This window comes from Microbacterium dauci (assembly GCF_030065535.1).
Classification (GTDB): domain Bacteria; phylum Actinomycetota; class Actinomycetes; order Actinomycetales; family Microbacteriaceae; genus Microbacterium; species Microbacterium dauci.
In genome coordinates this window covers 1-115,343 of record NZ_JASJND010000001.1, presented here as the reverse complement: position 1 = coordinate 115,343, position 115,343 = coordinate 1, and the positions used below count along the sequence as shown (strand labels likewise).

Sequence of the window (115,343 nt, the reverse complement as noted above, 5' to 3'; positions counted from 1 at the left end):
TTCAGCCGACGGTTCTTGGCCTCGACCTGCTGCTCGAGGTCGGCGGCGTAGTCGGCGAGCGCGCTGGCGAGGGTAGGGTCCGTCGCGCCGAGGAGCCGGGCGGCGAGCAGGCCCGCGTTCCTCGCGCCGTTGATCGACACGGTCGCCACCGGGATGCCCGCCGGCATCTGCACGATGGACAGGAGCGAGTCCATGCCGTCGAGCGTCGCGAGCTGCACCGGCACACCGATCACGGGCAGCGTCGTCACCGACGCGAGCATCCCCGGAAGGTGGGCGGCACCACCGGCGCCGGCAATGATCGCCCGCAGCCCGCGCGCACGCGCCTCGCGTCCGTACCGCAGCAGCTTGTCGGGGGTGCGGTGCGCCGAGACGACCTCGACCTCGTGCGGGACGGCGAAGTCCGAGAGCACCTGCGAGGCGTCACTCATGACGCGCCAGTCGGAGTCGGATCCCATGACCACGCCGATGAGCGGCGTGTCGGACGAGTGCAGCGGACGGTTCACTCGACCAGGCTAGGCCGCGCAGCCTGGAAGGCAGCGGAACGGCACGGGATCAATCCGTGAAGAACGCGGCTGCAGCACGCGCTTCGTAGCAGACGGCATCCAGGTCATCGCCTGCGACGTTGACGTGACCGACCTTGCGACCAGGTCGCGGGTCCTTGCCGTACGTGTGCACCTTCGCGCCCGGATGGGCCTCCAGCGCAGCAGGCATCCGGTCCGCGAGCGAGTCCGACACCGGGCCGCCGAGGATGTTCACCATCACGGCCCACGGTGCGCGCAGCGCGGTGTCGCCGAGCGGCAGGTCGAGCACGGCACGGATGTGCTGCTCGAACTGACCGGTGACGGCGCCGTCCTGGCTCCAGTGCCCGCTGTTGTGCGGGCGCATGGCGAGCTCGTTGACGAGGAGCCGCTCGTCGGTGGTCTCGAAGAGTTCGACCGCGAGCATGCCGGTGACACCGAGCCCGACGGCGATGGCCTCCCCGATGTCGGCCGCGACGTCCGCGAGGCGACCGGCGGCATGCGGCGCAGGGGCGATCGCCTCGGCGCAGACACCACCCTTCTGCACGGTCTCGACGACCGGATACACGACGAAGTCGCCCGAGGGTCGTCGCGCGACCTGCTGCGCGAGTTCGCGGGTGAAATCGACGAGCTCCTCGACGAGCAGTTCTCCGCTCGGTTCGAGTGCGGCGAACCAGTCCGACGCCTCGGATGCCGCCGACACGACGCGCACGCCCTTGCCGTCGTAGCCGCCACGCGGTGTCTTCACGACCGCACGGCCGCCGTGGTCCGCGATGAACGCGTCGAGCGCGGTGACATCGGCGACGGCCGCCCAGTCGGGCTGCGGCATCCCGAGCTCGGCGAGCTTCGCGCGCATGCGCAGCTTGTCCTGGGCGTAGAAGAGCGCGTCGGGGCCGGGGTGGACGGCGACGCCCGCGTCGACGAGGCCGCGGAGGACGTCTTGGGGGACGTGCTCGTGGTCGAACGTGATGACGTCGACGTCTTTCGCGAAGGCGAGGACGGTGTCGAGATCGCGGTAGTCCCCGACCGCCGTCGCCGCGAGCCCGGCCGACATGCCGTCCGCTTCCGCGAGGACCCGCACGTCGACGCCGAGTTCGACCGCGGGGGCGATCATCATGCGCGCCAACTGTCCGCCGCCGACGATTCCGACCTGCAGTGCCATCTCGTTCCTTCCGTCGACTCCATCTTCGCGCACGCGACGGAGCGACGGTGCCCGGTCAGCCGCGGCCGCGTACGAGGGGGACGCCGTGCGAGTCGCGGTGCGCGAGGATCTGGCCGACCTCGATCTGGTCGGCGAGGGCCTCGTGGACGAGCCGCACCGACGCGATGTCTACGAGGCGGATCGGCGTGTCCACGCCGTTCGAGAGCGTGAGTGTGCCCGTCCCCCACAGCCGCTGCAGCGGCCCGCGGCGCTCGCCGATCGTGTAGCCGCGGGAGTGGGCGAGATCGGTGCGGTCACGGCTGAAGAGCCCCGACCGCGCGATGACGCGCTTGGTGGTGATGGTGTACGTGCGCGAAAGCCATCGCAGATAGGGCACCACCGCGAGCAGGACGACCACCACCCCGGCGGCGGACCACAGCATCCAGTCCTGGAACGGCTCGGGCAGATTCCCGGTGAAGAAGCCGACGGCACCCGCGGCAGCGATGACGACGAGCGCCGGCCAGCACATCCGTCGCGCGTGTGACCGCAGCCGGGCGATGGTCATCTCCGGCGACGCCGCCGTCCCGGGCGCGGGGGTCCGCGGTCGTCCGGAGTAGGCGGTCGGCTGGGTCACCCCTTCATCATGGCGGCACCGTGCGGCACGGGACGGTGCGGCGCGCCCGGAATCAGCGCACGTGCACGACGTCGCCCGCGGCGACCGTCTGCTCGCCGAGCAGCGTCTCGATCACGAGTCGACCGTCCTCGTCCAGCCGGGCGACGCGGCCGTCGAGGTCGGTCCCGTCGGGCAGACTCACGCGCACGTCGGCGCCCACCGTCGAGCACTCCGCCCCGATCCGCTCGCGGAGCCGATCGAAGGCGTCACCGCCGACCGCGATGTCGGCGACCGCGTCGCGGAGCCCCGTGAGGTAGTCGGCGAGCAGCCGGTCTTCGTCGGCCACGACGCCGCGGGCCGCGAACGAGGTCGCGGTCGGGACCGGCAGATCGGCTGCGGTCATCGCCGTGTTCACACCGGCGCCCACGACGACCGCCTGCGGATCGGAGGGCAGGACTTCGGCGAGGATGCCGCTGATCTTGAGGCCCGCGACGAGGATGTCGTTGGGCCACTTCAGCGTGACATCGGTGTCCGACAGTTGGGCCCGGACGGCGGCGGCCATCGCCGCACCGGCGGCGAGCGGGATCCAGCCGCGGGCCTCGATCGGGACGGCGCCGACGCGCAGAAGCACCGAAACGGCGAGTGCCGATCCGGCGGGCGCGGTCCAGGTGCGGTCGAGCCGGCCGCGCCCCGCGGTCTGGTCCCGCGTGAGGACCGTTGCGAGGTGCGGATGGCCGGCAGGATCGTCTGCGGCATCGCGCAGCAGCTTCGCGTTCGTCGAGCCGACCGACTCGATCACGTGCAGACGCGGGCTCACGACCGCGGCGAGGGGATATCCATCCGAGGGCAACGACATGCCGCCACCCTACGCGCCGCGGGGACGGACGGCTCGGCCGGGGTTCTCACCGTCTGCTGACGGATGCCACAGCGAATCACCGACTCGGTTGTCGCATGTCGCCAATGCCGGCGGCGGCCCGCTCGCTAGGGTGGAATGCGTGCCAGACCAGCCGAACTCGCAGGACCAGCCGGCTCAGCCGGACCCCTTCACCACCGCCGGCAAGATCGCCGATCTCCGTGCGCGCTATCAGGAGGCCGTCGTCTCGGCCGAGGAGACCGCGCGCGCCAAGCAGAGCGCGAAGGGCAAGCTGACCGCACGGCAGCGCATCGAGCTGCTGGTCGACCCGGGCTCGTTCGTCGAACTCGACGAATACGTGCGGCACCGCACGACAGCGTTCGGGATGGACCGCTCGCGCCCGTACGGCGACTCCGTCGTCACCGGCGTCGGCACGATCCACGGCCGCACCGTCGCCGTGTACTCGCAGGACTTCACCACCTTCGGCGGCTCGCTGGGCGAGGTCGCGGGCGAGAAGATCATCAAGGTCATGGAGCACGCCCTGCGCGGCGGCATCCCGATCATCGGCATCCTCGACTCCGGTGGCGCCCGCATCCAGGAGGGCGTCGTCGCGCTCGGCAAGTACGGTGAGATCTTCCGCCTGAACACCGCAGCCTCCGGTGTGATCCCGCAGATCTCGCTCATCATGGGGCCGGCCGCCGGTGGCGCCGTCTACTCCCCCGCCCTCACCGACTTCGTCATCATGGTCGACAAGACGAGCCAGATGTTCGTCACCGGCCCCGACGTCATCAAGACCGTCACCGGCGAAGACGTCGGCATGGAGGAGCTCGGTGGCGCCTACACGCACAACACCCGTTCGGGTGTGGCGCACTACCTGGCCGAGGACGAAGACGACGCGATCGACTACGCGCGCACCCTCATCGGGTTCCTCCCCGACAACAACATGTCGGACGCGCCCGGTTACGAGAACGTCTTCGAATTCGAGACGACCGACAGCGACCGCGCGCTCAACACGGTCATCCCCGATTCGCCGAACCAGCCCTACGACATCCACGAGGTCATCTCGCACGTCGTCGATGACGGCGAGTTCCTCGAGGTGCAGCCGCTGTTCGCGCCGAACATCGTCATCGGCTTCGGCCGCATCGAGGGCCGCACGGTCGGCATCATCGCGAACCAGCCCTCGCAGATGGCCGGCACGCTCAACATCGACGCGGGCGAGAAGGCGAGCCGCTTCGTCCGGTTCTGCGACGCGTTCTCGATCCCGATCCTGACCCTCGTCGACGTGCCCGGGTACCTTCCGGGCACCGACCAGGAGTGGACCGGTGTGATCCGCCGCGGCGCGAAGCTCCTCTACGCCTACGCCGAAGCGACCGTCCCGCTCGTCACCGTCATCCTCCGCAAGGCGTACGGCGGCGCGTACATCGTGATGGGCTCGAAGCAGCTCGGCGCCGACATCAACCTCGCCTGGCCGACCGCCGAGATCGCGGTCATGGGTGGCCAGGGCGCGGTCAACATCCTCTACCGCGGCGAGATCAAGCGGGCCGAGGAGGCCGGTGAGGATGTCGCGGCAGTCCGCACCCGCCTCGCGAACGAGTACACCTACAACGTCGCGTCACCGTTCCTCGCCGCCGAACGCGGTGAGCTCGACGGCATCATCGAGCCGGCGCAGACGCGCGTCGCGGTCGCGAAGGCACTGCGTGCGCTCCGCGGCAAGCGCGCGAGCCTGCCGGCGAAGAAGCACGGGAACATCCCGCTGTGACCGCCGAGGATGCCGCCGAGTCGACCCCGCTGCGGGTCGATGTCCGGCGTGGCCACGCGACGCCCGAGGAGCTGGCCGCGGTGATCGCGGTGGTCACGGAGTCGTACGTCCAGGAGGCGGCATCCGCGATCGCAGAGGAGCCCGCGTCCTCGGCGTGGACGGTGTCGGCGCGGGGTCTGCGCACGCCGCTGCCGCGAGACGTCCGATGGGGTCGGTACTCGGGCTGATCGAAGGCGAGGGACCCGTTGTCCCCCAAAGTACCTACAGACAGGTTCCCGCCGACGAGCGAAACTAGTTGTGCTGGAACGCTTCTGCGTTCGGTCGATCCGCATCCCTCAGAGCGTGGATCGACCTTGCGGGTCGGTTTTCGGGTAACCGCTCGCATGGCGAGGGGCGGGCGGCTTCGCCGCCCCTCGCCTCCTCCTTCTCAGGATGCGTCGTCGTCCGCGTGCGAGATCTCATGCCAGAGGTCGACGACCTCGTCGTCATCCGACTCCGATGTTGCACGCGAGCGCCCAACGACGGTCACCGCGATGCGGTCGTGCGGCGACGTGCGGATGTAGATCCGGTCCGAGTCGGCGCCTTCCAACGCTCGGGCGAGATCCTCGCGGATGCGCTCGAGCGTCGCGTCGCCGACGCCCTCGAGCCCGCCCTCGTCGAGCACGGTCACGACGCTCCCCCGTGAGCGCGCTTCGTGCAGTCGCGCCCGCACCGACTCATCGAGCAGTCGCGGGCCGCGGAGCTCGTCGCGGAGCGCGCCTTCCGCCAGACGAGCCTGCTCGCGTTCGTCGTCGCTGAGGCGTCCGCCCGTCTCGATGGTGCGGATGAGGACGGGACCTGCGACCGACAGCGCGTGCCGCACGCGCACCCTTCGCTCGCGACGACGACCACCCTGCGATGCGAGCCACTCCGACGAGCGCCGCTGGATGGCCGTCAACTCCGCGGTGTCGTTGCCCGCGCGGTCGACGAGTGCGGTCAGGAGCTGCGCCGTCACCACCCAGACGACCGAGCCGACGACGCCGAACGTGAGCGCGTCGACAACACCGATCCACGCGATGGCTGCGACCGACAGCGCTGCGACGCCGGCCCACGCGACCAGCACGCGCCGGCGGACGACGACGATCGCCATGAGTGCGCCGATGCCGCCGAGGCTCCACGTGGCGAAGGGTTCGAGGCGCGCGCCGATGTCGACGGCGTACCAGGTCGCCGACGGCACGATGACCGCGGTCGCCAGCGCGAGGATGCACAGCCAAGCCGGGAGCGCCGGGCCATGGTGCAGGACGTCGTCCGCTTCCGCGCCCCGACGGGTCGACCCCCAGAAGATGCAGAGCCACGTCGTCGCGAGGTACAGCCCGATCGCTGCGAGATGGACGACGGGCAAGGTGACCGGAGCCGTCCACACCAGTCCGCCCACGACGAGGTAGCCGGTGAACACGACCGCGACGATCGTGAGTCCCGCGTGCACGCGACCGTTCATCGGTTCCGCTCCCATCGCAGTTCGACGACGGTGCCGTCCGGCGAACTCCGCACCCGCGCGTGGCCCCCGACCGCGGCGATCCGCGCAACGATCGAGCCGCGGATCCCGAGCCGGTCCTCGCCGACCGTCGCGGCGTCGAACCCCGCGCCGTCATCGGTGATCCGGACGAGGACCCGACGCTGGTCGACGATCACCTCTGCCCGCAGGCCCGCGGCATCCGCATGTTCGATCGCGTTCACGACCGCCTGCGCACCCGCGAGGACGAGCGCCCTCGCGACGCGCCCCGGCAGCGGACCCGATCCGTCGGTGCGCGGGGAGGTGACCGGCAGGTCGACGCCGTGCTCATGTGCAGCGGCGACGAGGCCATCGACGATGAACGACGGCTCGACGGGGTCGTCGGGCCCCTCCTCCGCATCGCGGTCCGCGTTCGCGAGACGGGTGAGCGCCTCGCGTGCCATGGCCACGGCGAGATCCTCCTCGCGCGGCGACCGCGCGCGTTCTGCTGCGATGAGCGCGGCCAGCACGCTGTCGTGCATGAGCGCGGCGACCGTCACTCGCTCCTGTTCGACCGCGTCGGCGGATGCCGCGACCGCATAGGACTGCACCGCGTCGGCCCGAGCGTGGTCGAGATCGGCCGCCAGGCGTCGCAGGATGAAGCCCACGAGGTTCATGACGACGGCCAGGATGATCGCGAAGACGACCTGGCGCGCGGTCTCGACGATCACCTCCGTCCCGCCGCCGAGCTGGAGCACCCGGACGACGCCGTACAGGAGCGGCACGCCACCCGCCCAGATGTACTGCACCGTGAGCGGGAAGGCGAGCGCCGTGGCGACGGTGGCGACGTTGATGAGGTACCAGATCCACGGCTCACCGTCGGCGAACTCGCCTCGCCCGGCGGTGGCGATCGGCCACGCGACGAGCACGAGCGGGAACACGAGCGCGAACAGTCCCGAGAAGACCCGCATGAGGATGCCGGAGATCCCCGCGACCACCATGAGCGCGAGTGGCGAGAACGTCACGAGCATGAGGACGATCCGCCACAGCGGCGCCTCCTGGTGAGAGGTCAGTGCGTTGAGGAAGGCCTGCACGCCGAGGACGGCGCAGCCGATGCCGATGACGAGCCCGAGGATCCGCTCGATCCGCCCCCGGGTGAAGAACGTCGCGTCGGCGACGGCGAGCGGACCGGCCGGAAGCTCAGCGGACACTTCGTCCACCCTCGGCGACGAGGCCGTCCTCCATCGCGCGTCGCAGCAGGTCGATCTTGGTCGAGGCTGAGCGCCCCACCCCGACGTACTTGACCCGCACGCGGGTGATGTTCTCTTTGGCGGTCGAGTACGCGATGCCGAGCCGGTCGGCGACGGCCTTCAGCGGCAGCCCCGCGGCGTAGAGCCGGAGCACATCGCGCTCGCGGGCGGACAGTTGCGCGTCTGCGAAGTCGCGGTCACCGTCGATCGCCGAAGCCCACTCGACGTTGTCGAGACTGTCGCCGCGCGCGACCGTGGCGATCGCATCGACCACCTCGCCGGTGCGGGATGCCTTGCTCACGACGCCGGCGGCACCCGAGACGAGGGCCTCGCGCACCGCTCCGGGGCGGTCGGCGACGCTGTGGATGATGACGGGCGATCCGTCCGCGACGAGTCTCGTCACGTTCTCGGTCACGGTCGCGCCGTCGCCGAGTGTGAGGTCGAGGACGACGACATCTGCGGGCGCTGCGTTCGCGAACGCACGCCAATCGAGATACGCCGAGACGGTCTCGCCCGAGAACACGACCGTCATGCCGCCGCTGCGTGTGCAGGCCGCTTCGAGCCCGAGCCGGACCGACTCGTGGTCGTCGATCAGCGCCACCCGTGTCATGCCGACAGACTACTCAGCGACGTCCGTCGGCGAGAGGACCGCGATCGCCTCGACGTGGTGCGAGTGCGGGAAGAGGTCGAACGCTCGCACCGCCGGCGTCGAGTACCCCAGCTCGGCGAAGATCCCCAGGTCACGTGCGAGTGCGACCGGGTCGCAGGCGACGTAGACGATGCGTCGCGGTGCGAGTGCGGCGACGGATGCCACGACGTCACGCCCCGCCCCGGCGCGCGGCGGATCGAGCACCACGACGCCCTCGCGCAAGCGGGCGCGCTGAGCCGCGGACGCACGCTCGTCGAGGGCCCGCAGCCAGCGGTCGACACGACCGATCTCGGCGCGGGCCGCGAGCAGGTCGGCGAGGTTCTCCCCGGCGTGTTCGGTCGCGCGCGGATCGGACTCGACCGTCGTGATCCGCGTGGCGGGTCCACCAGACGCTGCGACGGCGGCGGCGAGCAGGCCGACCCCGCCGTACAGGTCGAGGTGCTCGGCATCGGGGTCGACCGCACCGGCGACGGCGGCCGCGACCTCGTCGTGGAGCGTCGCCGCGGCGAGCCGGTGCACCTGCCAGAACCCGCCCGCGTCGACCCGGAACTCCCGGCCGCCGGCGCGCTCGATGAGCACCTCGGATGCCACGGGGTCGGGCTTCGCGGCACGGTCGGGCTTCGCGGCACGGGCGGGCTTCCCGCCACGGGCGATGCGTTCGGGGCGGGCGATCACACGGACCCGGCCGTCCGCAGCCTGCGCGAAGTCGAGGCGACCGGGCGCCACGGCGCGGCTCGCCGTCGCGGCCGCCACGATCTCGGCGGTCGCGAGCGGGTGCGTGTCGACCTCGACCACGCGATGGCTGCGTGCGGCATAGGGACCGATGCGGCCGGACTCGTCAACGTGAAGGCCGAGCCGGGTGCGCCAGCCGGTCCCGTCGGCGGTCTCGTCGGCGCCGGCGTCGGAGATCGTCACCGTGGCATCCGATCCGGCGAACCGGCGCAGCGCGTCGCGGACGACGTCGGCCTTCAACTCGCGCTGGTGCTCGAGAGAGATGTGCCCGAAGTCGGCGCCGCCGGGGCGGTGCTCCGGCGCCGTCGTGACGTCGGCCGGTGCCCAGACGTGCGGGCGACGGTGCGGCGACGCGTCGAGCACCTCGAGCACCTCGCCGCGCCAGAACGACGCTTTGCGGGTGTCGGTGAGCCTCACTCGGACGCGTTCGCCGGGGATCGCGTCGGGGACGAAGACGACCCGCTGCTCGTGGCGGGCGACGAACACCCCGCCGTGTGCGACGGCGGTCACGTCGAGGTCGAGGACATCTCCCGAGTGCATCCTTCGATGCTGTCACACCGCCCGCGTACGCGCGGTATCGCATCGGCCCGCGACGGCGCAACCACCTCGGCGCATCGACCGCCCGTCGTGAGGATGGAAGCCGGTCGACAGTGATCGTCGGCCGTGATGACTGCGGGAGTGACGCGATGCGACGGGCGAGATGGCTGGCCGGGATCGGAGTCGCGGTGCTCGCCGCGACGATGGGCGGCTGCGCCGCTGACGACGGGACACCGACCCTCACCTGGTACATCAACCCCGATGCCGGTGGGCAGGAGCGCATCGCCCAGCAGTGCACCGAGGCGGCCGACGGGGCGTACCGCATCGAGACGTCGCTCCTCCCCCGCGACGCCGCGTCGCAGCGAGAGCAGCTCGCGCGACGCCTCGCCGCGAACGACCGCTCGATCGACATCATGAGCCTCGACCCGCCGTTCATCCCCGAGCTCGCCGAACCGGGCTTCCTGTCCGCCGTCCCCGACGACCTGCAGGACACCGACGGCATCGTGCAGGGCGCGATCGACTCGGCGAGCTGGAAGGACGAGCTCGTCACCGTCCCGTTCTGGGCGAACACGCAGTTGCTCTGGTACCAGGAGTCGGTCGCCGAGGAGGCCGGACTCGACATGAGCCAGCCCGTCACCTGGGACCAGCTGATGGATGCCGCGGAAGAGAACGACCTCGTCCTCGGCGTGCAGGGCACCCTGGCCGAATCGCTCACCGTGTGGATCAACGCGCTCGTGGCATCCGCCGGCGGTGAGATCCTCACCAACCCCGACGCCTCCCCCGACGAGATGGAGCTCGGCCTCGACTCCGACGCGGGTCGAGCGGCGGCCGAGATCCTGCAGCGGATCGGCTCGGACGGCCTTGGCGGCCCCGGCTTCTCGACGGCCGACGAGAACGCCGGGCTCGCGGCGTTCCAGCGCGAGGGTGGCTCGTTCATGGTCAACTGGCCGTTCGTCTGGCCCGCGCTCAAGGAAGCCGCACCGGACATCGCGGACGACCTCGGCTGGGCCGTGTACCCCCGGGTCGACGAAGGCACCGAGGCTGCACCGCCCGTCGGGGGCATCAACCTCGGCGTCGGCGCGTTCAGCGAGCACCAGGACCTCGCGTGGGACGCCGTCGCGTGCATCGTGCAGCCCGAGCACCAGGCGGAGTACTTCGTCAGCGACGGCAACCCGCCCTCGTCCACCGAGGCGTACGAGGATGCCGCCGTGCAGAAGGAGTTCCCGATGGCGGACACGATCCGCGAGTCGCTCGATCTCGGCGCACCGCGCCCGCAGACGCCGTACTACAACGAGATCTCGATCGGACTGCAGCGCACGTGGCATCCGCCCGGCTCGGTCGACCCCGAGACCACACCGAAGACATCGACGGAGTTCATCCTCGCCGTCCTGCGAGGGGAGCGGCTGCTGTGACCACGACCACCACGCCGGCGAAGAAGCCGCGGCGTTCGCAGCGGGCGCGAGCAGAAGCACGGCTCGGCTGGATGCTGGCCGGTCCCGCGTTCGGGCTCATGCTGCTCGTCACGCTGTACCCGATCGGGCAGGCACTCTACGACTCGCTGTTCAGCCTGCGCCTCACCGCGCCCGACGAGCGCGAGCTCATCTGGTTCGGGAACTACGGCGTCGTGCTCGGCGACCCCGCCTTCTGGGAGTCGATGGGTGTGACGCTGCTCATCACGGTCATCACCGTGGTGCTCGAGCTGATCCTCGGATTCGCGCTCGCCCTCGTCATGCACCGCGCGGTCAAGAAGCTCCGCGGCCTCGCACGCACGGCGATCCTCGTTCCCTACGGCATCGTGACCGTCGTCGCGGCGTTCGCCTGGTTCTACGCGTTCGACATCAACTCGGGCGGCTACGTCAACAACTGGCTGTCGTGGATCCCCGGCTTCGATCCCGACCTCAACTGGTTCGCGCATCCGGAGACCTCGCTGATCGTCATCATCCTCTCCGAGGTGTGGAAGACGACGCCGTTCATCTCGTTGCTGCTGCTGTCGGGCCTCGCGCAGGTGCCCGGCGACCTCGAGGAGGCCGCGAAGGTCGACGGCGCGACCGGCGCCGAGATCATGCGGCGCGTGATCCTGCCGAACATGAAGGCGGCGATCATGGTCGCCGTACTGTTCCGCACTCTCGAGGCGTTCCGCATCTTCGACAACATCTACATCATGACCGCCGGCGCGAACGGCACCGAAGCGCTCTCGCTGCTGGCCTACAACACGTCGATCGGACGCCTGGAGATCGGCCTCGGCTCGGCGATCTCGGTCCTGCTGTTCCTCAGCGTCCTGATCATCGCGGCGATCTTCATCAAGGGATTCAAAGTGGACCTCGCCGGAGGGAAGAACAGCTGATGCGTGCGATGACCTGGCCCCAGCGGATCGGCTGGACCGTGATCACGGTACTCGTGCTCGTGTGGTCGCTCTTCCCGGTGTTCTCGATCCTGATGACGTCCTTCAAGACGCCGTCCGGCCTCTTCTCGGGGACGCTCCTGCCCACCGAGTGGACGCTCGACAACTACGCCGAGATCCTCACGCCCGGCGGCAGCGCCCAGGAGCTGTTCCTGACGTCGCTGCGCAACTCGATCGGCATCTCGCTGATCGCGACCGCGATCGCCGTGATCCTCGCGACGCTGTGTGCCTACGCGATCGCGCGGCTCGACTTCCGTGGCAAGCGCATCATTCTGGTGACCGCCCTCGCGGTGTCGGTCTTCCCGGTCGTGTCGATCGTCACGCCGCTGTTCAACCTGTGGCGTTCGATCGGGCTCTACGACACCTGGATCGGGCTCATCATCCCGTATCTGTCGCTCACGCTCCCGATCTCGATCTGGACCCTCGCCGCGTTCTTCCGCCAGATCCCATGGGAGCTCGAGCAGGCGGCGCAGGTCGACGGTGCGACGCCGTTCGAGGCGTTCCGCAAGACCGTCGTGCCGCTGGCGGCGCCCGGCGTCTTCACGACCGCGATCATCGCGTTCTTCATCGCCTGGAACGACTTCGTCTACGGCATCTCTCTGACATCGACGGATGCCGCGCGTCCGGTGCCCGCCGCACTGTCGTTCTTCACCGGCGCCTCGCAGTTCGAGGACCCCACCGGCGCCATCTCGGCCGCCGCCATCGTCGTGACGATCCCCGTCGTGGTGGTCGTTGTCATCTTCCAGCGCCGGATCGTCTCGGGTCTCACCCAGGGCGCCGTCAAGGGCTGAACCCGCTTTCGAGAGGAACCACCATGGCATCCATCACCCTCCAGAACGTCGTCAAGACCTACGACGACGGGTTCACCGCGGTCAAGGGCGTCGACCTCGACATCGCCGACGGCGAATTCGTGATCCTCGTCGGCCCGTCCGGCTGCGGCAAGTCGACGCTCCTGCGCATGATCGTCGGCCTTGAAGACATCACGAGCGGCGAGCTCGAGATCGACGGCCGCGTCGTGAACGACATGACGCCGAAGGACCGGAACCTCGCGATGGTGTTCCAGAACTACGCGCTCTACCCGCACCTCACCGTCTACGAGAACATCGCGTTCCCGATGCGGCTGAAGTCGAGCGACGTCGACGCGAAGGAGATCGACGAGCGCGTCCGGCGCGCCTCGAAGCTCCTCGAGCTCGACGAGCACCTCGACCGCAAGCCCGCGAACCTCTCGGGTGGCCAGCGGCAACGCGTCGCGATGGGGCGCGCGATCGTCAGGCAAGCGGACGCGTTCCTGTTCGACGAGCCGTTGTCGAACCTCGACGCGAAGCTCCGCGGCCAGATGCGCACCGAGATCGCGCGCCTGCAGCGCTCGCTCGGCATCACCACCGTCTACGTCACCCACGACCAGACCGAGGCGATGACCCTCGGCGACCGGGTCGCTGTGCTCCGCCGCGGCGAACTGCAGCAGGTCGCGAGTCCGCGCGGGCTCTACGACCAGCCCGTGAACCTCTTCGTCGCGGGCTTCATCGGCTCCCCGCCGATGAACTTCCTGCACGGCACCGTCGAGGGCGATGTCCTGAAACTCCCGATGATCGACGTGCCGCTCGACGACCGACTCCGCACCGCCATCGGCGAACGGAAGCTCGTGATCGTCGGCGTGCGCCCCGACGCGTTCGCCGACGTCGAGACACTCGAGACCGAGCCCGAAGGTGGCATCCGCGTCGAGCTCGAATTCGAGATGACGGAGTGGCTCGGCGAGGTGCTCTACGCCTACGTGCCGTTCGAGGTCGAGGGGTCGGTCCGCGAGAAGCTCGCCGAACTCGACCGCGACCTCGACGGCGAGAGCATGCGCACCGAACTCGTCGTCGCGCTCGACTCGATGAGTCCGATCCGCGGCGGCGATACCGCGACCCTCTGGTTCTCGCCCGACAAGCTCCACGTCTTCGACCCCGAGACGGGCGTCAACCTGACCCGCGACGAGGCGAAGGCCGAGCAGCTCGAAGAGGATGCCCGCACCCAGCGCAAGCGCGCCCTCGAACGCGCGAAGGCGGCCGCTGCGGCCTGAGTCGGCGCGTTAGCGTGGAGGCATGCGCGTCTGCCTCGCCTCCACCTCTCCCGCCCGCCTCATGCTGCTGCGGCAGGCGGGCATCGAGCCCCTCACGCGCGCGCCGCAGGTCGACGAGGAGGCGATGATCGCCGGCGTCGAGGCGACCGAGGAACGCACGCTCCCGCCCGAGGAGCACGTCCTCCTGCTCGCCCGCGCGAAGGCCGCCGACGTCGCCGCCGCGCTCGCGGTCGAGGGCTTCGACGGCATCGTCATCGGCGGCGACTCCATGTTCGAACTCGACGGGGCGACCCTCGGCAAGCCGTACGAGCCCGACATCGCCCGCGCCCGGTGGCACGATATGCGCGGGCGCACCGGCACCCTGCACTCCGGCCACAGCGTGTTCCGGGTCGCGCCGGACGCGCCGCTGCGCGAGGCGCACGCCGTCGCCGCGGCATCCGTCTCGTTCGCAGCCGATCTGACGGATGCCGAGATCGACGCGTATGTCGCGACCGGCGAGCCGCTGCTGGTCGCCGGTGCGTTCACCGTCGACAGCCTCGGCGGGGCGTTCATCGAGCGCGTCGAGGGCGACCCGTCGACCGTCGTCGGGATGTCCCTGTCGACCGTGCGAGCACTCGTCAGACGCCTCGAGGTCGAGTGGACCGACCTCTGGGCACCACACGCTTCGTAGACTCCCCCAGCGATTCGCGCGCGATCTTGTGCGAGTGATCCAAAGTTCGGGCCCCACACCTGGGTAGGCTCGAATCCATGCCTCAGAGCGCGACGACTCGAATCTCGAAAGTGCTGATCGCGAATCGCGGCGAAATCGCCGTGCGCATCATCCGGGCGGCCCGCGACTCCGGCAAGCTGTCGGTCGCGGTCTACGCCGACCAGGATCGCGATGCGATGCACGCCCGCCTCGCCGACGAGGCGTACGCGCTCGGCGGCTCCACGAGCGCCGAAACCTACCTCGTCATCGAGAAGATCCTCTCCGTCGCCCGACGCTCGGGCGCCGACGCCGTGCACCCCGGCTACGGCTTCCTCGCCGAGAACGCCGACTTCGCCCGCGCGGTCATCGCCGCGGGCCTCATCTGGATCGGCCCCTCCCCCGAGGCGATCGAGTCGCTCGGCGACAAGGTCACCGCGCGCGCCGTCGCCGAGAAGGTCGGCGCACCGCTCGCCCCCGGAACGCCCGGCCCCGTCGCCGGCGCCGACGAAGTGCTCGCGTTCGCCGAGCAGGTCGGCCTGCCCATCGCGATCAAGGCGGCCTACGGCGGCGGCGGCCGCGGTCTGAAGGTCGCGCGCGAGTTCGACGAGGTCGCCGAGATGTTCGAGTCCGCGACCCGCGAGGCGATCGCCGCCTTCGGTCGCGGCGAGTGCTTCGTCGAGAAGTACCTCGACAAGCCCCGGCACGTCGAGACGCAGTGCCTCGCGGATGCCGCGGGCAACGTCGTCGTCGTGTCGACCCGCGACTGCTCGCTCCAGCGCCGTCACCAGAAGCTCGTCGAGGAGGCGCCCGCGCCGTTCCTCACCGACGAGCAGAACGCCACGCTCTACGCGGCATCCAAGGCCATCCTCAAGGAGGTCGGCTACGTCGGTGCCGGCACCTGCGAGTTCCTCATCGGCGCCGACGGCACGATCTCGTTCCTCGAGGTGAACACCCGCCTCCAGGTCGAGCACCCGGTCTCCGAAGAGGTCACCGGCATCGACCTCGTCCGCGAGCAGTTCCGCCTCGCCGAGGGCGGCACGCTCGACTATGACGACCCGCAGCCGGTCGGCCACTCCATCGAGTTCCGCATCAATGGAGAGGACCCGGGCCGCGGCTTCCTGCCCGCCCCCGGCAGCATCCACGTCTTCAAGACCTTCGGCGGGCCGGGCGTCCGCCTCGACTCGGGCGTCACCGCGGGCGACAGCGTCTCGGGCGCCTTCGACTCGCTGCTCGGCAAGCTCATTGTCACGGGCCGCACCCGCGAAGAGGCGCTCGAGCGCTCGCGTCGCGCCCTCGACGAGTTCGAGGTCGCCGGCATGCCGACCGTCCTCCCCTTCCACCGCAAGGTCGTCCGCGACCCCGCCTACACGGCGGAGGACGGCGTCTTCGGCGTGTTCACGCGCTGGATCGAGACCGAGTTCGACAACGACATCCCCGCATGGGACGGCGAAGCCGGCCCCGCCACCGAGCCCGAGGCTCGCCACACCGTGGTCGTCGAGGTCTCCGGCAAGCGCCTCGAGGTGAGCCTCCCCGACCGCATCGTGCAGGCACCCGGTGCGACCGGTCGCCCCGCGGCCGTGCCGCCGTCCCGCCGGTCGCACACGGGATCTGCGACGACGGGCGCGAGCGGCGACACGGTGGCATCCCCGATGCAGGCGACCGTCGTGAAGGTCGCCGTCGAAGAGGGCCAGCAGGTCGTCAAGGGCGACCTCGTCGTCGTCCTCGAGGCGATGAAGATGGAGCAGCCGATCCAGGCGCACAAGGACGGCACGGTCGGCGCGATCAACGCGACGGCCGGTGCGACCGTCTCGGCGGGTCACGCCCTGCTCACGATCTCCTGACGCCCGGAGACATCGCGCCCACGCGCACCTATCGTGTGGGCATGAGGTCGCCACGTGTTCTGGCCGCCACCACCCTGATCGCGGTGGTGGCCCTCGGCGGCTGCGCGAGCGGACCGACGGTGGACCTCGACGAGGCGAAAGCGTGGGCGGACGACATCGTCGCTGCCGAGTCGGACGGCCCGGGCGCCGCCGGCACCGGGCTGATGAGCGTGGGTCCGGGCGACGACGGAAGCATCCGGTTCGACTTCGACACTGACACCGCCCTCGTGCGCATCGACGTGCGCTGCTTCGGCGACGACGACGGTGACGTCGTGGCGACCGTCACCGCAGCCGTGACCTCGAGCGACGGAGCGACCGTCGGGACCGACGGTGAGATTCCGTGCGACCGCGAGGCGCACGAGATCACAGTGGATGGCGCGGATGCCACCGCGATCGAGATCCGGGCGACCGCGACCGCGGAGACCTACCTGCACGCGACGGTGATCCAGGAGCTGGTCATCGAGCGGGAGTGACCTCGGTCACTGCGCGATGGTGCGCTGATCGCCTTGGACCCGCCACCCTTGCTCCCAGCCGTATGCAGGGCTGGCGTGCACCGGCGCACGGAAGCGTGAGCCGGTGCTGAGTGCGACGTGCACACCGTCTCTCGCGAATCCGACGACATCGGCACGTCCGTCGTCGTTCACGTCCACCATCGCCCGCGGCATCCACGCTGTGGTCCACTCGGTCGAGGAGAAGCTCCTGGTCCAGAGGACGGGAGCAGCGAACGAGGAACCCCGGTTCACGGCGACGACGGTGCCGGATTTCCCGAAGCCGACGATGTCGAGCCTGCCGTCACCGTTCACATCGGCGAGCGCTCGCGGGTGGCGGTCGCCCCGCCATGCGTCAGGGGCGGAGCGGAAAGAGGAGGTCCACTTCGTCGCCGCAGCGAAGGACGATCCGGTGTTCCGCGCAACCCACACACCAGACGAGCCGAACCCGACGACGTCCGGAAGCCCGTCGCCCGTGACGTCGACGACGTGTCGAGGCGTGGGTTCCCGCTTCCACCCGTTGTCGAACCCGAAGCCGGTCGACCATCGCACCGGCGCGGCGAAGCCGCTCCCCGTGTTCCGGGCGACGTACACGCCCTGGTTTCGGAATCCGACGAGGTCGGCACGGCCGTCGCCATCCATGTCGATGACGTGACGCGGATGCAGGGACTCGACCCACCCGCCGGCTGCGGCCGACGATCCCATGGCCCCGCTCCACCGCTCCGGTGCGGCGAAGGAGGATCCGGTGTTGCGCGAGACGTACACCCCGCCGCTGCCGAAGCCCACGATGTCCGGGCGATCGTCACCGGTCACGTCCGCGACGATCCGTTGCTCGACGCCCACCCGCCAGGAGCTCCCGCTGCGGTAGTGGGTGGTCCACCGCCGTGCGGCCCCGTACCCCTGGCTCGATCCGATCGCGACGTGGACCCCGGCCGAGCCGAAGCCGACGATGTCCGGCCTGCCGTCGCCGTTGACGTCGATCGAATGGCGCGGCGTCGACCGCGTCCAGCTGCTTCCCCCGAAGGATCCACTCGCGAGGCGAGCCGCCGTGAAGGCGCGGCCGTTCCCCGCCGAGGTGTAGACGCCGCTGCCGCCGAAGGCGACGATGTCGGGCCTCCCGTCGCTGTTGAGGTCGGTGTCGTGCTCGGTTCCCGCCGAGTAGTCGTCGACACCGTTCCCGTCCGTGTCGAGCAGCGGCGACCACGTGGGGTCAGGTCCCACGCGAGACGACGCCCGCAGGCAGCACGTGATGCCTCGGGACGTCAACACGGTCGTTCCGGCGAGATTGCGCCACGCGCCGTCGTACGCGCCGGTCGCGTCCCTCAGCGTGTAGTTGTCGAACTGCGCGCCGCTCACCGCGACGTACTTCCGTTTGCCGCTGGGGACATCGACAGCGGAATTGAGGATCGAGAGGTGCACGTGGGGCGTCGAGCCGGGCGTGCCGCCGCATGGCAGCGTCTGCCCCGCGTTCCCGAGGTGCGTGCCCGCCTCCACCCACGTCCCCACGAGGCTCGAGCGCGCACTCGTCAGGTGGTAGTACTCCGACATCCAGCCTCCGCCGTGGTCGACGCCGAGGAACCAGCCGTCGCCGCACCTCACGCGGTAGACCATGCCCGAGGCCACCGTCAGCACCCGCCTGTCCGATGAGCTGAGCGGTGCGAAATCGACGGCGCCGCGGTGGATGCCGTCGCTATCGGCGTGCGATCCGCTCGCGCCCCATCGGAGCCCCGGAGCGAACGGGAGCCGGAACACGGGTTGCGGACCGTACGCCGCGACGTTCAGCCGCATCGTCGAGACTCCCGACGATGCGGATTGGTCCAGCACCGAGGGCGAGTTGAACGGCAATTCTCGCGTGAGCGGCTCGGTCGGGCCGTCCGTCGCATGGTCGTGCTCGTGGTCGTCTTCGAGGGATGGCTCGGCCGGCGTCGGCGCGGGCGGGGGAACGGGCTCGGACGAGGGTGTCGTGGTGGGCGTGACGATCGGCGTCGGTGTGCCCTGTTCGGGCGCGACGGGCGTCGGCGGGGACGTTGAAGACGTCGGGGCCGGCGAAGACGTCGGGGCGGGTGCCGGCGAGACAGTGGCATCCGGTGTCGGCGGGACGGCTGCGACGGCAGCCCGATCGGCGGGAACGGCGCACAACGCGGCGATCAGCACGCCGACGATGCCGGTCACGACGATCCTGCGACTCGCTCTGGGCACAGCTTCTCCGGTCCCCCCAGACCAGATCACCCTAACCCGGGGAACGCGCGAAACCGACGGGGGTTGCCCGAGTCAGGCGAAGGTGTCCTCGTCGCGCCCGACCTGGTGCATCGCGCGCGTCGCGTCGGTGATGCTGCCCGACAGCGACGGGTACACCGCGAAGACGCGGGAGAGCTGGTCGACGGTGAGGCGACGTTCGACCGCGATCGCGATCGGGTAGATCAGCTCTGACGCACGCGGCGCCACGATGACGCCGCCGATGACCGTGCCCGAGCCTTCGCGGGCGATGATCTTCACGAAGCCGTCTTTGACGCCCATCATCTTCGCGCGGGGGTTCGCCGCGAGCGGCAGCTTGTGCACGATGCCGTTGATCGCACCCGACTCGATGTCCCGCTCCTGCCGGCCGATCGTCGCGATCTCGGGCGCGGTGAAGATGTTGGCGGTCACCCGATGGCGCTCGAGCGGGATGACGGTATCGCCGAGGGCGTGGAACACCGCCATTCGTCCCTGCATGGATGCCACCGAGGCGAGCGGCAGGAACGTGGTGCAGTCCCCCGCGGCGTAGATATTGGGCACCGAGGTGCGGGCGACGCGGTTGACCTGGATGTGCCCGGAGTCGGTGAGCTGGACTCCCGCCTCCTCGAGCCCGAGGCCCGCCGTGTTCGGGATCGAGCCGACGGCCATGAGACAGTGACTGCCCTCGACGGTGCGGCCGTCCGAGAGCGTCGCGACGACGCCGTCGGCGGTGCGCTCGACCTTGTCGGCGCGCGACTTCGACAGGACCGTCATGCCGCCGCGCGTGAAGACCTTCTCGATCACGGCTGCGGCATCCGAGTCCTCACCAGGGAGGACCTGGTCGCGGCTCGAGATGAGCGTGACCTTCGCACCGAGGTTCATGTAGGCGCCGGCGAACTCGGCGCCGGTGACACCCGAGCCGACGACGATGAGGTGCTCGGGCAGCGTTTTCATGTTGTAGAGCTGCGTCCAGGTGAGGATGCGCTCTCCGTCGGGCTTCGCGCTGTCGAGTTCGCGCGGCGACGCACCGACCGAGACGACGAGCGTGTCGGCCTCGACGCGGTCGAAGTCGGTCCCACCGGCATCCGTCGAAACGACGACGGCGTGGGTGCCGTCGAGGCGTCCATGCCCGGAGATGATGCGGACACCCGCGTCGACGAGCTGCGCGCGCATGTCGTCGGACTGCTGGCGCGCGAGAGAGAGCAACCGCTTGTTGACCGCCGCGAGGTTGATCGCGATCTCGGGCTTGAGCGGCTTGTCGTGCGCGCCGCGCGCGAACAGCTGCACCCCGAGATCGGACGCACCGCGGATGTTGACGGCGGCGTCCGCCGTCGCGATGAGCGTCTTCGAGGGCACCACGTCGGTGATGACGGCCGAGCCGCCGACGCCGGCCCGCTCGACGAGGGTCACCTCGGCGCCGAGCTGCGCGGCGGCGAGCGCCGCCTCGTAGCCGCCCGGGCCACCGCCGATGATCGCGACGCTCTGCGTGGTCTCGAAGCTCACAGACATGGCATCCATTCTTCCAGCCTTCGCGCCAGGTTCGAGCCGCCTGGCCCTGACCCGTTTCCCTTCCTAGAGTGGGACCATGCGCGACGACAGCCACCCGCTCGACGACCCCTCCGCCGACCCCTTCGAGGTCGCAGCCACCGCCGCAGCGGACATCGCACGCCTCACCGGCGTCCCCCAGCACGACATCGCCCTCACGCTCGGCAGCGGGTGGAGCAAGGCCGCCGAGTTGATCGGCGAGACGACGGCGACCCTCGACGCGACCGAGGTGACCGGTTTCAGCAAGCCCGCGCTCGCCGGCCACGTCGGCTCGCTCCGCAGCATCCTCACGCCCAAGGGCAAGCGCGTGCTCGTCATCGGTGCGCGCACGCACTACTACGAGGGGCACGGCACCCGCCGTGTCGTCCACAGTGTCCGCACCGCGGCCGCGACCGGCGTGAAGACGATGGTGCTCACCAACGGCGCCGGCGGCATCAAGCCGACGTGGAAGCCCGGCCAGCCCGTGCTCATCAGCGACCACATCAACCTCACCGCCGATTCGCCGCTCGAGGGCGCCACCTTCGTCGACCTCACCGACCTGTACTCCACGCGCCTGCGCGATGTGGCCCGCAGCATTGACCCGACGCTCGACGAGGGCGTCTACTGCCAGTTCCGTGGCCCGCACTACGAGACCCCGGCGGAAGTGCAGATGGCGAAGGCGATCGGCGGCCACATCGTCGGCATGTCGACGGCGCTCGAGGCGATCGCCGCGCGCCAGGCAGGGATGGAGATCCTCGGGTTCTCGCTGATCACCAACCTCGCCGCGGGCATCCAGACGACGCCGCTCAGCCACCAGGAGGTGCTCGAGGCGGGTCGCGACGCCGAGCCGGTCATCTCCGACCTGCTGGCTCGCGTGATCGGCGTGCTGTGAGCGTGCTCGACGCTGCGCGGTCGTGGCTCGCGCAGGATCCCGACGAGGTCACGCGCGCCGAGCTCGCCGCGATCGTGGAGCGAGGGGATGCCGGTGACGCCGGCGCCCTCGCCGACCTCGAGGACCGCTTCGGCTCGCGCCTCGCCTTCGGGACTGCGGGCCTCCGCGGCGCGCTCGGCGCAGGATCCAACCGCATGAACCGCGTCCTCGTCGGGCAGGCCGCCGCAGGCTTCGCGGCGTATCTGCGGGAGCGCGAGCCGGGTGCGACCCCGACGGTCGTCATCGGGTACGACGGTCGCCGCAACTCCGACGTCTTCGCGCGCGACAGCGCCGAGATCTTCGCCGGTGCCGGGCTCCGCGCGATCCTGCTGCCGCGGCTGCTGCCGACGCCGGTCCTCGCGTTCGCGGTGCGGCACCTGGGCGCGAGCGCGGGCGTCATGGTCACGGCATCCCACAATCCTCCCGACGACAACGGCTACAAGGTGTACCTCGGAGGCGCCGACGAAGGTGCGCAGATCGTGTCGCCTGCCGACGCCGAGATCGCCGCGCACATCGACGCCGTCGCCGCGCGCGCGGACCTCGCCGCAGTGCCGCGGTCCGATGCCTACGAGATCGCCGATGAGTCGGTGGTCGAGGCGTATGTCGCCGCGACCGTACTGGTCGCGCCCGCACCCGCCGGCGCTGCAGGCATGCGGTGGGCGTACACCGCGATGCACGGCGTCGGCCACGAGACGCTGCAGCGCATCCTCGAGACCGCCGGGTACCCGCTGCCCACGGTCGTCGCGGCGCAGATCGAGCCCGACGGCGCATTCCCGACCGTGGCATTCCCGAACCCCGAGGAACCGGGCGCGATGGACCTCGCATACGAGACGGCGAGCGCCTCGGGTGCCGAGTTCATCCTCGCGAACGACCCCGACGCCGACCGACTCGCCGTCGCGATCCCGGATGCCGCGGGCGGCTGGCGCCGCCTCACCGGCAACGAAGTGGGGCTGCTCCTCGGCTGGCGCGCGGCGCGCACGGCACACGGCGGAACACTCGCGTGCTCGCTCGTCTCCTCCCCCGGTCTCCAGGCCGTCGCCGAGCATTACGGGCTGGGATTTTCGGCGACGCTGACCGGGTTCAAGTGGATCTCGCGCGCGCCCGAGCTCGTCTACGGCTTCGAAGAGGCGCTCGGTTACCTCGTGAACCCCGGCACCGTCCGCGACAAGGACGGCATCTCCGCCGCCGTCGCGATGCTCGGCCTCATCGCCGAGGCTCGCGAGGCCGGCGAGACGCTCGCCGACGTCCTGGCCCGCTTCGCCGACACGTTCGGCCACTTCGCGAGCGGCCAGGTCTCGGTGCGCGTCGACGACCTCGCGGTCATCGGCCGCATCATGGCGGGCCTGCGCGCCGCGCCGCCCGCGTCGATCGGCGGCGTCGCCGTCGACCGGATCGACGACCTGCTCGCCGCCGCGCCGGGCGAGCCGTCCGGCGACGTCCTCCGGGTGTGGCTCGTCGACGGGTCGCGCGTCATCGTGCGCCCCAGCGGCACGGAGCCGAAGCTGAAGGCGTACCTCGACGTCCGTGGCGACTCCGCAGCGGATGCCGCCGCGCGGCTGGCCGCGCTCGAGGCGGGCGCCCGCGAGCTCGTGGCATCCGCCTGATACGGGCGCGCTCCATCGAGAAACCACGTCCGCCACGGGAAACCACGTTCGCCGCGAGAAGCCAGCGCGGGGGTGGTTTGTCGCGCCGGAATGGTTTCTCGGCGAGGGCGCTCACACGCCGTCGGTAGGCTCGTCGCGTGCAGCTCACCGATCCCGTCGTCCTCGAGCGCGGCGCCGTCCGTCTCGAACCGCTCGATCAGGCCCACGCCGCAGACTTGACGGTCGCGCGGGACGGCCTCGAGTACGCGTGGTACACGTCGGTGCCGGCATCCGTCCCGGATGAGATCGCGCACCGATTGTCGGAACGGGATGCCGGTCGGATGAACCCGTGGGCGGTCGTCCACGACGGCCGCGCGGTCGGTATGACGACGTTCTGCAACGTCGATCAGAGGAACCGCCACGTCGAGATCGGCTACACCTGGCTCTCGCCGACGGTGCAGCGCACGGGCGTCAACACGTCGGCGAAGCTGCTGCTCCTCGGTCACGCGTTCGAGGCGTGCGATGCGATCGCGGTCGAGTTCCGCACGTCGTGGCACAACCGGCAGTCGCGCGCCGCGATCGAGCGCCTCGGCGCGAAGCGCGACGGCGTGCTCCGAAACCACCAGCTCGGCCCCGACGGGAGCCTCCGCGACACCGTCGTGTACTCGGTGCTCCCCCACGAGTGGGCGGGCATCCGACTCGGCCTCGAAGCCGCGCTCGCGAAGCACTGACGCGCGCGCCGCTCAGCCGTCGACGACGGCGACCAACTCGTCCAGGAACGCCGGGAACGTCGTGCCGCGGCGGACGATCCGCTGCACGCTCTCGCGCTCGCTGAACACCTCGACGAGCTGCTCGAACACCGTCTGGAACGCCTCGCGGTCGGTGTCGGAGAATGCGACCATCGCGACGACCTGCACGCGTCCCTCGCCCCACCGGATCGACGGGTCGGCGAGCCCCACCGCGATCGCGGTGCGGGTCGCAGTCATGCCGATGGCGTGCGGGACGGCGAGCGCGTCGGTGAACGCGGTCGACGACATGCGCTCGCGCTCGAGGGTTCGTGCCACGTAGTCGTCCCCGATGACGCCCTGCGCCGAGAGCAGGCTGCCCAGCTCGTGGATGACCCGCTCCTCGTCGGCGTCACCGGGCAGCCGGCCGACGAACGCATCGGGCGAGAAGTAGCGCTCGAGCTCGGCGCGGAGACCCGCGAGTCGGCGCGCGCGACGCGCACGGGCAGCGGCGGCCTGCACGCGCTCGACGTCGTTCTCGGTGAGGAACGGCTGGATGCGGACGATCCGCTCCCCCGGCGCTGGCGGGTCGATCGTCGACAGCACGAGGTCGGTGTCGATGCCGCGCCAGTCCGGGTCGGCGCGCGTCTCGACGGCGACGACCTCGATCTCGCGGCCGAGGGCGCGGTCGATCGACGCATGCAGCAGCTCGTGCATCTCGTAGTACCCCGGGCACACCAGCGTCGCCGTCAGCAGGCGGCCCGCCTGCCGAGAGCGCTCGAGCCGTCCGCCGACGTGCATCGCGATGTAGGCGATCTCGTCCTCGTACAGCGGTGCGCCGATGAGTTCGCGGAGCTGCTCGGCGATGTACACGGCGACCTCGAAGATCATCGGGTAGCTCGACTTGAGCGACCGTGTCAGCGCGTTGCGTGACCAGGCCTGGTCCTGCGCCCGGTGCCGCAGGTTCTGCACGTGCAGCGCGAGCCGGAGCGCGAAGTCCTCGTGGTCGATGTCGACGAGGAACTCGGATGCCGCGCGCGCGACGACCGTGCGGACGGCATCTTCGATGCCCGGGTCGAGCCGATCGCGGATGACGGCGTCGGGTTCGGCGGCGCCGGGCGCGACCACCCGGGTCTGCACGAGGGCCGCGAGGTGGTCGCGGTCGCCGTCGCCGAGCTGGACACCGAGGTGCCGGCGGGCGAGGCCGTCGAGCAGCACGCCGATCCGGGACCGGGCAGAGGAATCACCGGCGACGACCTCGTCGAGGGCGTGGCCGCGACTCACCCGATCTGCGGTGATCGCGACGTGCATCATGACGTCGCCGATGCCGAACTCGTTCACGAGGTAGCCGAGCTCTCCGAGACCGGCGACGAGATCGACCTTGAACGCGACGAGCTCCGTCGTGTGGAGGGCTTGCTCACCGAGCGCGCGCCGGAGTGCGCGCAGGTCGAACGCGCCCTGCTCCATCTCCTCGTGCGCGAGGCGGGAGAGCAGCCGCCGCTGCGCCGCCTCGGTCCCGATGAGCCGCACCCGAGCTGCGGAACGCTCCAGGGTCAGTTGCGTGCCGCTGAGCAGGGCCCGCACGCGGCCGAGGTCGCCGTCGAGGGTGGCTTCGCTGACGTGGAAGGCCATCGCCGTCTCGTAGACGTCGATGCCGTCCTCGGCATCGAGGATCTCACGCACCAGTCGGTACATCCGGTCGCGCGGGGTCTCCTCCGCGGCGTCGGCGCGCACCGCGCCCGACGCCCCGGGACCGACGCGATACCCGGACGGCCCCGACTCCACGGCATCCGCTCCGGGAACCCGAGCGTTGAGGGCTGCGACATACGAGCGGATGCTGCGGGGCGTCACGCCCACCAGGTCGGCGAGCTCGCCGGCCGTGCGCCAGGCGGGCTCCCGCAAGAGAAGCGCCATGACGCGGTCCTGTCTCGCCCGGCTCACGGAACCAGTCAACCACGCGCACCCGCGGGCGGGCGCGCACGCGCGAGGGTGTTCCGCCGCTGCGGAAGCGCGCCTTTCCTCCACCGCGGAAGCCCGCCTTCCTCCCCCGCGGAAGAACACCTGGGTTGTTCCTGTGAACCGGCGCGCCCAGAATTGCGGAGAGACAAGGAGGCGGATCGATGAAGATCCTCGTCGTCTGTGGCGCGGGTGCGTCGAGTACGTTCGTCGCACACCGCGTGCGGCAGGCCGCACAGCAGCGGTCGCGCGACGTGATCGTCGTGGCCGGTACTCCGGGCATGGTTGCCTCGGAGCTCGGTGCAGGAGACGTGGTGCTGGTCGGTCCGCATCTGGGTCTCGCCCTCTCCGACGTGGAGCACGACGCCGCCGCCCGAGGCGCGTTCGCAGTGCTACTGCCGGAGGACATCTTCGGCGACCGGGACGGTTCCCGGGCTCTCGCCCTGGCGGACGCCGCCGCCACGACCGAAAGGACCCCCTGATGAGCACCCCTGCCTCCCGCACGGTGCGGATCGGATCGTCGAACGGGCTGCACGCCCGCCCGGCGAAGCTGTTCGCACAGGCCGCGAAGGATGCCGGCATCCCGGTGACCGTCTCGAAGGGGTCGGGCGCGCCCGTCAACGCCGCGAGCATCTTGAGCGTCATCTCGCTCGGTGCCGAGAACGGCGACTACGTGACGCTCACCGCCGACGGCGCGAACGCCGAACAGGTCCTCGACGACCTGACCGAACTGCTGACGACCGACCACGACGCCTGAGGGATCCATGACTGAGCTTCGAGGAGTAGGAATCGGCCTGGGCATCACCCACGGCCCCATCGCACGTATGGCGGAGCCGCTGCCGGCGCCCGAGGACGTGCCCAGCGCGCTCGGCGCCGACGCTGAGACGGCCCGCGTGCGTGAGGCGATCGCCGCGGTCGCCCGCGAGCTCGAAGAACGCGGCGCGACCGCCGGCGGCGCTGCGCAGGAGGTGCTCGAGGCCCAGGCCATGATGGCCGAGGACCCGGCGCTCGAAGACGAAGTGGGCACCCGCCTCGCCGCCGGCAAGACCGGCGAGTTCGCCGTCTTCGACGCGTTCGCCTCGTTCCGCGACCAGCTCGCCGCGATGGGCGGGTATCTCGGCGAGCGCGCCGCGGACCTCGACGACGTCGCACAGCGCGTCATCGCGCGACTCCGCGGCGTCGCAGCTCCCGGTGTCCCCGACCCCGGTCACCCGTTCGTCCTCGTCGCGAAGGACCTCGCCCCCGCCGACACCGCACTGCTCGACCTCGACAAGGTGCTCGCGCTCATCACGACCGAGGGTGGTCCGACCTCGCACACGGCGATCCTCGCCCGCGAGAAGTCGATCGTCGCAATCGTCGGTGTGACCGCGGCATCCGGCCTCGCCGACGGCGACACGGTGATCGTCGACGCCGCCGCCGGCATCGTCACGACCGAGCCCACCGCCGACGAGATCGCGCAGGCCGAGCGTCGCGAGGCCGACCGTGCCGCCGCAGCCGACGCCCCCATCACCCCGGGCGCCCTCGCCGACGGCACCGCCGTGCCGCTGCTCGCCAACCTCGGCAAGCCCGCCGACGCCGCGAAGGCCGTCGAGCTCGGCGCCGAGGGCGTGGGCCTGTTCCGCACCGAGTTCCTCTTCTTGAGCTCGTCGCAGGCGCCGACGGTCGAGGAGCAGACGAAGGCGTACACCGAGCTGCTCGCTGCGTTCCCCGGCAAGAAGGTCGTCGTCCGCGCACTGGATGCCGGCGCCGACAAGCCGCTCGCGTTCCTCAACGACGCGCACGAGGAGAACCCCGCGCTGGGCCTTCGGGGCCTCCGCGCCCTCCGCGCCAGCGAAGACATCCTGCGCGAGCAGCTCACGGCGCTCGCCAATGCGGATGCCGCCACCGAGGCCGACCTCTGGGTCATGGCCCCGATGGTCTCGACCGTCGAGGAGACCGAGTACTTCGTGACGATCGCGAGGGAGTACGGCATCAAGACCGCCGGCGTCATGGTCGAGGTCCCCTCGTCCGCCCTGCTCGCCGACAAGGTGCTCGCGCACGCCGACTTCGCCTCGATTGGCACCAACGACCTCACCCAGTACACGCTCGCCGCCGACCGCCTGCTCGGCTCGGTCTCGTCGTTCCAAGACCCGTGGCACCCCGCGGTCCTGCAGCTGGTGAAGACGACCGGCGACGGCGGCGCGAAGCACGGCAAGCCGGTCGGCATCTGCGGCGAGGCTGCGGCCGACCCGCTCCTGGCCGTCGTGCTCGTCGGCCTCGGCGCCACCACCCTGTCCATGGCACCGACGGCGCTCGCCGACGTCCGGGCCACCCTGCTGAACCACAGTCTCGACGACGCCAAGCGCATCGCCGAAGCAGCGCTCGCCGCATCCGACGCGGCATCCGCCCGTACCGCAGCACAGGACGCTGCGGCGCACCCGAAGGAGAACTGATCACATGACAACGACGTCTGCACCCGCCCGGGGAGGTGCCCGCGTCGCCGTTCAGCGATTCGGCACGTTCCTCTCGGGCATGGTCATGCCCAACATCGCGGCGTTCATCGCCTGGGGTCTCATCACCGCCCTGTTCATCGACACCGGATGGGTCGGCCAGAACGGCCCCGTCGAAGCGTGGCGCTGGGCCGACTCCCGCATGCTCGGCGGCGGCGAGACCGCTGACGGCACCATCTGGGTCGGCCTCGTCGGCCCGATCATCACGTACCTGCTGCCCTCGCTCATCGCCTACACCGGTGGCCGTATGGTCCACGGCGTGCGCGGTGGCGTCGTCGGCGCCGTCGCCGCGATGGGCGTCATCGTCGGCGCCAACGGGACGATCATGTTCCTCGGCGCGATGATCATCGGCCCGCTCGCCGCCCTCGCCCTGAAGTACGTGGAGAAGCTCTGGGAGGGCAAGATCCGCGCCGGCTTCGAGATGCTGGTCGACAACTTCAGCGCCGGCTTCGTCGGCTTCTTCGCCGCCCTCGCCGCGTTCTTCTGGCTCGCGCCCGTCATGAAGGCCGTCACCGACGCCCTCGGTGGTGCCGTCGGCTGGCTGATCTCGAACGGTCTCCTTCCGCTCGCGAGCATCATCGTCGAGCCGGCGAAGGTGCTGTTTCTCAACAACGCCATCAACCACGGCGTGTTCACCCCGCTCGGCAGCCAGCAGTCGCTCGAGACCGGTCGCAGCCTGCTGTTCCTCGTCGAGGCGAACCCCGGCCCCGGCGCCGGCCTCCTGCTCGCGATCACGTTCTTCGGTGTCGGTGCCGCACGCGCCACCGCCCCCGGCGCGCTGATCATCCAGTTCCTGGGTGGCATCCACGAGGTGTACTTCCCGTACGTGCTCGCCAAGCCCGTACTGCTCCTCGCGCTCATCGCCGGTGGCGCCTCGGGTGTCGCCACGAACGCGATCTTCCAGTCCGGCCTCGTCGCCGCGGCATCCCCCGGATCGATCTTCGCGGTGCTCATCCAGACTGCACCGGGCAGCCACCTCGGCGTCATCCTGTCGGTCGTCATCTCGGCAGGTGTCACCTTCGCGGTCGCCGCCGTCATCCTCATCGCGAGCCGCAAGCGCGACCTCGCCCGTGAGGAGGCCGGTCAGAGCGGCTTCGCCGAGGCCATCGCCCGCAACGAGGCCAACAAGGGCAAGGCATCGGCCGCCACGAGCGTGCTCGGTGGCGCCGGTGCAGCCGCCGCGGCATCCGAGTCCGGCGCCGTCGCAACCGACGCGAAGGAGATCCGCTCGATCGTCTTCGCCTGCGACGCCGGCATGGGCTCCTCCGCGATGGGCGCCAGCGTCCTGCGCAACAAGATCAAGAAGGCGGGCATCGAGGATGTCACGGTCGTCAACAAGGCGATCGCGAACCTCGACGGCACGGCCGACCTGGTCATCACCCAGCAGCAGCTGACCGACCGTGCGAAGCGTCAGAACCCCGACGCCATCCACGTCTCGGTCGACAACTTCATGAACTCGCCGAAGTACGACGAGGTCGTGGACATGGTGCGTCGCCAGCACGACGCCTGATGCGGACCGCTGCGGGGTCGGAGACAATGGTCCCGGCCCCGCAGCCCGTTTTCACACGCACGACACGGAAGAAGGAACTCATGGCCCGCGAAGTACTCACCCTCGGACAGATCCGCATCCACACCGGCTCCGCCACCAAGGAGCAGGCCATGAAGGAGGCCGCCGACATCCTCGAGGCCGCCGGTGCCGTCACCGGCGCGTACTTCGACGCGATGCAGCAGCGCGAGGTCGCCGTGTCGACTTACATGGGCAACGAGCTCGCGATCCCCCACGGCACCAACGAGACCAAGGAGACGATCCTCGACTCGGCGCTCTCGTTCGTCCGCTACGACGGCGGCGTCGACTGGTCGGGTGACCCGGTCACCTTCGTCGTCGGCATCGCCGGCAAGGGCGACGAGCACCTCGAGATCCTCTCCCAGATCGCCCTCCTCTTCTCGGAGGACGACGACGTCGCGAAGCTCAAGGCCGCGCAGACCCCCGAAGACCTCTACGCGATCCTCGCCACGGTGAACGAGGCATGAAAGCCGTCCACTTCGGCGCCGGCAACATCGGCCGCGGCTTCGTCGGGCTCCTCCTGCACGAGGGCGGCTACGACCTCGTCTTCTCGGACGTCGCCCCCACCCTCGTCGACACCATCAACGGCGTCAGTGAGTACACCGTCCACGAGGTCGGTGTCGGCGGCGCCGACAAGGTCGTGACTGGCTTCCGCGCCATCAACAGCCAGACCGATCCCGACGGCGTCGCCGACGAGATCGCGACCGCGGACGTCGTCACCACGGCCGTCGGCCCCAACATCCTCCCGTTCGTCGCGCCCAGCATCCTCGCCGGGCTGCGGCGTCGCGACGCGGCATCCGCTCCCCTGCAGGTCATGGCCTGCGAGAACGCGATCGGCGCGACCGACACGCTCCGCGCCGAGATCGAGCAGCGCGCGGGCGACGACTGGGCCGAACTGTCCAGCCGTGCCGTGTTCGCGAACACCGCCGTCGACCGCATCGTCCCCGGCCAGCCCGAGGACGGCGGCGTCGACGTCACGGTCGAGCCGTTCTACGAGTGGGCCATCGAGCAGGGGCCGTTCGCCGACAGCCTGCCCAACATCCCCGGCGCGCACTTCGTCGACGACCTGGCACCGTACATCGAGCGAAAGCTCTTCACGGTGAACACCGGCCACGCCGCGACGGCGTACTTCGGTGCCGCCGCGGGCATCACCCGCATCTCCGACGCCCTCGCCGACCCCGAGATCGCCGCGAAGGTCGGCGCCGCGCTCGAAGAGACCTCGGCCCTGCTGAGCGCCGTGCACGGCCTCGACCCTGCGGAACTCGCCGAGTACCGCGCGACGATCCTGCAGCGCTTCGCAAACCCGGCACTGCCCGACACCGTGCAGCGCGTCGGACGGCAGCCGCTGCGCAAGCTCTCGCGGCACGAGCGCTTCATCGGACCGGCGTCGGCAGCCGCCGAGCGTGGTCTGTCGGTCGACGGGCTCGTCGCCGCGGTCGCCGCTGCGCTGCGCTTCCAGGACGCCGCCGACCCCCAGGCCGTCGAGCTGCAGCAGCGCCTTCGCGGTGAGGATGCGGCCGCGTTCGTGGCATCCGTCACGGGCCTCGAAGCCGACCACCCGCTCACGCCCCGCCTCGTCGAGGCCGTCCTCGCCCGTCAGGCCGAGCTCGGCGTCTGACCCGCGCGCCGCGCGCGCGCCCGGCCGCGCTCGCAACAACTCCGGAGAATTCGTCCTCTGAGTGGGTGACACCGCCTCCAGCGACAGGTTCCGCAGGAGTTCTCCGGAGTTGTTGTCGGCGTGCCGACGCTTCTCCCCATCGCCGTGCGGGCAGCGGTAGTCCACCGGTTGGTCGAAACCGGCGCGGCAACCGCGTCGGGGCGTCCATCGTGGCGGGATGCCACGCATGCTCATTCCGCTGACGCTCTCCAGGGATGACCTGATTTCGCGCGGGCTGCGACGCGCGGACATCGACCGAGCAGTCCGAAGCGGCAGCCTCCGCCGCGCGCGGCGCGGACGCTACCTTCCTTCCGATGTCGATGCCGAGCTCCTCCGCGCCGTCGAGCTCGGCGCTCGACTCGACTGCGTCTCACTGCTCCGAGCCCTCGGTGTCTTCGTCCTGAGTCCAGACCGCCTCCACCTCCAAGTCGAACCTCATGCGAGCCATCTCCCGGAGATGCCGCACGACGTTCGACTCCATTGGCGCACGACCGAGCGGCCATCGCATGCGACGACGACTGATGTCGAATCGGCGCTGGCCGAAGCAGTCCGGTGCCAGGAACCTCGCGCTGCAGTCGCGACGTTAGACAGCGCTTGGCACCTCGGCCACATCGATCACGACGCGCTAGAGCGTGTGATGGCGCGATTGCCGAGACGCCACCGTCGCCTGAGACGCCTCCTCGACCGTCGCGCCGAGTCAGGACCCGAGAGCCTGCTTCGACTGATCCTCCGCTCGTTGGGATGCACGTTCGCGACGCAGGTCGTCATCCCCGGTGTCGGCCGTGTGGACTTCGTGGTCGATGGGTGGTTGATCATCGAGTGCGACAGCAAGGCGCACCACGAGGGATGGGACCAGCAACGGCGGGACCGGCGTCGGGACATCGCAGCCGCGAAGTTGGGCTACGTGACGATCCGCCCAATCGCCGAGGACATCATGTACATGCGCGATGCAGTCCGAAGCGACATCGCCGAGATCCTCGCTGCCCGCGCAATATCTCCGGAGAATCGCGCACACTGATCCGAAAGACCGACCTCTTCCGGCCTCGAGCTCCGAAAACTCCGTAGTTGGTGCGGCGACCACCAATGCCCCGCCGGGCCGCGAAGCGGCGCTATGGGTCAGCCGGCGAAGCCCTCGCCGATGAGCTCGATGAGCTCCTCGCGCTCCTCGATGGTGAGGAAGGCGGCGGCCGCGGCGTTGAGCTGGAAGGCCTCAAGGTCGTCGAGGGTGTACTCGAACGTGTCCGAGAGCAGCTTCAGCTCGCGCGTCAGCGAGGTGCGGCTCATCGTCCGGTTGTCGACGTTGACCGTCACGGCGAAGCCGAGCTGGTACAGCAGGTCGAACGGGTGGTCCTCGAGCTGCGTGCCCCACTTCGCGATCGCGCCGGTCTGCAGGTTCGACGACGGCGACAACTCGAGCGGGATCTCGCGATCGCGCACCCAGCGAGCCAGGTCGCCGAAACGCACCTGCACCTCGTCGCCCTTCTCCTCGACGACGTCGAGGTCTTCGGCGATGCGCACGCCGTGGCCGAGCCGCAGCGCACGGCCGTCGAGGATGGCCGAGCGGATCGAGTCGAGCCCAGCGGCCTCACCGGCGTGCACCGTCACGGGGAAGAAGTTCGCGGCGAGGTAGTCGAACGCCTCGCGGTGCTTCGACGCGGGGAACCCGTCCTCGGCGCCGGCGATGTCGAACCCGACCGCGCCGCGACCGCGGTGCGCGACGGCGAGCTTCGCGATCTCGAGCGACCGGTCGGCGTGCCGCATGGCGGTGATGAGCTGCCCGACACGGATGTCGTGGCCGGATGCCTCGGCGGCATCCTCCCCCGCTTCGATACCCTCCTGCACGGCTTCGACGACCTCGTCGAGGCTGAGCCCGCCGGCGAGGTGCTGCTCGGGCGCCCAGCGGACTTCGCCATAGATCACGCCGTCCGCGGCGAGGTCTTCGACGAACTCCTTCGCGACGCGACGGAGGCCGTTCTTCGTCTGCATGACGGCGATCGTCAGGTCGAACGTCTTCAGGTACTCGACGAGCGATCCCGAGTCGGCCTGGTCCTCGAACCAGTCGGCGAGGTCATCGGCCGCGGCCTCGGGGACCTCGTGCCCGATCTCGTCGGCCAGCTCGATGATGGTCTGCGGGCGCAGACCGCCGTCGAGGTGGTCGTGGAGCGACACCTTCGGCAGCGATCGGATCGAAACCCCCTGGAGCTTCGCGTCGCCGTGCTGGTCGATGGACATGGTGGTCTCCTCCGGGAGGGTCAGGCGGTGATGCGTTCGAGGACGAGCGGTGTGGATGCCGGTGCGTCGGCGCCGATCTCCCACGCGCCCTCGAGCGCCTCGGCGGCGCGCGAGAAGCGCTGCTCATCGTCGGCGAGCAGGGTGAACAGCGGCTGTCCGGCGGTGACGGTGTCGCCGGGCTTCACGTGCAGGTCGATCCCGGCGGCGTGGATGACGGGGTCCTGCGCGCGGGCGCGGCCGGCGCCGAGGCGCCACGCGGCGACGCCGAACGGCAGCGCTTCCATGCGGGTGACGACGCCCGACGTCGGTGCGGTGACGACGTGCGTCTCGCGGGGCGTGGGGAGGGCGGCATCCGGGTCGCCGTCCTGCGCGGCGATCATCGCGCGCCAGCTGTCCATCGCACGGCCGTCGCGGAGGGCCGCCTCGACGTCGGCGTCGGGCTGTCCCGCGAGCGCCAGCATCTCGCGCGCGAGGGCGACGGTGAGTTCGACGACGTCGGCGGGGCCGCCGCCGGCGAGCACCTCGACCGATTCGCGGACCTCGTTGGCGTTGCCGATCGCGAGACCGAGCGGGGTGTTCATGTCGGTGAGGAGCGCGGTCGTCGCGACACCGGAGTCGGTGCCGAGCGCGACCATGGTGCGGGCGAGTTCGCGGGCCTTGTCGACGTCCTGCATGAACGCGCCGGAGCCGAACTTCACGTCGAGCACGAGCGAGTCGGTGCCCTCGGCGATCTTCTTCGACATGATGCTCGACGCGATGAGCGGGATCGCCTCGACCGTGCCGGTCACGTCGCGGAGCGCGTACAGGCGCTTGTCGGCAGGGGCGAGACCCGAGCCTGCGGCGCAGATGACCGCGCCGACGCCGCGCATCTGCGCGATCATCTCGTCGTTGCTGAGCGCCGCGCGCCAGCCCGGGATCGCCTCGAGCTTGTCGAGGGTGCCGCCGGTGTGGCCGAGCCCGCGACCGGAGAGCTGCGGGACGGCGACGCCGAACGATGCCACGAGCGGCGCGAGCGGCAGCGTGATCTTGTCGCCGACGCCGCCGGTGGAGTGCTTGTCGACGGTCGGCTTGCCGAGGCCGGCGAAGCTCATCCGCTCCCCCGACGCGATCATCGCGTCGGTCATGACGCGGATCTCGTCTCGGCTCATGCCGTTGAGGAGCACCGCCATCGCGAACGACGCCATCTGCGAGTCGGCGACGTATTCGCGGGTGTATGCGTCGATCATCCATCGCAGCGCGTCTTCGGCGACGGCGCCGCCGTCGCGCTTGGTGCGGATGACGTCGACGGCGTCGAACGGCTCGACGGCGCTCATCGTGCAGCCTCCAGGTCGCGCGGACCGAACGCGTCGGGCAGCACCTCGTCGATGGTCCGGATGCCGGACACCGTCTCGAGCAGCATCCCGGGCAAGGCGAATTCGTACAGCAGCTGACGGCAGCGGCCGCACGGCATGATCGTCTCGCCGTCGCCGTTCACGCACACGAACGCGACGAGCTCACCGCCGCCGCTCATGTGCAGGTCGCCCACGAGCGCGCACTCGGCGCACAGGCCGACGCCGTACGAGGCGTTCTCGACGTTGCAGCCGGAGACGATGCGGCCGTCGCTGACGAGGGCTGCGGCGCCCACCTTGTAGCGGGAGTACGGCGCGTACGCGCGTTCCATGGCCTCGACGGCCACGGCTCGGAGTTCGTCCCAATCGATGTCGGTCACGACAGACTTCCTTCACTTCTGCGGATGCCGCGGGCGCGGCATCCGACTCAACCCTTGATGTACGGCTTGCCCGAGGCTGCGGGTCCGCGGATCTGTCCGGCGAATCCGGCGACCGCGAGGATCGTCACGACGTAGGGCAGCATGAGCATGAACTCGCTGGGGATCGGCGTCTTCAGCACCGTCAGCAGGTTCTGGAGGTTCGTCGCGAACCCGAACAGGAGCGCGGCGAGCGCCGCACGGATCGGGTCCCAGCGACCGAAGATCACAGCGGCGAGGGCGATGAAGCCGAGGCCGGCGGTCATCTCCTTGCCGAACTGCGGCACCGAGACGAGCGTGAAGTACGCGCCGCCGATACCGGCGATGGCGCCGGCGAGCGAGACGTTCCAGAACCGCAGCCGGTTGACGTTGATGCCGACCGTGTCGGCCGCCTGCGGGTGCTCGCCGACGGCGCGGAGGCGCAGGCCCCAGCGGGTGCGGTATAGGCCCCAGGCGACGATCGCGACCGTGATGAACATCAGGTACACGATGAACGTCTGGTTGAACAGCACCGGCCCGATGATCGGGATCTCGCTCAGCAGCGGGATCTCGATGCGGGTGAATCGCACCGGCGAGTTCAGGGCGTTCTCGTTGGGCACGAGGAGTGCGCCGTAGAGGAAGCCGGTGAGGCCGGTGACGAGCACGTTGAGGACGACACCGACGATGACCTGCTCGACGAGGTACTTGATCGCGAACGCCGCGAGCACGAACGCGACGAGGACGCCGCCGATCATCGCGCCGACGAGGCCGACGAACGGGTTGCCGGTGATGCTCGACAGGAGTGCGGCCGAGAACGCGCCGAGGAGCAGCTGCCCCTCGATCGCGACGTTGACCACGCCGACGCGCTCGCCGATGACACCGCCGAGGGCGCCGAAGACGAGCGGCACCGAGAGCGAGATCGCACCGGCCAGCAGACCCGTGACGGGCACCTGTCCACCGGCCGCGGCCCACGTGAGGAACGCGAAGACCGCGAGCACGCTGAAGACGACGGGAAGCCACAGCCGCGGGCGACGGTACGCCCACGCCTCGACGAACGCCCACGCGGCGAGTGCGGCGACGAACACGAGCGTGATCCACGAGGTCGGTCCGGTGGGGACGCCGACGTTCGGCAGTTCGAGCGCGGATGCCGCGTCGCCGAGGCGGAACGTCGACGTGCCGGAGCGCGGTGCGAACAGGAACAGCGCTGCCAGCAGCACGGTCGCAGCGGCGAGGACGATCGGCAGCTTGAGGTGCCGCTGCTGCACGGTCGCGAGGTGGACCGCGCCGTCGGCGGTCTCGGTGGGAGCGAGCGAGGTCATGCGGCCACCGCCTTCTTCGCGGCCTTGGCTCGCGCCTTGGCGGCCTTCTCGGCGTCGGACTTGGGCAGGAAGAACACCGTGCGAAGCAGCGGCGGCGCGGCGATGAACAGCACGATGAGCGCCTGGACGACGAGCACGATGTCGACGGGGATCCCCTGCGCCTGCATGCCGAACGAGCCGGCCTTGAGCGCACCGAACAGGATGCCGGCGGCGAACACGCCCCACGGCCGGCTGCGCCCGAGGAGGGCGACGGTGATCGCGTCGAAGCCGATGCCGGCGTCGATCGACCCGCTGAAGCCGGTCGTGACCGATCCCTGGATCTGGTTCATGGCGGCGAGGCCCGCGAGCCCGCCCGCGAAGAGCATCGCGTAGACGTAGATACGGTCGACGCTGATACCTGCGGCGCGCGCGGCGTGCGGGTTCTCGCCGACGGCGCGCATGCGGAGGCCGAGGCTCGAGCGCTCGATGACCCACCAGGTGATCGCCGTCGCAAGGACGACGATCACGAAGCCCCAGTCGAGCAGCGGGAACTGCGGGCCGAGGAGCTGCGGGAACTGCGCCGACTCGGGCGTCGCCTCGGAGATCGGCTGGTTCGTGCCCTCCTTCTGGAGGAGCCCGGGCGTCCGGATCATCCACACCAGCAGGTAGTACGCGATGTAGTTGAGCATGATCGTGAGGATCACCTCGTGCGCACCCGTGCGCGCCTTGAGCAGGCCGACGATGCCGCCCCAGAGAGCGCCGCCGACGATGCCGGCCGCGAGGGTGAGCGGCAGGTGCAGCGCCATCGGGAGGTCGACGTTGAAGGTGACCAGCGCGGCGAAGCCCGCGGCGACGAGCATCTGACCACGGGCGCCGATGTTGAACAGGCCCGCGCGGAACGCGAGCGCGACGCCGAGGCCCGCCGCGATGAGCGGAGCGGCGAAGCCGAGCGTGTTCGTGAAGGGACGGATCTGCGTCAGGAAGTCGTCGGCGTTCACGTTGAACACGGAGCCGCGGAACAGGGCCGCGTACCCGTTGACGACGGCATCCCAGATCGCGATGAGCGTGTCGACAGGGCGCGCGAAGAAGTAGCCCGACGCCGCCTGGACATCCTCGTTCGTGATCGCGATCAGCACGCCGCCCGCGATGAGCGCGAGGACGATGGCGAGCGCCGTCGTGACCGCGCTGCCACGCAGGAGCTCCTTGATGAAGACGTTCGTGCGCGGCGCGGCCGGCACCTCGTGCCCGGTCAACGGACCGGACGCGTGGGGCAGCTGCTCGTTCGGTTCGTTCCGGGCGCCGTCGCCAGCGCCGGGGGTCGTCCCGCTCATGCGGCCACCTCCGGGTCGGTTGCTCCGGCCATCATGAGACCGAGGATGTCGCGGGGCGTGTCCGCCGGCACGATGCCGACGATCGCGCCGCGGTACATGACCGCGATGCGGTCGGCGAGGGCGGTCACCTCGTCGAGCTCGGTCGAGACGACGATGACCGGCACACCGGCATCCCGTGTCTCGATGATCCGCTTGTGGATGAACTCGATCGAGCCGACGTCGACGCCGCGGGTCGGCTGCGCCGCGATGAAGAGGGTGAGGTCGCGGCTCATCTCGCGCGCGATCACGACCTTCTGCTGGTTGCCGCCCGAGAGCGTTCCGGCAGGGGTTTCGGGGCCCTGCGTGCGGATGTCGTACTCGCGGATGCGCTCGCGGGCGAAGGTGTCGAGGACGCCGCGGCGGATCGTGCCCGCCTGGACGAACGCCGGGTCGGACGAGCGGTCGAGGATGAGGTTCTCGGCGACCGAGAACGAGCCGACGAGGCCGTCCTCCTTGCGGTCCTCGGGGACGAACCCGACACCCTGGTCGAGGATCGCCCGGACGCTCTTGCCGCGCAGCTCGACGCCGCCCAGTGTGATGGAACCCTCGGTGCGCGCGGCGAGGCCGACGAGGGCGTCGACGAGCTCGGTCTGGCCGTTGCCCTGGACGCCCGCGACCGCGAGCACCTCGCCGGGCCGGACGTCGAAGCTGATGTCGTTGACGACGACGTGGCCGTCGGCGGTGAGGACGCGGAGGTCGCGAACCTCGAGGCCGCCGCCCTGCGGTGTCGCGGGGGTCTTCTGGACGGTGAGCTCGACGGCGCGCCCCACCATGAGGGAGGCGAGTTCGGCGTTGGTCGCGGTCGGGGATGCCTCGCCGACGATCTTGCCGAGTCGGACGACGGTGATGCGGTCGGCGACCTCGCGGACCTCGCGGAGCTTGTGCGTGATGAAGACGATCGCCGTCCCCTCCGCCTTCAACTGGCGCATGATCGCCATGAGCTCGTCGGTCTCCTGCGGGGTGAGCACAGCGGTCGGCTCGTCGAACACGAGCACCTTCGCGTCACGGGAGAGCGCCTTGATGATCTCGACGCGCTGCTGGACACCGACCGGCAGGTCGCCGACGAGGGCGTCGGGGTCGATCTCGAACCCGAAGCGCTCGGCGACCTCGCGCACGTGGCGTCTGGCCGCGGCGATGTCGAGTCGTCCGAGTCCCTTCGTCTCCTCGTGGCCGAGCATGACGTTCTCGGCGACGGTGAACACGGGGATGAGCATGAAGTGCTGGTGCACCATGCCGATGCCCGCGGCCATGGCGTCGCCGGGGCCGCGGAAGTGCTGGACCACGTCGTCCAGGAGGATGTCGCCCTCGTCGGCCTGGTACAGGCCGTACAGGACATTCATCAGCGTCGACTTGCCGGCACCGTTCTCACCGAGCAGGGCGTGGATCTCACCCGGCTGGACGACGAGGTCGATGCTGTCGTTGGCGACGAGACTTCCGAATCGTTTTGTGATTCCACGGAGCTCGAGCTTCATATCTTCAGCCTATCTTCGACCGTCCGCGAGGCGGGAGGTCGGAAAGGGACCGTACACGGCGATCGGGGCGAGCAGCTTGCGCTGCCCGCCCCGATCGTCGGAACGGACTACTGCTTGGGCGAGTTCGCCGACTCGACCGTGAGGTCACCCGCGATGATGGCCTCCTGGAGGGCGGCCAGCTCGTCGGTCAGACCCTCGGGGAGCTCCGACTCGAACGCGCCGAAGCCGGAGAGCTTGACGCCTTCGTTCTCGAGCGTGCCGATGTACGGCGCGACGTCGTAGTCGCCACCGGCTGCCTCGACGGTCGCGTCGTGGACGGCGACGTCGATCGCCTTCATGATCGAGACGAGCGTGATGTCGGCGACCGAGTCGTCCTTCGCTGCGAGGTCGGAGTCGACACCGAGCATCTTGACGTCCGAGCCACCGTCGGCGATCGCCGCTGCGGCGCTCTCGTAGATCGGGCCACCGACGGGCAGGATCACGTCGACACCCTGGTCGAGCACGCTCTGCGCGGTCTGCTTGGCGGTGTCGTTCGCGGCGAAGCCACCGGTGAAGGCGCCCTCCTGGCCCGCGACGTCCCAGCCGAAGAGCTCGACCGATGCGCCCTTGTCCTCGTTGTACTTGTCGACACCGAGCGCGTAGCCGTCCATGAAGACCGCGACCGACGGGATCTGCATGCCGCCGAAGGTGCCGACCTTGTTGACGCCCGACTCGGCCGACCATGCGGCAGCAGCGTAGCCACCGAGGTAGGCGGCCTCGGCCGTGTTGAAGACGAGCGGCTTGATGTTCGGCGCGTCGATCTCACCGTTGAAGTCGTTGTCGGCGAGGTCGTCGATGATCGCGTAGTCGAGCTCGGGGTTCGCGAGCGCGGACTCGACGGTCGCAGCCGAGAGGTTGAAGCCGACCGAGACGATGAACGTGCAGCCCTCGGAGACGAGCTGCTCGAGGTTCGGCGCGTAGTCGTTCGGGGTGGTCGACTCGAGCTCGATGCCCTCGACGCCGAGCTCCTCGAGCGCGGCATCCATGCCCTCCTTGGCCGACTGGTTGAACGACTTGTCGTTCCAGCCGCCCTCGTCGGAGATCAGGCAGGGCATGAACCCGTCGACGACCTCAACTTCGGGTGCGGCGTTCGTCGGGTCGGCCTCGGGCGCGGTGCCACAGGCGGCGAGCGCGACGAGCAGCGCCGCGGAGCCGGTGACTCCGAGGAGCTTCTTGGTGGTCGAGATGGTCAATGCAGCCTCCACATTGATGGACCCCGCGGATCTCGCGGGGGCATTCCGAAAAGTTACCTCCCGTGACGCGCGGGTTGTACTCGGGCGCGCGCGCGACGGGCAATGGTTACAAAGCCGCAATGTAGACGACACGCGCGCGCACGCGCGTGCACTCAGAGGACGTCGCCGCGACCGGTGACCTTCAGCGCGTCGACGACGCTCTTGACACGCTGCGCATGCTCGGCGGTCGTGACCAGCAGCGCGTCATCGGTGTCGACGACGACGATGTCCTTCACGCCGATGATGCTGATGACGCGGCTCGTCTGCGAGACGACGATCCCGCTCGCGGCATCCGACAGCACTCGAGCGTTCGGCCCGAGGATCGCGAGGTCGGTCCCGCGGCCGTTCGAGTTGAGTTTCGCGAGGCTCGCGAAGTCGCCGACGTCGTCCCAATCGAAGTGTCCGGGCACGACGGCGAGCTTGCCTTTCTCCGCGGCGGGCTCGGCGACGACGTAGTCGATGGCGATCTTCTCGAGCCGCGGCCAGATGCGATCGACCGCAGGGCCGCGGCGGTCGCGGTCGTCCCACGCCTCGGCGAGCTCGAGGAGCCCGGCGTGCAGCTCGGGGTTGTTGGCCTCGATCTCGGCGAGCAGCACGTCGGCACGCGCGATGAACATGCCGGCGTTCCAGAGGTACGACCGGTCGGCGACGTACGCCTTGGCCGTTTCGAGGTCGGGCTTCTCGACGAAGCGCTCCACGAGTGAGGCGTCGCGGGCACCATCGACGATCAGTTCGCCGCCGCGCTTGATGTAGCCGAATCCGACCGCGGGTTCCGAGGGCGCGATGCCGATCGTGACGATGTACCCCTCTCGGGCGACGGCAACGGCGTCACGGACGGCGAACTCGAACACACGGGTGCCACGGATCACGTGGTCGGCCGCGAACGAGCCGATGACGACATCCGGATGCCGCCGGTGCAGGATCGCCGCGGCGAGCCCGATCGCCGCCGCGGAGTCCCGAGGCTCGGATTCGAGGATCACGTTCTTGTCGGCGATGCCGGGGAGCTGATCCTCGACCGCAGCTCGATGCGCGCGACCGGTCACGACCGCGATGCGGTCGGGTCCCGCGAGGGGCTCGAGGCGGTTCCACGTCTCACGCAGCAGCGAGTGGCCGGCGCCAGTCAGGTCGTGGAGGAACTTGGGCGCATCGGCACGGGAGAGCGGCCACAGGCGGGAACCAACGCCACCCGCGGGAATGACGGCGTAGAAGTCAGGGATGTCGTCGACCATGCCCGAACCCTATCCGTCGAATGTGTCGGGCGCGTCTCGCGCGGGCGCGAATGGGACGATGCCGAAATTGTCTCGACGTCGAGACAACTTAGGGGAGCCTTGCTCGCCCACCCTCGCGAGGGAACCGTAGGATGGACGGGCGCCCGCCTGCGACGAAGGGCGACATTCCCTGGGATGCCGGAGCCTTCGCCGCGCGAGCCGCCACATCTCACCCCAAGGGAGGACGACCGTGTCTGCACCAGCACGCGTCACACCGTCGGTTGCTGAGACCACGTCCAAGACGCCGCGCGGCACCCTGTACCGCGGCAACGAGGGCATGTGGTCGTGGGTCCTGCACCGGATCACCGGCGTCGCCATCTTCTTCTTCCTGCTCGTGCACGTGCTCGACACGGCGCTCATCCGCGTCGCGCCCGACGCGTACGACGCAGTCATCGGCACGTACAAGAACCCGATCATGGGCGTCGGCGAGGTCGCCCTCGTGGGCGCGATCGTCTACCACGCCTTCAACGGCCTCCGCATCATCGCGGTCGACCTGTGGCCGTGGGCGACCCGGCACCAGCGTCAGCTCTGGTGGGGCGTCCTGGCGGTCTGGGCCGTCACCCTCATCGGGTTCTCCGCACGACACCTGCCCAACGTCTTCTCGCACATGGGAGGTGGCCACTGATGACCGCTGACACCCTCGCAGCCCCGCGCAGCCCGAAGGGCGCCGTCCGCAAGAAGGGCCCGAACCTCGAGATGGTCGGGTGGGTCTTCATGCGCGTGTCCGGCGTGCTGCTGATCGTCCTCATCTTCGGGCACCTGTTCGTCAACCTCATGGTCGGCGACGGCATCTCCGCGCTCGACTTCGCCTTCGTCGCCGGAAAGTTCGCGAACCCGTTCTGGCAGTGGTGGGACGTGCTGATGCTCTGGCTCGCCTTCATCCACGGCACCAACGGGATGCGGACGATCGTGAACGACTACGTCACCAACGCCAAGGCGCGCAAGACCCTCGTCGTCGCGCTGTGGGCCGTGTGCGCGTTCATGATCCTGCTGGGCACGCTCGTCGTGTTCACGTTCGACCCGTGCATCCCCAACCTGACGGACGGCAGCGTCCTCACCGAGTTCTGCGGCGCCTGAGCCCCGCTCGACCCGCACGAGATTTCCTGAAACAGAGGCATCCATCACCGTGAGCACTCAGACTGCGGACACCGTCGTCAAGGACGGCGTGTACTACCACCAGTTCGACATCGTGATCGTCGGCGCCGGCGGCGCCGGCATGCGCGCGGCCATCGAGGCCGGCCCCGGCGCGAAGACCGCCGTCATCACGAAGCTCTACCCGACCCGCAGCCACACCGGTGCGGCGCAGGGCGGCATGGCAGCGGCCCTCGCGAACGTCGAAGAGGACTCCTGGGAGTGGCACACCTTCGACACCGTCAAGGGCGGCGACTACCTCGTCGACCAGGACGCGGCCGAGATCCTCGCGAAGGAAGCCATCGACGCGGTCATCGACCTCGAGAACATGGGCCTGCCCTTCAACCGCACGCCCGACGGCAAGATCGACCAGCGTCGGTTCGGCGGCCACACGGCCGACCACGGCAAGAGCCCGGTGCGACGCGCGTGCTACGCCGCCGACCGCACCGGCCACATGATCCTGCAGACGCTGTTCCAGAACTGCGTCAAGCTCGGCATCAACTTCTTCAACGAGTTCTACGCGCTCGACCTCATCACGGTGAAGGACGCGCTCGGCCAGACGCAGATCGCGGGCGTCGTCGCCTACGAACTCGCCACCGGCGACCTGCACGTCTTCCACTCGAAGGCCGTCATCTTCGCCACCGGCGGTTTCGGCAAGATCTTCAAGACCACCTCGAACGCGCACACCCTCACCGGTGACGGCGTCGGCATCGTGTGGCGCAAGGGCCTCCCCCTCGAAGACATCGAGTTCTTCCAGTTCCACCCGACCGGCCTCGCCGGGCTCGGCATCCTCCTCACCGAGGGCGCCCGCGGCGAGGGCGCGATCCTCCGCAACGCCTCGGGCGAGCGGTTCATGGAGCGTTACGCCCCCACCATCAAGGACCTCGCACCTCGCGACATCGTCGCCCGCTGCATGGTGAAGGAGGTGCTCGAAGGCCGCGGCGCCGGTCCCAACAAGGACTACGTCTACCTCGACTGCACCCACCTCGGCGCCGAGGTCCTCGAGACCAAGCTCCCCGACATCACCGAGTTCGCCCGCACCTACCTCGGTGTCGACCCGGTCGTCGAGCCGGTGCCGGTCATGCCGACCGCGCACTACGCGATGGGCGGCATCCCGACGAACAACGCCGGTGAGGTCCTCGCCGACAACACCACGGTCGTCCCCGGCCTCTACGCCGCCGGCGAGTGCGCGTGCGTCTCGGTGCACGGCGCGAACCGCCTCGGCACGAACTCGCTGCTCGACATCAACGTGTTCGGCAAGCGCAGCGGTCGCAACGCCGTCGAGTACGTGCAGACCGCCGATTTCGTCCCGCTCCCCGAGGACCCCGCCAAGGAGGTCCGCGAGATGATCGAGGGCCTGCGCGGCAACGCCGGCACCGAGCGCGTCTCGGTCCTGCGCAAGAAGCTGCAGGACGAGATGGATGCCAACGCCCAGGTGTTCCGCACCGAAGAGACGCTCACGAACGTGATGGGCACGATCAACGACCTGCGCGAGCGGTACAAGCACGTGCACGTCGACGACAAGGGCAAGCGTTACAACACCGACCTGCTCGAGGCCGTCGAACTCGGCTTCCTGCTCGACATCGCCGAGATCGTCGCCTACGCGGCCCGCAACCGTCGCGAGAGCCGCGGTGGCCACATGCGCGAGGACTACCCCGACCGCAACGACGAGAAGTACATGCAGCACACCATGGCGTACCTCACGGGCGACCCGCACTCCGCGAACCCCGAGGACCACATCCGCCTGGACTGGAAGCCCGTCGTCTTCACGAAGAACGAGCAGGGCGAGTTGAACTACCCGCCGATGGAGAGGAAGTACTGATGACCCTCGTCGCCCCCGACGCGCCTGCCGCACCGCAGGAGTCGAACGACTCCGGCATCCAGTCGTACCTGGTCACATTCATCATCCGCCGGTTCGACCCCGAGACCGACACCGAGCCCCGCTGGGTCGACTACGACGTCGAGATGTACCCGACCGACCGCGTCCTGGACGCCCTCCACCGCATCAAGTGGGACGTCGACGGCTCGCTGAGCTTCCGCCGCTCGTGCGCGCACGGTATCTGCGGCTCCGACGCGATGCGCATCAACGGCCGCAACCGCCTCGCCTGCAAGACGCTGATCAAGGACCTCGACATCTCGAAGCCGATCTACGTCGAGGCGATCAAGGGCCTGCCGCTCGAGAAGGACCTCATCGTCGACATGGACCCGTTCTTCGAGTCCTTCCGCGAGGTGCAGCCCTTCCTCCAGTCGAACTCGAAGCCCGAGCCGGGCAAGGAGCGCTTCCAGTCGATCACCGACCGCGCCGTCTACGACGACACGACCAAGTGCATCCTCTGCGCCGCGTGCACCTCGTCGTGCCCCGTGTTCTGGACCGACGGCCAGTACTTCGGCCCCGCCGCGATCGTCAACGCGCACCGCTTCATCTTCGACTCGCGCGACGACGCGGGCGACGTGCGCCTCGACATCCTCAACGACAAGGAAGGCGTCTGGCGCTGCCGCACGACCTTCAACTGCACCGAGGCGTGCCCCCGCGGCATCGAGATCACCAAGGCCATCGCCGAGGTCAAGCAGGCGGTCCTCCGCGGCTGACCCCCGATACCCTCGAGGCGTGACCTCGGACGATTTGACGCCTCCCCTGCGCGAGCGGTGGGAGGCGTCTCGTCTGCGCGAGCGACTCGACCAGCCACTCGAACGCGCCGGCGAGGTCACGCGCAAGACGCTGGGCTGGTACCCCGTCCGCGTATGGCGGCACTTCCTTCGCAATAACGGCTTCCTGCTCGCCGCGAGCATCAGCTACCAATCGCTGTTCGCGATCTTCGCGACGCTGTACACGGCGTTCGCAGTCGTCGGGCTGTGGCTCGGTGGATCGGATGCCGCCGTCGACGGCCTCATCGCCATCGTCAACTCCTACGTGCCCGACCTCATCTCAGCGACCGGGCCCGTCCACCCCGACGATGTCGAGGAGGTCGCCCGCACGAGCAGCAGCCTTCTCGCCGTCACTGGCGCCGTGGCACTCGGCGTTGCGATCTGGACCGCTATCGGCTTCGTGACCTTCACCCGCCGGGCGGTGCGCGACATCTTCGAGCTGCCGTTCGACACCCGCAACTACGTGCTCCTGAAGATCGGGGACTTCATCGCGGCAGTGCTGTTCGGTGTCGCCCTCGTCCTGGGCGCGGCGTTCGGTCTCATCGCGGGCGGCATCGTCGCGCAGGTGTTCGACTGGTTCGATCTGCCGTACGAGTCCCAAGCGATCGACGTGCTGAGCCGGGTGGCATCCGTCGTCGTCGGCTTCGTCGTCAACAGCGCGGCGCTCACCGCCCTCATCCGCTTCCTCACCGGCACCTCGCTCCCGTGGCGGTCGATCGCACCCGGAGCGACGTTCGGCGGTGCGGCGCTGAGCCTGCTGCAGCTCGGCGCCGGCTTCCTCGCGGTCTACTCCCCCACCAACCCGCTGCTCGCCACGTTCTCGGTCATCATCGGGTTCCTGCTGTGGCTGCGGCTCGCCGGGATCGTCATCCTCGTGGCGGCGTCGGCGGTCGCCGTCTCGGCGGACGACGACGGCATCCCGCTCGTGCACCTCACCGACGAGGAGCGGCGCGCGGCGGAACGCCGGGCGGCGCGGGTCGTCGCGCGGGCGCGGGTGCGGGACGCGGCATCCATGTTGGACGATGCCTCGTGGTGGCAGCGACCACGCGCTGCGCTGCGACTGCGCGACGCGCAGCGCGATCTCGACGAGCTCGAGGACGACTGACCGGTCCGTCGGTGTCGCCGGACCTTCGGTGTCGTACCGCGCACGTACGCTGGAAGGCGTGCCCCGCCCCCTCCGCATCGCGTCCGTGAACGTCAACGGCATCCGTGCCGCCGCCCGGAAGGGGATGCACGACTGGCTCGAGACGGCCGACGTCGACGTCCTCACCCTGCAAGAGGTGCGCGCCGAGCTCACCGACCTGCAGGCCGCCCTCCCCGGCTGGCATGTCGTCAACGACGAGGCGCTCGCGAAGGGCCGCGCTGGCGTCGCGATCGCCACGCGTGCGCCGCTCGACGTGTGGCGCGTCGACCTCGGCGACGACACCCTCGACAGCAAGGGCCGCTGGGTCGAGGCCGACCTCGACGTCGACGGCGAGCACCTCACCGTCGTGAGCGCCTATGTCTTCACCGGCGAAGCCGACACCGAAAAGCAGGTCGCGAAGTACGCCTTCCTCGACGCGATGGAACAGCGGATGCCGCTCCTCGCCGCCGGCCACGCCGTCATCACCGGCGACCTCAACGTCGGCCACCGCCAGTTCGACATCCGCAACTGGAAGGGCAACGTCAAGAAGGCCGGCTTCCTGCCGCGCGAGCGCGCCTACTTCGACCGCTTCATCGCGCCGCTCGGCGAGACGGTCGAAACCGTCGACGGCTCATCGGGCACCGGACTCGGCTGGAGCGACGTCGGTCGCACGTTCGCCGGCGAGGTCGATGGGCCCTACACCTGGTGGTCGAACCGAGGCAAAGCGTTCGACACCGACACCGGGTGGCGCATCGACTACCACCTGGCCTCCCCGTCGCTCGCTCCGCGCGTCGTCGACTACCGCGTCGTCCGCGCGCCGTCGTGGGACACCCGGTGGAGCGACCACGCGCCGGTCGTCGCGGACTACACGCTCGGGAACTGAACGGCCCACTGCGGGGGACGATGGCGGGCAGGCCGGCGGTGCGGCATCCGATCGGGCAGGCCGGCGGTGCGGCATCCGATCGCGCCTAGGATTGTATGGTGAGCAAACCCCGCCTGTACTCCGGAATGCAGCCGTCCGCCGACTCCCTCCAGATCGGCAACTACATCGGCGCGCTCATGCAGTGGCGGGACCTGCAGGAGGCCTACGACGCGTTCTTCTCCGTCGTCGACCTGCACGCCCTCACCCAGCCGAACGACCCAGCTGAGCTTCGCGAGAAGACGCGTCGCACTGCGGCGCAGTACATCGCGGCCGGGATCGAGCCCTCGAAGTCGACCCTCTACGTCCAGTCGCACGTGCGTGCGCACGCCGAGCTCGCGTGGATCCTGTCCACGATGACCGGCTTCGGCGAGGCCGGGCGCATGACGCAGTTCAAGGACAAGTCCTCGCGCTACGGCACCGACGCGACCAACGTCGGCCTGTTCACCTACCCGATCCTGATGGCGGCCGACATCCTGCTGTACCAGACAGACATCGTGCCGGTCGGCGACGACCAGAAGCAGCACGTCGAGCTGACGCGCGACCTCGCCGAACGGTTCAACTCGCGCTTCGGCAAGACGTTCCAGGTACCGACGCCGGTCATCCAGAAGGAGACGGCGCGGATCTACGACCTGCAGAACCCGACCTCGAAGATGTCGAAGTCGGCCGAGTCGGATGCCGGTGTGCTGTGGCTGCTCGACGAGCCGTCGAAGTCGGCGAAGAAGATCATGCGAGCGGTCACCGACTCCGAGGGTGTCGTGCGGTTCGACCGGGAGCAGAAGCCCGGTGTCTCGAACATGCTCGTGATCTTCGCGGCGCTGACGGGCCGCCAGATCCCCGCGATCGAAGACGAGTTCGCGGGCCGCGGCTACGGCGACTTCAAGAAGGCACTGGCCGAGGTCGTCGTCGAGGAGTTCGGTCCGGTGCGCGAGCGCGCCCTCGAGCTGCTCGCCGACCCGGCTGAGCTCGACCGCGTCCTCGCTGCCAACGCCGCCCGCGCCGACGAGGTCGCCGACGCGACCCTGTCCGACGTCTACGCGAAGGTCGGCCTCCTCCGCCGCGTCTGACCCGCGCCGGCCGCGCGCGGCCGCCGCGGTCCCGCGCTGGACCACAACTCAGGCCGGTGGGGAGAAATCTGGCGACGGGTCATAACTCAGGCAGACTGACCTCGGGAGACCGCGTGAGTGTGACTGCGAGGACATCTGCCTGAGTTGTGACCCAGATCCAGCGGTCACTCGGCGCGGGGCGACGGGTAGGGTCGGGGCATGGAACCGGTGGTGCTGCGGACGGCGCGACTCGAGCTGTCGATCCCGGTGGATGCCGACGTCGACGCGATCCACGCGGCATGCCAGGACCCCGACGTGCAGCGGTACACGACCGTGCCGCAGCCGTACGAGCGGACGCACGCGGTCGGCTTCGTCGCCAAGGCCGCGGAGTGGTGGGCCGACGGCAGCAACGCGAACTGGGCGATCCGCGAAGCCGGCACCTTCGCGGGGATGATCGGCATGAACCGGCTCGGCGGCGGGAACGGCGAGATCGGATACTGGCTCGCGCCGCACGCCCGCGGTCGCGGATTCCTGCACGAGGCAGCCGTCGCGGTGCTCGACTGGTCGTTCTCGGATGCCGGCCCGAACCTGTCACGCGTCGAGTGGCGCGCGGTCGCCGGTAACCTCCCCTCCGCCCGCTCGGCGCGGGCGCTCGGCCTGCGGTTCGAGGGCACGCTCCGCGCGAGCCTCGTCAACGGCGGCGGGGTCCGCAGCGACGGCTGGATCGCCGCGATCCTCCCGGACGACGACCGCACGCCGGTGCCGTGGCCCGTGCTCGACGACGTCCTGGCAGGATGAGCGCATGCCCGAGATGCCGGAGGTGCAAGGACTCGTCGACTTCCTGACGACGCGCGCCACCGGGCTCGGGATCACGAAGGCATCGGTCGCGAACATCGCTGCCCTGAAAACCTACGACCCGCCCATCGACGCGCTCGTTGGCGGGAAGATCACGACCGTCGCCCGCCACGGCAAGTTCGTTGATCTGACGGCGGATGCTGCCGGCCGCGAGCCCGTGCACCTGATCTTCCACCTCGCGAAGGCGGGCTGGCTGCGCTGGTACGACCAGCTGCCGTCGACGATCATCCGCCCGGGGAAGACTCCGATCGCACTCCGCGTCGCGTTCGACGACGGGTCGGGGTTCGATCTCACCGAGGCCGGGACGAAGAAGTCGCTCGCGTACTACGCGGCCCGGTCCCCCTCCGACGTCCCCGGTATCGCCAGGCTCGGGCCCGATCCACTCGACGCCGCGTTCACACGGGACACCCTCGCGGAGCTGCTCGCCGGCCGCCGCACCCAGATCAAGGGCGTCCTGCGCGACCAGTCGATCGTCGCGGGCATCGGCAACGCCTACTCCGACGAGATCCTCCACGCGGCGAAGATGTCGCCGTACGCCCTCGCCGCCACGCTGAGCGACGAGGACGTCGATCGGCTCTACGCCGCGACCCGTGACACGCTGACGGAGGCCGTGACCGCGGCATCCGGAAAGCCGCCCGCAGACCTTAAGGACGCGAAGCGACGCGGCATGGCTGTCCATGGCAGACGCGGGCAGGCGTGCCCCGTGTGCGGCGACGAAGTGCGCTCGGTCTTCTTCGCCGACAACAGCCTCGAGTACTGCGCAACGTGTCAGACGGGTGGCAAGGTGCTCGCTGATCGCCGGTTGTCGCGACTGCTCAAGTAGCGGCGGACGCTGCGACGCCCCACCGCCGGTCGAAACCGGGCGGCGGGGCGTTCGCTCGCGGGTGGGCTCAGTTGACGTCGTCGTCGACCCAGTCGAACGACTTGGTGACGGCCTTCTTCCACAGCCGCAGCTGACGCTCGCGCTCAGCGACGTCGTCGCTGGGCTCCCAGCGAGCGTCCTCCTGCCAGTTGGCGCGCAACTCATCGAGGTCAGACCAGAAGCCGACGGCGAGACCGGCAGCGTACGCGGCGCCGAGTGCCGTCGTCTCCGCGACGACCGGGCGGACGACGGGCACACCGAGCATGTCGGCCTGGAACTGCATGAGGGTGTCGTTGGCCGTCATGCCGCCGTCGACCTTGAGCTCTTCGAGGTCGACGCCGGAGTCCGCGTTGACGGCGTCGAGAACCTCACGCGTCTGGAACGCGGTCGCCTCGAGCGCGGCGCGGGCGATGTGGCCGCGGTTGGAGAACCGGGTGAGACCGACGATCGCACCGCGCGCCTCGGGACGCCAGTACGGCGCGAACAGGCCCGAGAACGCGGGCACGACGTACACGCCGCCGTTGTCCTCGACGGATGCCGCGAGCTTCTCGACCTCGGGCGCCGCGGAGATCAGGCCGACCTGGTCGCGCAGCCACTGGATGAGCGAGCCGGTGACGGCGATCGATCCCTCGAGGGCGTAGCGGGTGGGCTGGTCGCCGAGCTTGTAGCCGACGGTCGTCAGCAGCCCGTTGCGGGAGTGGACGATCTCCTCCCCGGTCTGGAAGATCAGGAAGTTGCCGGTGCCGTAGGTGTTCTTGCTCTCGCCCTTCTCGAACGCGGCCTGGCCGAACGTGGCGGCCTGCTGGTCGCCCAGGATGCCGGCGACGGGGGTCTCCCGCAGCAGCGACGAGTCCTCCGCGTACCCGTACACCTCGGAGGAGGAGCGGATCTCGGGCATCATCGACAGCGGGACGCCGAAGTCCTGGAGGATGTCCTCACGCCACTCGAGCGTCTCGAGGTCCATGAAGAGGGTGCGCGAGGCGTTGGTGACGTCGGTGACGTGGACGCCGCCGTCGGTGCCGCCGGTGAGGTTCCACAGCACCCAGGTGTCGGTGGTGCCGAAGATGAGGTCGCCGGCTTCGGCGCGCTCGCGGGCGCCGTCGACGTTCTCGAGGATCCAAGCGATCTTCGTGCCCGAGAAGTAGGTCGCCAGCGGCAGCCCGACGATGCCCTTGTACCGCTCGGTGCCGAGGCCCTCGGTGGCGAGCCGGTCGACGATTGCCTGCGTGCGAGTGTCCTGCCAGACGATGGCGTTGTAGACGGGCTCACCGGTGTGCTTGTCCCACACGACGGCGGTCTCGCGCTGGTTGGTGATGCCGACGGCGGCGATGTCGTGGCGGGTGAGATCGGCCTTGGCGAGCGCCACGCCGATCACCTCCTGGACGTTGCGCCAGATCTCCATCGCGTCGTGCTCGACCCAGCCAGCGCGCGGCAGGATCTGCTCGTGCTCCTTCTGGCCGGTGGCGATGATCGAGCCACCGTGGTCGAAGATGATGGCGCGGCTGGATGTGGTGCCCTGATCGATTGCGATGATGTAGTCAGCCATGGGACTTCCTCGTCTTTCGTGTGTTGTTGAACGCGCGGATGCTGGTCGTCAGACCATCGAGAGCAGTGCGGGGGCGGCGACCGCGGCGATCGCGCCGCCGATGAGCGGACCGACGACGGGGACCCACGCGTACGACCAGTCGCTCGCACCCTTGCCCTTGATGGGGAGCACGGCGTGGGCGATACGCGGACCGAGGTCGCGGGCCGGGTTGATGGCGTAGCCGGTGGGACCGCCGAGCGAGGCGCCGATACCGACGACGAGCAGGGCGACGGGTAGGGCGGTCAGCGGGCCGAGGCCGCCGGGGGTGCCGATCTGGATGTCGCCGTAGTCGGCGAACGCGAAGATCGTGAAGACGAGCACGAAGGTGCCGATGATCTCGGTGACGAGGTTCCAGCCGTACGAGCGGATCGCCGGGCCGGTGGAGAACACCCCGAGCTTGGTGGCCGCGTCGGCCTCACCGTCGAAGTGCTGCTTGTAGGTGAGCCAGCAGAGCACGGCACCGAGGAAGGCGCCCACGAGCTGACCGGCCACGGCGACGAAGAACAGAGTCACCTCGAGGTCGCCGGCAAGCAGCAGCCCGAGCGACACGGCGGGGTTGAGCTGCGCTCCCGAGTAGGCGGAGCCGAGCACACCGATGAACACCGCCAGACCCCAGCCCCAGTTGATCATCAGCGTGCCGCCGCCGAAACCTTTGGACTTCGCGAGGAGCACATTGGCGACCACACCGCAGCCGAGCAGGGTCAGCAGCCCGGTGCCGACCGTCTCGGAGACGAAGTAGAGCCACAAGTTGATGTCGTTCACGTGTCGTCATTGACCTTTCGATACATGCTCGATGACGACCGTCGTCATCGACTCGTTTGTGCCCGGTGCATGTGCGTGCTTCGACGCCGGGCGCGCCGAAGTGTCAGACCAGCGCGGCGTGCCGGTCCTCGTCGACCGCGATCCGGTGGTGCTCGCGGAGCACGCGGACGGCCTCATCGACCTGCGCCGCCCGCGCGTCGCCGTCCCATCCGAGCACGTCGCCGACCGCGGCAGCGAGCTGGCGCAGACCGCCGATCGTCGCACCGCCGACGAAGGCGACGGAGGTGCGCCGCAGCAGCACGTCGGCGAGCGTCACGACGTCCTCGGTGCGGGCGAGGTGGGCGATCTCCTCGGCGAAGTAGCCGGGCACGGCGGCCAGCTCCTCGGCGCCCTCCGGGACGGCGGCGAGCACGTCGCCTGCGCGCGTGCCGTAGCGCTCCAACATGCGGTCGGCCAGTGCAGCGGTGTGCACGCCCCGGTGCTGCTCGATCCACCGGGCGCGGTCACGGGGTGTGCGCGGGTAGTCGGCGCCGCCGCCGATCGCGAGATCGGCGGTGGAGACGGTGCGGGCGCGGCCGAGCAGCGCGAGGGTGTCGGAGGCGACGTGCTCGGCGACCGCGCGGAAGGTGGTCCACTTGCCGCCGACGAGGCTGAGCACGGGCGTGCCCGCGGCGTCGCCGCGCTCGATGCGGTAGTCGCGGGAGACGAAGCCCGGCGCCATGTCGTCGTGGCGCGGCAGCGGGCGGATGCCGGAGAACGTGTAGCGGATCTGCGCGCGATCGACGGTGATGTCGGGGAAGACATGACCGATGAGGTCGAAGAAGTAGTCGATCTCGTCGTCGGTGCACACCGTGCGCTCGCGCGGGTCGGCGTCGATGTCGGTGGTGCCGACCATGACACGGCCCTTGAGCGGGTAGATGAGCACGATGCGGCCGTCGGAGTGCTCGAAGAAGATCTCGTTGCCGCCGGTCGCGGCCAGGAGCTCGTCGTTCTCGAGCACGATGTGCGAGCCCTTGGTGCCGCCCATGAAGGTGGTCGGCTGGCCGAGCGCGTCGTTCGTGAGGTCGGTCCAGGGGCCGCTGGTGTTGACGATGACGTCCGCCGTGAAGCCGAAGCGCTCGCCCGTGGTCTCATCTAGCAGGGTGACCTGGTCTCCGTCGACGCCGTCGACGGAGAGGTAGTTGGCGGGGCGGGCCTGCTCGCCGCCGGCACGGACGCCGTCGAAGAGCACGTCGAGCGCGAGGCGCTCCGGGTCGTGCATCGAGGCGTCGTAGTAGCTCGCGGTGTAGGCGACGTCCTTATTCATCTGCGGGAAGGCCTGGAGCGAGCGCTTGGCGCGGCGGAAGACGTGGCGCGGCACCGAGCCGCCATCGCGCGAGAAGGTGTCGTAGATCATGAGGCCGACCTTGATCAGCAGCGCCCCGCGCTCGTTGGGCTTGCCGGTGCCGTGCGTGAACAGCAAGCGGAAGGGCGCCGTGAGGATGCCGGAGAAGGTCTTGAAGATCGGGATGGTGGTCTCGAGCGGACGGACGTAGTGCGGCGCCGTGCGCAGCAGCGCGTTGCGCTCGGTGACGGCCTCCTGCACGAGTCGGAACTCGCCGTTCTCGAGGTAGCGCACACCGCCGTGGACCATGTGGCTCGATGCCGACGACGCGCCGGAGACGTAGTCGCCGCGCTCGACGAGGGCGACGTCGACGCCCTGCAGCGCGAGGTCTCGGAAGGTGGCGATGCCATTGATGCCGCCGCCGATCACGAGCACCTGGGCATGTGGACGTGCGCGCAATGCCTCGACCTGCGGACGGGTGCGCTGCTGCCGTGTGCTCATGGTGACGAGGGTCCTTCCTTGGAACGTGCGCCCATGCTCACGCGCGAACGCACGCATGCGCAACCTGATTGCACATATGTGCACGATTCGACGAGAATCGGTGGGAAGACCACCGCGGCGACGTCGCGCCGCCCACCCGGACTGAACGGATGCGCACGCATGGACAAAGCCGCCGAGGCGCTGCGAGCCGCACAGCTCTACTACGTGCAGGGCGCCGGCATGGCCGCGATCGCCGACGAGATGCGCATCTCACGCTCCTCCGTGTCGCGGCTGCTCGCGTATGCGCGCGACAGCGGGCTCGTCGAGATCACCGTCCATTCGCCGCAGGAGGACCGCGACCAGGTGGCCGGCCGCATCGCCCACACCTACGGCGTGCGCGTGCACATCGTCCCGACGGCGAGTCACGTCAACGCCGCCGAGCGCCTGGACCGCACCGCGCGCAGCGCCGCCCGACTCGTGGCGCTGCACACCGACACGAACACCGTCATCGGCGTCGCCTGGGGCGCCACGCTCTCCGCAGTGTCACGCCACCTGCCGAAGAAGCCACTGCACGGCACGCGCGTCGTGCAGCTCAACGGCGCCGCGAATGAATCGACCTCGGGGGTGCCGTACTCGTCCAGCATCCTGCAGGCGTTCGCGGAGGCGTTCGGGGCCACCGTCGACCTGTTCCCGGTGCCGGCGCTGTTCGATGATCCCGACACCAAGCGGGCGATGTGGCGGGAGCGCGCCGTGCGCTCCGTGCTCGACGTGCAGGCACGCGCGAGCGTGGTCATCTTCGGACTCGGCTCGCCCCGCGCCGAAGTGCCCTCGCACGTCTACGCCGGCGAATACCTCTCGCCGCGCGACCTCGCGGAGCTGGCGAAGCGCGGCGTCGTGGGCGACTGCGCGACGGTGTTCTTCCGCGCCGACGGGTCGACGGACGACATCCCGCTGAACGAGCGCTCCAGCGGCCCGTCGTTCGAGACCCTGCGCACCGCCGCGCACCGCATCTGCGTTATCTCGAGCGGCTCGAAGCTGGCGGCGCTTCGCGGCGCGCTGGCCGCGGACCTCGTCACCGACCTCGTCATCGAGGAATCGGCGGCGCGGATGCTGGTGCGCTGAGCGCGACCGGTCAGCTCGCCGCGGCGCGAACGTGCAGCAGCACGGCCTCGCCGGGCAGCAGCAGCGGCACGGCGACGCCCACGTCGGCGCGCACCCGCCCCGACATGCGCACACCGTCGTGCAGCCAGGGCGGGGCGACGTCCTGCAGCACGCCGACGGCGCCGAAGTCGATCACCGTCACCTCGTATTCTGCAGTCGCATCGAGCCCCGGCATCCGCATCGGCGCCGGCACTGCCGCATCGGGCACGTCCACCGCGACGAGCGCGTAGATCGCCTCACCGGCGTCGGGGGCGACGACGCCGTGCACGATGCTGGCCGCGTCCGCGCCGTCGCCGCGGACGACGCGACCGGAGTGCAGCAGCGGGCGGTGGGCGCGATACGCGGCCACCCACGCCGCGATCGCCTGCCGCTCGTCCTCGTCGAGGCGCGTGAGGTCGGATTCGATGCCGGCGCGCCCGAAGAACGCCGTGGCGAGGCGGAACGAGAGCGACGCCGTGCGACCGGTGGTGTGCGCCTTCGCGTCGCCGACGTGGCTGCCGAGGTACTCCGGCGGGATCAGCACACCCGTGTAGCGCTGGATCGCCTGCCGCTCGATCGGGTCGTTGGTGTCGCTGGTCCACACGCGGTCGACACGCGAGAGGATGCCGAGGTCGATGCGGGCGCCGCCCGATGCGCACGACTCGATCTCCACGCCGGGATGCGCAGTGCGCAGGCGGTCGATGAGCGCGTACAGCGCGACCGTCTGCGCGTGGCTGTCGGGCACCAGCAGGTCGCGGTTGTGATCCCGCTTCAGGTACGCGATGGGGTACTCGCGCAGGAGCGCGTCGAGGTGGTCGAACACGTACGCCGCTGCGTCCGGCTGCGCGAGATCGAGCGCGTGCTGCCACCGCCACGTGCCCGCCGGGGTGTCCAGCATCCATTCCGGGTGCGCACGCGCGAGGCGCGAGTCCGGGCTCACCATCTCGGGCTCGACCCAGAGACCGAACTGCATGCCGGCATCGATGACCGCCGCCGCGAGCGGTCCCAGCCCGTCGGGCCAGGTGCGGGGATCGACGACCCAGTCCCCGAGCGCCCGACGGTCGTCGGTGCGGCCCAGGAACCAGCCGTCGTCGAGCACGAACCGTTCCACCCCGACCTCCGCCGCGCGCGCCACGAGCGGGATGAGGCGGTCCAGCGAGTGGTCGGAGTAGACCGCCTCCCACGTGTTCAACGTGAGCGGTCGCACGCCGGTGTGCGTGCTCCACGAGCGGATCCACGGATGCAGGCGGGCCGAGAGGCCGTCGAGGCCGGCATCCGAGTAGGTGGCGACCACGACCGGCGTCTCGAGCCGCGCACCGGCGGCGAGCGCGACCGGCTGGCGCCGCTCCCCCGCCCCCAGCACGGCGGCGCCGAGCGCCGAGCGCTCGAACCACTGCCGCGTGTCGCCACTGAAGGCGACGTGCGTGGACCAGACCTCGCCGCCGCGGAAGCCGAATCCCGGCGTGCCGGCCGCGAGCAGGAAGGCGTCGTCGATACCCGGGATCCATGAGGTGAACTCCAGGGTGACGGGACCGTCGGCCGGTGCGCACGCGGCCGCGTCGCCGCCTGCGGGGTCGGTGCTGGAGCTGCAGCCGGCCAGCGCGGCCACGCTCAGCAGAGCGACGGCGGTGGCGACTGCTTTCTTCGGTGTGTGCATCATTGCGTGCTTCCTGTGTGAAGGGACTATCTCGGGTATCGGAAGAGATCCGACGCGGGGTTCCGCCTCACTTCACGGCGCCGGAGCCGAGTCCGGTGCGCCAGAAGCGTTGGAGGAGGAAGGCGATGATCAGCGGAATGATCGACAGCAGGGCACCCACGAGTACGTAGGTGCGCAGCTCGGGAATCTGGTTCAGCTGGGTGTTCCAGGTGCAGAGCCCGTAGGTGACGGGGAACAGTTCCTGGCTGCGGAGCATGATCTACGGGAGGAAGAAGTTGTTCCAGATCGTGACGAACTGGAACAGGAACACCGTCACGAGCGCGGGCACCATGAGTCGGATCGACACAGTGAGGAAGGTGCGCACCTCACCCGAGCCATCGAGACGGCCTGCCTCGATGATCTCGGGCGATGGATGTGCTGCAGGCGAGTGGCCGGCGCATCCCGGACGACGTCGGGGTCGTCGGCTTCGATGACAGCACCTGGGCACTGCGGTGCGATCCGCCGTTGTCGACCGTCCGACAGCCGGCGAGCACGCTCGGCCGGGCCGCCGCCGACGCGGTGCTGCGGCAGCTCCGCGGCGCGCCGTCTGCGGACACCGGCGTCGTGCTCGACTGCCCGGTGGTGTGGCGGGCCAGCGCCTGACACCGTCTGCGACGAATCGTGTTGATCCGGGGAATGAAACAGCGACCACCCGGTTGACTACACTCGAGAGCAAGAAACGTGCTCCGGGGTCGGTGTGAATCCGAACCGGCGGTGACAGTCCGCGAGCGGGGTCCTTCGGGGCTCGGCTGATCCGGTGGAAATCCGGGACCGACGGTGATGCGACGTGAGTCGCGAGTCCGGATGGGAGGCAGCACGAGAGGTTCGCCGATGTCGTCGGCGGACCCTTCGCACCTGCGCCACGCCCCGGAGAACCCATCGTGAGGATCCGGATGAGCGCCACAGCTGCAGAGCACGACGCGATGCGTCGCGCGTTCGCGCTCGCGCTCGAAGGCCCGCGCGGCCTGAACCCGCAGGTGGGCGCGGTGATCCTCTCCCCCGCCGGCGACGTGCTCGCCGAGGGGTGGCACCGCGGAGCCGGCACGCCGCACGCTGAGGTCGATGCGCTGTCGAAGCTGACACCGGATGCCGCGCGCGGCGCGACCGCCGTTGTGACGCTCGAGCCGTGCAACCACACCGGACGCACCGGCCCGTGCGCGGTCGCGCTGCTCGAGGCGGGGATCACCCGCGTGGTCTACGCCGTGAGCGACCCGGGCGACGCCTCGTCGGGCGGCGCCCAGCGGCTTCGCGACGCGGGCGTCGAGGTCGTCGCCGGCGAGGGCCTGGCCGAGGGCGAGGCCCTGCTGGCGTCGTGGCTCGACGTGCAGCGCCTCGGGCGGCCCCACGTCACCGTGAAGTGGGCGCAGTCGCTCGACGGCCGCGCCGCGGCATCCGACGGCACCAGTCAGTGGATCACGGGACCCGTCGCCCGCGCCGACGTCCACCGCCGACGTGCCGAGGCCGACGCGATCGTCGCCGGCACCGGCACCGTGCTCGCCGACGACCCCGCCCTGACCGCACGTCGCGAAGACGGCTCGCTGTACGATGACCAACCGCGCCCGGTCGTGGTCGGCACGCGCGCTGTCCCCCAGGACGCACGTCTGCGGCAGCACCCGCGACCGTTCATGCAGGACGAGGGCGACGACCTCCCCGACCTGCTCGACCGCCTCCGCGAACTCGGCGCGCACCGCGTGTTCGTCGAGGGCGGCCCGACGCTCGCCAGCTCGTTCCTGCGCGCCGGGCTCGTCGACGAGGTGCTCGTCTACCTCGCCCCAACCCTGCTCGGCGGCGACAAGCTCGCCGTCGGCGACCTCGGCATCCCCACCATCGCCGCGCAGCGCCGCCTCGACGTGCGCGCCATCGAACGACTCGGCGACGACCTCCTCGTCGTCGCCACTCCGAAGGAGGCTCCCTGATGTTCACCGGCATCATCGAAGAGCAGGGCACGATCACCGCCGTCGACCCCTCCGGGGATGGCGTGCGTCTCACCGTGCGCGCGCCCCTCGCCGTCTCGGACGCGCAGCGCGGCGACTCGATCTCGATCAGCGGCGTCTGCCTGACGGTCACCGACCAGACCTCCGAGGGGTTCACGGCCGACGTCATGAAGCAGACGCTCGACATGTCGACGCTCGGCACCCTCGGGGTCGACTCTCGAGTCAACGTCGAGCGTGCCCTCGCCGCGCACACGCGCCTCGGCGGACACATCGTGCAGGGACACGTCGACGGCACGGGCGAGGTCCTCGAGGTCCGCCCCGGCGAGCAGTGGCGCGTCATCCGCGTCTCGCTGCCGGACCACCTCGCCCCGCTCGTCGTCGACAAGGGGTCCATCACGGTCCAGGGCGTCTCGCTCACCGTCTCGGACGTGTCCGAGCCCGACGCCGCGTCGCACTGGTTCGAGATCTCCCTCATCCCCGAGACGCTCGAGGTGACCACCCTCGGCACGCTCGCCCCCGGCGACCGCGTCAACCTCGAAACCGACATCCTGGCGCGGCACGTGCAGCGCCTGCTCCGATTCGCCTCACCCGACGGCATCCCGTCCGCAGAAGAAGGAGGCTCCCGATGAGCCTTTCGTCCATCCCCGACGCCCTGGCAGCCCTCAAGGAAGGCCGACCGATCCTGGTCGCCGACGACGAGAGCCGCGAGAACGAGGGCGACATCATCCTGTCCGCCGAGCTCGCCTCGCCGGAGTGGCTCGCGTGGACCATCCGCTGGTCCAGCGGGTTCCTGTGCGCCCCGATGCCGGCCGACTGGGCCGACCGCCTCGACCTGCCTCCCATGGTCGAGCAGAACCAGGATGCCCGGAGCACGGCGTACACGGTGAGCGTCGACGCCGCGGAGGGCGTCACGACCGGCATCAGCGCCTCGGACCGTGCCCGCACGGCCAACGTGCTCGCCGACCCGGACTCGGTGCCGTCCTCGCTCATCCGCCCGGGGCACGTACTCCCCTTGCGCGCCGTCGACGGCGGCGTGCGCGAGCGAGCCGGCCACACCGAGGCCGCCGTCGAGCTCATGCAGCTCGCGGGCCTGCAGCCGGTCGCCGTGATCGGCGAGGTCGTCGCCGACGACGGCAGCATGATGCGGATGCCGGGGCTCCTCGAGATGGGCGAGCGCGAAGGCATCCCCGTCATCACGATCGAGCAGCTCATCGCGCACGTCAGCGCGGCCGACGGCGACGGCACCGCCGCCCACACCGACCACACCGCCAAGCGCCGCGTGAGCCTGCGCGCCGAGGCGACGGTCCCCACCTCGCACGGCCAGTTCCGGTTCCTCGCCTACAAGGACCGGATCACCGGCACCGACCACATCGCCGTCGTCTCGGGCGACCTCACCGAGGAGGCACCGCTCGTGCGCGTGCATTCCGAGTGCCTCACGGGTGAGGCGTTCGGCTCGCTCAAGTGCGAGTGCGGACCGCAGCTCGAGGCGGCGCTCGACACGATCGAGCAGGACGGCGGCGTCGTCATCTACATGCGCGGCCACGAGGGGCGCGGTATCGGCCTCATCAACAAGCTGCGCGCGTACAGCCTGCAGGAGCGGGGCCTCGACACCGTCGATGCGAACCTCGCGCTCGGCCTGCCGGCCGACGCCCGCGACTACGCGGCGGCCGCCGGCATCCTGTCCGACCTCGGCGTGAAGCAGATCCGTCTGCTGACCAACAACACCGACAAGGTCGCGCAGCTGCGTGCCCTAGGTCTCACCATCGTCGACCAGGTGCCCCTGCTGGTCGGGGTCGGCGCGAACAACCACCAGTACCTGGCGACGAAGGCCGACCGCATGGGCCACATCATCGACGCCGACGAACTGCGCGAGGCCCTCGCGCACAGTGAGGAGCACACCGCATGAGCGGACACGGAGCGCCCCGGGCCGAAGCGGTCGACGCGAGCGGCCTGTCCGTCGTCGTGATCGCCGGGCAGTGGCACGACACGATCACCGACGGCCTGATCGCAGGCGCGAAGCGCATCCTCGACGCCTCGGGCGCCACGTGGCGCCTCGTGCGCGTACCGGGCTCGTTCGAGCTGCCCGTCGCCGCCAAGGCCGCGCTCGACGCCGGTGCCGACGCGGCCGTCGCGCTGGGCGTCATCATCCGCGGTGGAACCCCGCACTTCGACTTCGTCTCGTCGGCCGCGACGGACGGACTCACCCGCGTCGCCCTCGACACCGGCAAGCCCGTCGGCTTCGGCGTGCTGACGTTGGACGACGAGCAGCAGGGCCTCGACCGCGCCGGCCTCGAGGGCTCGAAGGAGGACAAGGGCGCAGAAGCGGCAGATGCCGCGCTGCGCACCGCGATCACCCTGCGGGAGCTGCGCGCCTGAGGCGTGGCATCCGTTGGTCGGATGCGTGCGCGCCGCGTCACCTTCAGGTAGCCTGATGGCATGGAGATCCTGCGCAGCATCGTCGTCCTGATTCACCTCGTCGGTTTCGCGACGATCTTCGGCGCCTGGATCGTCGAAGCTGTCGGCAAGCGCCGCGTGACCCGCCTCATGCACTGGGGGCTCGCGATCGCCCTGGTCGCCGGACTCGCATTGTCCGCGCCGTGGGGCCTCGCCCACGACCTCAACTACATGAAGATCGGCATCAAGCTCGTCGTCCTCATCCTCATCGGCGGCCTCCTCGGCGCAGGCGCCGCGCGTGAGCGGAAGTCGGGCGCCGTCCCGGCCGGCATCTTCTGGGCGATCGGCGGCCTGACGCTGCTGAACGCCGGCCTCGCGGTCATCTGGCGCTGACCATGGCCTCCCGCGGATATCGGCGGGCGTAGACTCGAGCGTTGTGCGTCGGCGATCCAGCCGGCGCTCGGTCTCCCAGTGTTGTGATGTCCGTGGCATCACCCGCGCCCGGACGTCCGCCGCCGACGTGTCCCACGAGGACCGTTTCGCTTTTCCTCTCGACAGGTCTTCCGCATGTCCTCTGCATCTGCAGCACCCGCGGCATCCGCCGCCCCCGCCAATCCGCGCTCCCGCGTCATCACCGCCAGCCTCGTCGGCACGACGATCGAGTTCTACGACTTCTACGTCTACGCGACCGCCGCCGTCCTCGTCTTCCCCATCCTGTTCTTCCCCGCCGGGAACGACACCACCAACCTGCTGCTCTCGTTCAGCATCTTCGGCGCCGCCATGGTCGCCCGTCCCGTCGGTGCCGTGGTGTTCGGCCACTTCGGCGACAAGTTCGGCCGCAAAGCGACCCTCGTCGGCTCCCTCCTCACGATGGGTGTCGCGACCTTCCTCATTGGCCTCCTGCCGACCTTCGACCAGGTGGGCGTGCTCGCCCCGATCCTGCTGCTGGTCCTCCGCCTCGCCCAGGGCTTCGCGCTCGGCGGGGAGTGGTCGGGTGCGGCGCTGGTCGCCACCGAGAACGCCCCGCAGGGCAAGCGCGCCTGGTACGGCACGTTCCCGCAGCTGGGTGCACCCATCGGCTTCATCATCGCGAACACCGTGTTCCTGGTGATCTACTTCCTGCTGCCGCACCCCGACGGCCCCGCGCAGCGCAGCGAGGAGTTCCTCGCGTGGGGCTGGCGCGTGCCCTTCCTGTTCTCGGCGGTCATGGTGATCGTCGGCCTGTACGTGCGTCTCAAGCTCGTCGAGTCCGAGACGTTCGCCAAGGCCGAGAAGACGGGCGCAATCCGCAAGTTCCCCCTCGGCGAGGTCGTCCGTCGCCACTGGAAGCAACTGATCCTCGGCACGTTCATCATGCTCGCCACGTACGTGCTCTTCTACCTGATGACGAGCTTCACCCTCGCCTACGGCACGAAGGCTACGACCGAGGGAGCCGCCGCCGCAGCGGAGGCTGCGGGCACGGCGTTCGACGCGTCCACCTACGTGCCGGGCCTCGGGTTCGGGTACACGGACTTCGTCATCATGCAGATCCTCGGTGTCGTCTTCTTCGGCGTCTTCACGCTGCTCTCGGGCCCCGTCGCCGACACGATCGGCCGTCGCCGCCTGCTGCTGTGGATCACGGGGGTGATCGCCGTCTTCGGTCTGCTCTTCAACGTCTTCCTTCTGCCGCAGCTCGACCCGAAGTTCAGCGGCGCCCTCGTGCAGGCCTTCCTGATCTTCGGGTTCATGCTCATGGGTGCGACGTTCGGTCCGATGGGGGCCCTGCTCCCCGAGCTGTTCCCGACGAACGTCCGGTACACCGGGTCGGCGATCTCGTACAACGTGTCGTCGATCCTCGGCGCCGCGCTCGCCCCGATCGTCGCGACCGCCCTCTGGGCCGCCGCCGGTGGCTCGCCGTGGCTCGTCGGCGTCTACCTGTCGGGCTCCGCCGTCCTCACCTTCATCGCCCTGTGGCTGTCGAAGGAGACGAAGGACGTCGAGTACGAGACGAACATCGGACACGTCGACCTCGGCGCACGCTGACCCGACCCCGAGGAGCGGATGCCGCGCCCCACCCCACCGGGAGGGGCGCGGCATCCGTCTGTCAAGACCTCCCCTGCGGCCAGGCGCAGGGCTATCGTCGGCCCCACAGGCACGTGAGGAGTGGACGATGGCAATCAAGAAGGTCACACAGGCATCGGTCGTCGAGTACGACGAGACCGGCGGACCCGAGGTGCTCCACCTCGTCACCCGCCCCCTTCCGGAGCCCGGCCCGGGCGAGGTGACCGTCGAGGTCATGACGATGGGCCTCAACCACATCGACGGCTTCGTCCGCTCGGGCGCCGAGAAGGAATGGGACGACCCGTTCCCCCGCCGATCCGGCAGCTGCTTCGCCGGCACCGTGATCGCCGTCGGCCCCGACACGGCGGGCTTCCCCGTCGGCAGCGACGTCGTCGGTCACGTCCGCTCGGGAGCGCAGGCCAGCCACCTCACAGTGTCGACCGACCGGCTCGTGCGCAAGCCTAAGAACGTCACGTTCGAGACCGCGGGCGGTCTGTACCTGGCCGGCACGACGGCCCTCGACATCCTCGACGAACTGAAGGTGGGCGTCGGCGACACGGTGGTCGTCTCAGCCGCCGCGGGCGGTGTCGGCAGCATCGAGGCGCAGATCGCCATGCACCGCGGTGCTCGCGTGATCGGGACGTGCGGCGACCGCAACTTCGACTACCTGCGTCAGCTCGGCGTGAAGCCGGTGCGCTACGGCGAGGGGATCGTCGACCGGATCCGCGCCCTCGCCCCCGACGGGGTCAGCGCGTACATCGACAACTTCGGGCAGGACGGACACGAGATCGCCGAAGCCCTGGGCGTCCCCGCGAGCAAGTTCCGCTCGAGCCCCGACCGTCGCGAGCGCGAGGTCGCCCTGCTGTCGGACGACCCCGCGGCTGTCGCCCACGGCACCGACCAGCTGCGCAAGGTCGTCGAGCTCGCCGAGAAGCGGGCGGTCAACGTCCTCGTGTCGGGCTTCTACCCGCTCGCCGACGTCGCCGAAGCATACGACGACCTGCAGAAGCTGCACTCGCGCGGCAAGGTCGTGCTCGCGACGCATCCGGTCAACCCTCGCCGCATCCGCAAGGCGCGCGAGGTCATGGAATCGGGACGCTGAGCGTCAGTCGAGGAACAGCGCCCGCAGGCGCTTGGTCGTGAAGACCAGCCCGACAGCGATCATCACGACGTAGTACCGGACATGCCACAGCATCCCGATGTGCAGGATGCCGGTGGTCAGGCCTCGGATGAGCTCGACCCCGTGCCACAGCGGCAACGCCATCACGATGGACTGCACCCACTGCGGGTAGACGGAGATCGGGTAGAACGTCGCCGAGAAGAGGAACATCGGCAGCATGACGAAGTTGATCCAGTCCATCTGCTGGAACGTCTTCATATAGCTCGTGATCGCCATGCCGAGGCTCGCGAACCCGAACGCGATGAGCAGCACCGCCGGCAGCGCGAGGATCGCGGTCGCCGCGAGGTTGAGGCCGAGGATCTGCATGATGACCATGAAGCCGGTCGCGTACAGCAGCCCGCGCAGCAGGGCGTAGAGAATCTCACCGAGGGCGACGTCGAGCGGCCCGAGCGAGGTCGCGAGCATGCCCTCGTAGAGCTTGCCGTAATTGAGCTTGAAGAAGACGTTCCACGTCGAGTCGTAGACGGCGCCGTTCATCGCCGACACCGCGAGCAGGGCCGGCGCGATGAACGCGGCGTACGAGACGTCCACGCCCTGCGCGGTCTGGACGTCGCCGATGAGGGCTCCGAGGCCGAGCCCCATCGAGGCGAGGTAGAACACCGGCTCGAAGAAGCCCGACAGCACGACAACCCAGCTCGACGAGCGCGCCGCGAGGAACCCGCGCTGCACGACAGCGCCGGGGTTGCCCGCCCACAGCGCGCGGACGCCGCCGCGCCGCGAGACGGATGCCACGGCGGTCACTTCGCGAGCCTTTCGATGAAGATCTTGCTGCCCCAGAGGTAGCCGATGCCGGTGAGGACGACGAGGTAGGCGATGTGGACGCCCACCATCGCGGGCGGTACGGCTGCGCCGTAGGTGGCGAGGCGGCCGAGCTCGGCGCCGTGCCACAGCGGCGAGATCCAGCCGATCCACTGCAACCACACCGGCAGGGTGTCGAGCGGGTAGAACGTGCCCGAGAAGAGGAACATCGGCATGAACACGAAGCGCTGCACGAGCGCGAACTGGCCCTTGTCGTCTTCGATCGACCCGGCGTACGCCATGAGCGGCACGCCGAACGCCATGCCCGCCGCGATGCCGGCGGGGATCGCCAACCATCCGGTCTCCGGCTGCGGAACGGTCGTCCACCCCACCCCGATCGCGCCGAGCAGCCAGATGAAGAGGTAGTACGCCGCGACGGCGAACGCCATGCGCGCCGTCGCACCGACGATGACGCCGTTCGCGATCTGCGGGCTCGACAGCGGCGACGCGTTGAATCCATAGAAGTAGCGGCGCCACTTGAACCCCGCCATGACGGGGTAGGTCATCTCCTCGGATGCCACGGCGATCGCCGCCGTCACGAGCAGTGCCGGCGCGACGAACACGAGGTAGTCCACCTCGACGCCGCGGTCGACGATGGGCGCTTGGATGAGCGCGGCGAGCCCGGCCGCGAGTCCGAGGAGGTAGAGGATGGGCTGCCCGAGCGCGCCGACCACGATCGTCCAGCCGTATGCGCGCATCGCACGGACCATGTGCTCGGTGACGTACCAGGTGCCGCGGCGTCGCGGCCGTCGACCCCACTCCAGCGCTTCGGCGCGAAGCTCGTCGAGGGTGGGCTGCGCCGAGGTCGCGGCATCCGTTGATTCGGCGCTCATTCGATCAACGACCGTCCGGTCAGGCGCAGGAAGACGTCCTCGAGGCTGGAGCGACGCACGAGGCTCGTGATCGGCTGCAGCCCCGCCGCGGTCACGCGCTCGAGTGCGGCTTCGCCGTCGCCGGCGTAGACGAGCACGCGGTCGGGTAACACCTCGACGCGGTCGCCGACACCCTGCAGGCGTTCGGCGGCCTCGGCATTGCGATCGGAGCCGAAGCGCACTTCGAGGACCTCACGGCTGGAGTGCTCGCGGATGAGCGAGGCGGGCGTGCCCTCGGCCATGATCCGGCCCTTGTCGACGACGATGAGCCGGTCGCAGAGCTGCTCGGCCTCGTCCATGTAGTGGGTCGTCAGGACGAGCGTCGTGCCGCGCTCCTTGAGGCGGAACAGGCGGTCCCAGAGGACGTGCCGCGCCTGCGGGTCGAGGCCCGTCGTCGGCTCGTCGAGCAGCAGGATGCGCGGGTCGTTGATGAGCCCGCGCGCGATCGTGAGTCGCCGCTTCATGCCGCCCGAGAGCTGGTCGACCTTGTGCTTGGCCTTGTCCTCGAGCTGCGCGAACGCGAGGAGTTCGTCGGCTTTCTGCGCGCACACCTTGCCGGGCAGGCCGAAATAGCGCCCGTAGATGTAGAGGTTCTCGCGGGCGTTCAGCTCGCCGTCGAGGTTGTCCTGCTGCGGCACGACGCCCAGGCGCGAGCGGATCTCGGGGCCGTGGCGGTCAGGGTCGAGCCCGAGGATCGAGAGGTCGCCAGACGTCCGCGTCGAGACGGCGCCGATCATCTTCATCGTGGTCGATTTGCCGGCGCCGTTCGGTCCGAGCAGGCCGAACGACTCCCCGGGCGCGACCTCGAACGACAGCCCGTCGACCGCGACGAAGTCGGGGCGACCCTTCGCCGAGTACGTCTTGACGAGCCGCTGGGCGGAGATCACGGGTTCAGGCACCCGATCACCCTATCCGCGCCCTCCGACGTCGCGTGGGCACGGGAGAATAGAGGCATGTCGACGCCCTCCCGCGGCCGTCGCGGCCGGTCGAAGGACGATGGCCCGCGCGCGAGCCTGAAGCAACTCCTCCCCTTCCTGCTCGAACACAAGGGCGTCCTCGTCGTCGTCGCAGTGCTGAGCGTCCTCGAGGCGGTCGGCACCCTCGTCCAGCCGCTCCTCGTCGGCGACCTGATCGGCAAGGTCCAGGCGGGCGACGCGCTCGGCATCGCCGTGTGGATCCTCGTCGGCCTCGTCGTCGTCTCCTCGCTCATCGGCGGCTTCCAGCACTACCTGCTGCAGCGCACCGGCACCGCGGTCGTCTACTCGAGCCGCCGCCGCCTCGTCGCCAAGCTCCTGCACCTGCCCGTCCAGGAGTACGACGCGCGCCGCACCGGAGACCTCGTCTCACGCGTCGGCACCGACACGACGCTGCTCTACGCAGTGCTCACCCAGGGGTTCGCGGACTCGCTCGGCAACGCCCTCATCTTCGTCGGCGCGATCGTCGCGATGCTCCTGATCGACCCGGTGCTGCTGCTCCTCATCGTCGTCGTGATCGGAGCCTCGGCGACCGTCGTGGCGCTCCTCAGCGGCCGCATCCGCCGCGCCACCGCGCTGCAGCAGGAGAAGGTCGGCGAGCTCTCATCCGGCGTCGAGCGCGCGATCGGCTCGATCCGCACGATCCGCGCAGCGGGAGCGGCGGACCGGGAGCGCGAGGCGATCGCCGCGACGGCTGCCGAAGCCTACGGCGCCGGCATCCGCGTCGCGAAGGCGTCGGCCGTCATCGTCCCCGTCGCCGGCATCGCCCTGCAGGTGTCGCTCCTCGTCGTCCTCGGCGTGGGCGGCTTCCGGGTCGCGTCGGGTGCGATCGACGTCGCACAGCTCGTCACGTTCGTGATGTTCCTCTTCTTCCTCATTCAGCCGCTCGCGTCGTTCTTCGGCGCGATCACCTCGGTGAGCCAGGCGCTCGGCGCGCTCGGGCGCATCCAGGAGGTCCTCGACCTGCCCGACGAGACCGGGCACGACGCCGAGCTCGCGGCATCCGTGCCGGTTGCTGAATCGGTCGATGCAGACGCCGCGGTCGAGTTCCGGGACGTCCACTTCGCCTATCCGCAGGTGGTCGTCGCAGCACGCCGCAAAGCGCAGGACGACGCCCGCGGCACCCTCGTCGACGCGCACGTGGCCGTCGCTGCAGACGACGCGGATGCCGCCGTCGACACCGACGACGACGTACTGCACGGCGTCTCGTTCCGCGTCCCCCGCGGCGCGCGCGTCGCGCTCGTCGGGCCGTCCGGCGCCGGCAAGTCGACGACACTCGCCCTCATCGAGCGGTTCTACGACCCGACTGCGGGCGCCGTCCTCATCGGCGGCACCGACGCGCGGGCGCTCGACCGCCTCGCACTGCGCGCACAGCTGGGCTACGTCGAGCAGGACGCCCCGACGCTCGCCGGCACGATCGCCGAGAACCTGCGACTCGCGTCGCCGGATGCCGCCGACGACGCGTGCGAGCGGGTGCTCCGCGCCGTCAACCTCGGCGACGTGCTCGAGCGCAGCCCGCTCGGGCTCCATGCACCGGTCGGCGAGGCCGGCGTCATGCTCTCCGGCGGCGAACGTCAGCGGCTCGCCATCGCACGGGCGTTGCTCGCCGCGCCCCCGATCCTGCTGCTCGACGAGTCGACGTCATCCCTCGACGGTGTGAACGAGCAGCGCATGCGCGAGGCGATCGACGCCGTGGCATCCGGTCGCACCCTCATCGTGATCGCCCACCGCCTCTCGACGGTCGTCGACAGCGACCTCATCGTCGTGCTCGACCACGGCCGCGTCGTCGGGCAGGGCACACACGAGGAGCTGGTGCGCGACGTGCCGCTCTACCGCGACCTCGCCGCCCACCAGCTCCTCGTCTGAGACTCCGGAGACCGCGAGACAGCAGTGCCGGCCCGAGACATCGGTCTGTTGTCAACGTCTCGGGCTCCCACTGCTGTCTCGCGGACGAAGTGGATGCCGCAAGCTACGCGCGCTGCAACCTGTAGCGGAGCGCTGCGAGCTCGGCCGAGAGGGCGTGCGGCACTTTGCCGTCAAAGGTCGCGTAGAACGCCTCGGTGAGGTCGGCCTCGTGCAGCCACGACTGCGGGTCGACCGCGAACAGCTCGTCGAGGTCGGCCTGCGGCACGTCGACGCCGGCGAGGTTGAGGTCGTCCGTCTTCGGCAGGCGTCCGATGGGGCTGTCGACGGCGCCGACCGACCCATCGATGCGGCGGATGATCCAGTCGATCACGCGGGCGTTGTCACCGAACCCGGGCCAGAGGAACCGGCCGTCGGAGCCCTTGCGGAACCAGTTGACCTGGAAGATCCGCGGCGCCCGGTCGAAGCGGAGCATCTGTCCGACCTTCAGCCAGTGCCCGAAGTAGTCGGCCATGTTGTAGCCGCAGAACGGCAGCATGGCGAACGGGTCGCGGCGCAGCTCCCCGACCGTGCCCTCAGCCGCGGCGGTGCGCTCCGACGAGATGTTCGACCCCATGAAGACGCCGTGCGTCCAGTCGGTCGCCTCGACGACGAGCGGCACGTTCGTCGCGCGACGGCCACCGAAGAGGATCGCGTCGAGCGGCACGCCCTCGGGCGCATCCCAATCGCCAGCGATCTGCGGGCACTGGCCCGCGCTCACGGTGAAGCGGGAGTTCGGGTGTGCGGCCGGGGTGCCGGATGCCGGGGTCCAGGGCTTCCCCTGCCAGTCGGTGAGCTCGGCGGGAGCCTCGTCGGTGAGTCCCTCCCACCAGACGTCGCCGTCGGGGCGCAGCGCGACGTTCGTGAAGATGGTGTTGCCCCAGAGCGTCTCGACCGCCGTCACGTTCGTGGACTCGCCGGTGCCGGGCGCGACGCCGAAGAACCCGGCCTCGGGGTTGATCGCCCAGAGCCGACCGTCCTCGCCGGGGCGCAGCCACGCGATGTCGTCGCCGAGCGTCTCGACACGCCACCCCGGAATCGTGGGCCGGAGCATCGCGAGGTTCGTCTTGCCGCACGCCGACGGGAACGCCGCCGCCACGTGGTAGGCCTTGCCCTGCGGGTCGATGACCCGGATGAGCAGCATGTGCTCGGCGAGCCAGCCTTCATCGCGGCCGATCACCGAGGCGATCCGCAGCGCGAAGCACTTCTTCGCGAGGATGGCGTTGCCGCCGTACCCCGAGCCGAACGACCAGACCTCGAGCGTGTCGGGGAAGTGGACGATGTACTTTTCGTCGTTGCACGGCCACGCGGCATCCGTCTGTCCGGGTGCGAGCGGCGCCCCGACCGAGTGCACGGTCTTCACCCAGGGCTTGCCGGCGGCGATCTGCTCAAGCACCGCCGTGCCGACGCGGGTCATGATGCCGATCGAGGTGACGGCGTACGCGCTGTCGGTGACCTGTACACCGATGTGCGACAGCGGCCCGCCGACGGCTCCCATCGAGAACGGGACCACGTACATCGTGCGCCCGCGCATGCTGCCCTCGAACAGCGGCGTGAGCGTCGCGCGAATCTCGTCGGGCGCGATCCAGTTGTTCGTGGGCCCGGCGTCCGCTTCGCGCTCGGAGGCGATGTAGGTGCGGCCTTCGGTGCGGGCGACGTCGCTCGGGTGGGAGCGGGCGAGGTACGAGCCGGGCCGCCACTCCGGGTTCAGCTTGATGAGCTTGCCCTCGTCGACCTGCTGGCGCAGCAGCATCTCGTTCTCGGCGCGGCTGCCATCGACCCAGTGGATGCGGGCGGGCTGCGTGAGCGCGGCGATCTCTTCGACCCACGCGTGCAGCGCCGCCATGCCGTCGCCGCCGATCGTGGGGCGGTGTCCGTATGCGGATGCCGCAGGGGTGACGGCGACGGGGGTGGTCGAGGTGGTGCGGGTGAACAGGTCGGCGATGGCCATGAGCACTCCTTCGTTGGTGGGCGTGTTCCCACTGTGCGTCAGGTGCGACGGCTCTTACCTGACTCGGGCGCGTCAAGAATCATGATTCTTTCGCTATGCTCAATTCATGGCGACGCCGCTCCAACTCTCGACTCTCGGTCACCGCATCCGTCACCAGCGGGTCTCCAACGGCTACACCCTCGACGGGCTCGGAGAGCTCGTCGGCGTCGCAGGCAGCCAACTCAGCCTCATCGAGAACGGCAAGCGCGAACCGAAGCTCTCGCTGCTGCAGGCGATCGCTGCCGCCACCGGCACCGACGTCACCGACCTGCTTTCGGCGGAACCCCCGAACCACCGGGCGGCACTCGAACTCGAACTCGAGCGCGCACAGCAGAGCCCGGTCTTCAAGCGACTCGGCGTACCCGCGGTCCGGGTGTCGAAGACGATGACCGACGAGACGATCGAGGGCGTGCTCGCACTGCACCGCGAGCTGCAGCGGCGCGAGCGCGAGGCGATCGCCACGCCCGAAGAGGCCCGTCGCGCCAACACCGAGCTGCGGCTGCGCATGCGGGAGTCGGACAACCACCTGCCCGATATCGAGCGCCTCGCCGAGAAGCAGCTCAAGTCGGCCGGCCACACCACGGGGGCGCTCACGCACCGCACCGTGAGCATCATGGCCTCGCAGCTCGGGTTCGAGCTCATCTATGCAGGCGACCTCCCCCACTCGGCCCGTTCGGTCACCGACCTCGAGAACGGCCGCATCTATCTGCCACCGGCATCCATCCCCGGCGGCCACGGCCTCCGCTCCATGGCGTTGCAGGCCATGGCGCACCGGCTGCTCGGTCACACGCCACCCACCGACTACGCCGACTTCCTGCAGCAGCGGCTCGAGATCAACTACTACGCCGCCGCCTGCCTCATGCCCGAGTCCGCGTCGGTCGCGTTCCTCAGTCAGGCGAAGAAGGACCGCAACCTCGCCGTCGAGGACTTCCGCGACGCGTTCGGCGTGACGCACGAGGCTGCGGGCATGCGCCTGACGAACCTCTTGACCCGCCATCTCGGCATCCGGCTGCACTTCCTCCGCGTCGACGGCTCGGGCGCGATCAGCCGCGCGTACGAGAACGACGGACTCCCGCTCCCGATGGATGTGACCGGTTCGGTCGAGGGCCAGGTCGTGTGCCGGCATTTCGCCGCCCGCTCGGCGTTCACCGAGCAGAACCGCACCACCGAGCACTACCAGTACACCGACACCCCGGGCGGGACGTTCTGGTGCTCGAGCCAGACCGGCAGCACCGCCGACGGCGACTTCTCGATCACGGTGGGCGTCCCCTTCGACGACGCCCGCTGGTTCCGCGGTCGCGAGACGCAGAAGCGCGCCGTGTCGACGTGCCCCGACGAGGCGTGCTGCCGGCGCCCCGCGTCCGATCTCACCGCGCGCTGGGAGGGCAAGGCGTGGCCGAGCGCCCGCGTGCACATGCAGATGTTCTCGCCACTCCCCCGCGGCAACTTCCCGGGCGTCGACGACGGCGAGGTCTACGCGTTCCTCGACCGGCACGCGCTCACCTGACTCACCCCGCGGTGAACGTCACTACGCGGCGGAGTGCCGCGTCGAACCCGGCAGCGTCGCCCGCGCCTTCGAAGAGTGTGACCACCGGCGGATGCCGGGTCTTCCCGACGGCCGTCGAGTACGACCAGGTGCCGCGGACGATGCCGTCTGCCACGAGGATGGGGCGGACGAGCCCGTTCTGCGTCGGACCGACGGCGGCCAGGTCGCCGGGATCGCACGACAGCGTGCGGTCGGCGTAGGAGAGGAAGTACTCGTCCCAGCCGGCGAGCGCGTGGTGCGTCCGGGCCGGCGAGTCGACCGCCGGCGCGGCATCCGTCGCCGAATACCTCGTCTCGTCAGATGCCGCGACCCGCGGATCCGCCGCCGACGCGGCCACCTGCGCGTCGCGCAACGGCAGCCCCGCCCACCACGAGAAGTCGGCGGGCGACGCCGGACCGTGCGCACGGATGTAGCGCACCCAGAGCTCGACGAGCGGGTCGGCGACGAGGGCCGGGCTCGCGAGGCCGTCGAGCGAGACGAGGTACTGGTCGCGCGTGATCCCGTCGCGCGGCACGACCTCGCCGAGCGCCAGGACACCGCGGATCGCGAGCGCCGTCAGCACGTGGTTGCCGCGGGACGACGACGGGTCGACGCCGGTCGCCGCGATCACCTCGGCGAACTCGCTCCGGGTGAGCCGATTGCCGCCGGCCAGCGCCGGCCGCACCGCACGTTCGGCCGCGGCGAGATCGTCGTCGCCAATGCCCCACCCACGCAGCACCCCGGCGGCCGCCCGCTGCTGCCGCGCCCCGGTGACCGCGAGGATCCACGGCAGGTCACACGCGGGAACGATGTGCACGGTGCCGCGCTGGGTCCAGCTGCGTACGAGCTCGCCACTCGCGAACGCCGCATCGACCTGCGAGAGCACCGGATCGCCCGCGGACCGCACGCCGAGCGCCCAGCGTCCGGCCCAGAAGTCCTGCGCCTGGGTCGCGAGGAGGTGGGATGCCGCGGCGACGACGTCTGCGGCGGGCGCGGTCAGCAGCTGCGCACGCAGGCGCCCGTCTCGGATGCGGGAGATGTCCACACCGGCATCCTTCCCGCCCCGGCCGACACGGTCCACGTGTCGACCCTGTAACAAAGCGACCCCGGCGGCGGCTCCGGTCCGGGCGACAGGTGAGAATAAGCGTGCCCGCCCACAGCTGCGGCGGCACCCGAACCCGGAGGCCCGCATGTCCCGTCGTCCCGCCCTGCGCACCACGCTCTTCGCCGGCGTCGCAGCAGCCGCGCTCCTGCTCGCCGGATGCGCGACCTCCCCCACCACGGTCACACCGACCCAGGAACCGAAGGACGGTGTGCCGGTCGCCGAGGACTACGTCACGCCCGGCAAGTTCACGGTCGCCACCGGCGAGACGGCATACGAGCCGTACGTCCTGAACGACGACCCCGAGTCGGGCGAGGGCTTCGAGGCCGCCGTCGCATACGCGGTCGCCGCCGAACTGGGCTTCGCCGCCGAGGACGTCGAGTGGGTGCGGACGAGCTTCGAGTCGGCCATCGCACCGGGCCCGAAGAGCTTCGACGTGAACCTGCAGCAGTACACGATCACCGAAGAGCGCAAGCAGGGCGTCGACTTCTCATCGCCGTACTACGCGGCGAGCCAGTCGATCGTCGCCATCAAGGGCGGCGCGGCAGAGGGCGTCACCGACATCGCCGGCCTCGCCGATCTCACGATCGGTGCGATGGCGAACTCGACCAGCGCGCTGACCCTCGAGGCGCTCGACGCCGGCATCGAGCCGAAGCTCTACAACTCGAACGAAGACGCCACCGCCGCCCTCGGCGCCGGCCAGATCGACGCCGTCGTGCTCGACACCCCCACCGCGTACGTCGCGGTGAACTTCTACATCGAGAACTCGTTCTTCGTCGGCGAACTGCCGAAGGCCGGCATCGAGGACGAGTGGGGCCTCCTGCTCGCGAAGGACTCGCCGCTGACCCCCGCCGTGAGCGCGGCCGTCGACACCCTCCGCGAGGACGGCACACTGGCCGAGCTCGAAGAGGAGTGGCTGTCGGGTCTGACCGAGGGCGTCACGCAGCTGCAGTGACCGCAGCCGCCCCGCGCGGGCGCTAGCGTCGATCCGTGACCACGATTCCCCCCAGCGCGCTCGAGCTCGAGCGCCGCGCGTTCCGGCGGCGCCGCGAGCGCCGGTCGGTGCTCGTCGCGATCGCCTCGACCCTCGCCCTCGCGGCGATCGTCTGGGTGACGGTGATCAACACCGAGGGATGGGCGAAGGTCCAGGCGAGCTTCTTCGACCCCGAGATCGCGCTCGAGGCGCTGCCGAAGGTGTGGGACGGGTTCCTCATCAACCTGACGGTGCTCGGCATCGCCGTCTTCACGGTGGGCGCCGCGGCGCTCGCCCTCGCGCTGCTACGGACCCTCCGCGGCCCGGTGTTCTTCCCGGTGCGGATGCTCGCGGCCGGATACACCGACCTGTTCCGCGGGCTGCCGTTCATCATCGTGCTCTACCTCGTCGGCTTCGGTCTGCCGACGATTCTGAACCAGCGGATCGACGAGATCGTGCTCGGCGTCCTCGCGATCACGCTCACCTACTCGGCGTACGTCGCCGAGGTGATCCGTGCCGGCATCGAGTCGGTGCACCCCTCGCAGCGACTCGCCGCCCGCGCGCTCGGGCTGAACCACTGGCAGACCCTCCGCCGCGTTGTGTTGCCGCAGGCGCTCCGCAAGATGACGCCGCCCCTCATGAACGACTTCATCTCGATGCAGAAGGACGTCGGGCTCATCTCGATCCTCGCCGCGCTCGACGCGATCGCGCGCGCGAAGGGCGTCGTCGCGACGACCTACAACTTCACGCCGTACGTCGTCGCCGGCATCCTGTTCGTCCTCCTCGCGATCCCCACGATCCGACTGACCGACTGGTACACCGCGAAGCTCCGCGAGCGCGAGCAGACGGGATCGATCCTGTGAGCCCTGCAACCGAAACCGACGGGCTCCTCCGCGCCAGCGGCATCCGCAAGTCCTTCGGCGACCGTGAGGTGCTCGCCGGCGTCGACCTGTCGCTGGCCGCGCACGAAGTGGTCGCACTCATCGGCGCGAGCGGCTCCGGCAAGTCCACGCTGCTGCGGTGCCTCGGGCTGCTCGAGCCCATCGACGACGGGCAGATCTTCCTCGGCGACGAAGACATCTCTGACCCGCGCGTCGACGGCAATCGCGTCCGCGCGCGCCTGGGCGCGGTGTTCCAGAGCTTCAACCTCTTCCCGCACCTGTCCGTGCTCGACAACGTCACCCTGGCGTCACGAGTCGTCCATCGGATGCCGCGTAGCCAGGCCGAGGCGCGCGCGGTCGAGCTGCTGGCGAGGGTCGGCCTCGCCGACAAGGCGAAGGAGCATCCGGACCGGCTCTCGGGCGGCCAGCAGCAGCGCGTCGCGATCGCGCGTGCGATCGCGACCGACCCCGAGGTGCTGCTGCTCGACGAGATCACCTCGGCGCTCGACCCCGAGCTCGTCGGCGAGGTGCTGGAGCTCGTCCGCGATCTCGCCGCCGAAGGAGCGACGATCCTCATGGCCACGCACGAGATGGCGTTCGCCCGCGACGTCGCCGACCGGGTCGTGTTCCTCGACGCCGGAACGATCGTCGAGCAGGGTCCGCCGTCGGCCGTGCTGCGGCATCCGCGTGAGGAGCGCACCCGCGCGTTCCTCGCCCGCTTCACCGCCTGACCTCGCGCAAGTCAACCTGTTGACTCAGCACGAGTCAACTGGTTTACTCATGGCATGGCTGACCGCATCACCGTCACGCTCCACGAACTCGTCGCCGAGCTCGACCTCTACGCCGACGACTACCTGCAGCGCCACCACGGCATCTCGTTCAATCTCTTCGAGACGCTCGCCGTGCTCGTCGAGAAGGCGCCGATCGACATCACGGGTCTCGCTCGCTGCCTGCGCATCACGAAGGCGGCCGTCAGCAAGCGCCTTCCCCACCTGATCAGCGACGGCTGGATCTCGGCATCCCCCGGTCAGGGCCGCCAGATCATCCTCGCCCCGTCCGAGCAGACGATCACGCTCGTCCGCGATGCCGGCGGCGAGATCGAGGCGCACTTCGCGGCGATGCTCACCGACCCGCGCGTGACCGCCGCACCCGGCGCCGTCTCACCGACGACCCTCAACAACCAACTGTCCGCACTCACCGACATCGTGATCGAAAAGGGCCAACGCGCATGAACAACCGGATCCTCGTCATCATCGGCACCCCACTGCCAGACACCTACAACCACGCGCTCGCCCGCGCCTACGCGACCGCCGCCGCGTCCGCCGGCGCTGACGTGCGGGTGATCGACCTCGCGACCGATCCGATCCCAGACCACCCGCGCAGCCGCGACCCGTTGCGTGCACCGCGCAGCGACGCCGACCTCCCGCTCGACCCCGACGTCGCCCGCTACCTCGACGACGTGCGGTGGGCTGAACACATCGCGGTCTTCCATCCGCAGTGGTGGGGAACCGCGCCCGCCGCGCTGAAGGCGTTCATCGACCGCGTGTTCCTCTCGGGCGCGGCGTTCCGCTACCGCGAGGGCAGTGCCATCTCCGAACAAATGCTCACGGGACGCACCGGACGCATGGTCATGACGATGGACTCGCCACGCTGGTGGAATCGCCTCGTGTACCGCGGCGCAGCAGAAGCCGCACTGACCCGCGCGACGTTCCGGTACTGCGGCATCCGCGCCCTCGGCATCACGCGGCTGAGCCCGATCCGCCTCGGCGACGAGCGCCGTCGGCGAGGCTGGATCGACCAGGTCGCGCGCCTCGGCGCCCGCGACGGCGCCCGACCGGCGCGCACTGCACCGCCGGCATCCACCTCAACCCCCGGCACCGCCGCCGTCGGCGCACGCTGAGCGGGCGCCTGCCCCGGTTCGTTCGCGCCGAAGTGCTGCCCGCACGGGCCCGACGCGCAGTTCGGCGCGAATGAACGAGTACTCGTCCGGTTCATTCGCGCCGCAGCGATGCTCAGCCGGCGAGGCGCTCGGCAGTCTCGACGACGTTCGCCACCAGCAGGGCGCGGGTCATCGGGCCGACGCCGCCAGGGTTCGGCGACAGCCACCCGGCGACCTCTGCGACGGCGGGGTCGACATCGCCGGCGAGCTTCGCCTTGCCGGACTCGGTCGTGCCGACGCGGGTCACGCCGACGTCGAGCACGGCGGCACCGGGCTTGATCCACTCGGACTGCACGAGGTGCGGCTGACCGACGGCGGCCACGACGATGTCAGCGCGCGACACCTCGGCGGCCAGATCCGGCGTGCGGGAGTGGGTGAGGGTGACGGTGGCATCGGTGCCCTTGCGGGTCAGCAGCAGCCCGAGCGGGCGCCCCACGGTGATGCCGCGACCGATCACCGTCACGTGCTTGCCGGCGATCTCGACCCCGTGGCGCGTGAGCAGCTCGATGATGCCGGCGGGCGTGCACGGTAGGGGCGCTGCGACCGCGGTGCGCGGGTCGACGCCCAGCACGAGGCGGCCGAGGTTCGTCGGGTGTAGGCCGTCGGCATCCTTCGCGGGGTCGACGAGTTCGAGGATCGCGTTCTCGTCGACGCCCTTCGGCAGCGGCAGTTGCACGATGAACCCGGTCACGGCAGGGTCGGCGTTCATGCCGCGCACGGCATCCGCGATCTCCTCCTGCGTCGCGGTCGCCGGCAGTTCGACCGAGATCGACGCGACACCGACCTCGGCGCAGTCGCGGTGCTTGCCGGTGACGTACGAGCGGGATGCCGGGTCGTCGCCGACCAGCAGCGTGCCGAGCCCGGGAACGATCCCGCGCTCGGCGAGCGCCGCGACGCGCACCCGCAGTTCATCCTTGATCGCCGCCGCCGTCGCGACGCCGTCGAGCTTCTGAGCCGTCATGTCGTTCCTTCTCTCTGAGGCGGGTCCCGCGAGACTGCATCTGCGTCGTCGAGACCGCGCGTGCTTGCGACGGTCTCGACACGCCCGGTGCAGTCTCGCGATCCAGCACCCGTCGCGGGGTTACTGCTGCAGGCCCGGGTACAGCGGGAACGCGTCGGCGAGCGTCGCGACGCGCGCGCGGAGCGCCTCGAGGTCGGCGCCGGGCTGCAGAGCCAGGGCGATGACGTCGGCGACCTCGGTGAACTCGGCGTCGCCGAAGCCACGGGTCGCGAGCGCCGGCGTGCCGATGCGCAGACCCGAGGTGACCATCGGCGGGCGCGGGTCGTTCGGGACCGCGTTGCGGTTGACCGTGATCCGGATCTCGTGCAGCAGGTCTTCGGCCTGCTTGCCGTCGATCGCGGCGTCGCGGAGGTCCACGAGCACGAGGTGCACGTCGGTACCGCCCGAGCGCACCGCGATGCCGGCATCCTTCACGTCCTGCTGCGAGAGGCGGTCGGCGAGGATCGCCGCACCCGACACGGTCCGCTGCTGACGTTCCTTGAACGCCTCGGATGCCGCGAGCTTGAACGCGGTCGCCTTCGCGGCGATCACGTGCATGAGCGGGCCGCCCTGCTGGCCGGGGAAGACGGCGGTGTTGATCTTCTTCGCGAGGTCGGCGTCGTTGGTGAGGATGAAGCCCGAACGCGGGCCGCCGATGGTCTTGTGGACCGTCGAGCTGACGACGTGCGCGTGCGGCACCGGGGACGGGTGCAGGCCAGCGGCGACAAGACCGGCGAAGTGCGCCATGTCGACCCAGAGGAGTGCACCGACCTCGTCGGCGATCGCACGGAACGCGGCGAAGTCGAGCTGACGGGGGTACGCCGACCAGCCGGCGATGATGACCTTCGGCTGGTGCTCGATCGCGAGGCGACGGACCTCGTCCATGTCGATCGTCGAGGTCTCGGCGTCGACGCCGTACGCGACGATGTTGTACAGGCGGCCCGAGAAGTTGATCTTCATGCCGTGGGTCAGGTGGCCGCCGTGGTCGAGCGACAGGCCGAGCAGGGTGTCGCCGGGGCGGGCGATCGCGTGGAGGACGGCGGCGTTGGCCGACGCGCCGGAGTGCGGCTGGACGTTGGCGAACTCGGCGCCGAAGAGGGCCTTCGCGCGGGAGATCGCGAGCTCCTCGGCGACGTCGACCTCTTCGCAGCCGCCGTAGTAGCGACGACCGGGGTAGCCCTCGGCGTACTTGTTGGTGAGGACGGAGCCCTGCGACTGCAGCACCGAGACGGGAACGAAGTTCTCGGAGGCGATCATCTCGAGGAACCCGCGCTGGCGGTTCAGCTCACGCTCGAGCACCTCCGCGATCTCGGGGTCGACCTCGGAAAGGGGTGCGTTGAACAGCGAATCGGTCACAGTGATCTCCTGACGACGGCTTTCGGGATGGAATCTCGCATCGGCCCAGGCGTGCGGTCGAATGCCGTGTCGGTCGCTCCCCGGTGGTGGCCCACCTCAACGCCAGTCGCGACAGTGCGAGCATATCGGATGCCACGTTGCTACGCTGGTCGGATCGCTTTTGTCAGGATTCCTTACAGAACGGTGGGCCCGTGATGCCCCTCCCCCTCGTCCCGCTCCCCGCGCACGTCATCGAACGGCCCAATCCCGACGTCCGGATCGACGCGGCCACCACCATCAGCGGTGACGCGGACACAGCGGTCCTCCTGCAGTCGCTGCTCGAGCAGCGCACCGGCATCCGCGTGCCGATCGGCTCCGTCGGCACCGTCGACCTCCGGCTCGACGACACCGCAGCGCCGGAGTCGTACCGGCTCGACGTCGGCAACGGCGGCATCCGACTCTCCGGCGATGCCGCTGGCCTGTCCTACGGCGTCCACACCCTGATCCAGCTCGTGCAGGGCGATGCCGACGGTTGGCGGGTGCCGTCCGTCGAGATCGCCGACGAGCCCCGCTTCGCCTACCGCGGCGTCATGCTCGACGTCGCCCGGCACTTCTTCGACGTCACGACGGTGAGGGCATTCATCGACCGCGCAGCCTCGCTGAAGTACAACCACCTGCACCTGCACCTCTCAGACGACCAGGGCTGGCGGCTCGAACTCCACTCGCGGCCCGAGCTCACCGCGCGGGCATCGCAGACCGCCGCGGGCGGCGCTGCCGGAGGCTTCTACACGCAGGAGCAGTACGGCGAGATCGTCGCGTACGCGGCATCCCGCCACATGACCGTCGTGCCGGAGTTCGACATGCCCGGCCACACGCACGCGGTCACCCTCGCCTACCCGGAGATCACGGCGCAGCCCGTGTTGAGCGACCACATCCGCGACGTCGCCGCCGCGTACGGCGGCGGACTCCCCGAGCACGGCACGCCGTACACCGGGATGGCGGTCGGCTTCTCCTCGCTGCGGACGCGGGATGCCGCCGCCACGACGTTCGTCCGCGACGTGTTCACCGAGGTCGCGACGCTGACCCCGGGCCCCTATCTGCACTTCGGCGGCGACGAGGCGCTCGGCACCGACCCCGCGGACTTCGCCGACTTCGTGGCGGAGGTCTCACACGAGATCGCGGCGCTCGGCAAGACGCCGATCGCGTGGCACGAGGCCGGTGCAGCTCCTGGCCTCGCCCCCGGCACAATCGGCCAGTACTGGAACTTCATCATGCCGACGGTCGGCTCGGACGAGCGCGCCCGCGCGTTCGTCGCGAACGGCGGGCGCCTCGTCCTCTCCCCCGCCGACGCGATCTACCTCGACATGAAGCCGACCGCCGACGCCCGCCTCGGCCTGACGTGGGCCAACGGGCCGACGAGCGTCGAGCGCGCCTACCGGTGGGAGCCGTCCGACGTCATCGCCGGCATCACCGACGCCGACATCTTCGGTGTCGAGGCACCACTGTGGACCGAGACCGTCACCGACCTGGCTGACATCGACGCGCTCGTGTTCCCTCGCATCGCGGCCGCCGCGGAGGCGGCATGGTCGCCCGCGACCGGTACGCTTCCGGATCGGACGTGGGACTCGTTCCGCGCGCGGGTCGGCGGACTCGGCGCGCTGTGGACGAGCGCCGGCATCCGCTTCCCGGCGTCGGAGGAGATCGTGTGGACCACCTGACTCGCGTCATTCACTCCGCGCGGCTCGTAGATGGCGGACGTGAGACCCCCGACGGGTGGATCAGGGTCGAAGCCGGCCGGGTCACGGCCGTCGGTGTCGGCAACGACTGGACCCCCGCCGACGACGTGATCGACGCCGCAGGCGCGTTCCTCACCCCCGGGTTCGTCGACATCCACGGACACGGCGGCGGCGGTGCCGCCTACGACGACGGCACCGATGCGATCCTCGCCGCGCGGCGCGCGCACCTTGCCCACGGCACGACTCGCGCTGTCATCTCGCTGGTGACGGCGTCGATGTCCGACCTCGGATCGCGCCTCGCGCAGATCGCGGAGTTGACCCGCGACGACGCGTCCATCCTCGGGTCGCACCTCGAAGGTCCCTTCCTCGACGCCGGCCATCGCGGTGCGCACGACGCCGAGCTGTTCGCCGCGCCGACCGCCGACCTCGTGAACCGGCTCATGGCGGCGGCATCCGGCTCGCTCGTGCAGATCACGATCGCGCCGGAGCTCCCCGGTGCGCTCGACGCGATCGCGCGGTTCACCGGCGCAGGCACCGCCGTCGCCGTCGGGCACACCGCTGCCGACGTCGACACGACGCAGCGCGCCTTCGACGCCGGCGCGACGATCCTCACCCACGCCTTCAACGCGATGCCCGGACTCCATCACCGGATGCCGGGACCCGTCGCCGCTGCCCTCGCCGACGAGCGCGTGACGCTCGAGGTGATCGCCGACGGCGTGCACCTCCACCCCACCGTCATCCGCCTCATCGCAGCGGCCGCGCCGGACCGGATCGCGCTCGTCACCGACGCGATGGCGGCAGCGGCAGCGGCGGACGGCGAGTACATCCTCGGCGCGCTCCCGGTCACGGTCGCGGACGGCACGGCTCGCCTCACGGACGGCACGATCGCCGGCTCCACGCTCACGCAGGATGCAGCCCTCCGCGTCGCGGTCGCCGCCGGTGTCCCGCTGCCCGAGGCGGTCACCGCCCTCACCCGCACGCCCGCGCGCGCGATCGGTCGCCCGGAGTTCGGCAGCCTCGCCGTCGGCGCCGTCGCGGACGCCGTCCTGCTGAGCGCCGACCTCACGGTGCAGCGAGTCTGGAGCGGCACCGTCTGACGGCGGTCAGGGCGTGAGCGGCCCAGGCCGTTCAGCCCACCAGCACGTCAGCCCACGAGCCGGTCAGCCCACGAGACCCGGCGTCAGCAGCCGGTCCCCGAGGTGGGCCACGCCGCCGCCCAGGACGACGGCGTCGACGTCCGTACTGAGGACGAGCAGTTGCACCGCCCCCGCGACCCCGCGCACGACATCGGCCCGCAGCGCGCGGGCGGCCGGGTGCCCGGCATCCGCTGCATCGAACAAGCACTCACCAGGATTTGCGAACGGTCTTGACAAATTCGTTACCTGCCGTGCGCCGTAGAATCGAAGGATGTCCGATCTCCCCGTCGTCCGCCCTGAGCAGCCCGCCGCACCGCTGCCAGCGGGGACCCGTGCACCGCTGTCGGCGCTCGATGTGCTCAGCTTCGTGTGTGCACTGTTCGCGGTGGCGACCCTCGCGTTCTGGGGCTTCACCGCGTGGGAGCTCCCCTGGAATATCGTCGTGGGCATCGCGGCCCCGATCGGCGCCCTCGTCCTCTGGGGCCTCGTGGTCTCGCCGCGCGCGGTGCTGCGCGTCCACCCGTTCGTGCGGAGCCTCGTCGAACTGCTGATCTACGTCGCCGCGACGATTGTGTGGTGGAGCGCCGGCCAGGCGTGGATCGGCCTGATCTTCGGCGTGGTGGCCGTCACTGTCGGCGTCCTGACGGGTCGGCGGCGGCTGGCATGAGCGCGGTCGTCGACCTGCTGCGCGCCGAACTCGGCGACCGGGTCGACATCACCCCCGCAGCGCTCGAGGACGCCCGCGCCGACAAGTCCGGCCATCGCTCGACCGGCGCCGGCCTCGCAGTCGTCCACGCGGCCACCGTCGCCGACGTCCAGGCCACGATGCGGATCGCGTCCGCGACCGGCACGCCCGTGGTCGTCCGGGGCGCCGGTACGGGACTCGCGGGCGGTGCGAACACCGGTCCCGGCGAGATCGCACTGTCGCTGCGAGGCATGGATCGCATCCTCGATGTGCGCCCCGACGATCTGCTCGCCGTCGTCGAACCCGGCATCCTCAACGCGTCTCTGAACACACAGCTCGCCGAGCACGGCCTCTGGTGGGCACCCGACCCGGCGAGCCGCGAGATCTCCACCGTCGGCGGCAACATCGCGACCGGTGCCGGCGGCCTGCTCTGCGCGAAGTACGGCGTCGTCCGTGATGCGGTCCTCGCACTCGACGTGGTCCTCGCCGACGGGCGACTGATCTCGGTCGGGCACCGCAGCGTGAAAGGGGTGACCGGCTACGACCTGACCGCGCTCATGATCGGGTCCGAGGGCACCCTCGGGGTCGTCGTCGGCGCCACCCTCAAGCTCCGCCGACTCGTGCCCGGCGAGACCCGCACGCTCACCGCCACGTTCGCCGACGTCCGCGCGGCCGCGCGCGCCGCGGCATCCGTCACCGCATCGGGCGTGCAGCCGGCGATCATGGAACTGATGGATGCCGCGAGCCTCGCCGCCGTCCACGACCTGCTGTCGCTCCCGGCACCCGAGCCCGGCGCGGCGCAGTTGACGGTGCAGACCGACGGCGCCGACGCAGCCGCCGCGCAGGCAGAGATCGCCGAGCTCCTCACCGCCGCAGGCGGGACGGTCCGGCTGGCGGCCGATGACGCCGAGGCCGCGCTGCTGTGGCGGATCCGCCGCTCGATGCACCCCGCGATGGAGCGGCTCGGTACGACGCTGATCGAGGATGTGTCGGTCCCCCGGAGTGCCCTCCCCCGGATGTTCGACGAGATCGCCCGCATCGAGGCGGCATCCGGTCTCACCATCCCGACGGTCTGCCACGCCGGCGACGGGAACCTGCACCCGAACTTCGTGTTCGACGGCCCCGAGGTGCCGGCGCACGTCTGGGCGGCGGCCGATGAGCTGTTCCGCGCCGCGCTGCGCCTCGGCGGCACGCTGACCGGCGAGCACGGCATCGGCATCCTCAAGCGTCGGTGGCTCGCGGACGAGCTGGGCGACGATCAGCTGGCGCTGCAGCGCGGCATCAAAGCGGTTTTCGATCCTGCCGGCGTACTCAATCCGGGCAAGGTGTTCACGGCCGCCGACTGAGACAGGTCAGATGCCCTGCCAGTCCGGCTTGTTGGCGTACGCGTACCGGTAGTAGCCGGCGCCGGTGAGCTCCGACGCCGCAGCCTCGTCGACGACGACGGTCACGTGCGGGTGCAACTGGATCGCCGACCCGGGCAGCGACGACGTGAGCGGTCCCTCGACCGCCTGTGCCACTGCGGCCGCCTTGCCTGCGCCGAACGCGAGCAGCACGAGGTGCCTGGCTTCGAGGATCGTGCCGAGGCCCTGTGTGATGCAGTGCATCGGCACGTCGTCGATGGAGTCGAAGAACCGCGCGTTGTCGCGACGGGTCTGCTCGACGAGGGTCTTCACCCGCGTGCGCGACGCGAACGACGACCCGGGCTCGTTGAACCCGATGTGCCCCGACGTGCCGATCCCGAGGATCTGCAGGTCGATACCGCCCGCCTCGGCGATCGCGCGCTCGTAGTCCTCACCGGCGTGCTCGATCGTCGCGAGCGCGCCGTTCGGCGTGTGCACCCGGGTGGGGTCGAGGCCGAGCGGCTCGACGACCTCACGGGTGATCACGGCCCGATAGCTCTCGGGGTGCGTGGGGTCGATGCCGACGTATTCGTCGAGCGCAAACCCGCGCACGCGCGACACATCGAGGCCGGCCAGCCGCGCGGGCAGCGCCTCGTACACCGGCAGCGGCGTCGAGCCCGTCGCGAGCCCGAGCACGGTCTCGGGGTCGGCCGCGATCCGCCGGGCGATCTCGTCGGCGATCAGGGCGCCCGCAGCTGCCGGGGTTTCGACGATGACGATCTCGGCCATATGTGGTGCGCCCTCCTGCAGCGACGGTTCCGCGACGACGCCAGTGTACGGTTCGCGGTCATCGTCCGTGGCAGGCTTGAAGACCGTGCCGAGAGGAGATGACATGGCCGCCCGTCGCAGCACGACCCTCCGACCACTCCGGTTCGCCGCCGTGTCCGCAGCCACGGCGATCGTCGTGGCGGGCTGCGCCGCCGGGCCGACTCCCACCCGCGACGCGGGGAGCCAGTCGCTCACGGACGCGTGCGCAATCGTACGAGCCGAAGTGGATGCCGCGATGTCGGCCTTCGGCGAGATCGATCCATCCGACCCAGCCCGCGCCGGCGCCGCGCTCGGTGACGTCGTCGACAGCCTCGCCGTCGCGCAGGACGCCATCGACAACGCGGAACTCGCCGCAACCGTCGCGCGCCTGCACGAGGGGTTCACCGACCTACGCGACGGCGTGACGGCCGCTGCGGACGGCGACATCTCCGGCCTCGCAGGGCTCGGAAACGCGACGGACGAGATCCGTAGCGCGAGCACCGCGTTCCAGGACTCCTGCGGCACCTGACGCGGATCTCCGACTCCGGAGTACACACAGGCGACCTCTCAGCCCCGGTCGCGTACCATTTGCAGTACGCGCCCGGGTCTCCGAACGCGGCTGGACACACCTCGGGGGAGCACATGTCCGACCTCATCACACGTTCCGGCGCGGACGACGCGCCCGCCGCCGACGCGCCCGACGTTCGCTGGGCACCAGCCGAGCCGGCCCCGAAGCGCCGCCACCTCGGCTGGAAGATCGGCATCCCCGTCGGCATCGTCACCGCCGGCGCGGTCGCGGCTTCGCTCGTGCTGATCGCCCCCGGCACCGCCGCGGCGGGCGCCCAGGTCGGTTGGCAGACGCCCGGCGTCGCGGCATCCACCATCGCATCACATCTGTCCGGCATGACGATCACGCTGGGCGACGGCGGCCCGACAGTCACGGGCGCCGACCTCGGTGCGTCCGTCGACGCGGTCGCACTCGCCGACGCGGCGTTCGCCCGGAGCCCGATGTGGAACGTGACCAGCTGGTTCGGCCAGGTCGACGCGGGTGCCGTGACACTCGACACCGATCGCGCGACGGAGTCGCTGCGTGCCGCGTTGCCCGACCTCTTCACCGACCCCACTCCCGCTTCGATCTCCTTCGGCGACGCCGGCTACGAGGTGTCCCCCGCCGTGGACGGGGCCGGCATCGACCTCGAGGCCGTCCGGAACGCCATCGAGGCTGGACTCGCCGACGGTGCGAGTGCCGTCACCGTCGAACCGAGCACCGAGCCGGTCGCCGCGGCGACCTCGACCGAGATGGCCGACGCCACCGCGGCCACACTCGCCGAGATGATCGCCGAGGCGGGGTTCTATGCCGGCAGTGAGCGCGTCGTGGAGGTCTCAGCCGATCGGCTCGCGTCGTGGATAACCGTCGGCACCGACGAGTCCGGTGCGTTCACGATCACCGCGGATGCCGCCGCGATCCAGTCCACCGTCGATGGGCTCGCCGCGAAGGTGAACCAGGACGCGGTGACCGCCGAAGTGCTCGAGAGCGAGGCCGGCACCACGCTCGCGACCGTCGTCGAGGGGCAGGACGGTCGCGTCCTCGGCGACACCGCCGGCGTCGCCCGCGACTTCGCAGAGCAGCTCGCCGGCGGCGACGCCGCCTACGCACTGCCGGTCGATGTCACCCCGCGCGAGACCGTCACCACGGTGCGCCTCGCCGAGGTCGACCTCGGCGAGCAGCGCCTGTACCTGAAGGAGAACGGCAAGGTGATCGACACCTGGCTGATCTCGAGCGGCCGCGACGGCGCCATCACCTACACCGGGCACTACTCCATCGGATGGCGCACGCCGCTCCAGGACATGAAGGGCACCTCGCGCGACACGGGCTCGAAGTACACCCAGCCCGATGTGCCGTGGGTCATGTACTTCAACGGCAACCAGGCCTTCCACGGCGCCTACTGGCACAACAACTTCGGCAACCAGATGAGCGCCGGCTGCGTCAACATGCCCCCCGCCCTCGCGAAGCAGCTCTACGACTGGCTGCCCGACGGCGGCGACGTCTGGATCCACGCCTGACCCGCAGACCGCGCGAACGATGAAGGCCGGATGCCACGGGGCATCCGGCCTTCATCGTTCGTCGGACGGGATCAGATCCCGTCGATGATCGCGTTCAGGGTCTGCGAGGGGCGCATGATGGCGGCAACCAGCGCGGTGTCGGGACGGTAGTAGCCACCGATCTCGGCCGGCGAACCCTGCACGGCGAGGAGCTCTGCGACGATCGCGTCCTCGTTCGACACGAGCGCCTCGGCGACCGGCGCGAACGCCGCCGCGAGGTCCGCGTCGGCGGTCTGACCTGCCAGCTCCTGCGCCCAGTAGGTGGCGAGGTAGAAGTGGCTGCCGCGGTTGTCGATCGTCCCGAGGGCGCGACCGGGCGACTTGTCGTCCTCGAGGAACGTGCCGGTCGCGGCGTCGAGCGTGTCGGCGAGGATCTTCGCCTTGGGGTTGTCGGTGAAGTCGGCGAGGTGCTCGAACGACGCCGCGAGGGCGAAGAACTCACCCAGCGAGTCCCAGCGGAGGTAGTTCTCCTCGACGAGCTGCTGCACGTGCTTGGGAGCAGAGCCGCCCGCACCGGTCTCGAAGAGCCCGCCGCCCGCGAGCAGCGGGACGATCGAGAGCATCTTGGCGCTCGTGCCGACCTCGAGGATCGGGAACAGGTCGGTCAGGTAGTCGCGGAGCACGTTGCCGGTGACCGAGATGGTGTCGAGGCCGTGACGCATGCGCGCGAGCGTGTAGCGGGTGGCCTCCTCGGGGGCGAGGATCGTGATCTGCACGCCGGTGGTGTCGAGCAGGGCGAGCGCCTGGTGCACCTTGGCGATGAGCTGAGCGTCGTGCGCACGGTTCAGGTCGAGCCAGAACACGGCAGGCGAGCCGGTGGCGCGGGCGCGCGTGACGGCGAGCTTCACCCAGTCCATGACCGCGATGTGCTTGGTCTGCGTCGCGCGCCAGATGTCACCGGTGCCGACGGTGTGCTCGATGAGCACGGTCCCCTGCGAGTCGGTGATCTGGACGACTCCGGGAGCGGCGATCTCGAACGTCTTGTCGTGGCTGCCGTACTCCTCGGCGGCCTGGGCCATCAGGCCGACGTTCGGGACGGTGCCGATCGTGGTCGGGTCGAGCGGACCGTTCGCGATGACGTCGTCGATGACGGCCTGGTAGACGCCGGCGTAGGACGAGTCGGGGATGACCGCGAGGGTGTCCTCCTCGCCGCCGTCGACGCCCCACAGCTTGCCGCCGTTGCGGACGAGCGCGGGCATGGACGCGTCGACGATGACGTCCGAGGGAACGTGCAGGTTCGTGATGCCCTTGTCGCTGTTGGTGTACGACAGACGGGGGCCGGACTCCATGGCAGCGGTGAACGCGGCGGCGATCTCGTCGCCGTTCGCGACGTCCGTCAGCCCCGAGAGGATCGAGCCGAGGCCGTTGTTCGGCGTCAGCCCCGCCTCGGCGAGCGCGTCGCCGTAGCGGGCGAAGACATCGGCGAAGAAGGCCTTCACGACGTGGCCGAAGATGATCGGGTCGCTGACCTTCATCATCGTCGCCTTGAGGTGGACGGAGTAGAGCACGTCGTCCGACTTCGCCATCTCCAGCGTTTCGGCGAGGAACGCGTCGAGAGCGGCAGCAGAGAGGAACGTCGCGTCGATGATCTCGCGCGGCAGGACCTTCAGGCCGTCCTTGAGGACCTTCTCGGTGCCGTCCTCGGCGATGTGACGGATGGTGAGCACGTCGTCGTGAGCGGCGACCCAGCTCTTCTCGTTCGACTTGAAGTCATCGTGGCCCATGGTCGCGACGCGGGTCTTCGACCCGTCAGCGAACGGCTTGTTGCGGTGCGGGTGCTTGCGGGCGTAGTTCTTCACCGACAGCGGCGCACGGCGGTCGCTGTTGCCCTCGCGCAGCACGGGGTTCACGGCGGAACCCTTGATGCGGTCGTACCGGGCGCGGATGTCCTTCTCCTCGACGGAGGTCGGCTCGTCCGGGTAGGCGGGGATGTCGTACCCCTGCGACTGCAGTTCGGCGATGGCCGCCTTGAGCTGCGGGATGGACGCCGAGATGTTCGGCAGCTTGATGATGTTGGCCTCGGCGAGGGTCGCGAGACCGCCGAGCTCGGCGAGCGCGTCGCCGACCTGCTGCTCGTCGGTCAGATTCTGCGGGAACGCCGCGAGGATGCGGCCGCCGAGGGAGATGTCGCGCGTCTCGATCTCGACCCCGGCCTGCCCGGCGACGGCCTGGACGATGGGGAGGAACGAAGCGGTGGCGAGGGCCGGAGCCTCGTCCGTATAGGTGTAGATGATGGTCGACTCAGGCACGTGTCGTCTCTCCGTTGTGAACGTTCGGGGAATCGCGATCAGCCTATCGCACGGGCGCCAACTGTCTCGATGTCGAGATACTTCCGCAGTGACCCCCGCGGACCGCGGATACGCGTGCACATCGACGCCTCCGCCGGGTACCCTGGCCGCATGACGGAGCTGCGTTTGGTCGAACTGTCCGCCGACACGATCGTTGCGGTCAACACGATGTCCCTGAAGCCCGGCCAGGAGCAGTTCCTCGCTCCGACGAGCTATGCGGTCGCGGGCGCCGTCGTGAATCCCGCGACCGCCTGGCAGCGCGTCGTGCTCGACGGCGACGAGGTCGTCGGGTTCGTCAGCGCGAACTTCGACGAGGACGCCGCGCAGTCGCACTTCCGATCGGTGCTGTGGCGCATCAACGTCGACGCCGACGACCAGGGCAAGGGCGTGGGCCGTTTCGCGGTCACCGGGCTCATCGACGAAGCGCGCACGCGCGGCTTCGATCACGTCAACGTCATCTACGAGGCAGGCGACGGAGGCCCGGAGGCCTTCTTCCGTCGCGTCGGCTTCACCCCGGTCGACGAGACCGAGTACGGCGAGGTCGTCGCAGAGATCCGCCTCTGAGGCACCGCGCTCAGCACTGCAGCCGAGCGATCTCGCCCGATGGTCGCATCGTGGACGTGGGAGCGTTCACACGATTTTGTTGATGCTAGCCACAAAATGCTTGCATCCGCTCGATGTCACGCATATGCTCGCCGTCGAAGCGCTTCGAGATCGGTCTCGCAGCGCACCCCACGTTCGACGGAGAAGGTGATGGCATGGCGCGGATCGACGAAGTCGCAGCGGCCGCTGGCGTGTCCATCAGTACCGTTTCGTACGCGCTCAGCGGCAAGCGCTCCATCTCCCCCGACACCCGTCGTCGGGTCGAAGCGGCCGCGACGCGACTCGGCTATCAGCCGCACGCCGGCGCCCGTGCCCTCGCCGGCCGTCGCACGCAGATCTTCGCCCTGACCGAACCGTTGCGCGCCGACACGCACGCGCCCACGCATATGGCGTTCGTCCTCGCCGCCTCGGTCGCTGCACGTCTGCGCGAGTACGACATCCTGCTCCTCACCGATGAGCAGGCTTCAAAAGGGATGCAGCGCGTGGCGGCCAGCGACCTCGTCGACGCCGTGCTCGTCCTCGATGTCGCGCCGGACGACGAACGCGTGGCCATCGCTCGCTCGCTCCGCATCCCCACCGTGTTCATCGGCATCCCGAACGACCACGACGGGCTCGACTGCGTCGACTTGGACTTCGAAGCCGCGGCCGTCATGGCCGTGGACCGCCTCGTGGACGCGGGGCACGAGCACGTCGCGCTGCTCGGTCAATCCGAGGTCGCCTACCGCGCCTCGAACTTCCCGCCCCGGCTCCGATCCTCGATGCGCGAGCGCGCCGAGGCGCGCGGCGTCGCGCACCGGTTCGACCACAGCGGCCGGACGACCACCGATGTCCGGGCCGTCCGCGCATCGGTCGCCGACGCACTCGACGCCGGCGTCACCGGGTTCCTGATCCACGCTGCGGAGGATGCACACGATGCAGCCCTCGCGGTGATCGCCGAGCGGCGCCTGCAGGTGGGGCGCGACGTCTCGGTCATCTCGGTCGCGACCGTCTTCGACACGTCGCGACTCCCGTCCCCCGTCGACACCATCCCGCTCGTGCCCTCGGCATCGTGCGAGGTGGCCGTCGAGCTCGCCATCGCGCGCCTGCAGGATCCCGGGCGCGCGCCGGTCGTGCACCTCATCCAGCCCGAGTACCGAACCGCGGGCTCGGTGTCGCGACGCCGCTGACGCGTGGCGTCGATACCCCGTCCGTTCGCCCATCGTCGAAGCGCTTCGACAATCCGCCTACCGACCCGTATCCCGTACCACCACGACCACCCCGGTCACCATGAAAGGAGTGCCAACGATGGCACGCATGACACGACGGACCGCGGCCCTCGCCGCGGTCTCGACCCTCTCGATCACCGGCCTCGCGCTCAGCGGCTGCGCCGGCGGACCCGGCGACGGCGACGACGCCGGCACCCTCCGCCTGTGGCACTACGAGGGTGCCGACAGCGCGATGGGCAAGGCCTGGGACGAAGCGATCAAGATCTTCGAAGAAGAGACCGGCGCGACCGTCGAGTTCGAGGAGAAGTCTTTCGAGCAGATCCAGAAGACCGCGAGCCAGGTGCTCGACACCGATGCCGCGCCCGACCTGATGGAGTTCAACAAGGGCAACGCCACGGCGGGCTTCCTCGCGAGCACCGGGCTCATCGCCGACATCAGCGACGCGGTCGCCGAGTACGGCTGGGACGACAAGCTCGCACCTTCGCTGCAGACCACGGCGAAGTACAGCGAGGACGGCGTCATGGGCGGCGACACCTGGTACGGCATCCCCAACTACGGCGAATTCGTCGGTGTCTACTACAACCTCGACATGTTCGAAGAGGCGGGCCTCGAGATCCCCACCACCTACGACGAGTTCGTCGACGTGCTCGACGCCTTCGTCGAGCAGGGTGTGACGCCGCTGGCCGAAGCCGGTGCGGAGTACCCGCTCGGGCAGCTCTGGTACCAACTCGCGCTCTCGCAGGCCGACCGCTCGTTCGTCGACGACTACCAGCTCTACGCGAACCCGGTCGACTGGAGCGGACCCGAGGTGACCTACGCGACCGAGACCCTGGCCGACTACGTCGACGCGGGATACATCGCGAAGGACGTCTCATCGGTCGTGGCAGAGGATGCCGGTGTCTCGTTCATCAACGGGACCTCGCCGATCTTCGTCTCGGGCTCATGGTGGTACGGCCGCTTCGTCGCCGAGGCAACCGGCTTCGAGTGGACGATGGCGTCGTTCCCCGAGTCCCAGCTCTCGCTCGGCTCGTCGGGCAACCTGTGGGTCGTGCCCGCGAACGCGGCCAACGCCGACCTCGCCTACGAGTTCATCGACATCACGATGCGCCCCGAGATCCAGGCGATCATCGGCAACAACGGCGGCGTCCCCGTCGCCGCCGACCCCGCCGACATCACCGATGAGAAGAGCGCGGCGCTGATCGAGACGTTCAACGGAATCCTCGACGAGGATGGCCTGTCGTTCTACCCGGACTGGCCCGCCCCCGGCTTCTACGACGTCATCGTTCAGGAGCTCCAGGGTCTCGTGACCGGGTCGCAGGATGCCGCAGCGACCGCGACCAACCTCGGCGCGCAGTACGACGAAGGCACGGCGGACTACCGCTGATCCGACCGGGAGGGGCGGATGCCGCATCCGCCCCTCCCCTCACCCCGGAGTCATTCATGAGCATCACCGAAACGCGCGCTCTGCGCACGGCGCTTCCCCCCGAGGAGCCGTCCATCCCCCAGCGCGGGACCGGCCGGGCCGGCTACTGGCTGTACCTGCTGCCCGGCTTCGCGCTGCTGGTCGTCATCGTCATCGTCCCGCTCGTCTGGAACCTGGCCCTCACCTTCACCGACTGGCGCGGTGTCGGGAGCCCCGAGTTCATCGGCCTCGAGAACTGGGCGGCCATCCTCGTGGACGAGGACTTCTGGACCTCCTTCGTCAATTCGGTGTGGATGGTCCTCGCGATGGTGGTCGTCCCGACCGTCGCCGGCCTCTTCGTCGCCGCCGCCCTCTTCGACGTCATCGGGCGCAAGTTCGGCGGAAAGCTCGCGAGCTTCCTCCGGGCCACCTACTACCTGCCGCAGATCCTGCCCGTCGCCGTCGCCGGCATCGTGATCGGCTGGATCGTCCGGCCCGGCGGAGACGGTGCGCTCAACCAGATCCTCGGACTCGTCGGCATCCCACCGGTCGACTGGCTCGGTCAGATGCCGTCCGCCCTCATCGTGCTGATGGTCGTGCTCGTGTGGGTGCAGATCGGCTACCCGGTCGTGGTCTTCATGGCCGCGCTGCAGCGTGTCGACCCCGAGCTCTACGAAGCGGCCGAGCTCGACGGCGCGAACTGGGGTCAGCGATTCGTCGCGATCACCATGAGCATCATCCGACCCGAGATCTTCGTCGTCACCCTCACCTGCACCATCGCGGCACTGAAGGTCTTCGGCCCCGTGTACGTGATCACCCGTGGCGGGCCGGCCGGGTCGACCCTCGTTCCGGCGTACTACGCCTACCAGGAGTTCTTCACGAAGCGCGACGTCGGGTACGGCGCGACGATCGCGACTGTCCTGACGATCCTCGTCGTGATCGTGTCGATCGTCTTCGTGCGAGTACAGAACTCACTCGAACGCAAAGAACGGGCGGGCCTGTGATGGCGACCTCCACCCTGCTTTCCCCGGCCACGAGCCGGACGTCCACTCGCAAGCCGCGCCCGCGCGGCGGCATGACGCGCCCTCGCGGACGCGACTGGATCGTCGTGCTGCTCGTCGCCCTCGGCGCCCTCGCGGTGCTCGCGCCGTTCTACCTCGTGCTCGTCAACTCGTTCAAGTCCCCCACCGACTACGCGAACTCGGGCGCCCTCGCTCTCCCGCAGGCGCTCGACTTCACCGGACTCGGGCGGTTCTGGGAGCGGGTGAACTTCCCCGAGAAGGTCTGGAACTCGATCTTCATCTCGGGCGTCGTCGCCGTGCTCGCCGTGCTCATCTCGATGCTGAACGCCTTCGCGATCGGCATCGGCCGGGTGAAGTACCGCACCTCGATCGTGCTGCTGTTCCTCCTGGCCAACCTGCTGCCGCAGGAGGCGCTGCTGTACCCGCTGTACTACATGTTCAAAGAGGTCGGGCTGTACGACAACGTCTGGGCCGTGATCATCATCTTCGTCGTGATCCAGGCGGCGTTCGGCACCTACCTCCTCAGCTCGGTGTACGGCACCTTCCCGAAGGAGGTGCTCGAGGCGGCATCCCTCGACGGCGCCAGCCGCTGGCAGATCCTGTGGCGCGTGGTCTTCCCGATCAGCCGTCCGACCCTGTCGGTGCTGCTCATCTTCTTCTTCATCTGGACGTGGAACGAGTTCCTGATCCCGCTCACGTTCCTCGCCTCGAATGCGAACCAGACCGTGCCCGTCGCGATCAGCGTGCTGCAGGGCGACCGCCTCATGGACGTCACGACGACGAGCGCCTCGGCCCTGCTGGGCATCATCCCGACGCTCATCTTCTTCCTCATCTTCCAACGCACCCTCACGAGGGGCATCACGGCAGGAGCAGTCAAGTAATGAAGTTCACCGACGGTTTCTGGCAGCTGCGTCCGGGCGTCAGCCCGCTGTTCGCGCAGGAGGCCTACGACATCGACGCCGGCACCCACCCGCACGACGGCGAGGCGGTCGTCGTCTCGGCGACGACCGCGGTCATCGGCCACCGCGGTGACACCCTCAACCGCGCGATCCTCACCGTCACGCTGTCGTCGCCGCTCGAGGGCGTCGTACGGGTGCGGATCGAGCGGCACGTCGGGGGGCGGCGGCACGACGGCTTCGGGCTGCCCGGTGCCGTCGCGGGCGGTGCCGGGGCGGCATCCGTCTCCGGAGACGACGGCGTCCTGCAGACCGGGAACCTCACCGCGCGGGTGCGTCGCGGGACGCCCTGGGGGCTCGACTTCGAAGTGGACGGTCGTCGGATCACCGGCAGCGGCTCGCGCGGCCCGGCGTGGTTCGGCATCGACGACGACGCGCAGGTCGATCCCGGGATGCCGGGTGAGACCGTCAGTGGGATGCACCTCCCGCGCGCCAAGTCCTATGTGCGCGAGCAGCTCGACCTCGGCGTCGGCGAGCTCGTTTACGGCCTCGGCGAGCGCTTCGGCCCTCTCGTCAAGAACGGCCAGAGCATCGACATCTGGAACGCCGACGGCGGCACCTCGAGCGAGCAGGCGTACAAGAACGTGCCGTTCTACCTGTCCAGCCGCGGATACGGCGTGCTCGTCAACGACCCCGGCCATGTGTCGTTCGAGGTCGGGTCGGAAGCGGTCGAGCGCGTGCAGTTCGCGGTGTCGGGCGAAGCACTCGAGTACTTCGTCGTCGCCGGACCCACCCCGAAGGACGTGCTGTCGCGCTACACGGCGCTGACCGGCCGCCCGCCCGTCGTCCCCGCGTGGTCGTACGGCCTCTGGCTGTCGACCTCGTTCACGACCGACTACGACGAGGCGACCGTCACGACCTTCATCGACGAGATGGCCAGACGCGAATTGCCCGTCTCGGTGTTCCACTTCGACTGCTTCTGGATGCGCGAGTTCAACTGGTGCGACTTCGAGTGGGACCCGCGGGTCTTCCCCGACCCGGACGGGATGCTCGAGCGGCTCCACGCGAAGGACCTGCGGGTCAGCGTGTGGATCAACCCGTACATCGGACAGCGGTCGCCGCTGTTCGCCGAAGCCGCCGCGGCGGGGTACCTCGTCCGTCGCCCCGACGGCACGATCTGGCAGTGGGACAAGTGGCAGGCGGGCATGGGCCTCGTCGATTTCACGAACCCGGATGCCACCGCCTGGTACCAGGGCAAGTTGCGGACCCTCGTCGACCAGGGCGTCGACTGCTTCAAGACCGACTTCGGCGAGCGGATCCCCGTCGACGTCGAATGGGCCGACGGCGCCGACCCCGAGCGGATGCACAACCTGTACACGCAGCTCTACAACCGCGCCGTGCACGACGTCCTCGTCGAGGCGCGCGGCGAGGGTGATGCGGTGCTCTTCGCCCGTTCGGCGACCGCCGGCGGGCAGACCATGCCCGTGCACTGGGGTGGCGACAACACGTCGACGTTTCCCTCGATGGCCGAGACATTGCGCGGCGGACTTTCGCTCGCGTTCAGCGGCTTCGCGCACTGGAGTCATGACATCGGCGGATTCGAGGGCACGCCCGATCCGACCGTCTTCAAGCGGTGGACCGCGTTCGGCCTCCTCAGCACGCACAGCCGGTTCCACGGCTCGAGCTCGTACCGCGTGCCGTGGAACTTCGACGACGAGGCCGTCGAGGTCACGCGCCGCTTCACGCACCTCAAGATGCGGCTGATGCCGTACCTGTTCCAGGCCGGGATCGACGCGGCATCCACCGGCGTCCCGGTGTTCCGGCCGATGCAACTCGAGTTCCCGGGCGACCCCACGGTCGGGCACCTCGACCGGCAGTTCATGCTCGGCGGCGATCTGCTCGTCGCACCCGTGATGGACGCCGCCGGCGATGTCGAGTTCTACCTGCCGGAGGGCACCTGGACGCACCTGCTCACCGGCGAGGAGGTCACCGGTGGTCGCTGGCGACGCGAGCATCACGACGTGTTCTCACTGCCGATCTACGCGCGCCCCGGCGCGGTCATCCCGTGGGGCGCCCGTACCGACCGACCCGACTACGACTACCTCGACGGCTTGAGCCTCCGCGTTTTCCGCGGCGGTTCGGGCACCCGCGAGGTCACCGTGACGACGCCCGACGGCGCAGCGCAGACCTTCACCGTCTCGCTCGACGAGGTCACCGGCTGAAACGAGCGGATGCCGCGACCCGGGCTGCTGCCCGGGGCCCGCGGCATCCGCTCGGCGTCGTCAGACCAGCGACTCGCGCCACGCCCGATGGAGCTGGGCGAACTTGCCGGTGCCGGCGATGAGGGCGGCGGGGGCGTCGTCCTCGATGATGCGGCCGTGTTCCATGACGAGGACGCGGTCGGCGATCGCGACCGTCGACAGCCGGTGCGCGATGATGATCGCGGTCCGGTCGGCGAGGAGCGTGCCGAGTGCTTCCTGGATCTGGCGTTCGCTCGGGATGTCGAGCGACGCCGTCGCCTCGTCGAGGATCAGCACCGCCGGGTCGGCGAGGAACGCGCGCGCGAACGAGATCAGCTGCCGCTGCCCCGCCGAGACGCGACCACCGCGCTTGTTCACGTCGGTGTCGTACCCGTCGGGCAGCCGCTCGATGAACCCATCCGCGCCGACCGCCCGCGCGGCGGCGCGGATCTCGTCCATCGTCGCGTCGGGCTTGCCGAGCGCGATGTTGTCGGCGACGGTGCCGCTGAACAGGTAGGCCTCCTGCGTGACCATCACGATGGCGCGACGCAGGTCCTTCGGGTGCAGCTGCCGCAGGTCGACGCCGTCGAGCGTCACCGCACCTGCCGTCGGATCGTAGAACCGCGCGATGAGCTTCGCGAGCGTCGACTTGCCGGCACCGGTCGTGCCGACGAGTGCGATCGTCTGCCCCGCGGGGATGTCGAGCGCGAAGTCGGGCAGGATCGTGCGGTCGCCGGAGTATCCGAACGTCACGTCGTCGAACCGCAGGTGGCCGCGGGCCTCCCACAGGTCGACGGGCTGCTTCGGGTCGGGCACCGTCGGCGCCTCCTCGAGCACGCCCGACACCTTCTCGAGCGCAGCCGTCGCCGACTGGTACGAGTTCAGGAAGAACGCGACCTCTTGCATGGGCGCGAAGAAGTTCCGCACGTACAGGACCGCCGACAGCAGGAAGCCGAGCTCGAGGACGCCGTCTGCCACGCGGATGCCGCCCCAGAAGACCACCAGCGCGAGCGACAGCGAAGCGAGCGCCATCATGCCCGGCTCGAATGTGCCGAACAGGCGGATCGAGCGCATGTTGATGTCGCGGTAGTCGCTCGACAGGCCCCCGAACTCGCCGTCGTTCGCGGGCTCCTTGCGGAACGCCTTGACGGCGCGGATGCCGGTCATCGTCTCGACGAACTTCACGATGACCCTCGCGCTGATGACGCGCGACTCCCGGTAAACGACCTGCGAGCGCAGGTAGAACCAGCGCATCAGGAAATACAGCGGGATGCCCATCGCGGCGAGGATGACGCCCGACTGCCAGTCGAGCAGCAGCAGTGCGACGAGCGTGAACCCGCCGTAGAGCAGGCCCGAGACGAGCTCGTTCAGGCCACCGTCGAGGAGCTCGCGGATCGTGTCGAGGTCGCTCGTCTGGCGCGAGATGATGCGACCCGACGTGTACGACTCGTGGAACTCGAGGCTGAGTCGCTGCGTGTGCAGGAAGATCCGCTTGCGGAGGTCGAGCATCACGGCCTGCGTGAGCCGCGCGGCGACGACGGCGTACCAGCCGATGAGGGCGGCACCGCCCACCGCGGTGACCAGGAACAGCGCGACGACGACGACCGTCGGCATCCAATTCGCTTCCGTGGTGACGGCGGGGAGCGCGTTCGCGATGCCCCATCCGACGAGGGCGGGACCGGCGACGCGCATCGCGGTCGAGATCACGAGGACGACCGCGGCGAGCGCGAGGTCGACCTTCAGCGGCGTGACGAGCGACCCGAGCAGCCGCAGCGAGCGGCGGCGGATCTCGCGACTCTCTTCGCGCGTGTAATCGGAGCGGTCTTCGCCGCTGGTTCCGGTGACGGTGCTCACAGGGTCACCTCCCTTGCGTGGTTGCGTTCTTCTTCGTCTTCGAGACTCGAGATGACGTGGCGGTAGTGCTCGCTGGTGCGGAGCAGCTCGGAGTGCTTGCCGACCGCCGTGATGCGACCGGCTTCGAGGAGCGCGACCCGGTCGGCGAGCATGACCGTCGAGGGGCGGTGCGCGACGACGAGCGCCGTGGTCTCGGCGAGCACCTCGCGCAGCGCGTCTTCGACGAGCGCCTCGGTGTCGACGTCGAGCGCCGACAGCGGGTCGTCGAGCACGAGCACCGCGGGGCGCGCGGCGACGGCGCGCGCGAGCGCGAGTCGCTGCCGCTGGCCGCCCGACAGGCTGAGGCCCTCTTCACCGATGACGGTGTCGACGCCCTCGGGGAGGTCGTCGACGAAGCCGGCCTGCGCGACGGCGAGCGCTTCGCGCAGCACCGCCTCGGCTTCCGGGCTCCCCGGCGTGAGGTCCTCGCGGCCGAGCAGGACGTTCTCACGCACGGTCTGCGAGAACAGCGTGGCGTCCTCGAAGGCCATGCCGACGTGGCGCCGCAACTCGGTGAGGGCGAGGTCGCGGACATCCACGCCGTCGAGCAGCACGCGTCCGCCGGTCACGTCGTAGAGGCGGCCGGGCAACGTCGTGAGGGTCGTCTTGCCCGAGCCGGTGAGACCGACGAGCGCCATCGTCTCGCCCGGTTCGAGGGCGAGGTCGATGCCGTCGAGCAGGTCGCGCTCGGCGTCACCGGCATCCTGATACCGGAACCGCGCACCCTCGAAGACGAGCTCGCCGCGGGGCCGCTCGATCGTGGTCGGGTGGTCGGGGTCGATGATCGTGTTCTCCTCGTCGAATACCTCGAAGATGCGGTCGGTCGCCGTGCGCGCGTCGACGAGGAACGAGAACAGGAACCCGATCGACTCGACGGGCCAGCGCAGAATCGTGGCGAGGGCGAAGAACGCGATGAGCGCGGCCTGGTCGATCTCGTTCGCCGCAGCGAGCGCGATACCGGCGCCCAGGCACAGCGCGAACGCGATGTCGGGCAGCAGCACGAGCCAGAACCAGATCCAGCCCACGGCGCGGGCCTTGCTGATCTCGGTCTCGCGGAGCGTTTCGGCCTGGCGGGTGAACTTCTTGAGCGCGTGCCCACCACGACCGAAGGCCTTGAGGACGCGGATGCCGTGCACCGACTCCTCCACCGCGGTCGCGAGGTCGCCCGCCTGGTCTTGACTCTGCCGCGAGAGCATGCCGTAGCGCTTCTCGAAGATGAACCCCGCGATCCACAGCGGCGCCGAGACGACGACGAAGATCGTGCCGAGCAGCCAGTGCCACCGGAACAGGATGACCGAGCCGACGACGATCGTGATGACGTTGACCACGAGCAGGACGAGACCGAACGCGAGCCACCGGCGAATGAGGCCGATGTCCTGCATCATGCGGCTGAGCAGCTGGCCCGACTGCCACCGGTCATGGAATGCAACGGGGAGCCGCTGCAACCGCGAATAGAACCCGGTGCGGATCTCGTACTCGACGGCGGTCGCGGGCGCGAGCACGAACCAGCGGCGCGCCCACACCATGAGCGCCTCGGCGAGACCGAGGGCGAGCACCGCGGCGGCACCGAGCGCGATGAGTCCGAACTCACCGGAATCGATGGGGCCGCCGTCGCCGACGACCTGCTCGAGGACGAGGGGGATGCCGAGGCCGAGCAGGCTCGCGAGGAGCGCACTCAGCGCGCCGAGGCCGAGCCGGGGCAGCACGGGACGGGCGAAGGGAAGCAGCCGCGCGAGCGCGCGGACGGTGGACAGACGGGACGACGTCGTTTGAGTCATGATCCTGCAGGGGTGGTGACGGATGCCACGGCAGAGGAGTGCCGAGGCGGAGAGCGCAGCAGGGCGCGGACGATCAGGGCCTATTCGGCCCGTCGAGGAAGAACGGTGCGGAGCGCGGATCGATTCCGCGCTCGATCATCCCTGGCGGGTGCGGCGTCCGGCGGCGAGGAAGGCGGCGGACTTCGTGGTGACGATCTCCGTGGACATGGCTTCCTCCTCGTTCAGGGCCGGATGTGGCGCCCGCATCGTGCGCGGGAGCCCTCCAGAATATCCCTGTGCGTTCGCTGAGTGCAAGCGCGCTCAGCCCTGCGATTCGCGCGCGAGCAGTCGCTCCTTGACGTCGAGCCCCCACGCGAATCCACCGAGCGCTCCCCCGGTCCGCAGCACCCGGTGGCAGGGCACGAACAGCGCGGGCGCGTTCCGTGCGCATATGGATGCCGCCGCCCGCACCGCGCCGGGTGAGCCGAGCGCCGCGGCGAAGGCGGTGTAGGTGAGCGGCTCCCCGGGCACGATCCGGCGCAGCGCCGCCCAGCCCGCGAGCTGCAGCTCAGTGCCCGACTGGCGCACGGGGACCGCGTCGATCGCCGCGAGGTCGCCCGCGTAGTACGCGGCGACCGCGGCCGCGGCATCCGTCCCACCGACCTCGATGCCGGCGGGACGATGCGCGGGGCGCAGCCGCGCCACGATCGCAGCGTGGTCGTCGGTCCAGCCAGACGCAAGGACCTCGCCGCCGTGCTCGAGGATCGTGAACGGTCCATCAGGGGTGGGGACGGTCTGGATGCGAGCGGTCATGCCGATACCTTCCTGTCGGCCGGCGCGGCGCGCCAAGCCTGGGTGACGGGTGCGGCGTACCAGAGGTGCGCCATGAGGTAGCTGCGCCAGGGCGCGGTGCGCGCGGCCCACGCGGTGAGCGGTCCCGGGTCGGCGGGGAGTCCCGCCGCGGCGGCGCCCGCGCGGGCGGCGACGTCGCCGGGGAGGAAGACGTCGGGATGGCCGAGCACCCGCATGCGGACGTAGTCGGCCGTCCACGGACCGATGCCGGGGAGCGCGAGGAGCGCGGCCCGTTGCTCAGCGGCGTCGTCGCCGGCGCTCAGCCGCAACGAGCCGTCGGCGAGGGCGGTCGCCGCGCCCACGATGGCGCGGATACGCGCCGCCGGGCCGCGCAGGACGTCAGCGCCCCGCTCCGCGACCGCCTCGGGCGTCGGGAAGAGGACAGCGCGGCCGGCCGCGGTCTCGACGGGTTCGCCGAGGTCGGCGGCGAGCCGGCCCATGACGGTCCGCGCCGCCGCGACGCTGATCTGCTGACCGATCATCGCGCGCAGGAGCATCTCGTCGGCGTCGATCGCGGCGGGAAGCCGCACGCCCGGGATCCGCGCGACGAGCGGCGCGAGCTCGGGGTGCCGGGCGAGCGCTTCGTCGATCGCGGTGGGGTCGGCGTCGAGGTCGAGCAGGCGTCGCACGCGCGACAGGAGTGCGGAGAGGTCTTTCAGCGAGGCGAGCTCGACGCGCAGCCGCACCCGGCCCAGGATGTCCTGGCGAACCTCGAACCAGGCGGGTCCCCCGTCGAGTCGGATCACCCGCGCGAACGACTCGGCATCGCCGGATTCGACCCCGGGCACCGCGTGCGCGCGCATCCACCCGAACAGGCCCACGGCGTCGAACGGCTCGCGCACCGGCAGTAGCAGCTCGATCCGACCGGAAGGCCGGGACGCCGCACCCCGGCGCGCGCGGAGCTGCCCGGGCGCGAGCGCGAAGACCTCGCCGATCGTGTCGTTGAACTGACGCACACTCGAGAACCCCGCAGCGAAGGCCACGTCGGCGATCGGCAGGTCGGTGCCGACGAGCAGTGCCCGCGCCGTGTGGGCACGGTGCGCACGGGCGAGCGCGAGCGGGCCCGCGCCGAGCTCGGCGGCCAGCAACCGGGTCAAGTGCCGAGACGAATAGCCGAGGCGCGCGGCGAGCGCCGGGACGCCCTCGCGGTCGACGACACCATCGGCGATGAGCCGCATCGCGCGGGCGGCGACATCGCCGCGCAAGTTCCACTGCGGCGACCCCGGTGTCGCTTCGGGGAGGCACCGCTTGCACGCGCGGTAGCCGGCCTCGTGCGCCGCGGCGCTGGTCGCGTAGAACGTGACGTTCTGCGGTTTCGGCGTGCGCGCCGGGCAGCTCGGACGGCAGTAGATGCCGGTGGAACGGACGGCCGTGACGAACTGCCCGTCGAAGCGGGCGTCGCGCGCATCGATGGCGCGGTAGCGCTCATCGAAGGTCATCGCGGCGATCGTCATGCGACCAGCGTGTCACGTCCCCGGCGACCTGGCTCGCGGAAATCGGACACGACCGCGTTCAGCCCACCGGCGTCCACTGCGTGATGGTCGAGAGCAACGGCGCGTCGTCGCCGCTGCGGAGCGCGACGCCCGTGACCGAGGGTGCGCTCAGCACGATGCGCGGCGCCATCGCGAGGGGCCGGGCCAGCGCAGCGTCCACGATCGTCGCCTCGATCGACGCGAGCACCTCGCGCGCCTCGTAGACGTCGACGGTCCGCTCGAGCGTCGCGATGCGCTCGTCGCGATCGGCGCTGCCCGTGCCTGTGAGGCTCGATGCACCGTCGGTGCCCCACTGCGCCGCGATCTCGGCGGGCGACTCGGGCACCGGGATCCGCTCGATCACGGCGTCCCACCCGTTCTTCGACCTGGCGGCCCGCGGGTCGTCGGTGCCGCAATCTGCCACCGACCAGCCGCCTTCGGCCGCTGCCGTCCGGAGCGCGCGGAACGCACCCTTCGCAAACGAGCTGCGCGAATCGAAGAGCACGCACACCCGAGCGCGATCGGCGACACCGGCCTCGGCACGATCGATCGCGGCATCGTCCGCGGGGGTGCCGATCGCCTCGGTGAAGCCGGAATCCTCGGTCACGATGTCCCACGCGCGCGACCCCGGTGCGGACACCATCGAGGTGGTCTTCGTGTACGACTCCGCCCACGGCCCGGCACCGGCGGCGACCATGTCGTCGGCCGGGACGGTCCGCAGGAACGCTGCCCGAGCGGCCCGGTTCGAGAAGACCCCGTCGGGGCTCAGGACGAGTGCCCACATCGTGCCGTCGTGCGCGGACTGCAGGACGTAGTCCCGACGCTCGAGCTCTTGCACGGGCTCACGCAGCGCCGCCGACGCAGGCAGCGTGGCGATGTCGAGCGTGCCGTCCAACGCCGAGACGGGATCGTCCCCCGGCGGCACCAGCGAGACCTCGGCAAGCTGCGGCATCGCCGCGCCCGCGTACGTCGGGTTGGGGAGCAGCGAAATGCGCTGACCACCCTCCAGGGCCTCGACGGCCCCCACCAGGTAGGGGCCACTCGACAGGGCGGCATCCGCGGCGAAGGCGCCGTCTTCGGCGACGGCGAACCCGGTACGCCATGCCTCGGCGAGCTCGGCGGTCGCAGCGGCGTCGCCGCTCAGCAGCGCTTGCAAGACCGCCTGCTTCGCTTCCATCGGGTCGTCGAGATCGAACGCCGCCCCGCCGACGACATGTGCGGGGACGGCGGCGGTCACCTCGCTCTGCCAGCCGATGGTCGGCGCCGGGAAGGTCACCTCGATCGCGCGGGCGAACTCATCGACCTCGAATGCGGATGCCGCTTCCTCGGGCGGCTCCTCGTCGAGGAGTCCGGCGGCGGCGGCCCAGCCGAGGGCCAGGTCGGCGGCATCCACCGGGATGTCATCGGACCACGACGGCTCGGCGAGGTCGTACCGCACGGTGAACGGATCGTCCGACACGATCTCGACGACGCCGAACGTGGGGTCGGCGACGAAGTCGCCATCGACGATCGCACCGAAAGACCCGCGGGTCGCGGCGGCGATGTCGAGGTTGGCCGCAGTGGGGTTCGCTGCGGCGTTGAAGGACGTCAGCGCACCGGACCAGCCGACGACGGCGCCACTGTCGGGCACCACGGTCGGGGGCAACGCGGGCGCACAGGCGCTCAGCGCGAGGGCGCCGACGACGATGCCGACGGCCACACCGCGGCGGAGGGAGCGCATCCGGAAGTCAGACGCGGTCGGTGCCGTCGTCGAGATCGGCCGCCATCTCGCGATACGGCTCGCTCTCCTCGCTCTCGAGCCAGCTGCGGGCGTACTCGATGAGCACGGCCGGCGATTCCTCGGCCTCAGCGGCGCTCCCGAACGGGCCGAGGCAGTCCTCGGACGGCCGCTCGTCGTCGCGAACGACGGTCTGAGTCGAGAGGTTGTACCAATAGGTCTGCGACGTCGTCATGCGGCGGCCACTCCGTTCATCTCCCTGATCCTAACCAGCCGCAGGTTGCGGCTTCCAAGCCCTTGCGGGCCGGGTCCCGGACATGGCAGAGGCCGCGACGCCGATCGCGTCGCGGCCTCTGACCACGCTGAGGATTCAGCCGCCGGCGAGCTCGGCGTCCGTGTCGCGGATCCGGTCGGCCATACGGTCGAGGGCCTGCGCCATGTCGTTGACCGCCTCGGCCGCGTCGTCGAGCGACGTGGTCAGCTCGGAGTACGCGGTGGAGTACGCCTCGGAGGCGTTCTCGGTCTTGAAGCCGTCCTGCACGAGGTCATCGATGATGCCCTGCAGTTCCTTCAGCGTGTCGGTGACGGTCTGGCGACCGTCGCGCAGGCGCTGCGCCGCGCTCTCCATCTCGCTGTAAGTTGCACCGAAGTCGTGAGCCATGAAACCCGCCTCCCAGCGTGTCGTCGTTGTGCGAGCATCTGATCACCCTCGCGAGAACGAGGCTAGCCAAGGAAGTTTTTTCGACCAATGGGGAGAACTCCCCAACCGAAACCCCTATGGTTCGCCCAGCACGTCGCACATCTCGCAGTCCATCTCAGACGCCCAGCGTGGTGCCGGCGGCTTCGGCTGAGACGCGGGCCGCGGCGCGCGTCGTCGGGGCCGGAACGCCCTCCGCCGCGGGCGCCGGCGCGACGGGCGCGTCGGCGACCAGCGGCATCTGCACGGTGACCGCGCGTCCGGCCTGCACGAAGATGCCACGCCCCACGGGGAAGTCCGATCGCTTGACCCGACCGAACGGCGTCTTGAAGATCGCCTCGCCGTCGTACGTGTCGGGCTTGAGCACGATGCCCTGCCTGCCGGCCTTCCACTCGCCCAGCACGCCGATACTGCCGCTCGCGCGGCTGATCTCGGCCTCGCCCACCAGGAGGTGCTCGCTGTCGTTCATCGCCTGCAGCAACGCCCGCATGGGGCGATCCGCGGCGCCGTCGGAGAGGTGTGGCATGTCCTCGATGACGATCATGATCCTGCCGCCGGCGAGGTCGCCGGTGACGAGCTCGGTGAGCTCGGCCGCCAGGTCCTTCTCGTCTTCGGGCTTGGTGGCGCTGGCCACCCAGGGACGGAAGTCCTTGAGCTCGGCCCGCCGACTGCCGAAGTGGTAGAGCCGGACGGTCGGGTCGAAGCGCTCCACTGCGACGACGAGGGCCTTCAGCGCGTTCGTGCGGCCCGACGCGGGCGGACCCGACACGACGAACGAGCCGATCGGCTCGAACCCGCGTGCGGCGAGCGTGTCGTCGGCGACACCGAAGACCGGCATCCCGTCGACCTGGGCGGGCATGTCGGATGCCGGCACAGAAGTCGGCAGCGCGCCGATCTCGGGCAGGTCTCGGACACCCGCTGCCCGCAGGCGCTCTCCCAGCACGCCGAGCGCCTTGGTCTGCTCCACCACGTTCGACGTCCCGCCGAGCACCGCGATCTGCGCTTCGTGGCCGTCGACGACGGCCCGGCCCGGGACGGACTGCTCGTCGAGCACGTCACGCGGCGCGCCGAGCAGCATGTACTGCGACGGGTCACCCATGCGGAGGATCACGCGACGCGAGATGTTGGCGGCGACCGCGCTCGGCACCGCATTGCCGCGGTCGGCCGTGATCACGGTGTGCACACCGAGCGTGCGCCCCTCGCCGAGGATCCGCATGAACGTGCGGTAGAACGGACCACGCCCGGGAGCGACCTCCCAGTCCTTCTTGAACTCGGGGTAGTTGTCGATGAGCAGGATGATGCGCGGCATGTTCGGGTCCACGAGGTCGCGGTACTCCTGCAGCGTCGCCGCGCTCGCGGCCGAGAACGCAGATGCACGGCGGTCCATCTCGCCGTCGAGCGTCCGCAGCAGTCGCTGGATGCGCTCGACGTCGGCGCCGTCGACGACCGAACCCACGTGCGGCAGCGCGTTCAACGGACCGAGCGCGCCGGTCGCGAAGTCGAGGCAGTAGACGTTCACGCGACCGAGCTCCGGCCGCATGCCCGCGGCGGTGCCGATGGTCTTGAGGACCGTGGACTTGCCCGAGCCCGAGGTGCCGTAGACGACGAGCGAACCGTCGCGGTCGGGCACGAACATCGCCGCTTCCTGCAGCTGCTTCTCGGGCACGTCCATGAGGGCGATCGGGATGCGCGTGTCGCCGTCATTGGCGAGCGCGGCCAGGTCGACGAGCGCCGACAGGTCGTCGAGCCACGGGCGTCGCGGGCGCGGCAGCTGTGCGAGCTCGCTCGCCGCGACCAGCGTCGACACGATGCGCTTCTGGTCGTTCGGGCCGAGGTCCTCGTCGTGCGCGTCGGACTCGGCGGGGCGATCGGGCTCCCACTCGGGCACGTTGCCGAAGCGGAGCTCCGAGACCCGCACCTCGACGGCGCCGCCTTCGTCGTCGGTCGTCCACGCGCCCGTGTAGGCCGACTGGAACGGGATGAGGCGTCCTGGTCCGGTCTTGGCGATCGCGCGGCCGGGGACGCTCGGCGGGAAGCTCGCCGCGATCTCATCATCGACGACGTCGCGCGAGTCGGACTCGTCGGCCATGCGGAGCGCGATGCGGAGGTTCGTGTTGGCCCGGAGATTGTCCTTGATGACGCCGGCCGGGCGCTGTGTGGCCATGATCAAGTGGATGCCGAGCGATCGACCGCGCTGCGCGATGTCGACGACGCCGTCCACGAACTCCGGCATCTCGGACGCGAGTGCCGCGAACTCGTCGATGACGAGCACGAGCGAGGGCGGGCAGTCCGGATCCTGACGCTTCTCGAGCTCGAGGAGGTCCTTGGCCTTCTTGCGGTTGAGGAGGTGCTCGCGGTGCTGGAGCTCGGCCCGGAGGCTCGTGAGCGCGCGGCGCACGAGGTGCGGGTTGAGGTCGGTGACGAGGCCCACCGTGTGCGGCAGGTCGACGCAGTCAGCGAACGCGGAGCCGCCCTTGTAATCGACGAACAGGAACGTGACGCGGTCGGGGCTGTGCGCTGCGGCCATACCGAGCACCCAGGCCTGCAGGAACTCGGACTTGCCCGCGCCGGTCGTGCCGCCGACGAGCGCGTGCGGTCCCTGGGTCCGAAGGTCGAGCGCCATCGCATCGCTCGCGCCCTGCCCGATGATCGCCCGGAGCGTGCCCGCCTTCTTCAACCGCGGGCGCGGGGTCGGCGTGCGGTCGACGATCGTGTTGTTCTGCCGCCACCGCTCGATGACGACGTTCGGGTTCTCGGCGATCGCGGGATCGACGAGCTGCAGGAACATGACAGAGCCCGGGATGTCCGAGGCGTCGTGGACGACCGTGCTCGCGTCGACGACGGGCGAGAGACGACGGGCGAACATGTCCATGTAGGCGTTCGAGACCCCCTCGACGTTGACGTGCTCGAAGAGCTCGCCACTGCGGACAAGGCCGACGCGAGCATCGGCGAGGTCGTCGGTCAGCTCGATGAAGCTGCGGCAGACCGCTGGGAGCGACTCGACGGTCGGCGAGACGAAGACCGCGTGGATGCCGTGGTCGGCGCCGCGCTCGAGCACGTCCGTGAGCCGACCGCGGTCGACCGGTGCGTCGCCGGTGACGAAGACGATCACCGAGATCGGGGGCGTCTTGGGGCGGTCGTCGGCGGCGCGCGACACGTCGGTGCCGTACTGCAGGGGGTTCCAGTCGTCCTTGAACGGCCCGCGGGGTTCGGCCTTGCCGCCGGCGCGGCGCACGTACTCCTCGAGCGAGTTGAGCAGCGCGGCTCCGGTGGGCGCCGAGTCGGCGAGCGCCATCCCACGGAAGGGGCTCCGCTCGGCCGAGGTGTGCGGCAGCCACTTCAGCCACTGCAGTTCGGGGGTCCACGCGGCATCCGCGAAGGCGACCGTCACCACATCGTTCGGCGCATGCAGGCCGAACAGCTGCACCGCGACGCCGCGCATCGCGTCTGCGACGAGGGCTTGCGGTCCCGCGATGCCGATCGACCCGGCCGAGGGCAGGGTGTCGAACACGGGGACGTCGTCGACCTGCGCGTAGCGCTCATGCAGACGCTCGACACGGTCGATGAACTCCGGGAGCCCGTCGGGGCTGTCTGCCTCGTCGATCGAGTTGCGCGCCGGCAGCGCGCACGTCCCGAGCCGCAGGCCGAGGAAGTTCCAGTGCTCAGGACGCCGCGTCCACAACATCGGCCCGAGCCGCATGGCCTGCTCGAAGACGTCGGCGACAGCCGGCGCTTCAGCGTTCCGGGCGGCCTCCTCATCGGGCTTGCCGCGGAAGAAGTCCTCTTCGAGCTGCTCGAACTGCCGCTCGAACAGCAGCCGTTCGTGGTTCTCGCTCTTCTTGCTCTGTACCGACTGGTTGATGAGGTTGCCGAAGGCCATGAGCGGCGTCATCACGATCAGCAGCAGCGAACGCGGGTTGCCGTTGAGGGCGAAGAGGGCACCGCCCATGATGATCGGCGCGACGAGGATCGGCCACGGGAAGATCTTGCCGATCTTCTCGGTGGGCAGGCGCGGCGGTTTGAACTTCGTGCCCGGGTAGCGCACCTCGACGCGCGGACTGCGGTTGAACAGCAGGCCGCCGCCGCGCTCGATCACCGGATCTTCGGATGCCGCGCCGTCCCACGACTTCGTGAGGTAGACGACGAGCGTCGTGCCACCGATGACGAAGGGGCGCCCGTCCTCGACCCGCACGCGCTGCATCTCGACACCGTCGACGAGCACGCCGTTCGCGGAGTTGAGGTCGACGACCTCGGCGTGCGAACCGACTTCGATGCGGGCGTGCCGCTTGGAGACCATCGGGTCGGCGAGGACGACGTCGTTGCCCGCATCCCGGCCGATGGACACGTGCCCGGCGGTGAGCGCGAACTCTTGTCCGGCGAGCGGACCGCTGGTCGCGCGGAGCACGCCGACGACCTCGCGCCGGTCGGCGGCGACGTGTCCGGCGCCGTAATTGACGATGGATGCCGCGAACCCCGACCCGATCGGCGCCTCGCCGATCGGCAGCCCGACGGGCAGCTCGACCAGTCGCTCGCCGGTGGGCGGTGCAACCGCGAGCGTCATGACGTCGCCCTCGGTATAGGGCGTCGACCGTGACGGGTCGGCCTCGGCGATGTATTGCGCGACGTCGCCGACCGTGGCGGTCGAGTCGGTCGTGACGACGATGTCGACCGGCTCGTCGCCGTGTCGGTGCAGGGTCAGCTTCAGGCGCATGTCGCTCCTTCGATGATGGTCGTGCCCGTCACGGTCGTCGAGTCGGATCGAGTCATACCCGGATCACCTCGCCGACACGGTCGCCGAGTCGGATCGAGTCGCCAAGTGCCGCAGTGGCCGCGGCACCCGCGTCGAGCGTGTGCTCCTGCCCGCCGCGGATGACGGCACTGCCGTTGGTCGAGCGCCAGTCGACGACCTCGATGCCACCGTCGACGGGGCGGAGGAGGGCGTGGGTCTTGGACAGCGAGCGGTCCTCGTCGCGCAGGCGGGTGGTGCGGGCGCCGGGGTAGGCATCGCCGTCGGGATCGCGACCCACGAGCACGGGCTCGCTGACGACGACGGTGTCCCCGGTGTCGAGGCGCAACCCGAAGCCGACGCCCGTGATGGTTTCCTGCACGCGCGCTTCCGGCGACGTCGCACGCTGGCGCTCGACGGGCACCGGCTGCTCGACGCGCGCGACCGGTGCTGCTGCGGGCGCGGCGGCGGGCGGCGTCACGGGGGTCTGCGCCGGTCGCGGCGCGGGCGCGGGGGTCTGCGCCGGTCGCGGCGCGGGCGCCGGGGCGGCCAGCCCGGAGGCGGGTCCGAAGTCCGGCGCGGACTGGATGAGCCCCGGAATGCCGCTGACCGGCGCGGGGCCGGCCGGTGCCGGGGCGGGCGTCGCCGGCGGAGTGCCGGTGAGCCCGCTGCCGGACGACGGCGCGTCGGACGCGGCGGTACCGTCACCGGAGCGGCCGACGCCGAGCACGCCCGCGCTGATGCGCTGGCCGGGCCGGTAGTCGGGTTGCGGCGCGGCATCCGTCCTCGTCGCGAGCGACGGGCGCGCGGCGCGCTCCGGCAACGGCTCGGCCTTGACCTGTTTGCGGGCGATACGCATCCGCTTCTCGTCGTACGGCTGCAGTCCGCGGCGCACGTCGACGAGCCAGACCCGGGTGGCACGGTCGTGCAGGCCACGGCCACGCCGCTCCGGATCGAAGGTCGGCGACAGGAGCATCGCGGTGGATCCGAACACGGGGATGATGCCGGATGCCGAGACGATGAGGAACCGCAGCAGCACGGCGCCCACGCCAGGGCGTTCGAGGGTGCGGACGTTCACCGTGCGGATGCCGGCGACCGCCTTGCCGATGGTCACCCCGCGCCGCCCGTGGAGGATCCACTGCACGATCGAGAAGATGAGGAGCAACGCGACCGAGACGGCGGCGATGATCGCGGCGACGACGAAGTCGGGGTGATTGACGAGGCCGTAGAGCGAGATCGTCCCGGTCGCGAGCTTGAGCAGCAGCGGGACCGAGCCCAGCCAGAACGGCAACTGCAGCAGCCCCAGGATCGCGAGGTCGACGACGAACGCGAGGGAGCGACGCCCGAGCGGTGCCGGGAGCAGTCCGAGGGCGCTCGCGTAGGCCGGGTCGGCTTTGCCGGACGCGTCGACGCCGTCGAGCGTCCGCTCGGGCTGGTCGACCTCCCAGATCATGCGGAGGCGGCGGCGGGCTGGTCACCGGGCACGAAGTACCGTGCCGGCGACAGGCCGGTGCGGACGACCGCATCGCCGGCGGCCTCGAGGAACTGCGCCATGGTCGTGACGCTGAGCTGCCCGGCAGGGTCGGCGATGATCACGTTGTCGACGACGGGGAGCAGCGTCGCGGTCCCCTTCGGCCAGGTCGCGAACGTCGTGGTCACGCCGGACTCGAGCACGCGGATCTTCGCCGGCGCGATGTGCACGTCGGGCCGCTCGAGGGCCACGCCCTGGACGTCGTACGCGCGCACCGAGAACAGCCGCAGCACCCGCTCGAACCGGGGCGCGAGTTCGGGGTGACGCTCCCGCCACGGGAACGGCCCCCAGCCCTGCTCCGTCAGCAGCATCGGGTGCGCGCTCACGAGCGGCGCACCATCGTCGAACAGCTGCTCGGCGAGGTCGGCAACGCGGGCGAGTGCGGCCTCGTCCGCGGCATCCACGACCACCACGGCACGACGCGCGAGCGCGAACACGACGGGCTCGCTCCCGACGCCTGCGGCGACGATGCGGGCCGGATCGAGCAGCGCCGCGGCGGCTGCGGACTCGTCTTCGATCAGGAGCCAGCCGTCCTCGGCGGCGGGGATGGGGTCGCTCTCGGCGATGGCCGCCCGCAGCGCGTCGTGGAACACCCCGTCGTCGGGCAGGTCGCCCTGCGTGACCGCGACACCCTGGGCGCGGTCGTCGAGCCCGACGAAGAGCTCCGCGCCGACGTACTGGACGCGGGGGTGCGCGTCGCCGGGAGCAGTCAGTGTCAGGACGCCCAGTTCGCTCGCCCCGTACAGGCGGGTGACCACCTCGGTGGCGATCCCATCGGCAGTGCTCATCCGCTCTCGACCTCTCCTCGACGTGCCTTCGCACCCATTCTCACCGGTGCCCACCGCAGTTCGCGAACGGATGCCGGGGACTTGACGCCCGGTCCCCCGGTCATGCGACGTCCTCTCGCGACCACGCGAGATCGGGGACGACCATCTTCTTCGAACGCCGCAGCTCGGACACCCACCCCAGCGGGACGACGTGCAGCGCCATCGCCGTCGACGGCGACGGCAGCGGCCCGCCGTGCACGACGAGTACCAGCGCGGACTCGCCCGACGCCCACCAGTCCGCGCGCCGCACGCCGCAACGCGCGAGTTCAGCAGCGTAGGCGGTGTCCGGCGCGTCGACGGGGACGTCGAGGCCCGTGCCGTGCCGGAACTCGCACGCCGTCCGCACGCCCGACCACAGTTCGTTCATGCGCGCCCGCGTCTCGGTGCTCGTGTCCGCGGGCCCCCAGGCCAGTGGGATCACCTGCGCGGCGCCCCGTGCCAGGGCGGTCACCCCCTGGGGCAACCGCAGATCGGACGATCCCTCGAGCACCTCGACGATGCGGTCTGCAACCGCGAACGATCCCGCGTCGCCCGAAGGACGGTACTCGCCGTCGACGAGATGGTGCGCGGCGAGCCACGGCGCACCCGACGCGACCGGAGCCGTCATTTGGATCCCGTCAGTGTCAGCGACTGCGCGGTTCCCGGCCACAGACCGGGGTTGTAATCGATGCGGGTTCCCGTCGCCGACGACGGCACATCGATGACCGCCTCCGGGATACCGGTGGGGAGATAGCCGCCGGGGATCCAGTGCTCGTTCCTGCCCGCCTCGCTTCCGGAGGGGATGCGCAGGTTCGTCAGCTCGGACGGGTCGAAGTGGCGGATCTCGACGTCCACCGGATTCCCGTCGGGTCCGAAGAACCACTTCCGCTCGATGCCCAGCGCGTCGGCGACCAGGTTGGCGTCACCGCCGGTTTCGTCCAGCACCCGCTGCAGTTCCGCCGTGGGGAAGACGAAGGTGGAGCCGTCACGCTGACCGGGACCGTTGGCGTGCAGCGAATCGGAGAAGTAGATGCGGCTCGCACCGTCGTCGAACCTCGAGAGGTGCTGGCTGATGTAATCGGCGTCCAGGTAGTCACCGGGGTCGGGAGTTTCACCGACGCTGTTCGCCCTCACGACGTCGTTCGGCGTCCAGTCGGTGTCCTGACGCCATCCCGCAGCGAGCGCGTCAGGGACATCGGTCTGGTCGAGGTCGTCCACGCGGTTCGTGCTGTCGTTCTGACGCCGGCCGTGCTTGCGGAACATCTCTGAGAGCTGCCGGACGTGAATCGGCATGCCGTCGAGCGAGTTCAGCAACGGTCGGATGACCTCTTTCCCGATCCCCATGGTTCTCCCCTCCTCCGGGATGGTATCCACCCCCGCGATCGCCGCGAAGGCCTTGCGTTCTGCCGCCCGCTGAGGCAAGCGGCATCCGATCTAGGGCGTGTCTGACAAAGGTTGAGGGGATCGGTTGAGACGCTGGAGCGGTGACGCGGTTTCGGTTGCTTACGGATGCTCAGTGGTCTCTGATCGATGGGATGTTGCCGAGGCCGACGGGTCGCCCGGGTCGGAAGTTCTCGGACGCGCGGACGATGCTGGAAGGGATCATTTACCGGTATCGGTGCGGGATCGCGTGGCGCGATCTTCCTGCAGTGTTCGGCCCGTGGCAGACCGTGTGGACCTGGCATCGCAGGCTCGCGAC

The 115,343-nt window shown here is 70.1% G+C and carries 102 protein-coding genes, 1 pseudogene and 2 riboswitches (1 of these 105 running past the window's edge); of the genes and pseudogenes, 57 read left to right on the top strand and 46 right to left on the bottom strand.

The features are described from left to right. From purE to QNI14_RS00500, 4 genes are all read right to left on the bottom strand, one after another. Positions 1–455 carry the 5' portion of a 5-(carboxyamino)imidazole ribonucleotide mutase gene (gene purE / locus QNI14_RS00515; RefSeq protein ID WP_283714844.1) on the bottom strand. It extends 13 nt beyond the left edge of the window, so only the first 455 of its 468 coding nucleotides appear in the window; it begins with the start codon at positions 453–455; the stop codon falls past the left edge of the window. A gap of 97 nt (positions 456–552) precedes the next feature. After that, a complete protein-coding gene (locus tag QNI14_RS00510; protein WP_283714233.1) occupies positions 553–1,680 on the bottom strand; it encodes a 5-(carboxyamino)imidazole ribonucleotide synthase in 1,128 nt (375 codons plus the stop codon). Between the two features lie 55 nt (positions 1,681–1,735). Further along, positions 1,736–2,293: a PH domain-containing protein gene (locus tag QNI14_RS00505; RefSeq protein ID WP_283714232.1), complete on the bottom strand. Its 558-nt coding sequence runs from the start codon at positions 2,291–2,293 to the stop codon at positions 1,736–1,738. A gap of 52 nt (positions 2,294–2,345) precedes the next feature. Beyond that, a complete protein-coding gene (locus QNI14_RS00500) occupies positions 2,346–3,128 on the bottom strand; it encodes a biotin--[acetyl-CoA-carboxylase] ligase (RefSeq protein ID WP_283714231.1) in 783 nt (260 codons plus the stop codon). A gap of 139 nt (positions 3,129–3,267) precedes the next feature. On the opposite strand from QNI14_RS00500, the gene QNI14_RS00495 reads away from it, so the two are divergent. Beyond that, positions 3,268–4,884, top strand: a complete 1,617-nt coding sequence (locus tag QNI14_RS00495) for an acyl-CoA carboxylase subunit beta (RefSeq protein ID WP_283714230.1) — start codon at positions 3,268–3,270, stop codon at positions 4,882–4,884. Then, positions 4,881–5,111 (top strand): acyl-CoA carboxylase subunit epsilon, encoded by a 231-nt coding sequence (locus QNI14_RS00490; RefSeq protein ID WP_283714229.1) that lies wholly within the window; start codon positions 4,881–4,883, stop codon positions 5,109–5,111. The genes QNI14_RS00495 and QNI14_RS00490 overlap by 4 nt, the downstream gene beginning before the upstream one ends. A 200-nt stretch (positions 5,112–5,311) precedes the next feature. Here QNI14_RS00490 and QNI14_RS00485 read toward each other — a convergent pair whose 3' ends face one another. The 4 genes from QNI14_RS00485 to QNI14_RS00470 are packed head-to-tail and all read right to left on the bottom strand — an operon-like array spanning position 5,312 to position 9,526. Continuing rightward, positions 5,312–6,361 (bottom strand): hypothetical protein, encoded by a 1,050-nt coding sequence (locus tag QNI14_RS00485; RefSeq protein WP_283714228.1) that lies wholly within the window; start codon positions 6,359–6,361, stop codon positions 5,312–5,314. Further along, a complete protein-coding gene (locus QNI14_RS00480; RefSeq protein WP_283714227.1) occupies positions 6,358–7,566 on the bottom strand; it encodes a sensor histidine kinase in 1,209 nt (402 codons plus the stop codon). The genes QNI14_RS00485 and QNI14_RS00480 overlap by 4 nt, the downstream gene beginning before the upstream one ends. Then, positions 7,556–8,215, bottom strand: a complete 660-nt coding sequence (locus tag QNI14_RS00475; RefSeq protein ID WP_283714226.1) for a response regulator transcription factor — start codon at positions 8,213–8,215, stop codon at positions 7,556–7,558. The genes QNI14_RS00480 and QNI14_RS00475 overlap by 11 nt, the downstream gene beginning before the upstream one ends. Positions 8,216–8,224: 9 nt before the next feature. Next, positions 8,225–9,526 (bottom strand): class I SAM-dependent RNA methyltransferase, encoded by a 1,302-nt coding sequence (locus tag QNI14_RS00470; RefSeq protein ID WP_283714225.1) that lies wholly within the window; start codon positions 9,524–9,526, stop codon positions 8,225–8,227. Positions 9,527–9,672: 146 nt separating this feature from the next. On the opposite strand from QNI14_RS00470, the gene QNI14_RS00465 reads away from it, so the two are divergent. From QNI14_RS00465 to QNI14_RS00435, 7 genes are all read left to right on the top strand, one after another. Further along, the gene (locus tag QNI14_RS00465; RefSeq protein WP_283714224.1) at positions 9,673–10,935 is read left to right on the top strand and encodes a sugar ABC transporter substrate-binding protein; all 1,263 of its coding nucleotides are present in this window, start codon (positions 9,673–9,675) and stop codon (positions 10,933–10,935) included. Continuing rightward, complete coding sequence (locus QNI14_RS00460) at positions 10,932–11,867, top strand: carbohydrate ABC transporter permease (protein ID WP_283714223.1); 936 nt, start codon at positions 10,932–10,934, stop codon at positions 11,865–11,867. The genes QNI14_RS00465 and QNI14_RS00460 overlap by 4 nt, the downstream gene beginning before the upstream one ends. Continuing rightward, positions 11,867–12,715, top strand: coding sequence for a carbohydrate ABC transporter permease (locus QNI14_RS00455; RefSeq protein WP_283714222.1), 849 nt, complete (start codon positions 11,867–11,869; stop codon positions 12,713–12,715). The genes QNI14_RS00460 and QNI14_RS00455 overlap by 1 nt, the downstream gene beginning before the upstream one ends. 23 nt (positions 12,716–12,738) lie before the next feature. Continuing rightward, positions 12,739–13,986, top strand: a complete 1,248-nt coding sequence (locus QNI14_RS00450) for an ABC transporter ATP-binding protein (RefSeq protein ID WP_283714221.1) — start codon at positions 12,739–12,741, stop codon at positions 13,984–13,986. Between the two features lie 22 nt (positions 13,987–14,008). Then, positions 14,009–14,656: a Maf family protein gene (locus QNI14_RS00445; RefSeq protein ID WP_283714220.1), complete on the top strand. Its 648-nt coding sequence runs from the start codon at positions 14,009–14,011 to the stop codon at positions 14,654–14,656. A gap of 77 nt (positions 14,657–14,733) precedes the next feature. Beyond that, positions 14,734–16,515: an acetyl/propionyl/methylcrotonyl-CoA carboxylase subunit alpha gene (locus QNI14_RS00440; RefSeq protein WP_283714219.1), complete on the top strand. Its 1,782-nt coding sequence runs from the start codon at positions 14,734–14,736 to the stop codon at positions 16,513–16,515. A gap of 41 nt (positions 16,516–16,556) precedes the next feature. Further along, positions 16,557–17,027 carry a hypothetical protein gene (locus QNI14_RS00435; RefSeq protein ID WP_283714218.1) on the top strand — a complete coding sequence of 157 codons (471 nt, stop codon included), beginning with the start codon at positions 16,557–16,559 and terminating at the stop codon, positions 17,025–17,027. A gap of 6 nt (positions 17,028–17,033) precedes the next feature. Here QNI14_RS00435 and QNI14_RS00430 read toward each other — a convergent pair whose 3' ends face one another. Further along, entirely contained in the window at positions 17,034–19,214 is a 2,181-nt protein-coding gene (locus tag QNI14_RS00430) for an FG-GAP-like repeat-containing protein (RefSeq protein ID WP_283714217.1), read from the bottom strand. Positions 19,215–19,313: 99 nt separating this feature from the next. Then, positions 19,314–20,765 (bottom strand): NAD(P)H-quinone dehydrogenase, encoded by a 1,452-nt coding sequence (locus QNI14_RS00425; protein WP_430539221.1) that lies wholly within the window; start codon positions 20,763–20,765, stop codon positions 19,314–19,316. Positions 20,766–20,841: 76 nt separating this feature from the next. On the opposite strand from QNI14_RS00425, the gene QNI14_RS00420 reads away from it, so the two are divergent. The 3 genes from QNI14_RS00420 (at position 20,842) to QNI14_RS00410 (ending at position 24,025) form a co-directional block, all read left to right on the top strand. Continuing rightward, entirely contained in the window at positions 20,842–21,672 is an 831-nt protein-coding gene (locus QNI14_RS00420) for a purine-nucleoside phosphorylase (protein WP_283714215.1), read from the top strand. Then, positions 21,669–23,315 (top strand): phospho-sugar mutase, encoded by a 1,647-nt coding sequence (locus tag QNI14_RS00415; protein ID WP_283714213.1) that lies wholly within the window; start codon positions 21,669–21,671, stop codon positions 23,313–23,315. Before QNI14_RS00420 ends, QNI14_RS00415 begins: the two co-directional genes overlap by 4 nt. 137 nt (positions 23,316–23,452) lie before the next feature. Then, positions 23,453–24,025, top strand: a complete 573-nt coding sequence (locus QNI14_RS00410; protein WP_283714212.1) for a GNAT family N-acetyltransferase — start codon at positions 23,453–23,455, stop codon at positions 24,023–24,025. 12 nt (positions 24,026–24,037) lie between these two features. On the opposite strand, the gene QNI14_RS00405 is transcribed toward QNI14_RS00410, so the two are convergent. After that, a complete protein-coding gene (locus QNI14_RS00405; RefSeq protein ID WP_283714211.1) occupies positions 24,038–25,933 on the bottom strand; it encodes a BglG family transcription antiterminator in 1,896 nt (631 codons plus the stop codon). Between the two features lie 206 nt (positions 25,934–26,139). Between QNI14_RS00405 and QNI14_RS00400 the strand changes: the two genes are divergently transcribed. From QNI14_RS00400 to QNI14_RS00370, 7 genes are all read left to right on the top strand, one after another. Next, positions 26,140–26,457 carry a PTS sugar transporter subunit IIB gene (locus tag QNI14_RS00400; protein ID WP_283714210.1) on the top strand — a complete coding sequence of 106 codons (318 nt, stop codon included), beginning with the start codon at positions 26,140–26,142 and terminating at the stop codon, positions 26,455–26,457. Then, on the top strand, positions 26,457–26,732 hold the full coding sequence (locus tag QNI14_RS00395; protein ID WP_283714209.1) for an HPr family phosphocarrier protein: 276 nt from the start codon (positions 26,457–26,459) through the stop codon (positions 26,730–26,732). The genes QNI14_RS00400 and QNI14_RS00395 overlap by 1 nt, the downstream gene beginning before the upstream one ends. Before the next feature lie 7 nt (positions 26,733–26,739). After that, complete coding sequence (gene ptsP / locus QNI14_RS00390) at positions 26,740–28,407, top strand: phosphoenolpyruvate--protein phosphotransferase (protein ID WP_283714208.1); 1,668 nt, start codon at positions 26,740–26,742, stop codon at positions 28,405–28,407. Between the two features lie 4 nt (positions 28,408–28,411). Beyond that, complete coding sequence (locus QNI14_RS00385) at positions 28,412–29,974, top strand: PTS mannitol transporter subunit IIBC (RefSeq protein ID WP_283714207.1); 1,563 nt, start codon at positions 28,412–28,414, stop codon at positions 29,972–29,974. A gap of 80 nt (positions 29,975–30,054) precedes the next feature. Continuing rightward, on the top strand, positions 30,055–30,495 hold the full coding sequence (locus QNI14_RS00380) for a PTS mannitol transporter subunit IIA (protein ID WP_283714206.1): 441 nt from the start codon (positions 30,055–30,057) through the stop codon (positions 30,493–30,495). Next, positions 30,492–31,646, top strand: coding sequence for a mannitol-1-phosphate 5-dehydrogenase (locus QNI14_RS00375; protein ID WP_283714205.1), 1,155 nt, complete (start codon positions 30,492–30,494; stop codon positions 31,644–31,646). The genes QNI14_RS00380 and QNI14_RS00375 overlap by 4 nt, the downstream gene beginning before the upstream one ends. A gap of 775 nt (positions 31,647–32,421) precedes the next feature. Next, a complete protein-coding gene (locus QNI14_RS00370; RefSeq protein WP_283714204.1) occupies positions 32,422–32,703 on the top strand; it encodes a DUF559 domain-containing protein in 282 nt (93 codons plus the stop codon). Between the two features lie 98 nt (positions 32,704–32,801). On the opposite strand, the gene QNI14_RS00365 is transcribed toward QNI14_RS00370, so the two are convergent. The 8 genes from QNI14_RS00365 to QNI14_RS00330 form a co-directional block, all read right to left on the bottom strand. Next, the gene (locus tag QNI14_RS00365) at positions 32,802–33,917 is read right to left on the bottom strand and encodes an adenosine deaminase (protein ID WP_283714203.1); all 1,116 of its coding nucleotides are present in this window, start codon (positions 33,915–33,917) and stop codon (positions 32,802–32,804) included. Between the two features lie 20 nt (positions 33,918–33,937). Beyond that, a complete protein-coding gene (locus QNI14_RS00360) occupies positions 33,938–35,230 on the bottom strand; it encodes a thymidine phosphorylase (RefSeq protein WP_283714202.1) in 1,293 nt (430 codons plus the stop codon). Further along, positions 35,227–35,625: a cytidine deaminase gene (locus QNI14_RS00355; protein WP_283714201.1), complete on the bottom strand. Its 399-nt coding sequence runs from the start codon at positions 35,623–35,625 to the stop codon at positions 35,227–35,229. The genes QNI14_RS00360 and QNI14_RS00355 overlap by 4 nt, the downstream gene beginning before the upstream one ends. A 47-nt stretch (positions 35,626–35,672) precedes the next feature. Next, positions 35,673–36,959, bottom strand: coding sequence for an ABC transporter permease (locus tag QNI14_RS00350; protein ID WP_283714200.1), 1,287 nt, complete (start codon positions 36,957–36,959; stop codon positions 35,673–35,675). Continuing rightward, the gene (locus QNI14_RS00345) at positions 36,956–38,269 is read right to left on the bottom strand and encodes an ABC transporter permease (protein WP_283714199.1); all 1,314 of its coding nucleotides are present in this window, start codon (positions 38,267–38,269) and stop codon (positions 36,956–36,958) included. The genes QNI14_RS00350 and QNI14_RS00345 overlap by 4 nt, the downstream gene beginning before the upstream one ends. Beyond that, the gene (locus QNI14_RS00340; protein WP_283714198.1) at positions 38,266–39,780 is read right to left on the bottom strand and encodes an ABC transporter ATP-binding protein; all 1,515 of its coding nucleotides are present in this window, start codon (positions 39,778–39,780) and stop codon (positions 38,266–38,268) included. Before QNI14_RS00340 ends, QNI14_RS00345 begins: the two co-directional genes overlap by 4 nt. A gap of 107 nt (positions 39,781–39,887) precedes the next feature. Beyond that, a complete protein-coding gene (locus tag QNI14_RS00335) occupies positions 39,888–41,012 on the bottom strand; it encodes a BMP family lipoprotein (protein ID WP_283714197.1) in 1,125 nt (374 codons plus the stop codon). Positions 41,013–41,164: 152 nt separating this feature from the next. Next, positions 41,165–42,280, bottom strand: a complete 1,116-nt coding sequence (locus tag QNI14_RS00330) for a mannose-1-phosphate guanylyltransferase (RefSeq protein ID WP_283714196.1) — start codon at positions 42,278–42,280, stop codon at positions 41,165–41,167. Between the two features lie 229 nt (positions 42,281–42,509). Here QNI14_RS00330 and sdhC point away from each other — a divergent pair, with 229 nt between their 5' ends. The 9 genes from sdhC (at position 42,510) to QNI14_RS00285 (ending at position 50,862) form a co-directional block, all read left to right on the top strand. Beyond that, positions 42,510–42,944: a succinate dehydrogenase, cytochrome b556 subunit gene (sdhC, locus tag QNI14_RS00325; protein ID WP_283714195.1), complete on the top strand. Its 435-nt coding sequence runs from the start codon at positions 42,510–42,512 to the stop codon at positions 42,942–42,944. Then, positions 42,944–43,396, top strand: a complete 453-nt coding sequence (locus QNI14_RS00320) for a succinate dehydrogenase hydrophobic membrane anchor subunit (protein WP_283714194.1) — start codon at positions 42,944–42,946, stop codon at positions 43,394–43,396. Before sdhC ends, QNI14_RS00320 begins: the two co-directional genes overlap by 1 nt. 49 nt (positions 43,397–43,445) lie before the next feature. Next, positions 43,446–45,272 (top strand): succinate dehydrogenase flavoprotein subunit, encoded by a 1,827-nt coding sequence (gene sdhA, locus QNI14_RS00315; RefSeq protein WP_283714193.1) that lies wholly within the window; start codon positions 43,446–43,448, stop codon positions 45,270–45,272. Further along, positions 45,272–46,039 carry a succinate dehydrogenase iron-sulfur subunit gene (locus QNI14_RS00310; RefSeq protein WP_283714192.1) on the top strand — a complete coding sequence of 256 codons (768 nt, stop codon included), beginning with the start codon at positions 45,272–45,274 and terminating at the stop codon, positions 46,037–46,039. The genes sdhA and QNI14_RS00310 overlap by 1 nt, the downstream gene beginning before the upstream one ends. Before the next feature lie 19 nt (positions 46,040–46,058). Continuing rightward, a complete protein-coding gene (locus QNI14_RS00305) occupies positions 46,059–47,201 on the top strand; it encodes a YihY/virulence factor BrkB family protein (protein ID WP_283714191.1) in 1,143 nt (380 codons plus the stop codon). 58 nt (positions 47,202–47,259) lie between these two features. Continuing rightward, a complete protein-coding gene (locus tag QNI14_RS00300; protein WP_283714190.1) occupies positions 47,260–48,102 on the top strand; it encodes an exodeoxyribonuclease III in 843 nt (280 codons plus the stop codon). A gap of 95 nt (positions 48,103–48,197) precedes the next feature. After that, positions 48,198–49,205: a tryptophan--tRNA ligase gene (trpS, locus tag QNI14_RS00295; protein ID WP_283714189.1), complete on the top strand. Its 1,008-nt coding sequence runs from the start codon at positions 48,198–48,200 to the stop codon at positions 49,203–49,205. 198 nt (positions 49,206–49,403) lie between these two features. Next, positions 49,404–49,982, top strand: coding sequence for a GNAT family N-acetyltransferase (locus tag QNI14_RS00290; protein ID WP_283714188.1), 579 nt, complete (start codon positions 49,404–49,406; stop codon positions 49,980–49,982). A gap of 4 nt (positions 49,983–49,986) precedes the next feature. Continuing rightward, positions 49,987–50,862, top strand: a complete 876-nt coding sequence (locus QNI14_RS00285; protein ID WP_283714187.1) for an Fpg/Nei family DNA glycosylase — start codon at positions 49,987–49,989, stop codon at positions 50,860–50,862. 67 nt (positions 50,863–50,929) lie between these two features. On the opposite strand, the gene glpK is transcribed toward QNI14_RS00285, so the two are convergent. The 3 genes from glpK to QNI14_RS00270 form a co-directional block, all read right to left on the bottom strand. Next, entirely contained in the window at positions 50,930–52,447 is a 1,518-nt protein-coding gene (glpK, locus tag QNI14_RS00280) for a glycerol kinase GlpK (protein WP_283714186.1), read from the bottom strand. Between the two features lie 48 nt (positions 52,448–52,495). Then, on the bottom strand, positions 52,496–53,248 hold the full coding sequence (locus QNI14_RS00275; protein WP_283714185.1) for an MIP/aquaporin family protein: 753 nt from the start codon (positions 53,246–53,248) through the stop codon (positions 52,496–52,498). Between the two features lie 103 nt (positions 53,249–53,351). Continuing rightward, positions 53,352–55,073: a glycerol-3-phosphate dehydrogenase/oxidase gene (locus QNI14_RS00270; protein WP_283714184.1), complete on the bottom strand. Its 1,722-nt coding sequence runs from the start codon at positions 55,071–55,073 to the stop codon at positions 53,352–53,354. 159 nt (positions 55,074–55,232) lie between these two features. Between QNI14_RS00270 and QNI14_RS00265 the strand changes: the two genes are divergently transcribed. Next, complete coding sequence (locus tag QNI14_RS00265; RefSeq protein ID WP_283714183.1) at positions 55,233–56,174, top strand: sugar-binding transcriptional regulator; 942 nt, start codon at positions 55,233–55,235, stop codon at positions 56,172–56,174. A 10-nt stretch (positions 56,175–56,184) separates the two neighbouring features. Here the strand turns inward: QNI14_RS00265 and QNI14_RS00260 are convergent, their stop codons facing one another. After that, entirely contained in the window at positions 56,185–57,849 is a 1,665-nt protein-coding gene (locus QNI14_RS00260; protein WP_283714182.1) for an alpha-galactosidase, read from the bottom strand. Positions 57,850–57,916: 67 nt separating this feature from the next. Next, positions 57,917–58,252, bottom strand: a pseudogene (locus QNI14_RS00255) (ABC transporter permease subunit); the annotation flags it as partial. Between the two features lie 5 nt (positions 58,253–58,257). On the opposite strand from QNI14_RS00255, the gene QNI14_RS00250 reads away from it, so the two are divergent. The 8 genes from QNI14_RS00250 (at position 58,258) to QNI14_RS00215 (ending at position 65,358) form a co-directional block, all read left to right on the top strand. After that, complete coding sequence (locus QNI14_RS00250; protein WP_430539220.1) at positions 58,258–58,491, top strand: substrate-binding domain-containing protein; 234 nt, start codon at positions 58,258–58,260, stop codon at positions 58,489–58,491. Between the two features lie 74 nt (positions 58,492–58,565). Continuing rightward, a riboswitch (FMN riboswitch) is annotated at positions 58,566–58,710 on the top strand. 71 nt (positions 58,711–58,781) lie between these two features. After that, positions 58,782–59,804 carry a bifunctional diaminohydroxyphosphoribosylaminopyrimidine deaminase/5-amino-6-(5-phosphoribosylamino)uracil reductase RibD gene (ribD, locus tag QNI14_RS00245; protein WP_283714181.1) on the top strand — a complete coding sequence of 341 codons (1,023 nt, stop codon included), beginning with the start codon at positions 58,782–58,784 and terminating at the stop codon, positions 59,802–59,804. Continuing rightward, on the top strand, positions 59,804–60,451 hold the full coding sequence (locus tag QNI14_RS00240) for a riboflavin synthase (protein ID WP_283714180.1): 648 nt from the start codon (positions 59,804–59,806) through the stop codon (positions 60,449–60,451). The genes ribD and QNI14_RS00240 overlap by 1 nt, the downstream gene beginning before the upstream one ends. Beyond that, complete coding sequence (ribA, locus tag QNI14_RS00235; protein WP_283714179.1) at positions 60,448–61,728, top strand: GTP cyclohydrolase II; 1,281 nt, start codon at positions 60,448–60,450, stop codon at positions 61,726–61,728. Before QNI14_RS00240 ends, ribA begins: the two co-directional genes overlap by 4 nt. After that, a complete protein-coding gene (gene ribH / locus QNI14_RS00230; protein ID WP_283714178.1) occupies positions 61,725–62,198 on the top strand; it encodes a 6,7-dimethyl-8-ribityllumazine synthase in 474 nt (157 codons plus the stop codon). Before ribA ends, ribH begins: the two co-directional genes overlap by 4 nt. A 60-nt stretch (positions 62,199–62,258) precedes the next feature. Further along, on the top strand, positions 62,259–62,609 hold the full coding sequence (locus QNI14_RS00225) for a Fe-S protein (protein WP_283714177.1): 351 nt from the start codon (positions 62,259–62,261) through the stop codon (positions 62,607–62,609). Positions 62,610–62,783: 174 nt separating this feature from the next. Beyond that, positions 62,784–64,238 (top strand): MFS transporter, encoded by a 1,455-nt coding sequence (locus QNI14_RS00220; protein ID WP_283714176.1) that lies wholly within the window; start codon positions 62,784–62,786, stop codon positions 64,236–64,238. A gap of 127 nt (positions 64,239–64,365) precedes the next feature. After that, on the top strand, positions 64,366–65,358 hold the full coding sequence (locus tag QNI14_RS00215; RefSeq protein WP_283714175.1) for an NADP-dependent oxidoreductase: 993 nt from the start codon (positions 64,366–64,368) through the stop codon (positions 65,356–65,358). Between the two features lie 3 nt (positions 65,359–65,361). Here the strand turns inward: QNI14_RS00215 and QNI14_RS00210 are convergent, their stop codons facing one another. Genes QNI14_RS00210 through QNI14_RS00200 form a run of 3 tightly spaced genes read right to left on the bottom strand, consistent with a single transcriptional unit; the run spans position 65,362 to position 68,005 of the window. Then, the gene (locus QNI14_RS00210; RefSeq protein ID WP_283714174.1) at positions 65,362–66,177 is read right to left on the bottom strand and encodes an ABC transporter permease; all 816 of its coding nucleotides are present in this window, start codon (positions 66,175–66,177) and stop codon (positions 65,362–65,364) included. Next, on the bottom strand, positions 66,174–67,067 hold the full coding sequence (locus tag QNI14_RS00205) for an ABC transporter permease (protein ID WP_283714173.1): 894 nt from the start codon (positions 67,065–67,067) through the stop codon (positions 66,174–66,176). Before QNI14_RS00205 ends, QNI14_RS00210 begins: the two co-directional genes overlap by 4 nt. Beyond that, entirely contained in the window at positions 67,064–68,005 is a 942-nt protein-coding gene (locus QNI14_RS00200) for an ABC transporter ATP-binding protein (RefSeq protein WP_283714172.1), read from the bottom strand. The genes QNI14_RS00205 and QNI14_RS00200 overlap by 4 nt, the downstream gene beginning before the upstream one ends. Positions 68,006–68,059: 54 nt before the next feature. Here QNI14_RS00200 and QNI14_RS00195 point away from each other — a divergent pair, with 54 nt between their 5' ends. Continuing rightward, positions 68,060–69,946 carry an ABC transporter ATP-binding protein gene (locus QNI14_RS00195; protein ID WP_283714171.1) on the top strand — a complete coding sequence of 629 codons (1,887 nt, stop codon included), beginning with the start codon at positions 68,060–68,062 and terminating at the stop codon, positions 69,944–69,946. A 103-nt stretch (positions 69,947–70,049) separates the two neighbouring features. Here the strand turns inward: QNI14_RS00195 and QNI14_RS00190 are convergent, their stop codons facing one another. Next, a complete protein-coding gene (locus QNI14_RS00190) occupies positions 70,050–71,933 on the bottom strand; it encodes a phosphoenolpyruvate carboxykinase (GTP) (RefSeq protein ID WP_283714170.1) in 1,884 nt (627 codons plus the stop codon). A gap of 106 nt (positions 71,934–72,039) precedes the next feature. Here QNI14_RS00190 and QNI14_RS00185 point away from each other — a divergent pair, with 106 nt between their 5' ends. Then, positions 72,040–73,479 carry an XRE family transcriptional regulator gene (locus tag QNI14_RS00185; RefSeq protein ID WP_283714169.1) on the top strand — a complete coding sequence of 480 codons (1,440 nt, stop codon included), beginning with the start codon at positions 72,040–72,042 and terminating at the stop codon, positions 73,477–73,479. Position 73,480: 1 nt separating this feature from the next. Here the strand turns inward: QNI14_RS00185 and QNI14_RS00180 are convergent, their stop codons facing one another. After that, entirely contained in the window at positions 73,481–74,542 is a 1,062-nt protein-coding gene (locus QNI14_RS00180) for a winged helix DNA-binding domain-containing protein (protein ID WP_283714168.1), read from the bottom strand. Positions 74,543–74,687: 145 nt separating this feature from the next. Between QNI14_RS00180 and QNI14_RS00175 the strand changes: the two genes are divergently transcribed. The 5 genes from QNI14_RS00175 to QNI14_RS00155 are packed head-to-tail and all read left to right on the top strand — an operon-like array spanning position 74,688 to position 78,353. Continuing rightward, positions 74,688–75,554: an ABC transporter substrate-binding protein gene (locus QNI14_RS00175; protein ID WP_283714167.1), complete on the top strand. Its 867-nt coding sequence runs from the start codon at positions 74,688–74,690 to the stop codon at positions 75,552–75,554. Positions 75,555–75,589: 35 nt separating this feature from the next. Then, positions 75,590–76,435 (top strand): amino acid ABC transporter permease, encoded by an 846-nt coding sequence (locus tag QNI14_RS00170; RefSeq protein ID WP_283714166.1) that lies wholly within the window; start codon positions 75,590–75,592, stop codon positions 76,433–76,435. Further along, positions 76,432–77,184 carry an amino acid ABC transporter ATP-binding protein gene (locus QNI14_RS00165; protein ID WP_283714165.1) on the top strand — a complete coding sequence of 251 codons (753 nt, stop codon included), beginning with the start codon at positions 76,432–76,434 and terminating at the stop codon, positions 77,182–77,184. The genes QNI14_RS00170 and QNI14_RS00165 overlap by 4 nt, the downstream gene beginning before the upstream one ends. Before the next feature lie 54 nt (positions 77,185–77,238). Continuing rightward, the gene (locus QNI14_RS00160) at positions 77,239–77,685 is read left to right on the top strand and encodes a MarR family winged helix-turn-helix transcriptional regulator (RefSeq protein ID WP_283714164.1); all 447 of its coding nucleotides are present in this window, start codon (positions 77,239–77,241) and stop codon (positions 77,683–77,685) included. After that, positions 77,682–78,353: an NAD(P)H-dependent oxidoreductase gene (locus QNI14_RS00155; protein WP_283714163.1), complete on the top strand. Its 672-nt coding sequence runs from the start codon at positions 77,682–77,684 to the stop codon at positions 78,351–78,353. The genes QNI14_RS00160 and QNI14_RS00155 overlap by 4 nt, the downstream gene beginning before the upstream one ends. A 112-nt stretch (positions 78,354–78,465) precedes the next feature. Here the strand turns inward: QNI14_RS00155 and QNI14_RS00150 are convergent, their stop codons facing one another. Then, on the bottom strand, positions 78,466–79,353 hold the full coding sequence (locus QNI14_RS00150; RefSeq protein ID WP_283714162.1) for a bifunctional methylenetetrahydrofolate dehydrogenase/methenyltetrahydrofolate cyclohydrolase: 888 nt from the start codon (positions 79,351–79,353) through the stop codon (positions 78,466–78,468). A 120-nt stretch (positions 79,354–79,473) separates the two neighbouring features. Then, on the bottom strand, positions 79,474–80,748 hold the full coding sequence (glyA, locus tag QNI14_RS00145; RefSeq protein ID WP_283714161.1) for a serine hydroxymethyltransferase: 1,275 nt from the start codon (positions 80,746–80,748) through the stop codon (positions 79,474–79,476). 36 nt (positions 80,749–80,784) lie between these two features. Beyond that, positions 80,785–80,868, bottom strand: a riboswitch (ZMP/ZTP riboswitch). A 74-nt stretch (positions 80,869–80,942) separates the two neighbouring features. Between glyA and QNI14_RS00140 the strand changes: the two genes are divergently transcribed. Together QNI14_RS00140 and nagA are read left to right on the top strand one after the other, a co-directional pair. Then, on the top strand, positions 80,943–82,445 hold the full coding sequence (locus tag QNI14_RS00140; protein WP_283714843.1) for a beta-N-acetylhexosaminidase: 1,503 nt from the start codon (positions 80,943–80,945) through the stop codon (positions 82,443–82,445). Next, positions 82,433–83,560: an N-acetylglucosamine-6-phosphate deacetylase gene (gene nagA, locus QNI14_RS00135; RefSeq protein WP_283714160.1), complete on the top strand. Its 1,128-nt coding sequence runs from the start codon at positions 82,433–82,435 to the stop codon at positions 83,558–83,560. Before QNI14_RS00140 ends, nagA begins: the two co-directional genes overlap by 13 nt. Before the next feature lie 63 nt (positions 83,561–83,623). Here nagA and QNI14_RS00130 read toward each other — a convergent pair whose 3' ends face one another. Next, on the bottom strand, positions 83,624–83,803 hold the full coding sequence (locus QNI14_RS00130) for a hypothetical protein (RefSeq protein WP_283714159.1): 180 nt from the start codon (positions 83,801–83,803) through the stop codon (positions 83,624–83,626). 67 nt (positions 83,804–83,870) lie between these two features. Between QNI14_RS00130 and QNI14_RS00125 the strand changes: the two genes are divergently transcribed. Together QNI14_RS00125 and QNI14_RS00120 are read left to right on the top strand one after the other, a co-directional pair. Then, on the top strand, positions 83,871–84,266 hold the full coding sequence (locus QNI14_RS00125) for a YrdB family protein (RefSeq protein ID WP_283714158.1): 396 nt from the start codon (positions 83,871–83,873) through the stop codon (positions 84,264–84,266). Beyond that, on the top strand, positions 84,263–85,630 hold the full coding sequence (locus QNI14_RS00120) for an FAD-binding oxidoreductase (protein WP_283714157.1): 1,368 nt from the start codon (positions 84,263–84,265) through the stop codon (positions 85,628–85,630). The genes QNI14_RS00125 and QNI14_RS00120 overlap by 4 nt, the downstream gene beginning before the upstream one ends. 6 nt (positions 85,631–85,636) lie before the next feature. On the opposite strand, the gene QNI14_RS00115 is transcribed toward QNI14_RS00120, so the two are convergent. Beyond that, positions 85,637–86,416, bottom strand: coding sequence for a glucosamine-6-phosphate deaminase (locus QNI14_RS00115; RefSeq protein WP_283714842.1), 780 nt, complete (start codon positions 86,414–86,416; stop codon positions 85,637–85,639). Between the two features lie 103 nt (positions 86,417–86,519). On the opposite strand from QNI14_RS00115, the gene QNI14_RS00110 reads away from it, so the two are divergent. Together QNI14_RS00110 and QNI14_RS00105 are read left to right on the top strand one after the other, a co-directional pair. Next, positions 86,520–86,963 carry a hypothetical protein gene (locus QNI14_RS00110; RefSeq protein WP_283714156.1) on the top strand — a complete coding sequence of 148 codons (444 nt, stop codon included), beginning with the start codon at positions 86,520–86,522 and terminating at the stop codon, positions 86,961–86,963. A gap of 113 nt (positions 86,964–87,076) precedes the next feature. Beyond that, a complete protein-coding gene (locus QNI14_RS00105) occupies positions 87,077–88,498 on the top strand; it encodes a L,D-transpeptidase family protein (protein ID WP_283714155.1) in 1,422 nt (473 codons plus the stop codon). Positions 88,499–88,569: 71 nt separating this feature from the next. Here the strand turns inward: QNI14_RS00105 and QNI14_RS00100 are convergent, their stop codons facing one another. Further along, positions 88,570–90,786 (bottom strand): NADP-dependent isocitrate dehydrogenase, encoded by a 2,217-nt coding sequence (locus tag QNI14_RS00100; RefSeq protein WP_283714154.1) that lies wholly within the window; start codon positions 90,784–90,786, stop codon positions 88,570–88,572. A 150-nt stretch (positions 90,787–90,936) separates the two neighbouring features. On the opposite strand from QNI14_RS00100, the gene QNI14_RS00095 reads away from it, so the two are divergent. The 6 genes from QNI14_RS00095 to yicI all read left to right on the top strand — a co-directional run bounded on the left by QNI14_RS00095 (position 90,937) and on the right by yicI (position 98,175). Then, entirely contained in the window at positions 90,937–91,389 is a 453-nt protein-coding gene (locus tag QNI14_RS00095; protein WP_283714153.1) for a GNAT family N-acetyltransferase, read from the top strand. A gap of 113 nt (positions 91,390–91,502) precedes the next feature. Then, a complete protein-coding gene (locus tag QNI14_RS00090; RefSeq protein WP_283714152.1) occupies positions 91,503–92,594 on the top strand; it encodes a LacI family DNA-binding transcriptional regulator in 1,092 nt (363 codons plus the stop codon). A 118-nt stretch (positions 92,595–92,712) separates the two neighbouring features. After that, positions 92,713–94,017, top strand: a complete 1,305-nt coding sequence (locus QNI14_RS00085) for an ABC transporter substrate-binding protein (RefSeq protein ID WP_430539219.1) — start codon at positions 92,713–92,715, stop codon at positions 94,015–94,017. A 56-nt stretch (positions 94,018–94,073) separates the two neighbouring features. Continuing rightward, positions 94,074–95,039: a carbohydrate ABC transporter permease gene (locus QNI14_RS00080; protein WP_283714150.1), complete on the top strand. Its 966-nt coding sequence runs from the start codon at positions 94,074–94,076 to the stop codon at positions 95,037–95,039. After that, entirely contained in the window at positions 95,039–95,938 is a 900-nt protein-coding gene (locus QNI14_RS00075; RefSeq protein WP_283714149.1) for a carbohydrate ABC transporter permease, read from the top strand. Before QNI14_RS00080 ends, QNI14_RS00075 begins: the two co-directional genes overlap by 1 nt. Continuing rightward, a complete protein-coding gene (yicI, locus tag QNI14_RS00070) occupies positions 95,938–98,175 on the top strand; it encodes an alpha-xylosidase (protein WP_283714148.1) in 2,238 nt (745 codons plus the stop codon). The genes QNI14_RS00075 and yicI overlap by 1 nt, the downstream gene beginning before the upstream one ends. 60 nt (positions 98,176–98,235) lie before the next feature. Here the strand turns inward: yicI and QNI14_RS00065 are convergent, their stop codons facing one another. The 12 genes from QNI14_RS00065 to QNI14_RS00010 all read right to left on the bottom strand — a co-directional run bounded on the left by QNI14_RS00065 (position 98,236) and on the right by QNI14_RS00010 (position 114,988). Next, complete coding sequence (locus QNI14_RS00065; protein WP_283714147.1) at positions 98,236–100,047, bottom strand: ABC transporter ATP-binding protein; 1,812 nt, start codon at positions 100,045–100,047, stop codon at positions 98,236–98,238. Continuing rightward, positions 100,044–101,864, bottom strand: coding sequence for an ABC transporter ATP-binding protein (locus QNI14_RS00060; protein WP_283714146.1), 1,821 nt, complete (start codon positions 101,862–101,864; stop codon positions 100,044–100,046). The genes QNI14_RS00065 and QNI14_RS00060 overlap by 4 nt, the downstream gene beginning before the upstream one ends. Before the next feature lie 300 nt (positions 101,865–102,164). After that, entirely contained in the window at positions 102,165–102,656 is a 492-nt protein-coding gene (locus QNI14_RS00055) for a methylated-DNA--[protein]-cysteine S-methyltransferase (RefSeq protein WP_283714145.1), read from the bottom strand. Next, a complete protein-coding gene (locus tag QNI14_RS00050) occupies positions 102,653–104,149 on the bottom strand; it encodes an AlkA N-terminal domain-containing protein (protein WP_283714144.1) in 1,497 nt (498 codons plus the stop codon). Before QNI14_RS00050 ends, QNI14_RS00055 begins: the two co-directional genes overlap by 4 nt. Before the next feature lie 58 nt (positions 104,150–104,207). Beyond that, the gene (locus tag QNI14_RS00045; RefSeq protein WP_283714143.1) at positions 104,208–105,887 is read right to left on the bottom strand and encodes a periplasmic substrate-binding domain-containing protein; all 1,680 of its coding nucleotides are present in this window, start codon (positions 105,885–105,887) and stop codon (positions 104,208–104,210) included. Between the two features lie 7 nt (positions 105,888–105,894). Beyond that, positions 105,895–106,119 (bottom strand): hypothetical protein, encoded by a 225-nt coding sequence (locus QNI14_RS00040; RefSeq protein ID WP_283714142.1) that lies wholly within the window; start codon positions 106,117–106,119, stop codon positions 105,895–105,897. 135 nt (positions 106,120–106,254) lie between these two features. Further along, complete coding sequence (locus QNI14_RS00035; protein WP_231370862.1) at positions 106,255–106,545, bottom strand: WXG100 family type VII secretion target; 291 nt, start codon at positions 106,543–106,545, stop codon at positions 106,255–106,257. 154 nt (positions 106,546–106,699) lie between these two features. Further along, positions 106,700–111,292: a type VII secretion EssC family protein gene (locus QNI14_RS00030; RefSeq protein WP_283714141.1), complete on the bottom strand. Its 4,593-nt coding sequence runs from the start codon at positions 111,290–111,292 to the stop codon at positions 106,700–106,702. Positions 111,293–111,344: 52 nt separating this feature from the next. Next, positions 111,345–112,760 (bottom strand): RDD family protein, encoded by a 1,416-nt coding sequence (locus tag QNI14_RS00025; RefSeq protein ID WP_283714140.1) that lies wholly within the window; start codon positions 112,758–112,760, stop codon positions 111,345–111,347. Then, positions 112,757–113,626, bottom strand: coding sequence for a hypothetical protein (locus QNI14_RS00020; protein WP_283714139.1), 870 nt, complete (start codon positions 113,624–113,626; stop codon positions 112,757–112,759). Before QNI14_RS00020 ends, QNI14_RS00025 begins: the two co-directional genes overlap by 4 nt. 100 nt (positions 113,627–113,726) lie before the next feature. Next, a complete protein-coding gene (locus tag QNI14_RS00015) occupies positions 113,727–114,272 on the bottom strand; it encodes a hypothetical protein (protein WP_283714138.1) in 546 nt (181 codons plus the stop codon). After that, positions 114,269–114,988, bottom strand: a complete 720-nt coding sequence (locus QNI14_RS00010) for a hypothetical protein (protein WP_283714137.1) — start codon at positions 114,986–114,988, stop codon at positions 114,269–114,271. Before QNI14_RS00010 ends, QNI14_RS00015 begins: the two co-directional genes overlap by 4 nt. Before the next feature lie 155 nt (positions 114,989–115,143). On the opposite strand from QNI14_RS00010, the gene QNI14_RS00005 reads away from it, so the two are divergent. Continuing rightward, the coding region (locus tag QNI14_RS00005; protein ID WP_430539231.1) for a transposase at positions 115,144–115,343 on the top strand (200 nt) is incomplete at its 3' end.

What these genes read in the sequence shown, in the direction of transcription:
- QNI14_RS00240 (WP_283714180.1), top strand. Translation starts at nt 59,804, where the DNA reads ATGTTCACCGGCATCATCGAAGAGCAGGGCACGATCACCGCCGTCGAC.
- QNI14_RS00155 (WP_283714163.1), top strand. Translation starts at nt 77,682, where the DNA reads ATGAACAACCGGATCCTCGTCATCATCGGCACCCCACTGCCAGACACC.
- QNI14_RS00465 (WP_283714224.1), top strand. Translation starts at nt 9,673, where the DNA reads ATGCGACGGGCGAGATGGCTGGCCGGGATCGGAGTCGCGGTGCTCGCC.
- QNI14_RS00120 (WP_283714157.1), top strand. Translation starts at nt 84,263, where the DNA reads ATGAGCGCGGTCGTCGACCTGCTGCGCGCCGAACTCGGCGACCGGGTC.
- QNI14_RS00010 (WP_283714137.1), bottom strand. Translation starts at nt 114,988, where the DNA reads ATGGGGATCGGGAAAGAGGTCATCCGACCGTTGCTGAACTCGCTCGAC.
- QNI14_RS00365 (WP_283714203.1), bottom strand. Translation starts at nt 33,917, where the DNA reads ATGTCCATCGACCAGCACGGCGACGCGAAGCTCCAGGGGGTTTCGATC.
- QNI14_RS00500 (WP_283714231.1), bottom strand. Translation starts at nt 3,128, where the DNA reads ATGTCGTTGCCCTCGGATGGATATCCCCTCGCCGCGGTCGTGAGCCCG.
- QNI14_RS00270 (WP_283714184.1), bottom strand. Translation starts at nt 55,073, where the DNA reads ATGAGCACACGGCAGCAGCGCACCCGTCCGCAGGTCGAGGCATTGCGC.
- QNI14_RS00435 (WP_283714218.1), top strand. Translation starts at nt 16,557, where the DNA reads ATGAGGTCGCCACGTGTTCTGGCCGCCACCACCCTGATCGCGGTGGTG.
- QNI14_RS00345 (WP_283714199.1), bottom strand. Translation starts at nt 38,269, where the DNA reads ATGAGCGGGACGACCCCCGGCGCTGGCGACGGCGCCCGGAACGAACCG.
- QNI14_RS00225 (WP_283714177.1), top strand. Translation starts at nt 62,259, where the DNA reads ATGGAGATCCTGCGCAGCATCGTCGTCCTGATTCACCTCGTCGGTTTC.
- trpS (WP_283714189.1), top strand. Translation starts at nt 48,198, where the DNA reads ATGGTGAGCAAACCCCGCCTGTACTCCGGAATGCAGCCGTCCGCCGAC.
- QNI14_RS00075 (WP_283714149.1), top strand. Translation starts at nt 95,039, where the DNA reads ATGGCGACCTCCACCCTGCTTTCCCCGGCCACGAGCCGGACGTCCACT.
- QNI14_RS00090 (WP_283714152.1), top strand. Translation starts at nt 91,503, where the DNA reads ATGTCACGCATATGCTCGCCGTCGAAGCGCTTCGAGATCGGTCTCGCA.
- ribH (WP_283714178.1), top strand. Translation starts at nt 61,725, where the DNA reads ATGAGCGGACACGGAGCGCCCCGGGCCGAAGCGGTCGACGCGAGCGGC.
- glpK (WP_283714186.1), bottom strand. Translation starts at nt 52,447, where the DNA reads ATGGCTGACTACATCATCGCAATCGATCAGGGCACCACATCCAGCCGC.
- QNI14_RS00150 (WP_283714162.1), bottom strand. Translation starts at nt 79,353, where the DNA reads ATGACGGCTCAGAAGCTCGACGGCGTCGCGACGGCGGCGGCGATCAAG.
- QNI14_RS00475 (WP_283714226.1), bottom strand. Translation starts at nt 8,215, where the DNA reads ATGACACGGGTGGCGCTGATCGACGACCACGAGTCGGTCCGGCTCGGG.
- QNI14_RS00015 (WP_283714138.1), bottom strand. Translation starts at nt 114,272, where the DNA reads ATGACGGCTCCGGTCGCGTCGGGTGCGCCGTGGCTCGCCGCGCACCAT.
- QNI14_RS00285 (WP_283714187.1), top strand. Translation starts at nt 49,987, where the DNA reads ATGCCCGAGATGCCGGAGGTGCAAGGACTCGTCGACTTCCTGACGACG.
- QNI14_RS00045 (WP_283714143.1), bottom strand. Translation starts at nt 105,887, where the DNA reads ATGCGCTCCCTCCGCCGCGGTGTGGCCGTCGGCATCGTCGTCGGCGCC.
- QNI14_RS00105 (WP_283714155.1), top strand. Translation starts at nt 87,077, where the DNA reads ATGTCCGACCTCATCACACGTTCCGGCGCGGACGACGCGCCCGCCGCC.
- QNI14_RS00080 (WP_283714150.1), top strand. Translation starts at nt 94,074, where the DNA reads ATGAGCATCACCGAAACGCGCGCTCTGCGCACGGCGCTTCCCCCCGAG.
- QNI14_RS00095 (WP_283714153.1), top strand. Translation starts at nt 90,937, where the DNA reads ATGACGGAGCTGCGTTTGGTCGAACTGTCCGCCGACACGATCGTTGCG.
- QNI14_RS00375 (WP_283714205.1), top strand. Translation starts at nt 30,492, where the DNA reads ATGAAAGCCGTCCACTTCGGCGCCGGCAACATCGGCCGCGGCTTCGTC.
- ptsP (WP_283714208.1), top strand. Translation starts at nt 26,740, where the DNA reads ATGACTGAGCTTCGAGGAGTAGGAATCGGCCTGGGCATCACCCACGGC.
- ribA (WP_283714179.1), top strand. Translation starts at nt 60,448, where the DNA reads ATGAGCCTTTCGTCCATCCCCGACGCCCTGGCAGCCCTCAAGGAAGGC.
- QNI14_RS00050 (WP_283714144.1), bottom strand. Translation starts at nt 104,149, where the DNA reads ATGACGATCGCCGCGATGACCTTCGATGAGCGCTACCGCGCCATCGAT.
- QNI14_RS00290 (WP_283714188.1), top strand. Translation starts at nt 49,404, where the DNA reads ATGGAACCGGTGGTGCTGCGGACGGCGCGACTCGAGCTGTCGATCCCG.
- QNI14_RS00215 (WP_283714175.1), top strand. Translation starts at nt 64,366, where the DNA reads ATGGCAATCAAGAAGGTCACACAGGCATCGGTCGTCGAGTACGACGAG.
- QNI14_RS00420 (WP_283714215.1), top strand. Translation starts at nt 20,842, where the DNA reads ATGCGCGACGACAGCCACCCGCTCGACGACCCCTCCGCCGACCCCTTC.
- QNI14_RS00260 (WP_283714182.1), bottom strand. Translation starts at nt 57,849, where the DNA reads ATGCACACACCGAAGAAAGCAGTCGCCACCGCCGTCGCTCTGCTGAGC.
- QNI14_RS00025 (WP_283714140.1), bottom strand. Translation starts at nt 112,760, where the DNA reads ATGATCTGGGAGGTCGACCAGCCCGAGCGGACGCTCGACGGCGTCGAC.
- QNI14_RS00330 (WP_283714196.1), bottom strand. Translation starts at nt 42,280, where the DNA reads ATGGTCGACGACATCCCTGACTTCTACGCCGTCATTCCCGCGGGTGGC.
- QNI14_RS00125 (WP_283714158.1), top strand. Translation starts at nt 83,871, where the DNA reads ATGTCCGATCTCCCCGTCGTCCGCCCTGAGCAGCCCGCCGCACCGCTG.
- QNI14_RS00425 (WP_430539221.1), bottom strand. Translation starts at nt 20,765, where the DNA reads ATGTCTGTGAGCTTCGAGACCACGCAGAGCGTCGCGATCATCGGCGGT.
- QNI14_RS00085 (WP_430539219.1), top strand. Translation starts at nt 92,713, where the DNA reads ATGGCACGCATGACACGACGGACCGCGGCCCTCGCCGCGGTCTCGACC.
- QNI14_RS00040 (WP_283714142.1), bottom strand. Translation starts at nt 106,119, where the DNA reads ATGACGACGTCGCAGACCTATTGGTACAACCTCTCGACTCAGACCGTC.
- ribD (WP_283714181.1), top strand. Translation starts at nt 58,782, where the DNA reads ATGAGCGCCACAGCTGCAGAGCACGACGCGATGCGTCGCGCGTTCGCG.
- QNI14_RS00035 (WP_231370862.1), bottom strand. Translation starts at nt 106,545, where the DNA reads ATGGCTCACGACTTCGGTGCAACTTACAGCGAGATGGAGAGCGCGGCG.
- QNI14_RS00060 (WP_283714146.1), bottom strand. Translation starts at nt 101,864, where the DNA reads ATGACTCAAACGACGTCGTCCCGTCTGTCCACCGTCCGCGCGCTCGCG.
- QNI14_RS00205 (WP_283714173.1), bottom strand. Translation starts at nt 67,067, where the DNA reads ATGAGCGCCGAATCAACGGATGCCGCGACCTCGGCGCAGCCCACCCTC.
- QNI14_RS00115 (WP_283714842.1), bottom strand. Translation starts at nt 86,416, where the DNA reads ATGGCCGAGATCGTCATCGTCGAAACCCCGGCAGCTGCGGGCGCCCTG.
- QNI14_RS00140 (WP_283714843.1), top strand. Translation starts at nt 80,943, where the DNA reads ATGCCCCTCCCCCTCGTCCCGCTCCCCGCGCACGTCATCGAACGGCCC.
- QNI14_RS00380 (WP_283714206.1), top strand. Translation starts at nt 30,055, where the DNA reads ATGGCCCGCGAAGTACTCACCCTCGGACAGATCCGCATCCACACCGGC.
- QNI14_RS00190 (WP_283714170.1), bottom strand. Translation starts at nt 71,933, where the DNA reads ATGGCCATCGCCGACCTGTTCACCCGCACCACCTCGACCACCCCCGTC.
- QNI14_RS00030 (WP_283714141.1), bottom strand. Translation starts at nt 111,292, where the DNA reads ATGCGCCTGAAGCTGACCCTGCACCGACACGGCGACGAGCCGGTCGAC.
- QNI14_RS00310 (WP_283714192.1), top strand. Translation starts at nt 45,272, where the DNA reads ATGACCCTCGTCGCCCCCGACGCGCCTGCCGCACCGCAGGAGTCGAAC.
- QNI14_RS00110 (WP_283714156.1), top strand. Translation starts at nt 86,520, where the DNA reads ATGGCCGCCCGTCGCAGCACGACCCTCCGACCACTCCGGTTCGCCGCC.
- QNI14_RS00385 (WP_283714207.1), top strand. Translation starts at nt 28,412, where the DNA reads ATGACAACGACGTCTGCACCCGCCCGGGGAGGTGCCCGCGTCGCCGTT.
- QNI14_RS00440 (WP_283714219.1), top strand. Translation starts at nt 14,734, where the DNA reads ATGCCTCAGAGCGCGACGACTCGAATCTCGAAAGTGCTGATCGCGAAT.
- QNI14_RS00160 (WP_283714164.1), top strand. Translation starts at nt 77,239, where the DNA reads ATGGCTGACCGCATCACCGTCACGCTCCACGAACTCGTCGCCGAGCTC.
- QNI14_RS00020 (WP_283714139.1), bottom strand. Translation starts at nt 113,626, where the DNA reads ATGAGCACTGCCGATGGGATCGCCACCGAGGTGGTCACCCGCCTGTAC.
- QNI14_RS00250 (WP_430539220.1), top strand. Translation starts at nt 58,258, where the DNA reads ATGGATGTGCTGCAGGCGAGTGGCCGGCGCATCCCGGACGACGTCGGG.
- QNI14_RS00510 (WP_283714233.1), bottom strand. Translation starts at nt 1,680, where the DNA reads ATGGCACTGCAGGTCGGAATCGTCGGCGGCGGACAGTTGGCGCGCATG.
- yicI (WP_283714148.1), top strand. Translation starts at nt 95,938, where the DNA reads ATGAAGTTCACCGACGGTTTCTGGCAGCTGCGTCCGGGCGTCAGCCCG.
- QNI14_RS00320 (WP_283714194.1), top strand. Translation starts at nt 42,944, where the DNA reads ATGACCGCTGACACCCTCGCAGCCCCGCGCAGCCCGAAGGGCGCCGTC.
- QNI14_RS00340 (WP_283714198.1), bottom strand. Translation starts at nt 39,780, where the DNA reads ATGAAGCTCGAGCTCCGTGGAATCACAAAACGATTCGGAAGTCTCGTC.
- QNI14_RS00400 (WP_283714210.1), top strand. Translation starts at nt 26,140, where the DNA reads ATGAAGATCCTCGTCGTCTGTGGCGCGGGTGCGTCGAGTACGTTCGTC.
- QNI14_RS00220 (WP_283714176.1), top strand. Translation starts at nt 62,784, where the DNA reads ATGTCCTCTGCATCTGCAGCACCCGCGGCATCCGCCGCCCCCGCCAAT.
- QNI14_RS00445 (WP_283714220.1), top strand. Translation starts at nt 14,009, where the DNA reads ATGCGCGTCTGCCTCGCCTCCACCTCTCCCGCCCGCCTCATGCTGCTG.
- QNI14_RS00450 (WP_283714221.1), top strand. Translation starts at nt 12,739, where the DNA reads ATGGCATCCATCACCCTCCAGAACGTCGTCAAGACCTACGACGACGGG.
- QNI14_RS00350 (WP_283714200.1), bottom strand. Translation starts at nt 36,959, where the DNA reads ATGACCTCGCTCGCTCCCACCGAGACCGCCGACGGCGCGGTCCACCTC.
- QNI14_RS00265 (WP_283714183.1), top strand. Translation starts at nt 55,233, where the DNA reads ATGGACAAAGCCGCCGAGGCGCTGCGAGCCGCACAGCTCTACTACGTG.
- QNI14_RS00485 (WP_283714228.1), bottom strand. Translation starts at nt 6,361, where the DNA reads ATGAACGGTCGCGTGCACGCGGGACTCACGATCGTCGCGGTCGTGTTC.
- QNI14_RS00055 (WP_283714145.1), bottom strand. Translation starts at nt 102,656, where the DNA reads ATGACCGCTCGCATCCAGACCGTCCCCACCCCTGATGGACCGTTCACG.
- QNI14_RS00195 (WP_283714171.1), top strand. Translation starts at nt 68,060, where the DNA reads ATGTCGACGCCCTCCCGCGGCCGTCGCGGCCGGTCGAAGGACGATGGC.
- QNI14_RS00185 (WP_283714169.1), top strand. Translation starts at nt 72,040, where the DNA reads ATGGCGACGCCGCTCCAACTCTCGACTCTCGGTCACCGCATCCGTCAC.
- QNI14_RS00470 (WP_283714225.1), bottom strand. Translation starts at nt 9,526, where the DNA reads ATGCACTCGGGAGATGTCCTCGACCTCGACGTGACCGCCGTCGCACAC.
- QNI14_RS00360 (WP_283714202.1), bottom strand. Translation starts at nt 35,230, where the DNA reads ATGAGCGCCGTCGAGCCGTTCGACGCCGTCGACGTCATCCGCACCAAG.
- QNI14_RS00405 (WP_283714211.1), bottom strand. Translation starts at nt 25,933, where the DNA reads ATGGCGCTTCTCTTGCGGGAGCCCGCCTGGCGCACGGCCGGCGAGCTC.
- QNI14_RS00455 (WP_283714222.1), top strand. Translation starts at nt 11,867, where the DNA reads ATGCGTGCGATGACCTGGCCCCAGCGGATCGGCTGGACCGTGATCACG.
- QNI14_RS00175 (WP_283714167.1), top strand. Translation starts at nt 74,688, where the DNA reads ATGTCCCGTCGTCCCGCCCTGCGCACCACGCTCTTCGCCGGCGTCGCA.
- QNI14_RS00395 (WP_283714209.1), top strand. Translation starts at nt 26,457, where the DNA reads ATGAGCACCCCTGCCTCCCGCACGGTGCGGATCGGATCGTCGAACGGG.